The sequence below is a fragment of the Streptomyces sp. BE20 genome (assembly GCF_036322525.1).
GTDB lineage: Bacteria > Actinomycetota > Actinomycetes > Streptomycetales > Streptomycetaceae > Kitasatospora.
This window is the reverse complement of sequence record NZ_JAQYWW010001223.1, coordinates 56,343-168,472: the sequence shown is the minus strand read 5'-3', so window position 1 is coordinate 168,472 and position 112,130 is coordinate 56,343. Positions and strand designations below refer to the sequence as shown.

Below are 112,130 nucleotides of genomic sequence, written 5' to 3'. Positions count from 1 at the left end.
ATGCCCGTGGGTCAGCTGCGCGCACTGCGCGGCCAGCCCGAACGACTGCTCGGCACCCAGTCGGGCCAGCCCGAACGGCGCCGACCGCATCACCGTGCCGCACCCCTTGGAGTGCGCGTTGATCGGCCCCGGCTGCCCCAGCGCGGCCGGCGCCTCGAAGGACGGGTGGTACTTCATCCCGGTCAGACAGGCGTCACCCGGGGCCCGCCGCGCGTACAGGAACGGCTCGCGCAGCAGCCAGCCGTCGTACGGGCGGGCCAGCGGGCTCCGGTCCGGCGCGCCCTGCTGCTGGGTCAGCAGCCACCGCCGGTAAGCGCCGTGCACGGCCTCCGGCACCGAACCGCCACCGCCCGACCAGCCCCGGACGAAACCGCGGATCAGGCCCTCGGCGGTGAACAGCGTCATCTGGGTGTCGTCGGTCACCTCGGCGACCAGGCCGCCGCCCGGCAGGCCGGTCACCCCGGCCGGGCCGTACCGCTCACGGATCTGGTACAACCGCAGGAACTCCACCGGCCAGCCCAGCGCGTCCCCGATCGCCCCGCCGACCAGCGCTCCGCGCACCCGGTCCCGGAACCCCGGCTGTTCGCCCACCGTCACCGTCGTCCCCCTCGCTCGTCGCCGCCCACTGCGGGTGGTGCTCGCCGCGGGTGGTGCCCGCGCCGGGCCGTGCCCGGGCCGGTGTCCGTTCTATCAGGGCCCGTCCGGTCAGCCCCGGATCTCCCCGGCCCGGCCGTGCAGCGCCGCCCGGTCCGCGGCGGCCCGGCCCGCCGCCCAGCCCTCGCCGTCGCTCACCCGGACCCGCTGCGAGACCAGCTTCGGGAACATCCGGCCCACCTCCTGGTCCACCGCCGCCGAACGGGCCGCCAGCGCGGGCAGCAGCCGCTCGTCCGGCACGAGCTGCTCCTCGGTGCCGTCCGCCCGCAGGTGCCGGCCGGCCGCCGCGTCGCTGGTCGCCCGCTCGGTCGCCTCGGTCAGCCGCTCGCGGATCCGCGCCGCGTACGCCACCAGGAAGGACTGCCGGAACGCCTTGGTGCGCGAGGCGCCGTCCAGGTGCTGCCGGGAGCCGGCCTTCTGCATCGCGTGGGTGGCCTGCACCAGCAGCGAGGTGTACAGCAGCTCCACGCCGTCGAGGTCCGCGTCGAAGCCGATCAGGGTGCAGAAGCCGAACTCCTTCGCCCACACCACCCGGCACCGGTTGGCCGCCGCCACGGCGTCCAGCAGCATCGTCTTCGGGACCTCGTAGGGGTTGTCCACCCCGATCCGCAGGGCCCCCGGGGCGTTGCGGTCCGCACCGTCGACGGCCAGCAGCGCTTCGTCGATGCTGTGCTGCGCCATCAGCTGCTGGGCCTTGGCGGTCAGCGCCTCGGCCTCCTCCGGGTACTCGGTGGACTCGGCCTTCGCCAGCAGCGCCCGGATCCGCGACAGCATCCGCGGCTCGCCGGTCACCGGCCCGGGCCGCTCCCGCCGGACGGCGTACCCGACCTGCCCCGGCACCGGCCCGACCGGGGCGATCGGCGGCAGCCGGCCCCAGATCCGCAGCAGCTCCAGTACGGCGGTGGCGAGCGCGAACCGGTCCAGCCGGTGACGCTGCGCGAAGGCCTCCAGGTACCGCTCGTCGTCCGGCCACCAGGCCGCCGTCTCCAGCTCGCGCAGCTGCTCCTGCCAGCGCCGGTCCGGTGCGGCCGCGGCGTGGCGGCGCCCCTCGGCGGAGATCAGGTCCACCGCCAGCGCCAGGTGCACCGGCTTCAGCTCCCGCCGGACCACGCGGGCCAGGTCGGCCGGGCGCCAGCCCGCCGACCAGCACCGGCCGACGGACGTGTCCGCGTACCCGAGCACCGCCCGGCTCACCGCCGGCCACTGGCCGGCGGAGGCCGCCAGCAGGGAGGCCCCGGTGTCCAGCGCGAGGTCGAGGCCGTCCTCGGGCGCCGTGACCACGGTCGCCACCGCCCGCTCCAACAGTGCCCCGGCACCGCCGTCCGCCGCGGTTCCGCCGTCCTGCTTGCGCCTGCCCACGCCACTCCCACTCTCCGTAGCGCGATCCCGCGCCTCCCGCCCATGATGCCTGAGTGGGTCGACCTGGCCCCGGTGCGAGCAGGGCGGGCCGGCGTGACGGAACGTCAAGGCTGCAAGTCTGAATAGGTTTAAGAGGCGGAAAGGGCGATGGACAGGGGTTCCGCCCCTGGCTACGATCATCGGTAGTACGAGCCCTCCGGTGGTTGTGCACGGCCGGTGCCTGGGAAACGTCCCGGGTGCCCCTGTCCACTGGGCCCCGCACTGGTCTGGTGAACGGCGTCGGATACGCCGTTGCCCGATCGAGAGCGGGTCCGACCGCGTCGTCGCCGGGGTGATGCAGCGCGTTGATGAGCCGACGTGTACCCGGGTGCGCCTGAGCACGGGGTGGGGACCGACAAGCCGTTGTCGGGAGAAGACCAACAGGCTCCTGAGCAGGTGCTCCAACCATGAACCGCGAGCCGGTCAGCCGGCGCTTCTACCTCGACGACTCGGGCGACCTCAACCGGGGCATCGTGCTCTACGGCTGGATCGCCGTGGCCACCGTATTGCTGCCGGAGCTGGAGCAGCGGATCCGGTGGTTCCGCGGTGAGCTCCTGCACCGCTACGGGATCCCGGTCGACTACGAGCTGCATGCCCACAAGTTCGTCGTGGGCCGGGGGCGCCCGGGCGGCAGGGACCTGTCGGGGATGGAGCGCAGGCGGGCCACCCAGGCGATGCTCGACTTCCTTGCCGGACTGCCCGGGGTGACGATCGGCTCGGTCTTTCGCGACGGGCTGTTCAAGTCCGACCGGCGCCAGGTCGCCGAGACCTTCGCCGGCGCGCTGCGGCGGATCGACGCCCAGCTCGTGGCGGAGAACGAGTACGGCGAGCTGGTGATCGACGGCAACGGCACAGACCCGCTGTACCAGCAGGTCTTCGACCAGGTGCGGCCCGCGCGCATTGCCGGGCTCGCGTTCGCCCCGGCGCACGAGAACCAGTGGCTCCAGTTCGCCGACCTGGTGGCGTACCTCGCCTTCCAGGGTCTGGTGCTGGCGCCGAACCGGGTCCACCTGCACCACCGGTACCGGGATCAGCTGCCGAAGGCGCACGGCCCCGAGCGGGTCTGACCCGTGCCCGGAAACGACGAAACCCCGGCGCGAGGCCGGGGTCCGTAACAGCAGACCTGACGACAACATCAGCAGTCGCCAAGACCGCAAGGCCACTGTACCGCCGCCGACCGGCCAAGGCCATGCCATAGATCCCAGGACTACTCACCAGAAAGCCAGAAAGGCGAAGGTAAGACTGTGACTGTGCCCATCGAATTCAAGGAGCCGGCCCAGGCTGAAGGCCACATCGGCCGACTGTCGCTCCCAGGGCCGAGGGGACCGGAAAGCCTGAGGTTCATCCTCAAAGGCGAAGAAGTCACCATCAGCGGCTTCGAGCGCCAGCTCCCGGAGCCGTCCTCGGCCAGCTCCCGGGGGAAGCTGGTCAAGGCGGGCCTCGCCGACTCCGGGACGGCGCTCGATGAGGACGGCTGGCACGCGGTGGCCCGCGCCGTCGTTCACCCCGAAGGCGTCGCCGCACAACTGCGAACCCAGACGGGCCTGGCTTCGGCGCTGATCGAGGAGCACGTCGAGGGCGCCACCCTGCGGTCGATTCACGCGCGGGTATGGCTCACCGAGCTGTTCCCGGGTCTACAGCCCAGGACGGGGCAGGAGTCCCTGCCGATCGCGGATCCGGCCGTCCGGGGCATGCTGGAGGAGTCCGCCGGAGAGGGCGCCCCCCGCCCGCTGGCCACGGTGTCGTACGTCTACCGGGATCTGCAGCACCTGCACGACCATCTGCGGCAGACCATCACCTACACGCGGAGAGCCAACCCGAACCCCTACGACCAGTCGATCCTCGCGCGACGGATCACCCGTGCGGTGATCGCGCACCCGTGTCGGCTGGAGTTCGAGGACGACACCGAGCCGATCCACGTGCTGGTCGTCCGGGACGGCATCACCCGCATCACCAGCGCCTGGGCGCTGCTCGCCGGGGACGACGCCACTCCGGACGAGATCGCGCGGCTGGCTTCGGAGTGCCTGCTCGCGGAGAAGCCGACCCGCCGGGGCAGCGCCGAAAGGAGCCTGAGCCAGCGCCAGTCGCTGGGGCGCCAGGAGCAGCTCGACCACCTTCGGGGCGAGTTCCTGAGGGGGCTCGACGAGACGCCGTCGGACCGTGCGGTCAGGATCGGACAGACCCTGGTCGTCCCGGCGCAGATCGCGGTCGGTCTCCAGGCGTACCCGGGCGGTGCACTCCCGGAGGTGGAGCTGTTCGACGACGCGGTGCGCAGCATCCTCGCCTCGGTCCATGTGGAGTTCAAGGGCTGGGACGCTGCCGCACAGAACGTCGAGGTGGGCTCCCGCGCGCTCCGCCGCGTCGTCCTGTCCGGCCAGGTACAGACGGACATAGGCGCGGCAGACCTCTCCGACATCGTGGACCTGGCGGTGGGCAGGATCAAGGTCGAGGCCCTGCCGACGGTGTTCAGGGACAAGGCGATTCCACCCACGGCGCTGTGGCGGGCCGTCTACCTGGTGCATGCGTTGACCAGGCCGTCGCTCTACCGGGAGGTCAAGCGGCACGCCATGGACATCAAGGGCACGCGTGCCATGAAGTTCATCGGCTACGCGGAGCTGCTGGGCCCGATCGTGGACCTACCGTGGCGCGGGGCGAAGAAGGCGGTCCTCCAACAGGCACGTAACGCCTGGGCGAACGGTGGAGTGATCACCGCCGACGTGCGGGGTTCGTGGGAGCCGGTGCCGACGGAGCGGCTCACCGAGTTGGTGCCGGCGGCACTGGCCGGTGACTTCGACGCGCGGATGACGATCACGGTCGCCGGTGGCATCGCCCTGATCACGGACAAGTTGCTGACGCGGAACGTGGGCTCCGCGGTGGGGCGCACGGTCCCCTTCAGGGCCGACGTCCACGCGGTGATCGCGGACCTGTCGCGACAGGGGAACGAGGCGGGCCTCTGGCTGCTGGCCCATGCGGCCGACAGATTCGAGGCCGACCGCCAGGCGAAGAACTCGCTGACCGATGCGCAGCTGACCCGGGTGACCGACCTGACCCCGTACTACACGCACGTCAGGATCGACGTGTCGGCCTCGGACAAGGTGGCGAGGGACCCGGGTGGCGCCGAGCTCGCGTTGGACCAGTACGCGGTCGTGGCGACATCTGACGTCAGCAAGGCGGAGAAGGCGCAGCAGGAGCTGAGCGACTCGGCGAACGACGGCAAGGAGCTGTCGATCGACGAGCGGGCCGCCATCGAGCGGGCCGGCCTCCTGCGGGCCCTCCAGACCGCCAACGACCGGCTGAGCGCACTGACGGCGCTCACCCAGGGCACCACATTGGAGGGGTTCGGCTCCAAGGACGAGTGGGATCCGCTCTACAAGCTCTCGTCGAAGTTGCTCCACGCCATCTACAACGGCGGCACCACCCTGGTCGGTACGGAGGTGTTCGAGGAGAACGAGGAGAGCGAGGAGAACGAGGAGTGACGACCGCGGGGGGCGGGGCGGGTGGACTCCTCACCCGTCCCGCCCCTCCGCGTCAGCGCTCGACGGTCTTGGCGAGGATCTCCGGGAGGCGTTCCAGCAGGCGGCCGGCGGCGAGGCGCAGGCCGAGGGCGGCGACGAGGGCGCCGTAGGCGGGTCCGACCAGGAGGACGGGCCAGGTCGGGCCGTCGGCGGCCAGCGCCCAGCCGAGGTAGCCCGCGACCGGGGAGGCGAGGACGGCGCTGCCGAAGATCGAACCGAAGCTGTTGACCATCACCAGCCCGCCCTGGCCGGGCGCCGCGTTGCGCATCGGGTTGTTGTCGGCGGGCATGGTGTACGGCGCGAGCACGCTGAGTACGGAGCCGATCGCGATGCCGCTGCCGAGCAGGGCGAAGGCCACGCCGGTGGCCGCCGGCAGACCGGCCCAGTCGCCGCTGACCGCCGCCAGGGCCGGCGCGAGCACGAGGGTGATCGGGACGGCGTAGGAGAGGACGGCGAAGGCCCGGCCGCGCAGCTCGTCCCGGGCGTCGGCCGGGGTGAGCAGGGTGGCGGCGACCATCCAGAACGCCGACCCGTCCATGCCGAACAGGTTGAGCATCTGCAGACCGAGGAACATCCCGGCCATCGCCACCAGGTAGACCGTCGCCCAGCCCTGGACCACCGACAGCACGCAGATCACCAGGGTCATGCCGATGCTGGTGAAGACGGCGGCCTTCGCCCGCGGCTCCCGCCAGGCGTACCGCAGGTGACGCTGCATCACCGCGCCGACCCGGCCGCCCGGGAGGAAGCGCGCGCCGCGCGCACCCTGGACGGCGCGCACCACCTCCAGGGTGGAGGCGTCGGCGGTGACCATCAGCTGCTGGAGGCTGGAGCGCCACCAGCGCAGCAGCAGCACCAGCAGGCCAGCGGTCGCCGCCAGCTGGAGCAGCGCCAGGCCGTACCGGCCCTCGCCTGCCGTGCGGGCCGCGTCGACGGCGCCGACCGGCGGCACCCAGCGCAGCACCGAGGCGACCGGTGCCAGCGGGCTGAGGTCGAGGCCGTGCTCGCCGGCCTTGCCGAAGACGCTCTGCGAACCGACGTTGGCGATCTGCACCAGCAGGGCGAAGAGCAGCCCGCCGAAGATGGCGAAGTCCTTGCCGCGCCGGCTGGAGAGCAGCCGGGCGTTCCCGGCCGCGACCGAGCGGGACAGCACGACCACGGTGAGTACGGCCAGCGGGACGCCGACCGCACCGGCCACCGCCGACGCCATGCCGTCGGCGCCGGAGAGCGCGGCCCCGGTGAGCAGGATCAGGCTGACCAGCGGGCCGGGCCCGATCAGTGAGGCCAGCACCGAGCCGCGGAGCAGCGGGGCGGGCCGCAGCGGGAGCATGGTGAGCCGGGTCGGGTCGGCGCTCTCGTCGCTGGAGAACAGGAACAGCGGGATCGCGGCCCAGCCGAGGGCGAGCGCGCCGGCGAGGACGACACCCGCGTCGCCGGCCGAGCCGGCCTCGGTGGGGCGGTCGAGCAGGGCGAAGGCGACCGCGATCCCGGCGGCGAAGAGCACGCCGAGGACGGCGCCGACGACGTACAGGGCGGCCCGGCCGCGGCTGCGGCGCAGGCCGTTGCGGAGCAGTCGGAGCTTGAGCGAGACGAGGGTCCGGACCACCGTCCGGTCGTCGGGCACGCCGCCCCGGACGGACGGGGCGGCGGGGACGGCGGCGGGGACGGCTGCGGGGGAGGAGCTCACCGCTCGCCCCCGCCGAGCCAGTCGAGGGAGCGGCCGTCGTCCTCGCGGACGCCGATGAGGTCGAGGAACGCCTCGTGCAGGCTGCGCCCGCCGCGGACGGCGTCGAGCGGGCCGTGGGCGATGACCTGGCCGGCGCTGATCACGGCGACCCAGTCGCAGAGCTGCTCGACCAGCTCCATCACGTGGCTGGAGAAGACGACCGTGGAGCCGGCCGCCGCGTACCGCTTGAGCACGCCGCGGATGGTCTGGGCGGAGACCGGGTCGACGCCCTCGAAGGGCTCGTCGAGGAAGAGCACGTCCGGGTTGTGCAGCAGTGCGGAGGCGAGGCCGATCTTCTTGCGCATGCCGGTGGAGTAGTCGGCGACCAGCTTGTCGGCGTGGCCGGTCAGGTCGAGCACGGCGAGCAGTTCCTCGGCCCGGCGGTCGACCTCGGCGCCGGGCAGGCCGCGCAGCCGGCCGTTGTACTGCAGCAGTTCGCGGCCGCTGAGGCGCTCGAACATCCGCAGGCCCTCGGGGAGGATGCCGATCCGGGACTTGGCCGCGACCGGGTCGGCCCAGACGTCGGCGCCGTGGATCAGGACGGTGCCCTGGTCGGGGCGGAGCAGACCGGTGGCCATCGACAGGGTGGTGGTCTTGCCGGCGCCGTTCGGGCCGACCAGCCCGATGAACGCCCCGGTCGGCAGCTCCAGGCTGAGCCCGGCCACCGCGGCCTGGCTGCCGAAGTGCTTCCACAGCCCCCGGACGGAGACGGCGGAGGGAGCGGCCGGGGGAACGGGGGAATCGGGGGCGGGGGACGGCGGCGGCGCTGACGCCTGCATGGTGGCCCTCTCTGCTGGTGGGCGGGCGGTCGGGTCCATGATCGTTCCATGATCGACATCGGTCCGACGACAGCCTGCCACCGTCCGGGCGGCCCTGTCCCGTGTGCGGACGTTCCGGGCGTGTCTGGGCCGAACGGGTGAGGCGGGGCCGGGTCCGGCCGGGCCCGTGCAGGGGCGGAGTCGAATAACCGGAAGGTGGCAACTACTCAGGGCCCCCGTTCGTCCTGCACTATGAGGACCAGTGGGCGTGCCGATGCACGCAGGGGCGCCGGGAGGTGGCGGATGGCCGTTCAGCCGTGGGGCGAACCGGGGTACGGGGCCGGGGGGCGCCAGCCTGCCGTCTCGGCGCAGGCGGCGATGCGTGCCGCGCACGCCGACCGCGAGCGGACGGTGGACGTGCTGAAGGCGGCTTTCGCCGAGGGGCGGCTCACGGCGGACGAGTACGGCGACCGGTTCACGGCGGCCAGCACCGCGCAGACCTACGGGCAGCTCGCCCAGCTGGTGGCCGACCTGCCGTCCGGTCCGATGGTGGCCCCGGCGCACCTCGCCGGGCCGGTCGTGCCGCCGACGTTCCTGATCCCGCAGCCGCTCCCGCCGCAGCGCCGGACCAACGCGGTGGCGGTGACCTCGCTGGTGCTGGGCCTGCTGTGCGTCCCGACCGGGGGCATGCTCGGGCTGCCGGCCGTGATCACCGGCCACATCGGCCGCCGGCAGGTGCAGGAGCGGAACGAGGAGGGTGACGGCATGGCCGTCACCGGCCTGGTCTTCGGCTGGCTGTCGATCGCGTTCTGGATGCTGCTCGGCGTGATGGTGGTGCTCTTCGGCGGCTGACCGCCCGCGGGGCGGCCGGAGGCCGCTCCGGTGGCGACGGTTCCCGCGATGTGGTAGAGCGGCAGGAGGAGGGTCCGACACCGGGCGGCCGCGTGCGGGACATCCCGGCGACACCCGGCCGACGGCCACGACCTGCGGCGTTGCATTTGTTTTGACCGAGCCCGATGCGCTAGGTACGCTCTGACCTTGTGCCTGGGGTGTCCCCGGGTCCTTGTGCGTGCATGCACACCGGCCGCCGCGCCGAGCCGGAGCGCTTTCCAGTGCCCCGAGCGTAGAGCGCCGCCGCTGTACATCAGCTCATGGGATTCCGTGTCGGAATAGCCCAACACACCCGACCGCGTGGGTCGACCACGCGGCTGTGTGTGCAGGGAACACCGCAGGTTAGTTTCACCAAGCCTTGGCACACAGAAAACGGAGAAACGGTGCCTACGATCCAGCAGCTGGTCCGAAAGGGCCGGCAGGACAAGGTCGAGAAGAACAAGACTCCCGCGCTGAAGGGTTCCCCGCAGCGCCGTGGGGTCTGCACGCGTGTGTACACGACCACCCCGAAGAAGCCGAACTCGGCGCTTCGTAAGGTCGCCCGTGTGCGCCTCACCAGCGGGATCGAGGTCACCGCTTACATTCCGGGCGAGGGCCACAACCTGCAGGAGCACTCCATCGTGCTGGTGCGCGGTGGTCGTGTGAAGGACCTTCCTGGTGTCCGCTACAAGATCATCCGCGGTTCGCTCGACACCCAGGGTGTCAAGAACCGCAAGCAGGCTCGCAGCCGCTACGGCGCCAAGAAGGAGAAGTAAGAATGCCTCGTAAGGGCCCCGCCCCGAAGCGCCCGGTCATCATCGACCCGGTCTACGGCTCCCCTGTCGTCACCCAGCTGGTCAACAAGATCCTGCTGCACGGCAAGCGCTCCACCGCCGAGCGGATCGTCTACGGCGCCCTTGAGGGCGTCCGTGAGAAGACCGGCTCGGACCCGGTCGTCGCGCTGAAGCGTGCGCTGGAGAACGTCAAGCCGGCCCTCGAGGTCAAGTCCCGCCGTGTCGGTGGCGCGACCTACCAGGTTCCGGTCGAGGTCCGTCCGGGCCGCGCCAGCACCCTGGCGCTGCGCTGGATGGTCGGCTACTCGCGCGCCCGTCGCGAGAAGACCATGACCGAGCGCCTGATGAACGAGATCCTCGACGCCAGCAACGGCCTGGGCGCTTCCGTGAAGCGTCGCGAGGACACCCACAAGATGGCCGAGTCCAACAAGGCCTTCGCGCACTACCGCTGGTAGTCCGTACCCCGTCACTAGACAGAGAGAGAACGAGCCACCATGGCTGCAACCTCCCTTGACCTCGCCAGGGTCCGCAACATCGGGATCATGGCGCACATCGACGCGGGCAAGACCACCACCACCGAGCGGATCCTGTTCTACACCGGTGTCTCGTACAAGATCGGTGAGGTCCACGATGGCGCTGCCACCATGGACTGGATGGAGCAGGAGCAGGAGCGCGGCATCACGATCACGTCGGCCGCGACGACCTGTCACTGGACGGTCGACGACGTCGCCAACACCATCAACATCATCGACACCCCGGGCCACGTCGACTTCACCGTCGAGGTGGAGCGTTCGCTGCGCGTGCTCGACGGTGCCGTGACGGTGTTCGACGGTGTCGCCGGTGTCGAGCCCCAGTCCGAGACCGTGTGGCGGCAGGCTGACCGCTACGGCGTCCCGCGCATCTGCTTCATCAACAAGCTGGACCGCACGGGCGCCAACTTCTTCTTCTGCGTGCAGACCATCGTGGACCGCCTCGGCGCCACCCCGCTGGTCATGCAGCTCCCGATCGGTGCCGAGGCGGACTTCCAGGGCGTTGTCGACCTGGTCCGCATGAAGGCGCTGGTCTGGTCCGCCGAGGCGGCCAAGGGTGAGATGTACGACATCGTCGACATCCCGGCCGAGCTGCAGGAGCAGGCGGACGAGTACCGCACCCAGCTGATCGACACCGTCTCCAACGTGAGCGACGAGATCATGGAGCTCGCCCTCGAAGAGGCCGAGATCCCGGTCGAGCTGCTCCAGGACGCGATCCGCAAGGGCACGCTGAACTCGGACTTCACCCCGATCTTCTGCGGTACCGCGTTCAAGAACAAGGGCGTTCAGCCCCTGCTCGACGCGGTCGTCAAGTACCTGCCGTCGCCGCTGGACATCGAGTCCATCGAGGGCACCAAGCCCGGCGACGACACGGTCAAGATCTCCCGCAAGGCCTCGGACGACGAGCCGCTCGCCGCGCTCGCGTTCAAGATCATGTCGGACCCGCACCTCGGCAAGCTCACCTTCGTCCGGGTCTACTCGGGCCGCCTGGAGTCCGGCACCTCGGTGCTGAACGCCGTGAAGGGCAAGAAGGAGCGCATCGGCAAGATCTACCGCATGCACGCGAACAAGCGTGAGGAGATCGACTCGGTGGGCGCCGGCGACATCATCGCCGTCATGGGCCTGAAGCAGACCACCACCGGTGAGACGCTGTCCGACGAGAAGAACCCGGTCATCCTGGAGTCCATGGACTTCCCGGCCCCGGTCATCCGCGTCGCGATCGAGCCCAAGTCCAAGGGTGACCAGGAGAAGCTGGGCGTTGCCATCCAGCGTCTCGCCGAGGAGGACCCGTCCTTCCAGGTCAACACGGACGAGGAGACCGGCCAGACCATCATCGCGGGTATGGGCGAGCTGCACCTCGAGGTGCTCGTCGACCGTATGCGCCGTGAGTTCAAGGTCGAGGCCAACGTCGGCAAGCCGCAGGTCGCGTACCGCGAGACGATCCGCAAGGCCGTCGAGCGCATCGACTACACCCACAAGAAGCAGACCGGTGGTTCCGGTCAGTTCGCCAAGGTGCAGATCGCGATCGAGCCGCTCGAGCAGGCCGAGGGCTACGAGTTCGTCAACCAGGTCACCGGTGGCCGCGTGCCGCGGGAGTACATCCCGTCGGTCGACGCCGGCTGCCAGGAGGCCATGGAGTTCGGCATCCTCGCCGGCTACCCGCTCCAGGGTGTCCGCGTGAAGCTGCTCGACGGTGCGGCGCACGACGTCGACTCGTCCGAGCTCGCGTTCAAGATCGCCGGCTCGATGGCCTTCAAGGAAGGCGCCCGGAAGGCCTCCCCGGTCCTCCTGGAGCCGATGATGGCCGTCGAGGTCACCACGCCCGAGGACTACATGGGCGACGTGATCGGCGACATCAACTCTCGTCGTGGCCAGATCCGGTCCATGGACGAGCGTCACGGTGCCCGCGTCGTCACGGCGCTGGTGCCCCTCTCCGAGATGTTCGGCTACGTCGGTGACCTGCGCAGCAAGACCTCTGGTCGCGCGAGCTACTCGATGCAGTTCGACTCGTACGCCGAGGTTCCGCGGAACGTGGCGGACGACATCATCGCCAAGGCCAAGGGCGAGTAGGGACCGGCACCTGCCGGCTCCCTGTTCGAGGCCGCCGTACGTCCCGACGATCGGGACGACAGCGAACCCTTAGGCTATTAGGAGGCAATCCGGGAGAATCCGGTCGGATTCTCCCGGGGCCTCCGGCCCCCACCCGCGGGACGGCATGGAGTGCCTCGGCGCTCCGTACCCAACCCGATCAAAGACCAACTGACGTCAGCACGGCGTACAGAACTGTCCTCAGGAGGACTGCAGTGGCGAAGGCGAAGTTCGAGCGGACGAAGCCCCACGTCAACATCGGCACCATCGGTCACATCGACCACGGTAAGACCACTCTTACCGCGGCGATCACCAAGGTGCTGCACGACGCTCACCCGGACATCAACCCCTTCACGCCGTTCGACCAGATCGACAAGGCGCCGGAGGAGCGGCAGCGCGGTATCACCATCTCGATCGCGCACGTCGAGTACCAGACCGAGGCGCGTCACTACGCCCACGTCGACTGCCCGGGTCACGCGGACTACATCAAGAACATGATCACCGGTGCGGCCCAGATGGACGGTGCGATCCTCGTCGTCGCCGCCACCGACGGCCCGATGCCGCAGACCAAGGAGCACGTCCTCCTGGCCCGCCAGGTCGGCGTCCCCTACATCGTCGTCGCCCTGAACAAGGCCGACATGGTGGACGACGAGGAGATCCTGGAGCTCGTCGAGCTCGAGGTCCGTGAGCTCCTCTCCGAGTACGAGTTCCCGGGCGACGACCTGCCGGTCGTCCGCGTCTCCGCGCTGAAGGCGCTGGAGGGCGACAAGGAGTGGGGCGAGAAGCTCCTCGGCCTGATGGCGGCGGTCGACGAGGCCATCCCGACCCCGGCCCGCGCCGTGGACCAGCCGTTCCTGATGCCGATCGAGGACGTCTTCACGATCACCGGTCGTGGCACCGTCGTCACCGGTCGTATCGAGCGTGGCATCCTCAAGGTCAACGAGACTGTCGACATCATCGGCATCAAGGAGACCAAGACCACCACCACGGTCACCGGCATCGAGATGTTCCGCAAGCTGCTCGACGAGGGCCAGGCGGGCGAGAACGTCGGTCTGCTCCTCCGTGGCATCAAGCGCGAGGACGTCGAGCGCGGCCAGGTCATCATCAAGCCCGGCTCGGTCACCCCGCACACCGACTTCGAGGCCCAGTCCTACATCCTGTCGAAGGACGAGGGTGGTCGTCACACCCCGTTCTTCAACAACTACCGCCCGCAGTTCTACTTCCGTACCACGGACGTGACCGGCGTCGTTACCCTCCCCGAGGGCACCGAGATGGTCATGCCGGGCGACAACACCGCCATGACGGTCGTGCTGATCCAGCCGATCGCCATGGAGGAGGGCCTCAAGTTCGCCATCCGTGAGGGTGGCCGCACCGTCGGCGCCGGCCAGGTCACCAAGATCCTCAAGTAATTGACGATCTGACCTGCCTGTGACCCACAGGCGATCCGAAGGGCCCCGCACACCTCAGGGTGTGCGGGGCCCTTCGGTCTTAACCCTGCGCTCATCTTCTCTCACGGAGCGCTCACAGGCTGCTGCTATTCTCGGGCCACGAACCAGCCCCAGCAGCGGAAAGCGGGAGCACCTCATGCCAACGGCGCCCCAGTTGTCGGTCGTGATGCCGATCTACAACGAGCAGGAAGCGCTCCCGCTGACGGTCGAGCGCCTCCGCCCGATACTCGACGCCCTCGACGTCACCTACGAGGTGGTCGGTGTCGACGACGGCAGCACGGACGTCACCCCGGTGCTGATGCAGAAGATCCGCCAGGACTGGCCCGAGTTCCGCATCGTCCGCTTCGCGCGCAACTCCGGTCACCAGGCCGCGCTCACCGCCGGGATCCACCGGGCGCTGGGGGACTACGTGGTCAGCATCGACGCGGACCTCCAGGACCCGCCGGAGAAGATCCCCGAGATGCTCGCACTCGCCCGCGAGCAGAACCTGGACATCGTCTACGGGGTCCGCGGCGACCGCGCCACCGACACCCGCTTCAAGCGGCGCACCGCCGGCGCCTACTACTGGCTCATGCGCAAGCTCGTCGGCAAGCGGATGCCCAGCCAGGCCGGCGACTACCGGCTGCTCAGCCGGGCCGCCGTCGACGCCCTCAAGTCCCTCCCCGAGCACCAGCCGGTCTACCGGCTGCTCGTCCCCTGGCTCGGCTTCCCCAGCGGCGAGGTCGTCTACGTCCGCGAGGAGCGGGTCGCCGGGGCGACGCACTACCCGTTGTCCAAGATGGTGCGGCTGGCGATCGACAGCATCACCAACTTCTCCGCAAGTCCCCTGCGGCTCGCCACCTGGATGGGCCTGCTGAGCTTCCTGGTCTGCATAGGGCTCGCCGTCTACACGGCGTTCGCGTACGCGCTCGGCGCCACCGTGCCGGGCTGGTCGTCGCTCTTCATCGGGATGCTCTTCATCGGTGCCGTGCAGCTGATCTGCGTCGGTCTGCTCGGCGAGTACATCGGGCGGATCTACTCGGCCGTGCAGGCCCGCCCCGCGTACTTCGTCGGCTACGACTCGGCCGAGGACGAGTGGCAGGAGCGGTCGCGATGACCTCCACAGGGGAACGGATCCGGTCGCAGCGAACCGTGTCGAGCCGCCCGGGGCGGCTCCGGTGCGCGGCACGGAGGACGGAACGGACAGCATGGGCACCACCAACAGCACGGCGTCCTCGGCCAGGTCCCGGGACGGTCGCCCGCCGGGCGGGGCGAGTGCTTCCGCGTCGCTGACGGCGGGCCGCCGCGACTCCCCTGCCCCGGCCGGGCTGCGGCGGTGGGCGCCGGCGGTGGCCTGCTACCTGTTCGCGGTCGCGCTGCTGCTGGCCACGGACACCCCGCCGGGCGACATCGCCCGCTACACGGGCTACGCGGCCTGGGGCGTGCTGCTTCCCGGCACGCTGGTGTTCCGGGCGCTCCGCCGCCGCCCCCACACCCTGGTCGAGGACCTCGTCCTCGGCGCGGTCACCGGCCTCGTGCTGGAGCTCGGCGCGTGGGTCCTGCTGGTGCCGCTCGGCCTGCAGAGGTTCGCGGTGGCCTGGCCGCTGCTGGTGGTGGTGCCCTTCCTGGCGGTGCCCGGCCTGCGGCGGCACTGGCGGCCGGCCGGGTACCGCCGGCCGGCGGAACGCTGGTCCTGGGCGACGGCCGGCGTGGTGGCCCTCTCCTTGGCGTACTACTACGAGGTCTTCCTCGCCCGGTTCCCGATCCTGCCGGACAGCGAGACCAGCCGGCAGTACGGCGACCTGCCCTACCTGCTGTCGCTCGCGGGGAACGCCAAGTACAACGTCCCGCCGACGCTGCCGCAGGTGTCGGGGGAGCCGCTGAACTACCACTGGTTCACCTTCGTCCACATGGCGATGGGCGATCTGGTCGGGCACATCGACCTGTCGGTGGTCGAGATGCGGCTGATGGTCCCGGCTCTGGGCGCGCTGGGGATCCTCGCCGTCGCGGTGGTCGCCCACCGGCTCGTGGGCCGGCCCTGGGCCGGCCCGGTGGCGGCCCTGCTGGTGTTCGCGGTGGGCGAGTTCACCGCGGCGTACCCCAACAACGTGGGCAGCTGGACCTTCGGGGCTCCCGCGGTCCGGCTGATGTCGTTCGCCAGCCTCTCCCTGACGTACAGCCAGCCGCTGCTGATCGCCCTGATCGGTGCGGCCGGCGACCTCCTGAGGCGGACCCGGGAGGGCGACGGGGGGATCCCGTCGTTCGGCCGCGGCGCCTACGTGCTCGCCGCGCTGTTCGCGCTGGCCTCCAGCGCGGCGAAGGCCAGCACGCTTCCGGTGGTCCTGGGCGGTCTCGGCTTCGCCGGGCTGATGATCCTGATCGGGACGCGGCGCGTCCCGTGGACGATCGTCGGCCTGGGGGCGATCATCGGCGCGGCGCAGCTCTTCGCGACGGCCGCCGTCTTCGACTTCCAGAGCTATGCGCTGGAGGTCGTCCCGTTCGGCAACGTCCGGGGGTACTGGGCGGATCCGGACGGTTCCCGGCCGGCGGCGGTGCAGGCCGGGCTGGTCGCCGCGATCCTGGTCGCGTTCGTGCTGAACCACCACCTCAAGGCGGCCGGGATGCTGCCTCTGCTGTGGCGCAGCCGGCTGGACCTCGCTCCGGTGCAGTGGTTCCTGCTCGGCGGCGCGCTGGCCGGGCCGGCCGCCTACCTCGCGGTGAACGGCTTCAACGCCAGCTACTTCACCCTGGCGGGGCTGCCCTTCGCCGCCCTGCTCTCGGCGTGGGGGTACTGCGAGACCTTCGAGCGGGCGGCGCTCCCGCGCCGTGCGGTGCTCCTGCTGGCCGCCGCGGCGGCGGTCCTGGCCGGAGCGCTCACCCTCACCCTCTACCGGTACTCGGACGACTGGAAGGCGTTCGCGGCCCGGCCGTTCGACGGTCCGGCAGGGGAGCCGCCGTACGTCAAGCTGCTGCCCGCGCTGGTCGCGGCGGCGGCGCTGGCCGGGCTCGCGCTGGCCGGCGGCCTGCTCTGGCGGCTCGCCGGCCGGGCGGTGCCGGCGCTGCGGCGCCGCGGCGGCGTCGTGCTGCTGACGGCGGTGCTGGCGGTGGGTGTCCCGGCGACGGCCCTGGACGTCCTCCAGGCGCGGAAGGTGCACTGGGAGGGCTCGTGGATCCTGCCGGAGACGCAGGTCCAGGCGGCCCGCTGGGTCCGTGAGCACAGCGGGCCGCGGGACGTGCTCGCCACCAACAGCCACTGCTGGCAGTTCGAGGACTACGCGGACAGCGCCTCCTGCGACAACTACCGTTCGTACTGGTTGAGCGCCTACTCCGAACGCTCGGTGCTGATCGAGGGCTGGGCCTACGCGCCCCGGTTGATGGCGACCGCGGCCGGAGCCGTGTCGGCCACGACGGGCTTCTGGGACGAGGCCCTGTTCAGGCGCAACGAGGAGGCGTTCTACCATCCGACGGCGGACACCCTGCGACGGCTGCGCGACGACGACCCCCGGCTCCGGTACCTGGTGGTCCACCGCAAGGCCGGGGCCGAGTCGCCGCGGCTGAAGGACCTCACCAAGCAGGTGTTCGACAACGGCCGGGTGGCCGTGTACGAGCTCTCCTGATCCGACGAAGAAATCATGGGCATCCAGATGGTCTCCACCGACAAGCCGACCGTGCCGGCGCAGGACGGTCCCGCGGCGGCGCGGCCGGCCGGGACGGTCCGGCGCCAGATGCCGTCCTTCCTGGTGATCGGGGTCCTGAGCACCCTCTTCTACCTGGGGCTGTACGTCGTCGCGCGGCAGTTCGTCGCCCCGCAGGCGGCGAACCTGATCGCGCTCGCGGTGAGCGCGGTGGCCAACACCGCGGCCAACCGGCGGTTCACCTTCGGGATCACGGGTGCCGAGGGCGCCCTGCGCCACCAGCTCCAGGGGGCGGTCGCCTTCCTGATCGGCCTGGGTCTCAGCGCCGGGGTGCTCGCCCTGCTGGACCTCGCGGCGCCGGACGCCTCGCGCACGGTCGAGGTGGCGGGCCTGGTGGTCGCCAACGGCCTGGCCACCGTCCTGCGCTTCGTGCTGATGCGGATCTGGGTCTTCAAGGAGCGGAAGGGCTGACCCGGTCGGCGGTCGGCGGTCGGTGGGCGCTCCGGCGCGACGGTTCAGCTGCCGGCCTTCGCGGGCCGGGCTCCCTCCGCGGAGCCCCGCGGCCCCGGGGCCCAGTTCCGCAGCCGCATCGCGGGCTCCTCGACGACGTGCCAGGAGAAGGCCGCCAGGGCCAGTGTCGCGGTCATGGCGGCCGCGAAGAAGCCCAGGACGCCGAAGCGCGCGAAGCCGAGCAGCGCGGCCGCCTGCTCGACCGGGAACCCGTAGATGTACACGCCGTACGAGTAGTCGTGGCGGCGTCCGACGGCCTGGAACCGGCGGGGCAGCCGGGCCGCCGCCCAGAAGAGCAGGTACACCAGGGCGGGGTGGCCGAGCACGGGATAGCCGCGCCAGTACAGCGTCCCGGCCAGGACGATCCCGGCGGCCAGCGCCAGCCGGTCGTCCACCGGGATCCGGTCGGCCCACAGCCGGAGGCCGGCGCCCAGCAGGAAGACGAACCCGAGGTGCACCAGCAGGTACCCGCTGAGCTGCCCGAGGACCGGGACGGCCACACCGGGGCCGACGAGCGGGGAGCCCGGGGACGGGAGGTCGGCGAGTCCTCCGGCGATCAGCAGCCAGAGCGCCAGCGCCAGCGCGGGGACGACCAGCCGGCCGCGCAGCAGGCCGAGCGCGGCCAGCAGGCCGGCGAGGGCGTAGCAGAGGATCTCGTACTTCAGGGACCACAGGGCGCCGTTGAGGCTCCGGTCGAAGTTGGTCGACCGGCGGATGCCCTCGGCCAGCACGCCGGAGATGTCCCAGCCGGCCGCGGGCGAGGTGCTGCCGAGGCTGCTCAGGTAGCTCAGCGGACCGTCCGGGCGGTTCCAGAAGCCCGTCAGTGACCCGTGCTGGAAGAGGTAGAGCAGCGGTACGAGGGCCAGGGCACAGACCAGCAGCGAGCCCCAGAGCCCGGGCAGGATGCGCAGGGCCCGGTGCCAGGCGAAGCGGAGGGGCGACAGGGCCGCGGCACTGCCGGTGATCATGAAGCCGGAGAGGGCGAAGAACCCGAGGACGGCCGACTTGCCGAAGTCGGTCTGGTGACCGCTCCAGTTCCAGAGGGGGTCCAGCCGGCCCCAGCCGAGCGGGTAGACGTGCGAGACCACCACCGCGACCGCGAGCAGCAGGCGCACGGCGCCGAAGCTGTTGGCCCGACCCGTGCAGAGGTCGGCGAGGGTGCCGTGCGGGCGGAGCAGTGCGCGCAGTGTCGTGCCTTCCCGTTCATTGGGTGGCGCGGGCGCGGTGCCCGGACCCGGTGGGGCCCGGGCACCGCGCCCGTCGGGGCCGGTGGCCCGCTGAGTCTCGTACCGCCGTACTGCCGTGCTGCTTGCCGTGCGGGGGTCAGGCCGAGGAGGCGACCTGGGCCTGCCAGAGGTCCCGGACGGCCTCGCGCAGCGTGCGCCGGGGCTCCCACCCGAGCTGCTCGCGGGCGACGGTGACATCGAGCTGCTGCCACTCGGTCTCCGGGCCGGTGCCGTCCGGCGCGGGGACCTCGGTGATCTCGGTGGGCACCCCGCTCTCCTCGATCAGCAGCTCGACGAGCAGCCGGGCGGAGGAGGCGGTGCCGGTGCCGACGTTGACCACCGGCGGGAGGACGTCGGCGCGGGCGGCGATCAGGACGGCGTCGAGGGTGTCGGTGAGGTCGACGAAGTCGCGCTGGGCGGTGAGCGGCTGGAGGGAGAGCTGCGCGGTCTCGCCGGCCAGCCGGGCGGCGTCCAGCTTGGCGGCCATCACGCCGAGCAGGCTGTGGCCGGGCTGGCCGGCGCCGACGACGTTGCCGAGCCGCAGCGAGACCGCGTCCAGCCGGCCGGCCTCGACGGCCCGGACCAGGGCCTCGGTGGCGGCGAGCTTGAGCTTGCCGTACTCCATCACCGGGGCGGCGGGGTCGCTCTCGCGCTGGCCGGTGCCGACCGGTGCCATGCCGTACTCGTGCACGGTGCCGAGGTGGACCAGGCGGGCGGGGGAGGCCATCGCGGAGACCGCCTCGATCAGCCGGTCCACCAGGACGACGTTGGCCTGGTACATCTGCTCGTCGTTCAGGCCCCACATGCCGCCGGCCGCGTTGACGACCGTGTCGATCCGCTCACGGTCGAGCAGCGCGGTGAGGTCGGCGGCGGCGTCGGAGGAGATGTCGAAGGCGACGAACCGGCCGGGGGCCGGCACCGCCGGCGCCTTGCGGGCCAGGCTGACGACCTCGACGCCCTGCTCCAGCAGGCGGGCGCCGAGCACCCGGCCGATGAAGCCGGTGCCGCCGAGGACGGCCACCCGGGAGGGGGTCGTGTGCGGTGCGGTCATTGCGGAGATCTCCCAGGGGACGGTGGTGAGCGGGGGTCAGCGGGGGCGGGCGGCCGTGCTGGTGGCGTTGCGCAGCAGGGCCTTCGCCCCGTCCCACTGGCCGGCGCGCATCGCGCCAGGGACCAGGGTGAGGGCGTGGATCCGGGCCGACAGGTGCATCCGGGACGCCTTGGCGGCCCGCGGCCAGCCGTGTGCGTCGAGGCGGTCGGCGGCGTCGAGGAAGTACCGGCGGGCCTCGGTGAAGCGGGTGCCGCTGAAGGCCGACGAGGAGGAGATGCTGACCGCGTGCCGGCGGTACTGGAAGGCCCGGACGTCGTCGACGACCATCTGCTCGCCGGCCTGGAGCAGGTCGATGACGAGCGCGAGGTCCTGGATGATCTCCAGGTTGTCGCGGAAACCCATGGTCCGCACGGCGTCCGTGCGCCAGCAGATCGACGGGAAGTACAGCCAGTTGCCCTTGAGCAGGCTGACCGCCAGGTCCTCGCCGCCCCGCAGGGTGCGGCCCTGCTGCTTGGGCGCGTAGATCCGGCGCTTGGCCTCGTCGGCGAGCGAGCTGCTGGGCTTGCCGTCGCCGTCGATGACCTGGACGCCCGGCTGGATCATCGCGACGCCGGGGTACTGGGCCAGGATCGAGCGGATGGTGGCGACGTAGTTGGGGAGCATGATGTCGTCCGTGCCCATGAACATCATGTACTCGTGCTCGGCCATGCCCAGGCACTTGCGGTAGTTGCCGGTGACGCCGAGGTTCTTCTCGTTGCGGAAGTACCGGACCCGCGGGTCGTCGAGCTCGGCGAACCACTCCGGCACGCCGGGCTCCCGACCGTCGTCGACGACGGTCAGCCGCCAGTCAGGGTCGGTCTGGGCCAGCACACTGCGCACCGCTGCCTGCATCAGCGCGACGTCGCCGTAGTACGGAAGCAGGATTTCCAGAGTGGTCATGGTGGAGGCACATCCGCTGGTCGGAGTCGGGGCCGGAACAGGGCAGGGACCCTGTGGCTGGCCCATCATACTGAGCCCGTCCGCGCCCCTCCGCCGGGCCGAGCGCGGGCTGCGGGCCGGGCCGCGGCCCCGCGGACGACGATGCCCGGGCCCGCCGCAGAGCGGTGGACCCGGGCATCGGAGGGTCTCAGCGGTTGCGCAGGCCCTCGGTGAAGGCGAGGCACTTCTCGTAGTCCGGCAGCAGGCCGCCGGCGATCGCGTCGGCCAGCGACGGGGCGGCGTCGTCACGGGCGGACAGCTGCGGGGCGTCGGTGGGCCACTCGATGCCGAGGTCCGGGTCGAGCGGGTGCACCGCGTGCTCGCCGGTCGGGTTGTAGGTCTCGGAGCAGACGTACGACAGCGTGGCGTCGTCGGTCAGCGCGCAGAAGCCGTGGCCGAATCCCTCGGGGATGTAGACCGACTTGCGCTCGACGTCGTCCAGGCGGACGAACTCCCAGCGGCCGAAGGCGGGGGAGCCGACCCGCAGGTCCACGACCACGTCGAGGACGGCGCCGCGGACGCAGCTGACGTACTTGGCCTGGCCGGGCGGGACGTCGGCGAAGTGGATGCCGCGGACGACGTCCTTGGCGGACACCGACAGGTTGCCCTGGGCGAGGTTCAGCGGGTGGCCGACGACCTCCTCCAGCCGGTCGAAGCGGTACCACTCCATGAACAGGCCGCGCGGGTCGCCGTGCTGCTGCGGGGTGACCTCGAAGGCGCCGGGGAGGGAGAGCTCGCGGAACTTCACCGGGCGTTCTCCTCGTCGAGCAGGGCGATCAGGTAGTCGCCGTAGCCGCTCTTGCACAGCGGCTCGGCGAGTTCGCGCAGCTGCGCGTCGTCGATCAGGCCGGCCCGCCAGGCGGCCTCCTCGATGCAGCCGATCTTGAAGCCCTGGCGCTCCTCGATGACCCGCACGAACTCGGAGGCCTGGACCATCGAGACGAAGGTGCCGGTGTCGAGCCAGGCGGTGCCGCGGTCGAGGATGGTGACGTGCAGCTCGCCGGTCTTGAGGTACTCCTCGTTGACGGCGGTGATCTCCAGCTCGCCGCGCGCGCTCGGGCTGAGGCCCGACGCGATCTTGACCACGCGGTTGTCGTAGAAGTAGAGACCGGGCACCGCGTAGCGCGACTTCGGCTGGGTGGGCTTCTCCTCGATGGAGATGACCTGGCCGTTGTCGTCGAACTCGACCACGCCGTACGCGGTCGGGTCGGCGACCGGGTAGGCGAAGACCATGCCGCCGTGCGGCGAGGTGCGCTCCGCGAGCCGGGTGCCGAGGCCGCTGCCGTGGAAGATGTTGTCACCGAGGATCAGCGCGACGGGCTCGTCGCCGATGAAGTCGGCGCCGAGCACGAAGGCCTGGGCGATGCCCTCGGGCTTCTCCTGGACGGCGTACTCGAGCTTGAGGCCGAACTGGGAGCCGTCGCCGAGCAGGCGCTGGAACTGCTCCTGGTCCTGCGGGGTGGTAATGATCAGGATCTCGCTGATACCGGCCATGACCAGGGTCGACAGCGGGTAGTAGATCATCGGCTTGTCGAAGACGGGGAGGAGCTGCTTCGAGACTGCTCGGGTCAGCGGCCACAGACGTGACCCGGTACCGCCCGCCAAGAGAATTCCACGCATGCGCGCAGCTTATGTGAGGTGCGGAGCCTGCTGCTGACCCGGGGCGATGGCCCCGGGGTGCACCGGTAGACTGCCCGCACTATGCGCATCCTCGTTACCGGCGGCGCCGGCTTCATCGGTTCAGAGTTCGTCAGGCAGCTGCTGAGCGCCGACGCAACGGATCAGATCACCGTCTTCGACAAGCTCACCTACTCGGGCGTCGAGGCCAACCTGGCGTCCGTCGCCGGTCACAGCGGCTACACCTTCGTGCGTGGCGACATCTGCGACGCGGACGCCGTCGACCAGGTCATGCCCGGCCACGACGTGGTCGTGCACTTCGCCGCCGAGTCCCACGTGGACCGGTCCATCGAGGGCGCGGGCCCGTTCGTGGTCACCAACGTCCTGGGCACCCAGGTGCTGCTGGACTCGGCCAAGAAGCACGGTGTCGGCCGCTTCGTCCACGTCTCCACCGACGAGGTCTACGGCTCGATCTCCGAGGGCTCGTGGACCGAGGAGTGGCCGCTCGCGCCCAACTCCCCGTACTCGGCCTCCAAGGCCGGCTCCGACCTGCTGGCGCTCGCCTACCACCGTACGCACGGCATGGACGTGGTGGTCACCCGCTGCTCCAACAACTACGGGCACTACCAGTTCCCGGAGAAGGTCATCCCGCTGTTCACCACCAACCTGCTGGACGGCAGGAAGGTGCCGCTGTACGGCACGGGCGGCAACATCCGCGACTGGCTGCACGTCTCCGACCACTGCCGCGGCATCGAGCTGGCCATGCGCAAGGGCCGGTCCGGCGAGGTCTACAACATCGGCGGCGGCACCGAGATCACCAACAAGGAGCTCACCGAGCTGCTGCTCCGGGCCGCCGGCGCCGACTGGTCCATGGTCGAGCCGGTCGCCGACCGCAAGGGCCACGACCTGCGCTACTCGCTGGACATCACCAAGATCAGCGAGGAGCTCGGCTACACCCCGCAGGTCCGTTTCGAGGACGGCCTGGCCGCCACCATCACCTGGTACCGCGAGAACCGCGCCTGGTGGGAGCCGCTGAAGGCCAAGGCCTCCCTGCGATGACGAACCCGGTGGCCAAGCTGCTGGGGGCGCTGCCCCCGGGCGTGCGGCTCGTTCTCGGCGGCACCGTCGTGCTCGGTGTCTCGTCGTACATCTTCCTGGCGCTTGCCGGGCACAGCTTGGACACCACCCAGGTCGCGGGCGTCAACATGCTCTGGACCGTGGTCATGTCCGTCGGGTACGGACTCTTCTCCCCGGTCGAGTTGGAGCTCAACCGCCTGGTCGCGGCCCGCGACGTGGCCGGTCGCGGGCCGGGTCCGGCGATCCGGCGCGTCCTGCTGGCCACCGTCGTGGTGCTGGCCGTCGTGCTGCTGGTGGTCGCCGCCGCGGCCCGGCCGATCGCCGACCGCTTCTTCTCCGGTGACCTCTGGCTGGTCGCCGGCCTCGGCGGCGCCCTGGTGGGCCTCGCCGTCAGCTCGGTCGCCCGCGGGGCGCTGGCCGGGCTCGGCCACTTCGGCGCGTACGGCGCCCAGCTCGCGGTCGACGGCGGGCTGCGGATCGGGCTGGCCGCGCTGATCCCGCTGTTCGGCACCCACTCGCCGCTGGCGTTCGCGCTGATCCTGGTGATCTCGCCGCTGGCCGCCTCGGTGATCGGGATGCGCAAGGTGTTCGCCGACCGGCGCGGCGGCCCGGCCCCGGCCTGGCGCGACGTGACCACCGGTCTGGGCCTGCTGACCGGGTCCACCCTGCTCGCCCAGCTGATGGTCAACGCCGCGGTGGTGAGCGTGGGTTCGCTCTCGCCCTCCTCGAAGGCGCTGATCGCCGCGCTCGCCAACGCCGTGGTGCTGGCCCGCGTCCCGCTGTTCGCCTACGCCGCGATCCAGGCCTCGCTGGTCTCCTCGCTGTCCGGCGCTGCCGCCGCGGGCAACCAGGCGGAGTTCCGGAAGGTGCTGCTGCGGACCGGCGGCATCGTCGTGCTGATGTGCACGGCGGCCGGTCTGCCGACGGTCGTCCTCGGGCCGTGGGCCATCCAGGTGCTGTTCAAGGCGCAGGACGTGCTGGGGTCGACCGACTTCCTCTGGCTCGTGCTCGGCACCCTCTGCTACATGCTGGCGACCGTGTTCGGTCAGGCGCTGCTCTCGCTCGGCCGCCACCAGCGGCAGCTGCTGGCCTGGCTGGCGGGTACCGCCGTCCTGGTCGCGGTGACCCTGTCGCCGGGCGAGATCGCGACCCGGGTCGAACTCGGGTACCTGGCTGGTGCGGCGGTGAGTGCGGCTGCCATGCTATGGGCGCTGGCCCGTTCCCTGTCCGCTCCGGTCGTTCCCTCGGCGCGGGAGCGGGCGACCCCGGCAGCACGCCAGTCGTCAGAGGTGTGACACCCCTCGGCCCCGCCCAGCACCCCCGGCGGCGGTCATTCGTTCACGCCATGCCTTTAATATGTCTTTTCCTTGGCCACGCCACTGCCGCTGAAAGGCGCAACCAGTCGTGCAACTCACCGTCATCACTTCGATCACCGGCGTGCTGGTGGTCGTCTACATCCTGGAGCTGCTGCGTCGCCAGCAGCTGCGGGAGAAGTACGCGGCTATCTGGCTCGCGATCGGCGTCATCGTGGCGCCGCTCGGGTTCTTCCCCACGATCCTGGACTCAACCGCGCGCCGGCTCGGTATCGCGTCCGGCGTGAGCCTCGTGCTGTTCGCCGGCTTCGTCCTGGTCCTGCTGGTGTCGCTGCACCTCAGCTGGGAGGCCTCCCGGCTGGAGGCGGAGACCCGCACCCTGGCCGAGGACGTGGCGATGATGCGCGCCCACCTGGCCGAGCACCACGGCTTCCCGATCGCCGGTGCGAACCAGCAGGCGAGCGGCTCGACCAACCCCGAGGTGAGGGCATGATCGACGGCAAGCGGGTACTGATCATCCTTCCCGCCTGGAACGAGTCGGAGGGCCTGCCCAAGATCCTCCGCGAGATCCAGCAGAAGCTCCCCGGCGTGGACACCCTCGTCGTGGACGACGGCTCGGTGGACAACACCGCCGCCGTCGCCGCGGCGTCCGGCTCCCGCGTGGCGCAGCTGCCCTACAACCTCGGTGTCGGCGGCGCGATGCGGTTCGGTTACCGCTACGCCCACCTGCACGACTACGACGTCGCGATCCAGTGCGACGCCGACGGTCAGCACGACCCCGCCTACGTCCCCGCCCTGCTGGCCAAGCTGGACGAGGCGGACCTCGTCATCGGCGCCCGCTTCGACGGCGAGGGCAGCTACAAGGTGCGCGGCCCGCGCAAGTGGGCGATGAAGCTGCTGTCGGTGGTGCTCTCGCGCATCACCCGCACCCGCCTGACCGACACCACGTCGGGCTTCAAGGCGTGCAACAAGCCGCTCATCGAGTTCTTCGCGCAGTGGTACCCGGTCGAGTACCTGGGTGACACCATCGAGAGCATGGTCGGCGCGGCCCGCTGCGGCTTCGTCGTGCGCCAGGTGCCGGTCGCCATGCGCGAGCGCACCACCGGTACGCCCAGCGCCTCGCCGGTCAAGGCCATGATCTACCTGTCCCGCGCCGGTCTGGTGCTGCTGCTCGCGATGATCCGCCGGATGCCCGCGCACCTGAAGGCGATCCAGCCCGCGAGCCGCCAGGCCGCCCGTCGCCCCGAGCTCGTCGGCCGGGCCTAGGGCCTGGAAGCACCGGCACGAGGACAGTGACCGGGTTCCGGCCCCGCCGCACCACGCGGCGGGGCCGGACTCGTTCCCGGGCCCGGTGCGCCGCCCTGCCGGTGCGGCCGGCTCCGCGCGCCGGAACGCCTCGGGCCCGGTACGCGGGTGCGTACCGGGCCCGAGGCGTCGGTGCGGGTGTCCGGCCGGTCAGCGGGCCGCGTGGACCCCACCGGCGGTGGTCGCCGTGACCCCGACCCCGCCGAGGGGCGCCGGGGCGGTGGTGCCGACGGGAGCCGCTGCCGGGGCCGCCGTGCCGGCCGTGCCCGGACCGGCCTTCGGGGGCCGGCGCAGGCCGAGGTCCTTGAGCTTGAGGGCGGGCTTCTCCACCAGGAACCAGGAGCAGAGCGCCGCGAGGAGCGCCAGCGCCACCGACAGGGCCGTGTAGACGGCGTAGCCGTGGCGGTTGACCTCCCAGAGGGTCAGGCACTGCTGGATCGGAAAGGCGTAGATGTAGACGCCGTACGAGAGGTCGACCTTGGTGCCGACCTTGGTCAGCGGGCCGGGCATCCGCGCGGCCAGGACGAGCAGCACGTAGGCGAAGGCCGGCAGGCCGATCACGGTGAAACCGCCGTAGTGGGCGGTGGCGAGGACGACGCCGAACGCCAGCACACCGGCGACCGGGTTGATCGGGAGGCGCTTCTTGTAGAGCTCGGCGACCGCGCCGAGGCCGAACATGAAGCCCACCGGCAGCAGCATCTCCATGCTCAGCCAGTCGAGGAACGGGAAGCGCCAGCCCTGCAGGTCGGTCGGGGCGTAGAGCGGCAGGCGCAGCCGGTCGAAGTCCACCGCCATCGACACCAGGTAGGCGTACATGCCGGCGACCAGCAGGGCCACCGCCCAGCGGGCCCGGTGGAGGATCCCGAGTGCGGCGAGCGCGGCGACCGCGATGTAGCAGAACACCTCGTAGGAGAGCGACCAGACCGAGCCGTTGAAGGCGGTCGGGTGCGGGTTGTGGTCCAGCAGGCCGGAGACGCCCCACTGGCCGACGCCGATCCCGTAGTTGGCCTTGAGGTAGGACCACGGCCCCTGGGGGTGCGACCAGAAGCCGTCGAGCCGGCCCTGGTGGTACGCGACGAGCGGCGCGATGACGAGCGCCGTGACCAGCAGGCAGACCCAGAGACCGGGAAGGATGCGGATCGCCCGGTTCCACATGAACCGGCCGGTGCTCAGCCGCATACCACTGCGGGTGATCAGCAGGCCGGAGAGGACGAAGAAGCCGGCGACCGCCATCGCGCCGACGTTCGTCTGGCCTTGCGCCTGGTCGTAACCGAGGTCGTGCTTCCCCATGCCGAGCGGCATGGCATGGGCGAAGATCACCGAGAGCGCGAGGACGAGACGCAGCAGTCCGAAGCCGTTCTTGCGTCCGAGCGCCTCGGACAGCGGGGGGCAAGCCAGCAAGGCGGGCCGCTTGCGCTGAGTGCGTGACATGTGTGGAGGCTCCGGGCCGGTAGGTGAGCCAGGCGGCCCCGGGTGTCGGGGGCGGCCCTGGGGTCGGTGGCGAGGGATTGCACGAGTGGCTGTTCCCAGCTTATCGGGGCCGTTTTCGAGCCGTGGGGGCGCGGCGGCGTGGCGACCACTCGGCGGTCACGTTATGACACGCCTGCGGCCTGTGGCTACCATGAGCGTCACGCTGGGTGTGGTATGTGAACGGGCCGGATGCGATCGGTCCGTGTACGCCGCGACCGGGAAGCGCATGACCTGGTGCGCCACTTGTTAGCGTGACCTCCGCAGCCGGCCCGTTCGGACGAACGGTCCGGCGGAGTGGGCCGCGGTCGGGCCGGGCGGTCTGCCGAAATCCTATGCGGAGCCGGACTAGGAAGAGTCGGAGTTCAGTGCAGACTTCAGCGGAAACTGTCGAGGAGCACCGGGACGGTGCTCGGACGGGCGGACAGCCGGTCGCCGCGTCCCGGTCGACGGGTCTGACGGCCCGGGCTGTGCAGCGGTTCGAGGAGGCCCGCGGCCGGCGGTGGTTCTGGCCGGCCGCCCTGGTGGTCGGGTACGCCGTCGAGGTCGCCTTCCGACTGGTGCTCGTCCGCCACCTGAGCTACCCCTCGGTGCATGCGGACGAGGACTCCTACCTCGTCCTGGCCCGTGTGCTCGCCGGACGCCAGACCACCGAGATGCCGGTCGGCGTGGTGATCCCCGGGGGCTACCCGCTGCTGATCTCCCCGGCCCTGCGGCTCTCCGACGACCCGGCGATGGCCTACCACCTGATCATGGGGATCAACGCGCTGCTCAACGCGCTGGTCTTCCCGCTGGCCTACCTGGCGCTCCGCCGCCTGGGGCTGCGCCGACTGCTGGCGTACGTGTTCGCCGGGGTCACCGCGCTGCTGCCACCGGTGATCTTCTACTCCGAGTACGTCATGGCGGACACCGTCCTGCCGGTGCTGATCCTGGCCTGGCTGCTCTGCATGCACGGCTGGCTGAGCGACGGCCCCACCAAGCACCGCTACTGGTACGCGGCCGGCACGGGTGCCGCCGCCGCCTACTCGCTGGCGACGCACGACCGCGGCGGCGTCGTGGTGGCCCTGACCGGAGTGGTCTTCGTCGGCGTCCTGCTGCTGCGCTGGGCGCCGTGGCGGACCACCGTGGCGGGCCTCGGTGCGCTGGGTGCCGGCGTGCTCTTCGCCAAGGCGCTGTCCTGGTGGCTCAACCGCCAGTTCGAGGTGGAGCCGAGCAAGGTCGGCTCGTACCTGTGGGACGGCCTGAAGAACCCCGACATCCTGCAGCGCACGCTGACCAGGACCACCGGGCAGATCTGGTACTTCATCGTCTCCACCTGGGGCATCGGCGGCCTGGCGGTCGTCACCTGCCTGTTCGCGCTCTTCAGCAGCCGCTTCCCGCGCCCGCACCGGATCGTCGGCGGCGTCATGGTGGCGCTGCTCTTCGGCACCGCGCTGGCCTCCGCCGCGGCCCTCCCGGACGACGCGCGGATCGACAACTGGGTCTACGCCCGCTACCTGTCGTACCTGGTCCCGGTCGCCTTCGTGGCCGGCGTCGCCGTCCTGGCCCGGTTCGGCCGGCGCAGCCTCGGCTACGCGGTGGCCGGCACGGTCGGCCTGACCCTGCTCCTCGCCCAGCTGGTGATCTGGTCGGCGGGCTCGCAGCTGTACAAGCAGGTCTTCATCGGCTGGGGCATGCCGGACGTCCTGTTCCTGGCCAGCGACTGGAGCAAGCTGAACATGATGCGGTCGACGACCGCGGCGTTCATCATCCTCGGCGCGGTCGTGATGCTCCTGCTCGCGGGCGGACGCAAGGTCCTCTGGGCGGTCGGCCTCTCGCTCGCGCTGTTCGCCGGGTTCGCGACGACCACCATCACCGAGCAGATCACCGACCCGTACACGTCCTGGCGCAAGACCTACGCGACCGGCTTCACCAAGGCCGCCGGCATCAAGCCCAAGGACAACGTGGTGCTCGCCTGGGACCTCGACGGCAGCACGCGGATGGCCCAGGCCTACGAGGTCTACCTCGGCCGGGTCTGGTACCGCGACCCCCGCTGGCAGCCCGTCCCCCCGCAGGCGAACGTGATCGTCACCCCGCTGCCGGAGGAGGGCAAGGCGCCCGAGGCCTACTGGCACGACCACCCGGAGCAGTGGTACGTCGAGCGGGTCAACAAGGGCCAGGGCTGGATGGTCTGGCGCAAGCACTGAGCGTCACGCGGTCCGGCCGCCGCGTGACCTTCGCGCGGCCGGGCCGTGCGGTCGGGGCCGGTGGGGGAGACCCCCACCGGCCCCGATTGGCTTTACGGCTGCTCCATGTGGCAGTATGTCCAAGTTGCTCGGTTGAGTGCCGATGCTGCGCGCCTCCCGCCGGGAGGACTGGAAGCGAGTCCCATGTACTCGTCGTTCCCGTGATGGCCGTTCATGTGTTCACGGACAGTGTGTGGACACAGTGGTGTGAAGTCGACACCGCGGCAGCTGCGGGGCGAAAGTACGGGAATCTTCCGGGAAGCGTGAGCGGGGCCTCAACGCGGGCGTCCACGGAACCGACGGGTTCCACCGACCACAGCTGATACCGACGGAGTGATTCGCCGGTTTTTTGCAAGCGCGGGCGCGACACGCCCGAGCGCGGGGGTCGGAGGACGACCGTGCAGTGACTTATGACAAAAGGACTACAAGGTAGCCATGGCGGGACAGAAGATCCGCATCCGGCTCAAGGCCTACGACCACGAGGTCATCGACTCCTCGGCGAAGAAGATCGTCGAGACGGTGATCCGAACTGGTGCGCAGGTCGCAGGCCCGGTGCCGCTGCCCACTGAGAAGAACGTGTACTGCGTCATCCGCTCGCCGCACAAGTACAAGGACTCGCGCGAGCACTTCGAGATGCGTACTCACAAGCGTCTGATCGACATCCTCGACCCCACGCCGAAGACGGTTGACTCGCTCATGCGTCTCGACCTGCCGGCTGGCGTCGACATCGAGATCAAGCTCTGAGAGGCGCACCGAAGATGGCTAAGCAGATTAAGGGCATCCTGGGCGAGAAGCTCGGCATGACCCAGGTCTGGGACGAGAACAACCGGATCGTTCCGGTGACCGTCGTCAAGGCTGGGCCCAATGTCGTGACCCAGGTCCACACCGCCGACAGCCCGGCCGGCTACGACGCCGTGCAGATCGGCTTCGGCGAGATCGACCCCCGCAAGGTGAACAAGCCCCTCGCGGGCCACTTCGCCAAGGCCGGCGTCACCCCGCGTCGTCACCTGGTCGAGCTCCGTACGACGGACGCGTCCGAGTACACCCTCGGCCAGGAGATCACCGCGGAGCTGTTCGAGGCGGGTGTCAAGGTCGACGTGACCGGCACCTCCAAGGGCAAGGGCTTCGCCGGTGTCATGAAGCGCCACAACTTCCGGGGCCTCGGCGCCGGTCACGGTGTGCAGCGCAAGCACCGCTCGCCCGGCTCGATCGGTGGCTGCGCCACCCCGGGTCGTGTGTTCAAGGGCGTACGGATGGCCGGCCGGATGGGCCACGAGCGCGTGACCACCCAGAACCTGACCATCCATGCCGTTGACGCGGAGAAGGGGCTGCTCCTCATCAAGGGCGCAATCCCGGGCCCGAACGGCGGCCTCGTCCTCGTCCGCACCGCGGCGAAGGGGCTGTGAGGATATGAGCACCATTGACATCCTGTCGCCCTCGGGCGACAAGACCGGCAGCCTGGAGCTTCCGGCCGAGATCTTCGACGCGAGGGTCAGCGTTCCGCTGATGCACCAGGTCGTCGTGGCGCAGCTCGCTGCGGCCCGTCAGGGCACCCACAAGACCAAGACTCGTGGCGAGGTCCGCGGTGGCGGCAAGAAGCCGTACCGCCAGAAGGGCACCGGCCGCGCCCGTCAGGGCTCGACCCGCGCCCCGCAGTTCGCCGGCGGTGGCGTCGTGCACGGTCCCGTGCCGCGTGACTACTCGCAGCGGACGCCCAAGAAGATGATCGCCGCCGCCCTCCGCGGTGCGCTCACCGACCGGGCCCGCCACAACCGCATCCACGTCGTCACCGACGTGATCGCGGCCGAGGCGCCGTCGACCAAGGCCGCCAAGGGTCTGTTCGGCAAGATCACCGAGCGCAAGAACATCCTCCTCGTCGTCGAGCGTGCCGACGAGCTGGGTCTGAAGAGCGCCCGCAACCTGCCGCACGTGCACATCCTGGACGCCGGCCAGCTGAACACCTACGACGTGCTCGTCTCCGACGACGTGGTCTTCACCCAGGCCGCCTTCGAGCGTTTCGTGGCGGGTCCCGCCGCGTCCGCCAAGGCCGTGGCTGCTGAGGGCGAGCTCGAAGGGAGCGCCGCCTGATGGCTGCAGAGATCACGAGCAAGACGTTCACGGACCCCCGTGATGTCCTGGTGAAGCCGGTCATCTCCGAGAAGAGCTACTCGCTCCTCGACGAGAACAAGTACACGTTCGTCGTGTCGCCCGGTGCCAACAAGACCCAGATCAAGCAGGCCGTCGAGGCGGTCTTCTCGGTCAAGGTCGAGTCCGTCAACACGCTCAACCGTCAGGGCAAGCGCAAGCGCTCCAAGACGGGTTTTGGCAAGCGCAAGGACACCAAGCGCGCCATCGTGACGCTGGCTGAGGGCAACCGCATCGACATCTTCGGTGGTCCGACCTCCTGACGGAGGCCGTGATCGTCGATCAAGACGAGGACGAAAATGGGTATCCGCAAGTACAAGCCGACTACGCCGGGCCGCCGTGGCTCCAGCGTGGCCGACTTCGTCGAAATCACGCGGTCCACGCCGGAAAAGTCGCTGGTTCGCCCCCTGCACAGCAAGGGCGGCCGTAACAACGCCGGTCGGATCACCGTTCGCCACCAGGGTGGCGGTCACAAGCGCGCCTACCGTGTGATCGACTTCCGTCGTCACGACAAGGACGGCGTGCCGGCCAAGGTCGCGCACATCGAGTACGACCCGAACCGCACCGCGCGCATCGCGCTCCTGCACTACGCGGACGGCGAGAAGCGCTACATCATCGCTCCGCGCGGCATCGCGCAGGGTGACCGGGTCGAGAACGGCGCCGGCGCCGACATCAAGCCCGGCAACAACCTGCCGCTTCGCAACATCCCGGTCGGTACGACCATCCACGCGGTGGAGCTGCGTCCCGGTGGCGGTGCCAAGATGGCCCGCTCCGCCGGTGCCGGCATTCAGCTGCTGGCGCGTGAGGGCAAGATGGCGCACCTGCGCATGCCCTCCGGTGAGATCCGCCTGGTCGACGCGCGCTGCCGCGCGACCGTCGGCGAGGTCGGCAACGCCGAGCAGTCGAACATCAACTGGGGCAAGGCCGGCCGTATGCGCTGGAAGGGCGTTCGCCCGACCGTGCGTGGTGTGGCCATGAACCCGATCGACCACCCGCACGGTGGTGGTGAGGGTAAGACCTCCGGTGGTCGCCACCCGGTCTCGCCGTGGGGCCAGAAGGAGGGTCGTACCCGTCGCCCGAAGAAGGCGTCGGACGCTCTCATCGTGCGCCGCCGCAAGACCAACAAGAAGCGCTAGGAGCAGGTCAGATGCCGCGCAGTCTCAAGAAGGGCCCCTTCATTGACGGCCACCTTCTCAAGAAGGTGGACGCGCAGAACGAGGCGGGTACCCAGAACGTCATCAAGACCTGGTCCCGTCGCTCCGTGATCTTCCCGGCCATGCTCGGCCACACGATCGCGGTGCACGATGGCCGTAAGCACGTCCCGGTGTTCGTCACCGAGTCGATGGTCGGCCACAAGCTCGGCGAGTTCGCGCCGACGCGTACCTTCCGCGGTCACGTCAAGGACGACCGCAAGTCGAAGCGTCGCTAGTCGCCAGCGAGATTACCGACTCAATGACTTACACCAGCAAGGGGACAACCATGGAAGCCAGGGCCCAGGCGCGGTACATCCGCGTCACGCCCATGAAGGCCCGCCGCGTGGTGGACCTCATCCGTGGCCTGAACGCCACGGAGGCCCAGGCGGTCCTGCGTTTCGCTCCGCAGGCCGCGACCGTGCCGGTCGGCAAGGTGCTCGACAGCGCCATTGCCAACGCCGCGCACAACTACAACCACTCCAACGTGGACGACCTCGTCATCAGCGAGGCGTACGTTGACGAGGGCCCGACCCTGAAGCGGTTCCGTCCGCGTGCCCAGGGCCGTGCCTACCGGATCCGCAAGCGGACCAGCCACATCACCGTGGTCGTCAGCAGCAAGGAAGGGACCCGGTAATGGGCCAGAAGGTTAACCCGCACGGGTTCCGCCTCGGCATCAGCACGGACTTCAAGTCCCGCTGGTACGCCGACAAGCTGTACAAGGACTACGTCAAGGAAGACGTCGCCATTCGTCGCATGATGACGAAGGGCATGGAGCGCGCCGGCATCTCCAAGGTCGAGATCGAGCGCACCCGCGACCGCGTCCGCGTCGACATCCACACCGCGCGCCCCGGCATCGTCATCGGTCGCCGTGGCACCGAGGCCGACCGCATCCGCGGCGACCTCGAGAAGCTGACCGGCAAGCAGGTCCAGCTGAACATCCTCGAGGTCAAGAACCCCGAGCTGGACGCCCAGCTCGTGGCTCAGGGCGTCGCGGAGCAGCTGTCCTCCCGCGTGTCCTTCCGCCGTGCCATGCGCAAGTCGATGCAGGGCACCATGAAGTCCGGCGCCAAGGGCATCAAGGTCCAGTGCTCCGGTCGTCTCGGCGGCGCCGAGATGAGCCGTTCGGAGTTCTACCGCGAGGGCCGTGTGCCGCTGCACACCCTGCGCGCGAACGTCGACTACGGCTTCTTCGAGGCCAAGACGACCTTCGGCCGTATCGGCGTGAAGGTCTGGATCTACAAGGGCGACGTCAAGAACATCGCCGAGGTCCGCGCTGAGAACGCCGCTGCCCGCTCGGGCAACCGTCCGGCCCGTCCCGAGGGTGGTCGTCCCGCCCGCGGTGGCGAGCGCCGTGGTGGCGAGCGCGGTGGCCGTGGCCGTCGTCCCGCCGGTGCCGAGGCTCAGGCCCCGGTCGCCGCCGAGACCCCGGCTGCCGAGAACACCGGAACGGAGGCCTGACCGCAATGCTGATCCCCCGTCGGGTCAAGCACCGCAAGCAGCACCACCCCAAGCGCCGCGGCGCTGCCAAGGGTGGCACCGAGCTCGCCTTCGGCGAGTACGGCATCCAGGCCGTCACCCCGGCCTACGTGACGAACCGGCAGATCGAGTCCGCTCGTATCGCCGTCACCCGTCACATCAAGCGTGGCGGCAAGGTCTGGATCAACATCTACCCGGACCGTCCGCTCACCAAGAAGCCGGCCGAGACCCGCATGGGTTCCGGTAAGGGTTCGCCCGAGTGGTGGATCGCGAACGTGCACCCGGGTCGGGTCATGTTCGAGCTGTCGTACCCCAACGAGAAGGTGGCTCGTGAGGCGCTGACCCGCGCAGCTCACAAGCTCCCGATGAAGTGCCGGATCATCCGGCGCGAGGCAGGTGAGAGCTGATGTCGGCCGGCACCAAGGCTGCTGACCTCCGCGAGCTGGACAACGAGGGTCTCGTTGCCAAGCTCCGTGAGGCCAAGGAGGAGCTGTTCAACCTCCGCTTCCAGGCGGCGACCGGGCAGCTCGACAACCACGGACGGCTCAAGCTGGTCCGTAAGGACATCGCGCGGATCTACACCCTGATGCGCGAGCGCGAGCTGGGCATCGAGACGGTGGAGAACGCCTGATGACTGAGAACACCAACGAGACGCGCGGTTTCCGCAAGACCCGTGAGGGCCTCGTCGTCAGCGACAAGATGGACAAGACCGTCGTCGTCGCCGTCGAGGACCGCGTCAAGCACGCGCTGTACGGCAAGGTCATCCGCCGTACGAACAAGCTGAAGGCGCACGACGAGGCGAACGCCTGCGGCATCGGCGACCGAGTCCTCCTCGCGGAGACCCGCCCGCTGTCCGCGACGAAGCGCTGGCGCGTCGTCGAGATCCTCGAGAAGGCCAAGTAACGAAGTTGATGCGGTACGGCCGTATGTGCACCAGGTCCCTCGCGGGCGCTGGTGTGAGCAGCGGCCGGCCCGTCAGCTCTCGTTGACGATCAGGAGAAAGCTGTGATCCAGCAGGAGTCGCGACTGCGTGTCGCCGACAACACGGGCGCGAAGGAAATCCTTTGCATCCGCGTTCTCGGTGGTTCCGGTCGCCGCTACGCCGGTATCGGGGACGTCATCGTCGCCACCGTCAAGGACGCGATCCCCGGCGGTTCGGTGAAGAAGGGTGACGTCGTCAAGTGCGTCGTCGTCCGTACCGTGAAGTCGCGCCGTCGTCCCGACGGTTCGTACATCCGGTTCGACGAGAACGCCGCTGTCGTTCTCAAGAACACCGACGGTGACCCCCGCGGTACCCGCATCTTCGGCCCGGTGGGCCGCGAGCTGCGCGACAAGAAGTTCATGAAGATCATCTCGCTTGCGCCGGAGGTGCTCTAACCCATGGCGAACAGCATGAAGATCAAGAAGGGTGACCTGGTCCAGGTCATCACCGGCAAGGACCGCGGCAAGCAGGGCAAGGTCATTCAGGCCATGCCCGCCGAGAACAAGGTCCTGGTCGAGGGTGTGAACCGGGTCAAGAAGCACACCAAGCCGGGCCCGGGTACTCAGGGTGGCATTGTCACCGTCGAGGCCCCGGTGCACGTCTCCAACGTCCAGCTGGTCGTGGAGAAGGACGGCAAGAAGGTCGTCACCCGCGTTGGCTACCGCTTCGATGACGAGGGCAACAAGATCCGCGTTGCCAAGCGAACCGGTGAGGACATCTGATGTCTGAGACGTCTGTTGAGAAGGTGACCCCCCGTCTCAAGGAGCGTTACAACTCCGAGATCAAGGGTCAGCTGCAGGAGCAGTTCTCGTACGAGAACGTCATGCTGACGCCCGGCCTGGTCAAGGTCGTCGTCAACATGGGTGTCGGCGAGGCCGCCCGTGACAGCAAGCTGATCGAGGGCGCGATCCGCGACCTGACCGCGATCACCGGTCAGAAGCCGGCCGTGACCAAGGCTCGCAAGTCCATCGCGCAGTTCAAGCTGCGCGAGGGCCAGCCGATCGGCACCCACGTCACCCTCCGTGGTGACCGCATGTGGGAGTTCCTGGACCGTCTGGTGTCGCTGGCTCTGCCGCGTATCCGTGACTTCCGCGGTCTCTCCCCCAAGCAGTTCGACGGCCGTGGCAACTACACCTTCGGTCTGACCGAGCAGGTCATGTTCCACGAGATCGACCAGGACAAGGTCGACCGTCAGCGCGGTATGGACATCACCGTCGTGACCACCGCTCAGACCGACGACGAGGGCCGGGCGCTCCTGCGCGCTCTGGGCTTCCCGTTCAAGGAGGCGTGAGCCAATGGCGAAGAAGTCCCTCATCGCGAAGGCCGAGCGGAAGCCGAAGTTCGGCGTCCGGGCCTACACCCGGTGCCAGCGCTGCGGTCGTCCGCACTCGGTGTACCGCAAGTTCGGCCTCTGCCGTGTGTGCCTCCGTGAGATGGCCCACCGCGGCGAGCTGCCGGGCGTGACCAAGAGCTCCTGGTAGTCCAGGACCTCGCGGTAACGCCATAGCGAAGCAGGTGTGCCCGATCCCACAGTGCCCCGTTTTTGGGGCTGCGTACGGAATCCCGTAAGGTAGTGAGGTCGGGCCCCCTGTCGCGGGAGCTCCATAGCTGCCGTCGACCCTCTTCGGAGGGCTCGCACCCAGTCTTACGACGCCGCAGGTCCCCTGCGTCTGTGCCCCCGCCGCACTCCTCGGAGTGCGGCGGGGGGACCTGGCGCGGAGAAACCACGGCGAGAGAGGCCTGAGGCCATCATGACCATGACCGACCCCATCGCAGACATGCTCACGCGTCTGCGTAACGCGAACTCGGCGTACCACGATTCCGTGGCGATGCCGGCCAGCAAGATCAAGGCGCACGTCGCCGAGATCCTGCAGCAGGAGGGGTACATCTCCTCCTACAAGGTTGAGGAGCCCGTCGAGGGCGAGGTCGGCAAGAAGCTGACCATCGAGCTCAAGTTCGGCCCCAACCGTGAGCGCTCGATCGCTGGCATCAAGCGGATCAGCAAGCCGGGCCTGCGGGTCTACGCAAAGTCCACCAACCTGCCGAAGGTGCTCGGCGGCCTGGGCGTGGCGATCATCTCCACGTCCTCGGGTCTCCTCACCGACAAGCAGGCTGCCAAGAAGGGCGTAGGCGGAGAAGTTCTCGCCTACGTCTGGTAATTCGGGAAACGGAGGTACAGCAATGTCGCGCATTGGACGGCTGCCCATCCCGGTTCCCGCCGGCGTGGACGTCACCATCGATGGCCAGGCGGTCTCGGTGAAGGGCCCGAAGGGCTCCCTCACCCACCACGTCGCCGCGCCGATCGAGATCGGCAAGGGCGAGGACGGCAACCTGCTCGTCACCCGCCCCAACGACGAGCGTCTGTCGAAGGCCCTGCACGGCCTTTCCCGCACGCTGGTGGCGAACATGATCACCGGCGTGACCGCGGGCTACCGCAAGTCGCTGGAGATCAGCGGTGTCGGCTACCGAGTTCTGGCGAAGGGCTCCAACATGGAGTTCCAGCTGGGCTACAGCCACCCGATCCTGGTCGAGGCCCCGGAGGGCATCACCTTCGTCGTCGAGTCGGCCACCAAGTTCCACGTGGACGGCATCGACAAGCAGAAGGTCGGCGAGGTCGCCGCAAAGATCCGCAAGCTGCGCAAGCCCGACCCGTACAAGGCCAAGGGCGTCAAGTACGCGGGCGAGGTCATCCGCCGCAAGGTCGGAAAGAGTGGTAAGTAAGCGATGAGCGTCTCTGTCAAGATCGGCAAGGGCAACGCCTACAAGAGCGCCGCTCGCAAGCGCCGCGCGATCCGCGTTCGCAAGCGCGTCGTCGGCACCGAGGTGCGTCCGCGCCTCGTCGTGACGCGCTCGAACCGTCACATGGTCGCCCAGGTCATCGACGACGCGCAGGGTCACACCCTGGCGTCGGCGTCCACCCTCGACGTGTCCATCAAGGGCGCCGAGGGCGACAAGACCGAGCTGGCCAAGAAGGTCGGGAGCCTGGTCGCCGAGCGCGCCAAGGCTGCCGGCATCGAGTCGGTCGTCTTCGACCGCGCGGGCAACCGGTACGCCGGCCGCATCGCCGCCCTGGCGGACGCGGCCCGCGAGGCCGGGCTCGACTTCTAAGCCGCTCGTCGGCTCAGTCGACGGACGTAATCGAGAGAGGTAATTCCAATGGCTGGACCCCAGCGCCGCGGTAGCGGCGCCGGCGGCGGCACCGGCGGTGGCGAGCGGCGTGACCGTAAGCGTGACGACCGGGGCAACGCCCCCGCCGTCGAGAAGACCGCTTACGTCGAGCGTGTGGTCGCGATCAACCGTGTCGCCAAGGTTGTCAAGGGTGGTCGTCGTTTCAGCTTCACCGCGCTGGTCGTGGTGGGCGACGGTGACGGCACCGTAGGTGTCGGTTACGGGAAGGCGAAGGAGGTTCCGGCCGCCATCGCCAAGGGTGTTGAGGAGGCCAAGAAGAACTTCTTCAAGGTCCCCCGTATCCAGGGCACCATCCCGCACCCGATCCAGGGCGAGAAGGCTGCCGGCGTCGTGCTCCTGAAGCCGGCTGCCCCCGGTACCGGTGTTATCGCCGGTGGCCCGGTGCGTGCCGTGCTGGAGTGCGCCGGTATTCACGACATCCTGTCGAAGTCGCTCGGCTCCGACAACGCGATCAACATCGTGCACGCCACGGTGGCCGCTCTGAAGGGCCTCGTGCGCCCCGAGGAGATCGCCGCCCGTCGTGGCCTGCCGCTGGAGGACGTGGCTCCCGCGGCTCTGCTGCGGGCTCGTGCTGCAGGGGTGAGCGCCTGATGGCTCGCCTGAAGATCACGCAGACCAAGTCCTACATCGGCAGCAAGCAGAACCACCGCGAGACGCTGCGCTCGCTGGGTCTGAAGCGCATGCACGATGTGGTCGTCAAGGAGGACCGTCCCGAGATCCGCGGGATGGCCCAGACCGTGCGTCACCTCGTCACGGTCGAGGAGGTGGACTGAGATGGCTGACTCGCCGATCAAGGTGCACAACCTGCGTCCCGCCCCGGGTGCCAAGACCGCCAAGACCCGTGTCGGTCGTGGTGAGGGCTCCAAGGGTAAGACCGCCGGTCGTGGCACCAAGGGCACCAAGGCCCGCTACCAGGTTCCGCAGCGCTTCGAGGGTGGCCAGATGCCCCTCCACATGCGCCTGCCGAAGCTGAAGGGCTTCAAGAACCCGTTCAAGATCACGTTCCAGGTTGTCAACCTCGACAAGCTGGCCGAGCTCTACCCGCAGGGTGGCGAGGTCACTGTCGAGGACCTGGTCGCCAAGGGCGCGGTTCGCAAGAACTCCCTCGTCAAGGTGCTCGGCACCGGCGAGATCTCGGTCGCCCTGCAGGTGACGGTCGACGCCGTCTCCGGCTCGGCCACCGAGAAGATCACCGCCGCCGGCGGTACCGTCACCGAGCTCGTCTGAGCCCGCTGACTTCGTGAGCCCCGCACCTCCCCTCAGGGAGGTGCGGGGCTTGCGCCGTTTCCGGCCGCGCCCTTTCCCGGCGGTCCGGATTCCGGTGATCCGCCCTCGTTCTTTTGTGTGGCAAAACCGGGCATCCCGTACCCCATGAGTGGGGGAGGGACGGTACGCGCTTCTTTCGAGTGGCCGCGCACTGTTAGAGTCCGTGGAGTTCCCTTGTAGGCTGCGCGTAGGCTCGCCTGTGCCGTCTGTACGGGGGCCCGTACCGCCCAAACTCCCATTCAGGACCGACCCTCCCGCCGACGACGCGCGGGAGGCGCAGGAGGCACCGTGCTCAGTGCGTTCGCGCGGGCGTTCCAGACGCCCGACCTGCGCAAGAAGCTGCTGTTCACGCTGGGCATCATGGTGCTGTTCCGGCTGGGCTCGCACATCCCTGTTCCAGGGGTGGACTTCCAGGCGGTTCACGCCTGTATCAAGGAGACCAAGAACAACGGCCTCTTCGGACTGGTCAACCTGTTCAGCGGTGGCGCGCTCCTCCAGCTGACGATCTTCGCCCTCGGCATCATGCCGTACATCACGGCGAGCATCATCCTCCAGCTCCTCACGGTCGTGATCCCGCGACTCGAGGCGCTGAAGAAGGAGGGCCAGGCCGGTACCGCGAAGATCACGCAGTACACCCGGTACCTGACCATCGCGCTCGCGGTGCTCCAGGGCACCGGCATCGTGGCGACGGCCTCCAGCGGCGCGCTCTTCTCCGGCTGCGTCTACGCCAACCAGATCGTGCCGGACACCGGGGTCTTCCGGATCGCCGTGATGGTCCTGACCATGACCGCCGGCACCACGGTGATCATGTGGCTGGGCGAGCTGATCACCGACCGCGGTATCGGCAACGGCATGTCGCTGCTGATCTTCACCTCGATCGCCGCGCAGTTCCCGACCTCGATGTGGGCCATCAAGGGTTCCGGCACCATCGGCGGTGGCTGGGTCGAGTTCCTCTCCGTCATCGCGATCGGCGTCATCGTTGTGATGCTCGTCATCTTCGTCGAGCAGGCGCAGCGGCGGATCCCGGTGCAGTACGCGAAGCGGATGATCGGCCGCCGGGCCTTCGGCGGCACGTCGACCTACATCCCGCTGAAGGTGAACCAGGCCGGTGTCATCCCGGTCATCTTCGCCTCGTCCCTGCTGTACATCCCGGCCCTGGTGGTCCAGCTGACCAACAGCCAGTCCGGCTGGGCGGTGTGGATCAACCAGCACTTCGTCCGCGGTGACCACCCGGTCTACATGGCCACGTACTTCCTGCTGATCGTCTTCTTCGCCTTCTTCTACGTCGCCATCTCCTTCAACCCCGAAGAAGTTGCCGACAACATGAAGAAGTATGGTGGGTTCATCCCGGGTATCCGGGCCGGCCGCCCGACGGCCGAGTACCTGAACTACGTGCTCACCCGCATCACGTGGCCGGGTTCGCTCTACCTGGGCCTGATCGCGTTGATCCCGATGATCGCCCTGGTCGCCTTCGGACAGCAGACCAACTTCCCGTTCGGCGGCACCAGCGTCCTCATCGTCGTCGGCGTCGGACTCGAAACTGTGAAGCAGATCGAGAGCCAGCTCCAGCAGCGCAATTACGAAGGGTTCCTCCGCTGATGCGTATCGTCCTCGTCGGGCCTCCCGGGGCCGGGAAGGGTACTCAGGCGCACTTGCTCGCCAAGACCCTGTCCATTCCCCACATCTCCACCGGCGACCTCTTCCGCGCCAACATCGGCCAGGGCACCCCGCTGGGTGTCGAGGCCAAGAGCTACATGGACGCGGGCCGGCTGGTGCCGGACGAGGTCACGATCGGGATGGCCAAGGACCGGATGCTCCAGGAGGACGCCGTCAACGGCTTCCTGCTGGACGGCTTTCCGCGCAACCTTGGCCAGGCCAAGGCGCTGGACGAGTTCCTCACCGAGCAGGGCATCGCGCTCGACGGCGTGCTGGACCTGGAGGTCCCCGAGGACGAGGTGGTCCGGCGGATCGCCGGCCGTCGCCTCTGCCGCAACGACGGCGGCCACGTGTTCCACGTGGACTACAACGCGCCGAAGACCGAGGGCGTCTGCGACGAGTGCGGCGGCGAGCTGTACCAGCGTTCGGACGACACCGAGGACAAGGTGCGGACGCGGCTGGAGGTCTACCACACGGAGACCGAGCCGATCATCGACTACTACCGCCAGCAGGGCCTGATCGCGACGATCCCGGCCCTCGGCAAGGTGGACGAGGTCACCGCCCGCGCGATCGAGGCGCTGAAGCAGGACAGCTGAGTTTTTTGAGCGGCGTACCTACGGCCGCGTTGCCCTTCCGGGGCAGCGCGGCCGTAGGTCGTCGTACGGTGGAACGAGTGCACGGCCGCCCGGCAAGGACCGCGCGGGAGACCAAGGAAGGCGTGACCAGATGGTGGAGATCAAGACCTCCGAGCAGATCGCGAAGATGCGAGCGGCCGGACTGGTCGTCGCCGAGGCGCTCAAGGCGTGCCGCGAGGCGGTAGCCCCGGGTGTGACCACCCAGGAACTCAACGACATCGCCGACAAGGTCATCACGGACCACGGCGCGACCTCCAACTTCCGCGCCCACCACGGCGGACTCTGGTTCCCCGGTGTGATCTGCGCCTCGGTGAACAACGAGGTCGTGCACGGCATCCCGGGCGACCGGGTGCTGGAGGAGGGCGACCTGATCTCGATCGACTGCGGCGCCGTCCTGGACGGCTGGCACGGCGACGCGGCGATCTCGGTGGCCGTCGGCGAGGCCCGGCCCGAGGTGGAGATGCTGAGCCGCGTCACCGAGGGCTCGATGTGGGCCGGCATCGCCCAGATGAAGAAGGGCAACCGCCTGGTCGACGTCTCCAAGGCGATCGAGGGCTTCATCCGCCGCCAGCCGCTGCCGCCGAAGGGCAAGTGGGGCATCACCGAGGGCTACGGCGGCCACGGCATCGGCACCGCGATGCACATGGAGCCGCACGTCCTGAACTACGTCGAGCGCGGCCGCGGGAAGGGCCCGAAGCTGATCCCCGGCACCGTGCTGGCCATCGAGCCCATGGTGTCGCTCGGCACGCCGCACACGACGGTGCTGGAGGACGACTGGACCGTCGTGACCAACGACGGTACCTGGGCCTCGCACTGGGAGCACTCGGTGGCCGTGACCGAGGAGGGGCCGCTGGTGCTGACCTCCTTCGACGGCGGCCGGGCCGAGCTGGCCAAGCTCGGCATCACCGCAGCTCCGGACCCGCTCGCCTAGTCGTCGGAGCCCGGTCGGGGCGGCCGTTCGCCGCCGCCCGCGAGGCCGACTGCCGGGTCCGACGACGGACCGGAGCCCTGGGGGTTTGGACCTCCAGGGCTTTTGTCCTATTTTTATCGGCTGGCAGTGGCTTCAGAGGCTCGGAGCGTCCCCGGACGGCTTCGACCGGCAAACGGCTTCGATCGAGCAGGAGAGAGCAGTGCTCAAGGGATTCCGCGAATTCATGATGCGCGGCAACGTCGTCGACATGGCGGTCGGTGTCGTCATCGGCGCCGCCTTCACCGGGGTGGTGACCGGCTTCGTGTCGGCCTTCCTCACCCCGCTGGTGGGTGTCGTGGTCGGCGCGGCGGGCGACTTCGGCTCGTACAAGGCCGACGTGGCGGGGGTCATCTTCCCGTACGGCCAGTTCCTGAACGTGCTGATCGCGTTCCTGATGACCGCCGCGGTGCTCTACTTCTGCGTCGTCCTGCCGGTGACCAAGGCGACCGCCCGCTACCTGCCGAAGAAGCCGAAGACCCCGAAGCGCCCGTGCCCGGAGTGCCTGACCGAGATACCCGAGGCCGCCCGCCGCTGCTCGGCCTGCACCGCCCACGTGGAGCCGCTGCGGGTCGTCGCCCCGCACTGACCGGGCCCCGGTTTTGGTCCACCCCTCGCGCTGGCGTAGGATGGACCGTCGGCTCACTCGTAGCGTGCTTCAGCACGCCCTCTTCCCCCTCGGGGGTCGGGGTGGACCCAGGTTCGCACGAGCGTGCCGCATACGGTAGCCGGTCCCGGAAGGTGGATCTCGCAGTTCATGGCTAAAAAGCAAGGCGCCATTGAGATCGAGGGCACCGTGATCGAGTCTCTTCCGAACGCGATGTTCAAGGTCGAGCTGCAGAACGGTCACAAGGTCCTCGCGCACATCAGTGGCAAGATGCGCATGCACTACATCCGCATCCTGCCGGACGACCGGGTCGTGGTGGAGCTCAGCCCCTACGACCTCACGCGTGGCCGGATCGTCTACCGCTACAAGTAAGAACGTCAGATCTAGACCCGGAGAACCTGAACATGAAGGTCAAGCCGAGCGTCAAGAAGATCTGCGACAAGTGCAAGGTGATCCGCCGCCACGGCCGGGTCATGGTGATCTGCGACAACCTGCGCCACAAGCAGCGCCAGGGCTGATCAGTTCCCCCAGCATTTCTCGTAGTACTTCGCGCGACGCGAAAAACGTCATAAGCGGGCTACCCGATCCGTCCGTCAGTGGACGGACTGCCACCCCCGGTCAGAGGCCGGGGCTCCATCGTCGAGAGGCGTAGGAGTAGGTAGCACGCGAGACCTCTGAAGAAGCACAGGAGCCTTGAATGGCACGCCTCGCCGGCGTTGATCTCCCCCGTGAGAAGCGGATCGAGATCGCCCTTACCTACGTGTACGGCATCGGCCGTACCCGCGCCCAGCAGACCCTGGTCGAGACCGGTGTCAACCCCGATGTCCGCGTGCGCGACATCAGCGAGGAAGACCTCGTCAAGCTGGGTCAGTACATCGACGCCAACTACACGGTCGAGGGTGACCTCCGCCGTGAGGTGGCCGCCGACATCCGCCGCAAGGTCGAGATCGGCTGCTACGAGGGTCTGCGTCACCGTCGCGGCCTGCCGGTCCGCGGCCAGCGCACCCACACCAACGCGCGTACCCGCAAGGGCCCGCGTCGCGCGATCGCCGGTAAGAAGAAGCCGGGCAAGAAGTAGTCCGTCCCGTCACCGGACATCCCTCCGGCCCGCGGGTCAGCGGACCGACCACCTCAGTAGGAGAACAGACTTATGCCCCCCAAGGGTCGTCAGGCTGCCGGCGCGAAGAAGATCCGCCGCAAGGAAAAGAAGAACGTGGCTCACGGCCACGCGCACATCAAGAGCACGTTCAACAACACGATCGTCTCGATCACCGACCCCGCGGGCAACGTGATCTCCTGGGCCTCTGCCGGCCACGTCGGCTTCAAGGGCTCGCGCAAGTCCACCCCGTTCGCCGCGCAGATGGCCGCTGAGGCCGCTGCCCGTCGCGCGCAGGAGCACGGCATGCGCAAGGTCGACGTCTTCGTGAAGGGTCCGGGCTCCGGCCGCGAGACCGCGATCCGCTCGCTCCAGGCCACCGGCCTGGAGGTCGGTTCGATCCAGGACGTCACCCCCACCCCGCACAACGGCTGCCGTCCGCCGAAGCGCCGCCGCGTCTGACGCAGCGCCTTCGGGCACGCGGGTTCTGCTTCAAGCCTTCGTACGGGGTCCCACGCGGTGTGTCACTGCCGGCGGGACCCCGTACGCTGGTTCTGTTCGGCATCAAATAGTGGGTGCCGAAGATCACTGGAGGATTTGACACATGCTGATCGCTCAGCGTCCCTCGCTGACCGAAGAGGTCGTCGACGAATTCCGCTCGCGGTTCGTGATCGAGCCGCTGGAGCCGGGCTTCGGCTACACCCTCGGCAACTCGCTCCGCCGCACCCTCCTGTCGTCGATCCCGGGTGCCGCTGTCACCAGCATCCGCGTCGACGGCGTCCTGCACGAGTTCACCACCGTGCCGGGCGTCAAGGAGGACGTCACCGACCTCATCCTCAACATCAAGCAGCTGGTCGTCTCCTCGGAGCACGACGAGCCGGTCGTGATGTACCTGCGCAAGCAGGGCCCGGGTGTGGTCACCGCCGCCGACATCGCCCCGCCGGCCGGTGTCGAGGTGCACAACCCCGAGCTGGTCCTCGCCACGCTGAACGGCAAGGGCAAGCTGGAGATGGAGCTGACCGTCGAGCGCGGTCGCGGCTACGTCTCCGCCGTGCAGAACAAGGCCTCCGGCCAGGAGATCGGCCGCATCCCGGTCGACTCGATCTACAGCCCCGTGCTGAAGGTCACCTACAAGGTCGAGGCCACCCGTGTCGAGCAGCGGACCGACTTCGACAAGCTCATCGTCGACGTCGAGACCAAGCCCGCCATGCGTCCGCGCGACGCCATGGCCTCGGCCGGCAAGACCCTGGTGGAGCTGTTCGGTCTCGCCCGCGAGCTGAACATCGACGCCGAGGGCATCGACATGGGCCCGTCCCCCACGGACGCCGCCCTGGCCGCCGACCTGGCGCTGCCGATCGAGGAGCTGGAGCTCACCGTCCGCTCCTACAACTGCCTCAAGCGCGAGGGCATCCACACCGTGGGTGAGCTCGTGGCCCGCTCCGAGGCCGACCTGCTCGACATCCGCAACTTCGGTGCGAAGTCGATCGACGAGGTCAAGGCGAAGCTGGCCGGCATGGGCCTGGCCCTCAAGGACAGCCCGCCCGGGTTCGACCCGACCGCCGCCGCCGACGCCTTCGGCGCCGACGACCTGGACGACGCGGGTTACGCGGAGACCGAGCAGTACTAAGAGTTTGACCGTGGGAACGGCCGCTCCGGCGGCCGTTTCGGCGGGTCAGTGAAAAGCCGTACGGGCACCGTGCCCGTACGCCCGCTGCGGTACCTGGTACGGCCGCAGTCGGAGATTCGAGGAGTAATTCCATGCCGCGTCCCACCAAGGGTGCCCGCCTCGGCGGCGGCCCGCACCACGAGCCGCTGCTGCTCGCCGGTCTGTGCCGGGAGCTCTTCCAGTACGGCCGCATCACCACGACCGAGGCCAAGGCCCGTCGGATGCGCCCGCTGGCGGAGAAGCTCATCACCAAGGCGAAGAAGGGCGACATCCACAACCGTCGCCTGGTGCGCAAGACCATCACCGACATCTCGGTGCTGCACACCCTCTTCACCGAGATCGCGCCGCGCTACGAGAACCGCCCGGGTGGCTACACCCGCATCACCAAGATCGGCGGTCGCCGCGGCGACAACGCGCCGATGGCCGTGATCGAGCTGGTCGAGGCGCTGACCGTCGCGCAGACCGCCGTCGGCGAGGCCGAGGGCGCCACCAAGCGTGCCGTCAAGGAGGCCGACGCCAAGGTCGAGGCCACCAAGGCCGACGAGGCGAAGGCCGACGAGGCCGAGGCCACCGAGCAGGCCTGACACCTTCCGGTGTAGTGCGGGCCCGTTCTCCCATCCGTGGGGGAGCGGGCCCGTTCCTTCTGTCTGGACCCCTCTGGGAGAGAAGCAGTGGTCAACGATTGCGCCGAGCGGCCGCCGGTCAAGGACGGCCCGGCCGACGGGTACGTCCGGATCCGGTTCGACCTCGCCTACCAGGGCGCCGAGTTCTCCGGATGGGCCCGCCAGCGCGGCGGTCGCCGCACCGTCCAGGAGGAGATCGAGACCGCGCTGCAGATCGTCACCCGGAGCCCGGAGCTCCACCCCCTGACGGTGGCCGGCCGCACCGACGCCGGTGTGCACGCCCGGGGCCAGGTCGCGCACGTCGACCTGCCGGACGAACTCTGGGCCCAGCACGGCGGGAAGCTGCTCCGGCGGCTGGCCGGGCGACTCCCCGGTGACGTCCGGATCTACCGGGTGAGCGAGGCCCCCGCGGGCTTCGACGCCCGTTTCTCGGCGATCTGGCGCCGGTACGCCTACCGGGTCGCCGACCACCCCGGCGGGGTCGACCCGCTGCTGCGCGGGCACGTGCTCTGGCACGACCGGCCGCTGGACGTCGAGAAGATGAACGCCGCCGCCGAACTGCTCCTCGGCGAGCACGACTTCGCCGCGTACTGCAAGAAGCGCGAGGGCGCCACGACCATCCGCACCCTGCTGGAGCTGCGCTGGGACCGCGTGCCGGTGGACACCTACGCCGCACAGGAGGGCTCGCTGGCGGTCGCCACCGTCCGGGCCGACGCCTTCTGCCACAACATGGTGCGGGCGCTGGTCGGTGCGATGCTGCTGGTCGGCGACGGGCACCGGCCGGTGGAGTTCCCCGGCGAGGTGCTGGCCGGCGGCGTCCGCAACTCGGCGGTCAACGTCATCCGGCCCCACGGGCTGACGCTGGAGGAGGTCGGCTACCCGGCGGACGAGCTGCTCGCCGAGCGGAACCGGGCGGCCCGCCGGATGCGGACCCTGCCCGGACAGCCGGTGGTCGGCTAATCCGTTTTGGTCCTGGGCGGCGGCTTGGGAGAATCGTCCGCATGGGACACGTCGAGATTTCGCACCTTGAGTACTACCTGCCGGACGGGCGGGTGCTTTTCGACGACGCGTCCTTCCGGGTCGGCGAGGGCACCGCGGTCGCCCTGGTGGGCGCCAACGGCGCCGGCAAGACCACCCTCCTGCGCATGATCGCGGGCGACCTCCAGCCGCACGGCGGCTCGGTGACGATCAGCGGCGGCCTCGGCGTGATGCGCCAGTTCGTCGGCACCACCGGCCGCGAGGGCAAGCAGGAGGACGAGGACCGGCAGGGCCCGGCCCCGCTGGCCGCCGACGCCTCCGTCCGTGACCTGCTGGTCTCCGTCGCCCCCGAGCGGATCGCCGTCGCGGCCCGCGCGGTCGACGCCGCCGAGCTGGCGATGATCGCCCAGGACGACGAGAAGACGCAGATGGCGTACGCCCAGGCGCTCTCCGACTGGGCCGACGTCGGCGGCTACGACTACGAGACCGACTGGGACGTCTGCACGACGGCGGCCCTCGGCATGCCCTTCGACAAGGCCCAGTGGCGCGGCCTCAACACGCTCTCCGGCGGTGAGCAGAAGCGCCTCGTCCTGGAGGCGCTGCTGCGCGGCCCCGAGGAGGTGCTGCTGCTGGACGAGCCGGACAACTACCTGGACGTCCCCGGCAAGCGCTGGCTGGAGGAGGCGATCAGGGCCACGCCGAAGACCGTGCTCTACATCTCGCACGACCGCGAGCTCCTCTCCCGGACCGCCGAGAAGATCATCAGTGTCGAGTCCGGCGCGGCCGGCAGCAGTGTCTGGGTCCACGGCGGCGGCTTCGACTCCTTCCACGAGGCCCGCAAGGACCGCTTCGCCCGCTTCGAGGAGCTCGGCCGGCGCTGGGACGAGGAGCACGCCAAGCTCAAGAAGCTCGTCGTCACGCTGCGTCAGGCCGCCTCCGTCAGCCACGCGCTGGCCACCCGCTACGCGGCGGCGCAGACCCGGCTGAAGAAGTTCGAGGAGGCCGGCCGTCCGGAGGAGCCCCCGCGCGAGCAGAGCATCACCATGCGGCTCAAGGGCGGCCGGACGGGCGTGCGCGCCTTCACCATGGAGCAGCTGGAGCTCACCGGCCTGATGAAGCCCTTCGACCTGGAGGTCTTCTACGGCGAACGGATCGGCGTCCTCGGTTCCAACGGCTCCGGCAAGTCGCACTTCCTGCGCCTCCTCGCGGGGGACACCACGGTCGCGCACACCGGTGGCTGGAAGCTCGGCGCCCGGGTGGTGCCCGGCCACTTCCGGCAGACCCACGCCCATCCGGAGCTGCTCGGCCGTACCGTCCGCTCGATCGTCGAGGAGGAGCACGCGCTCAGCCGCGGCGCCGCGATGGGTGCCCTGCGCCGGTACGAGCTGGACCGGCAGGAGGAGCAGAAGTTCGAGTCGCTCTCCGGCGGGCAGCAGGCCCGGCTGATGATCCTCAAGCTGGAGCTCTCCGGGGTCACCGCGCTGCTGCTCGACGAGCCGACCGACAACCTGGACCTGGAGAGCGCGGAGGCGCTGCAGGCCGGGCTGGAGGCCTTCGACGGCACCGTGCTGTGCGTCACGCACGACCGCTGGTTCGCGAAGGCCCTGGACCGTTTCGTGGTGTTCGGCGCGGACGGCCGCGTCTACGAGTCGACGGAGCCGGTCTGGGACGTCACCCGGGTCGAGCGGGATCGCTGACCTGGCGTTCCGGCGAGGTGCGGGGCGGTCCGGGCCGCACCGCGCCGGGCCGGGTGGTGTCCGGAGCCTGCGCGGTTCCGGTCGTTCGGGTGCCGTTCGTGACCGGTCGGGGACCGGTTCAGGGTCCGTTCGGGAGCGGTTCAGGACAGTCCCGGGGCGAGTTCCGCCGGGCGAATTTTGACCCTCCCCGGTAGTCCCGGTAGCCTGGGCGCTTGATGTGCGTATTGGCTCGCTCTATCTCACGTGAGAGGTCGGTACGCCGGAGATATCAGGTCGACCACCCAGCGGCCCCCCTTGAATTGCGTCCAAGGCGGCCAGGCTGATGCCCTCGACCGGGTGCTCCTGTCAGGACTCACTCACTGAAAAGCAGAGGCTACGACCGTGCGTACGTACAGCCCCAAGCCCGGCGACGTCCAGCGTCAGTGGCACGTCATCGACGCGACCGACGTCGTGCTCGGCCGCCTGGCCTCCCAGGCCGCCAACCTCCTCCGGGGTAAGCACAAGGCGATCTACGCGCCGCACGTTGACACCGGTGACTTCGTCATCATCATCAACGCGGACAAGGTGCACCTGTCGGGTAACAAGAAGACCCAGAAGCTGGCGTACCGCCACAGCGGCTTCCCGGGCGGTCTCCGCTCGGTCCGCTACGACGACCTCCTGGCGAACAACCCGGAGAAGGCCGTCGAGAAGGCCATCAAGGGCATGGTCCCCAAGAACAGCCTGGGCCGCCAGATGCTCTCGAAGCTGAAGGTCTACTCGGGCGACCAGCACCCGCACGCTGCCCAGCAGCCGGTGCCGTTCGAGATCACCCAGGTCGCGCAGTAACTCCGGCCACCAAGCCCCCCAACACTGAAAAGAGCTGAGGAACCCCGTGGCCGAGACCACCGAAACCCTTGAGGTCGACTTCGACGAGACTGTCGTCGAGGGCGAGTACACCTCCGAGGAGAACTACACCTCCGAGTCCCTGGCCGGCCGCTTCGGCGAGGCCGTCCCCGGCGCCGGCCTCGGCCGTCGCAAGGAGGCGATCGCCCGCGTGCGCATCGTCCCCGGCACCGGCCAGTGGAAGATCAACGGGCGCACCCTGGAGAACTACTTCCCCAACAAGGTGCACCAGCAGACCGTGAACGAGCCGTTCAAGCTCCTTGAGCTCGACGGCCGTTACGACGTCGTCGCCCGCATCTCGGGTGGCGGCACCTCCGGTCAGGCCTACGCGCTGCGCCTCGGCGTCGCCCGCGCCCTGAACGAGGCCGACGTGGACAACAACCGCGCCGCCCTGAAGAAGGCCGGCTTCCTGATGCGTGACGCGCGTGCCGTCGAGCGCAAGAAGGCCGGTCTCAAGAAGGCCCGCAAGGCGCCGCAGTACAGCAAGCGCTAGTCGCGCCCCGGGGGTGCGTACCGCCCTGGTGGTGCACGCCCCCGGATGCGCTCTCACGCCCCGGAGTACTTCGCGTACTCCGGGGCGTCGTGCTCCCCGGCCATTGTGCGGAGGCCTGGGATTCGATCGGATTCTCTGCAAAGCATTGCGGCGATGGAGGACGGGACAGTGGGACGACTCTTCGGTACGGACGGCGTACGCGGCGTGGCCAACGAGACCCTGACGGCCGAGCTCGCGCTCGGGCTGTCGGTCGCGGCGGCGCACGTGCTCGGTGAGGCGGGGGCCTTCGACGGCCACCGGCCGGTCGCGGTGGTCGGCCGCGATCCGCGCGCCTCGGGCGAGTTCCTGGAGGCCGCGGTCATCGCCGGCCTGGCCAGCGCGGGCGTCGACGTGCTGCGGGTCGGCGTGCTGCCCACCCCGGCGGTGGCGTACCTCACCGGCGCGCTCGGCGCCGACTTCGGCGTGATGCTCTCCGCCAGCCACAACGCCATGCCGGACAACGGCATCAAGTTCCTCGCCCGCGGCGGCCACAAGCTGGACGACCGGATCGAGGACGCCATCGAGGCGCACTACCGGACGTACTCCGTCGGCAGCGACGAGTGGAAGCGCCCGACCGGGGCCGACGTCGGCCGGGTCCGCGAGTACACCGAGGGCTTCGACAAGTACGTCGCCCACCTGATCGGCGTGCTGCCCAACCGCCTGGACGGCATCCGGGTCGTCATCGACGGCGCCCACGGCGCGGCCGCGTACGTCGCCCCCGAGGCCTTCGCCCGGGCCGGCGCCGAGGTCGTCCACACCCTGGGGGCCGAGCCCACCGGCCTCAACATCAACGAGGGTGTCGGCTCCACCCACCTGGACCGGCTGCGCACCGCCATGCGCGAGCACCGGGCGGACCTCGGGATCGCCCTCGACGGTGACGCCGACCGCTGCCTGGCCGCCGACGCGGACGGCGACGAGGTCGACGGCGACCAGATCATCGCGATCCTCGCCGTCGCCATGAAGGAGGCCGGCACGCTGCGGAGCAACACCGTCGTGGCCACCGTGATGTCCAACCTGGGCTTCAAGCTGGCGATGGAGCGCGAGGGCATCGACCTGGTCGAGACCGCCGTCGGCGACCGCTACGTGCTGGAGGCGATGAAGGCGCACGGCTTCGCGCTGGGCGGCGAGCAGTCCGGCCACGTCATCCTCCTCGACCACGCGACCACCGGCGACGGCACGCTGACCGGCCTGATGCTCGGCGCCCGGCTGGCCGCCACCAAGCAGCCGCTGGCCGACCTGGCCGCCGTGATGACCCGGCTGCCGCAGGTCCTGATCAACGTCAAGGGCGTCGACAAGAGCCGGGTGAAGACCAGCGAGGAGCTGGCCGCCGCCGTCGCCGAGGCCGAGGCGGAGCTGGGCTCCACCGGCCGGGTGCTGCTGCGGTCGTCCGGCACCGAGCCGCTGGTCCGGGTGATGGTCGAGGCCGCCGACGAGGTGCAGTCCAAGGCCGTCGCGGAGCGCCTGGCCGAGGCGGTCCGGACGTACCTGGGCTGACCCCCCCCCGCCGAACGCTCGAACGCCCGAGGGCCCCGCAGGTGCGGGGCCCTCGGGCGTTCGCGGCTCGTGGCGCGTTCAGAGCTTGCGCAGCCGTGCCCGGCGGACCTTGTGGTCCGCGCCCTTCTGCAGGACCAGCGTCGCCCGGCCGCGGGTGGGCAGCACGTTCTCCAGCAGGTTCGGCTTGTTGATGGTGCGCCACACCTGGCGGCCGTACTCCATGGCCTCCTCCTCCGGCACCTCGGTGAACCGGCGGAAGTAGGAGTTCGGGTCCTGGAAGGCGGTCTGCCGCAGCTTGCGGAACCGGTCCAGGTACCAGCTCTCGATGTCGTCGGTGCGGGCGTCGACGTAGATCGAGAAGTCGAAGTAGTCGGCCACCGCGAGCCTGGTCCGGCCGTCGGTGCCCGGCAGCGCCGGCTGCAGCACGTTCAGCCCCTCGACGATCAGGATGTCCGGGCGCTCCACGGTGAGCCGCTCCCCGGGCACGATGTCGTACACGAGGTGCGAGTAGACCGGGGCGGAGACCCTCTCCTTGCCGGCCTTCACGTCCGCGACGAACCGCATCAGCGCCCGGCGGTCGTACGACTCGGGGAACCCCTTGCGGGCCATCAGCCCGCGCCGGCGCAGCTCCGCGTTCGGCAGCAGGAACCCGTCCGTGGTGACCAGCTCCACCCGGGGGTGCTCCGGCCAGCGGGCCAGCAGCGCCTGGAGCAGCCGGGCCGTCGTGGACTTGCCGACCGCGACCGAGCCGGCCACGCCGATGATGAACGGCGTGCGGGTGCGCTCGGTGTCCCCGGTGTCGAGGAAGGTGCCCAGCGCGTCGCGTAGGTCGTGCGTGGCGTGGATGTAGAGGTTCAGCAGCCGGGACAGCGGCAGGTAGACGTCGCGGACCTCGTCGAGGTCGAGCGCGGTGCCGAGACCGCGCAGCCGTTCCACCTCCTGTGCGGTCAGTGGCAGCGGCGTACGCTCGCGCAGTGCGCTCCACTCGGCCCGGCTGAGGTCCACGTAGGGGGACGGCGACGGGCCGGGCGTGGCAACGCCCCGCGTACAGAGTTCGGTCAGCACATGCTCCATTGTGAGCCGTAGCGCCGTTCAGGGGGGTTGTGGTGTCGGTCACGCGCCGGGGGCGAACCGCGCGAATGGGGCGTTCGGAGCGCCCTTATGCTGGCACGCATGTGCGGAATTGTTGGATACGTGGGCTCCCAGCCCGCCCTTGACGTAGTAATCGCAGGCCTGCAGCGACTGGAGTACCGGGGTTACGACTCCGCCGGTGTCGCGGTGCAGGTGCAGGGCTCCGACGGGCAGTGGAGCCTTGCCACCGACAAGCGGGCCGGAAAGCTCGCCAACCTGGAGAAGTCACTCGCCGAGACCCCTCTTCCCGGCGGAACCACCGGCATCGGTCACACCCGTTGGGCCACCCACGGCGGCCCGACCGACGCCAACGCCCACCCCCACCTGGACGACGCCGTCCGGGTGGCCGTGGTCCACAACGGCATCATCGAGAACTTCGCCCAGCTCCGGGCCGAGCTGACCGAGCGCGGCCACACGCTGCGCTCGGAGACCGACACCGAGGTCGTCGCCCACCTGCTCGGCGAGCTGTACGACGGTGACCTGGCCGAGGCGATGAGGGCGGTCTGCCGCCGTCTCGACGGCGCCTTCACCCTCGTCGCCGTGCACGCGGACGCGCCGGACGTCGTGGTCGGCGCCCGCCGCAACTCGCCGCTGGTGGTCGGGCGCGGCGAGGGCGAGAACTTCCTCGCCTCCGACGTCGCGGCGTTCATCGCGCACACCCGCGAGGCGATCGAGCTGGGCCAGGACCAGGTCGTGGAGCTGCGCCGCGACGCGGTGACGGTCACCAACTTCGACGGCACCCCGGCCGACGTGCGCGAGTACCACGTCGACTGGGACGCCTCGGCCGCCGAGAAGGGCGGCTACGACTACTTCATGCTCAAGGAGATCGCCGAGCAGCCGAAGGCCGTCGCCGACACCCTCCTCGGCCGGATCGGCACCGACGGCCGGCTCACCCTCGACGAGCTGCGGATCTCCGACGCCGACCTGCGGTCGGTCGACAAGGTCGTCATCGTCGCCTGCGGCACCGCCTTCCACGCGGGCATGATCGCCAAGTACGCGATCGAGCACTGGACCCGGATCCCCTGCGAGGTGGAGGTCGCGTCCGAGTTCCGCTACCGCGACCCGATCATGGGCCCGGGCACGCTGGTCATCGCGATCTCGCAGTCCGGCGAGACCATGGACACCCTGATGGCGCTGCGGCACGCGCGCGAGCAGGGCGCCAAGGTGCTGGCGATCTGCAACACCAACGGCTCCACCATCCCGCGCGAGTCGGACGCGGTGCTGTACACCCACGCCGGGCCCGAGGTCGCCGTCGCCTCCACCAAGGCGTTCCTGACCCAGCTGGTCGCCTGCTACCTGGTCGCGCTGTACCTCGGCCAGGTGCGCGGCACCAAGTGGGGCGACGAGATCCTCGCCGTCATCAAGGAGCTCGGCGACGCCCCGCGCCAGGTCGAGCAGGTCCTGCAGACCATGGAGCCGGTGCGCGAGCTGGCCCGCTCGCTGGCCGACGCGCGCTCGGTCCTGTTCCTCGGCCGGCACGTCGGCTTCCCGGTGGCCCTGGAGGGCGCGCTCAAGCTCAAGGAGCTCGCCTACATGCACGCCGAGGGCTTCGCGGCCGGCGAGCTGAAGCACGGGCCGATCGCGCTGATCGAGGAGGGCCTGCCGGTCGTGGTGGTCGTGCCGTCGCCGCGCGGGCGGTCGATCCTGCACGACAAGATCGTCTCCAACATCCAGGAGATCCGGGCCCGGGGCGCCCGCACGATCGTCATCGCCGAGGAGGGCGACGAGGCGGTCGTCCCGTACGCGGACCACCTGATCCGCATCCCGGTCACGCCGACCCTGCTGCAGCCGCTGGTCTCCACGGTGCCGCTGCAGGTCTTCGCCTGCGAGCTGGCCACGGCCAAGGGCCACGAGGTCGACCAGCCCCGCAACCTGGCGAAGTCGGTGACGGTCGAGTAGCCGGGTCGTCCGGCCCTTCCCGTCCGGTGCCCCCGCGGTGGCTGCGTTCCACCGCGGGGGCGCCCTGCTGTCCGGGCCCGCCGGGCCGCTCCGGCGGCGCGGGGTCGGCCGGTGGGGGACCGGAGCGGGTGTCGTGCCGAAGCGTGCCGCACGGCCTCGGGCCCTGCGGGGGAGGCCGGTCGCGTAGCGTCGGCGGTAGCCGTCGTCCCTATCCGTCGTCCGTCGCCGAAGACCGGGGGAACCCCTCATGCGCAGTGCTCACCGCGTCGACCAGGTCCGGGCCGCCGAGGCCGAACTGATGGCCGCGCTGCCGGAGGGCACCCTGATGCAGCGGGCCGCCGCCGGCCTCGCCGTGACCTGCGCCCGGCTGCTGACCCGCCGTCGGGGCCGGGTCTACGGCAGCCGGGTGGTGGTCCTGGCGGGCAGCGGGGACAACGGGGGCGACGCCCTGTACGCGGGCGCGGCGCTGGCCCGGCGCGGCGCGCGGGTGGCGGCGGTGCTGCTCGCACCCGAGCGGGCCCACGCAGGGGGCCTCGCGGCTCTCCGGTCGGCCGGCGGGCGGGTGGTGCCGGAGCAGGAAGTCGGCCTGGCCGACTTCTCGCGCGCGGACCTGGTGCTGGACGGCATCGTCGGCATCGGCGGGCGGGGCGGCCTGCGGCCGGAGGCGCGGCCGTACGCCCGCGCCGGCCGGGACGGGGTGGTGGTGGCCGTGGACGTGCCGAGCGGGGTGGACGCCGACACCGGCGAGGTGGCGGGCGTGGCGCTCCGGGCGGACGTGACGGTCTGCTTCGGCACGTACAAGCCGGGGCTGCTGATCGATCCGGGCGCCTCGTACGCGGGGGTGGTGCAGCTGGTGGGGATCGGGCTGGAGCTGCCGCCGGCCGCGGTGGCGGCCCCGCAGCACGACGACGTGGCCGCGCTGCTGCCGGTGCCGGGGGCGGAGAGCGACAAGTACCGGCGCGGCGTGGTCGGGGTGGCGGCCGGCTCGTCGCGGTACCCCGGGGCCGCGCTGCTCGCGGTGGCCGGGGCGCTGAGCGGTGGCGCCGGTGCGGTGCGGTACGTGGGGACGGCGGCCGAGGAGGTGGTGCGGCGGTTCCCGGAGGCGCTGGTCACCGAGGGCGGGCCGGCCGGGGCGGGGCGGGTGCAGGCCTGGGTGGTCGGACCGGGCGGCGGCGAGGGGGCGGAGCGGGCGCTCACGGAGGCGCTGGCGAGCGACGTCCCGGTGCTGGTGGACGCGGACGGGCTGACCGAACTGGCCCGCCTCGGGCCGCAGGTGCTCGCCGGGCGGACGGCGCCCACGCTGCTGACCCCGCACACGGGCGAGGCGGCCCGCCTGCTGGCGGGCGCGGGTGAGGCGGCGGGTGCCGCGGGCGGTGAGGCCAGGCCGCCGGCCGCCGACGAGCTGGCCGCCACCCGGCTGGCCACGGCCCGCCGGCTCGCCGCCGCCTACCGGGCGACGGTGCTGCTGAAGGGCTCGACGACGGTGATCGCCGACCCGGGCGGCGCGGTGCGGGTGAACCCGACCGGCAGCGCCTGGCTGGCGACGGCCGGCAGCGGCGACGTGCTGGCGGGCCTGGCCGGTTCGCTGCTGGCCACCGGGCTCTCCCCGCTGGACGCCGCCTCGGTGGCCGCGTACCTGCACGGCCTCGCCGCCCGCGGCGCGGCCGGTAGTCCCGGGGCGCCCGTCACCGCCCTCCAGGTGGCGGCAGCCCTTCCCGCCGCCTGGCGCGACGTCCGGTCGGCCGAGGGCTCAGAGGGTTCTGAGGGTTCCGCGGCCGCTGTGGCCTCCGGGGGCTGACGCGCGCCGGAACGTACCGACCGGCCTCCGTCGAGCTGCCCGGGCGCCCGTCGGCCCCTGCGCCCCGCCCTCGGCTCGCCGGGCGCGCACGAGAAGTCGGCCCGTCCGACGTCCGGTGCGCGTACTGCGGTCGTCGCCCTCTCCTGGCCGATCGGCCTGCTCCTCGTCCGCTGCGGGGGCCGGGGAGGCCGGGGAGGCCGGGACGGTCGGGGCGGGTGGGGGGAGGGGGGAAGGAACCGGCGGGTGATTCGTGGGCGTCCGGTAAGGGACGGCGGGTTGTGCGGGCCGCTCGGCGGCGGCGCCCCGGGGCGGCGTGCCGACGGGCCGTTCGGCGAGGACCCTGGGACGTCTGGGAGACTGACCCTGATGACAACTGCGAACACGATCGCTACGGCCACCCTCACCGAAGGAGCGCGGGCCGAGGCGACCATCGATCTGGCCGCCCTGCGCGGCAACCTCGACGCGCTGCGCGAGCGCGTCGGAGGCGCCGCGGTGATGGCCGCGGTCAAGGCGGACGCCTACGGCCACGGCGCGGTCCGGTGCGCCCGGGAGGCGGTCGCCGCAGGGGTCGGCTGGCTGGGCACCGCGACGCCGGAGGAGGCGCTCGCCCTGCGCGCCGCCGGCATCCGCCCCGACCAGGCCCGCGTCCTGTGCTGGCTCTGGACCCCCGGCGGCCCGTGGCGTGAGGCGCTGCTCGCCGACATCGACATCTCGGTCAGCGGCCGGTGGGCGCTGGACGAGCTGCTCGCCGCCGTCCGCGGCACCGGGCTGCCGGCCCGGGTGCACCTGAAGGCCGACACCGGCCTGGGCCGCAACGGCTGCCAGCCGCACGACTGGCCCGACCTGGTCGCCGCCGCCCGCCGCGCCGAGCTGGACGGCCTGCTCACCGTGGTCGGCGTCTGGTCGCACTTCGCGGCCGCCGACGAGCCCGGCCACCCGTCGATCCAGGCCCAGCTGGACGCCTACCGCGCCGCGCTGGTCACCGCCGAGGCGGCCGGGCTTCGGCCGGAGGTCCGCCACCTGGCCAATTCGCCCGCCACCCTGCTGCTCCCGCAGTCGCACTTCGACATGGTCCGCACCGGCCTGGCCGTGTACGGGCTGTCGCCCGTCCCCGAGGTCGGCTCGCCGGCCGACTTCGGCCTCCGCCCGGTGATGTCGCTGAGCGCCCGGCTCGCCCTGGTGAAGCACGTCCCCGGCGGGCACGGCGTCAGCTACGGCCACCACTACACGACCCCCGGTCCGACCACGCTGGGCCTCGTCCCGGTCGGCTACGGCGACGGCGTCCCCCGGCACGCGAGCGGCACCGGCCCGGTGCAGATCGACGGCAAGTGGCGGACGGTGGCCGGCCGGGTGGCGATGGACCAGTTCGTCGTCGACCTGGGCGGCGACACCCCGCCGGTCGGCGACGAGGTGCTGCTGTTCGGCAATGGCGACCGGGGCGAGCCGACCGCCGAGGACTGGGGCCGCGCCTGCGGCACCATCTCCTACGAGATCGTGACCCGGATCGGCTCCCGGGTGCCGCGCCGCTACGTCGGCGGGCTGGACGGGGAGCCGCTCGGATGAGCGGGCAGCCCGGCGCGGACCCGGTCGCGACGGTGGCCAAGGCGGCCGGGAAGGCCGCGGAGGTGGCGGGTGCCGCGTCCGGTGCGGCCTCCGGGGTGAGCCGGGCCGGCCTGATCGGGATCTCGGTCGGCGTGCTCGCGGCGGGTGCCGCGGCCGGCGTGGCGATAGAGCGTCTGACGGTCGGCCGGGCGATGCGCCGCCGGGCCCGCGCGGAGCTGGACGCCAAGGCCGCGTACGGCTCGCTGCGCGGTCGCCCCCGGACGGTGACCGCCACCGACGGCACCGAGCTGTACGTGGAGGTGGACGGCACCGGCTGGCCGGACGCCGGCGCGGATGCCGCTGGGAACACCGGTCCGGACTCCGGCCCGGAGCCGCTGACCGTGGTCTTCTGCCACGGCTACTGCCTCAGCCAGGACAGCTGGCACTTCCAGCGCGCCGCGCTCCGCGCCGGTCTGCGGCTGGTCTTCTGGGACCAGCGCAGCCACGGGCGCTCGGAGCGGTCCCGCTCCTACCTGGCGGGTGAGCCGGCCAGCATCGACCAGCTGGGCGGCGACCTCAAGGCCGTGCTCGACGCCGTCGCGCCCACCGGTCCGCTGGTCCTGGTCGGCCATTCGATGGGCGGCATGACGGTGATGGCGCTGGCCGACCAGCATCCGGAGCTGTTCCGCGACCGGGTCGCCGGGGTCGGGCTGATCGGCACCCTGGCGGGGAACTGGGACGCGGTGACCCTCGGCCTGCCCGCGGTGGGGGCGAAGCTGTTCAAGCGGGTCGCGCCCGGCATGGTGAAGCTGCTCGGTCGTCAGGTCGACCTGGTCGAGGCGAGCCGCCGGCTGGGGGCCGACGTCAGCGCCGTGTTCTACCGGCGTTTCTCCTTCGGAGGGAAGGACGTCGACCCCGGGGTGGTCCGGTTCGCCGAGCAGCTGCTGGACGCGACGCCGATCGACGTGGTGGCGGAGTTCTACCCGGTCTTCGCCGCGCACGAGAAGACCGAGGCGCTGGGTGCCCTGCGCGGCGTTCCCACCCTGGTGCTGACCGGCACGAAGGACCTGCTGACCCCGCCCGGCCACGGTGAGGTGATGGCCGGCCAGCTGCCCGGCGCGGAGCTGGTCCTGGTCGAGGACGCCGGGCACCTGGTGATGCTGGAGCGGCCGGACCTCGTCAACCAGCGGCTGGTCACCCTGCTGGAGCGGGCCGCCGCCTACCGGGGTGCGGCCCCGCTCCCGGCCTCGTTGCGCGAGCCGGCGTAGCCGCCGCCCGGCCCGCCGCCGGGCGGCCGGAACGCCCGGCCCCTGTCCGCAGGGGCAGGGCCACCGGTTCGCGGTGGGTGCGGGGCCGGGTGTCAGGCGTCCGCGCCGCCCTTGCGGCGGCGCAGCACGACGAGCGTGCCGATGCCGACGGCCAGCACCGCACCGCCGACCACCGCGAGGGCGGAGGTGTCGTCGCCGCCACCGCCGGTGGTGGCCAGGTTGCTGCCGCCGGACGGGCGGCCGGCGGCCTTCGCCTTGGCCTTGGCGACCGCCTCGGCGGTGGGCCGGGGCTTGGCGGCCGCGGCCTGCTGGAAGGCGGCGGCGTCGGGGAGGGTGATCTGCGCGGCGCCGCCGGTGGCGGGCGCGGGGGCGCCGGTGGTGGCGGTCGGGGTGGCCGACGGGGAGGCGGAGGCGGACGCCGTGGCGCCGGCCGTGGGGCTCGGGCTGCCCGTGGCGGTCGGCTTCGGGGTGGCCGTCGGGGTCGCGGTGCTCGTCGCGGTCGCGGTGGCGGTCGCGGTGGCCGACGGCGTACCGGTCGGGGTGGCCGTGGAACTCGGCGAGGCCGTGGCCGTGGTCGACGGGGTGGTCGACGGGGTCGCCGTGGCCGACGGCGTACCGGTCGGCGTGCCGGTGGCGGTGGCGGTGGCTGTGGCCGACGGTCCGGCGGAGGTGGACGGGCTTGCCGTCGTCCCCTCGCCGGTGCCGATGACGAAGGCGCCCTTGGGCCCGAAGGCCCAGCTCGGTCCCTCGGCGGGGTCCTCGTCCGGGTCGTCGAAGAACATCGACAGCTGGGCGACGGCGTCGTCCGCGACCACGTCGGCGGTCAGGGCCAGCCTGAACTGGAAGGTGAGCGAGTCGCCGTTCGGCAGGTAGAGCAGCTCGCCGAGGTCGAGCACCGGGGCGCGCAGCCCGGCGGTCGACGGTGTGGCGTCCCGCCAGGCGTGGGTGTCGACGTCCTGGAACTGGAGCTTGATCTGGCCCGTGGTCAGCTTGCCGTGCTCCGAGCCGAACACCATCATCGGCTCGATGATCATGTCGCGTCCGGACGTGTTGGCGACCTCGGCGGAGAAGGCGGCGGCCGGGGCGCCCGCGACGACCCGGGCCGGGAAGTTCTTGAAGGTCAGCACCGGCGGCGCCTGCGGGCCGGAGGCGGCCCGTGCGGCGGCGACGGCGGCGGTGCCCGCCGCCGGGGCGGCCTGAGCGGCGGGGGCGGCGGCGATGACGGAGGCCGAGGCCAGGGCGGCGACGGCGGGTATCGCGAGACCGCGACGGAGCTTCATCGGTGGACCTCATCGGGAGACCGGGCCGGCGGGCCCGGAGGCGGGGACCCGGACGGCGGACGGGGGCGTCGGCGGTCCGGAGGACGGTTCGGAAGCAGACGGTAGCGGTTCGCGGGAAGCCTCCCGGGAGCGGGTCACCGACGGCGGGCCCGGTGCCGGCGACCTGTCGGCGGCAAAGATGATCACATCGGGACAGACCGGGCCCGGCCACGGGTGCGGCCCGGGATGTGGCACGGTAGCGGGGGCGCCCGACGGTCGGTGCGCCGCCGTACGGACCGAAGGGCTTGATTCGCGCATGGGCTCGCACGCCACTCTCACCGTCGCCACTCCCGAGCGGATGGGCCGGCTCGGCCGGGAGCTGGCCGCACTCCTGCGGCCGGGGGACCTGGTGCTGCTCTCGGGCGAGCTGGGGGCCGGGAAGACCACGCTGACCCGGGGGCTGGGCGAGGGGCTCGGCGTGCGCGGAGCCGTCACCTCGCCGACCTTCGTGATCGCCCGGGTGCACCCGTCGCTGGTGGGCGGCCCGGCACTGGTGCACGTGGACGCGTACCGGCTGGGCGGGGACCTGGACGAGATGGAGGACCTCGACCTGGACGTCTCGCTGCCCGAGTCGGTGGTGGTGGTCGAGTGGGGCGAGGGCAAGGTCGAGCGGCTCTCCGAGAACCGGCTGGAGGTCCGGATCGAGCGGGCGATCGGCGTCGGCGCGGAGGCGGACGACCTGGACCCGCGCCAGGTGGTGCTGACCGGGATCGGCGGACGCTGGGACGCGGTGGAGCTGTCCGCGCTGGCCTGAAGGGGCCGGGCCCTCTCCTGCGGAAGAGAGGGCCCGGCCCGCACGGGCTTGCCGACAGCCTGTCGGGAAGATGTTGCGGGCGAGGTCCCGGGCGTGGTGGGATGGGTGCTGCGGTTAGGTGTGCCTAACTAGGGAGGCGCCATGTCGAGCACCACCCCCGTCCCGGAGCGCGCGCCGCGCGGTGCCGGGGCCGGAGAGCCCGCCCGCCGAGCCCCCGGGGAGCCGATGCGGGCCCTGCTGGCGTCCTGCGCCGCGGCGGAGGCCGTCTCCACCCCGCCCCGGCGGCGTACGGCCGCAGTCACCACGGACGCGGCGGAAGCCCCGGAGCCCGCGGATCCCTCGGACGCCGTCGTGCGGGCGGACACCGGCGCGCACCACACCCGTCGCGCCGCCGCGTAGGCCGGACCGCGCCCGGGTGCGGCTCCCGGTCGGGTGCGGCCCCCGGTCGGGGCCGATCCCGCCCTGCGGACTTCGTGCGGTCCGGTGGGGGGACGGTCAGGCGATCACGACCACCTTGGTGTCCTTGGGTGCGAAGTCCCAGAGCAGCTGACCCTCCTGCCGGCCGCTGCGGATGCCGCCGGTCTTGGCCTTCGGGTCGGCGGTCGGCGTGCCGGTGGCGCCGTCGACGGCCGCGCTGAAGCCGAACACCACGCCGTTCTGCTGGGCGAAGCGCACCACGTGCTCGATCTGCCGGCCGTCGGTGCCGGTGGTGGTCGGGGTCCGGCTGTAGACCAGGTAGCTGCCGGGGGTCGGCTCGACCGTGCCCGGGGTGACCGGGAAGGCGGCCACCAGCTGGGGGGTCTTCTTCGGGTCGACCAGCCAGACGTAGTGGCCGCTGACCGAGTAGACGACCCGCAGCCCGGTGCCCGCGCCGGTGGTGGGCAGCGCCGGGACGGTCGGTGTGGGCGAGGCGGTCGGGGTGGCCGAGGCGACCGGCCCGCTGGACGAGGCCGCGACGCTCGTGCTCGGACCGGCGGCGACCGCCCGGTCCTGCGCGCCGTTGGCCTGGAAGGCCAGCAGGCTCACCACTGCCAGGGCCCCCAGGGTCAGCCCCGTGACCACCACTCCAGGACCCATCTTCGCCACGTGTGCTCCCACCGCCGTCCCAAAACCGTCGGCCCCATCGTGCCAGGTTCGTCCGGCCGGTCCGCATCGTGCCGGACGTGTGTTCCGGACCGGTGCGGGTTTTCGATCGGGCGGAGCAGATGATCGGAGCAGATGACCGCGGCGCGGCGGGGGCGGCGCCCCGGGGCGGGCGGCCCGACCGGTCACCCGCCGACCGGTCTAACCTTGACCCGTGCTGCTGCTCGCGTTCGACACCGCTACCCCCGCCGTCACCGCCGCCGTCCACGACGGCACCGCGGTCCTCGCCCAGACCGACCAGGTCGACGCCAGACGTCACGGCGAACTCCTGCTGCCCACCATCGACCAGGTACTGCGGGCGGCCGGTGTCGACAAGCACCGGCTGACCGGCATCGCCGTGGGCGTCGGCCCGGGCCCGTACACCGGGCTGCGGGTCGGTCTGGTGACCGCCGCCGCGCTCGGGCACGCGCTCGGCCTCCCGGTGCACGGCGTCTGCACCCTGGACGCGATCGCCCACCGGGCCCGCGCCGAGGGGCTGGCGGGCGAACCGTTCACGGTCGCCACCGACGCGCGCCGCAAGGAGGTCTACTGGGCCTCGTACGACGCCGAGGGCCGCCGTACCGAGGGCCCGGCGGTGGACCGCCCGGCCGAGCTGACCCCGCTGCCGCGGTCCGTCGGCGCCGGTGCGCTGCTCTACCCGGACGCCTTCCCCGGCGCCCAGGGACCCGAGCACGTCTCGGCCGGTGCGCTCGCCGACTTCGCCGTCGCCGAGCTGGCCGCCGGCCGCGAGCTGCTGCCGAACGCCCCGCTCTACCTGCGCCGGCCGGACGCGCAGGTGCCGGCCGGCTACAAGGCGGTGCTCCCGGCGTGACCGGCCCGAGTACCACCGGCCCCGCTCCGGCCGTCCCGGCCGCGGACGCCCCCGGGGCCGTCACCCTGCGCCCGATGCGCTGGTGGGACATCGCCCCGGTGATGGAGCTGGAGCTGGAGCTCTTCCCCGAGGACGCCTGGTCCACCGGGATGTACTGGTCCGAGCTGGCCGAGACCCACCCCGGCGGCACCCGCCACTACACCGTCGCCGCCGCCCCGGACGGCGCCGTCGTCGGCTACGCCGGACTGATGGCGGTGGCCGGCGAGGGCGACGTGCAGACCATCGCCGTCGACGGGCGCAGGCAGGGGACCGGCCTCGGTACGGCCCTGCTCACCGACCTGGTCCGGGAGGCGGTCCGACGCGGGTGCGTCGAGCTGCTGCTGGAGGTCCGGGTGGACAACCCGCGCGCCCAGCGGCTGTACGAGCGCTTCGGCTTCGAACCGGTCGGCATCCGGCGCGGCTACTACCAGCCCGCCAACGTCGACGCCCTGGTGATGCGCCTCGACCTCGCCGACCGCGACGACCCGGCCGACCTCGACGACCTCCTCGACGGCGACGCGCCCGAGGGGGACGAGCTTCCCGACGGCGACGCCCCCGACGCCCCCGACGGCCCTGAGGGCCCCGACGGCCTCGACGAATCCGCGGACCTCCCGCGACCGGATGTGAAGAAGGACACCCGCCATGGCTGACGAACCGCTCGTCCTCGGTATCGAGACCTCCTGCGACGAGACCGGCGTCGGCATCGTGCGCGGCACCACCCTGCTCGCCGACGCGGTCGCCTCCAGCGTCAACGACCACGCCCGGTTCGGCGGCGTCGTCCCCGAGATCGCCAGCCGCGCGCACCTGGAAGCGATGGTCCCGACCATCGAGCGCGCCCTGGAGACCGCCGGCGTCAAGGCCGGCGACCTGGACGGCATCGCCGTCACGGCCGGCCCGGGCCTGGCGGGCGCGCTGCTGGTCGGCGTGAGCGCCGCCAAGGCGTACGCGTGGGCCCTCGACAAGCCGCTCTACGGGGTCAACCACCTCGCCTCGCACATCTGCGTGGACCAGCTGGAGCACGGCCGGCTGCCGTCGCCGACGATGGCCCTGCTGGTCTCCGGCGGGCACTCCTCGCTGCTGCTCAGCGCGGACATCACCAGTGACGTCCGCCCGCTCGGCGCGACCATCGACGACGCGGCAGGCGAGGCCTTCGACAAGGTCGCCCGGGTGCTCGGACTGGGCTTCCCCGGCGGCCCGGTGGTGGACCGCAGGGCCCGCGAGGGTGACCCCGGGGCGATCGCCTTCCCGCGCGGCCTGACCGGCCCCAGGGACCCGGAGTACGACTTCTCCTTCTCCGGGCTGAAGACCGCCGTCGCCCGCTGGGTCGAGGCGAAGCGCCGGGCCGGGGAGGAGGTGCCGGTCGCGGACGTCGCGGCGTCCTTCCAGGAGGCCGTCACCGACGTGCTGACCCGCAAGGCGGTCAAGGCGTGCAAGGACAGCGGCGTCGACCACCTGATGATCGGCGGCGGCGTGGCGGCGAACTCGCGGCTGCGCGAGATGGCCCAGCAGCGCTGTGACAAGGCCGGTATCCGGCTCCGGGTGCCGCGGCCGGGCCTGTGCACCGACAATGGCGCGATGGTCGCCGCGCTCGGCGCCGAGATGGTCTGGCGCAACCGCGCGCCGTCCTCCCTCGCCCTGTCGGCCGACTCCTCGCTGCCGGTCACCGAGGTCCACGTGCCGGACGCCGCAGCCGTGCACGGCGACGTCCACGGCCAGGCGTACGACGCGCTGACCGGGCAGCAGAAGTGACCACCACCGCCGCGATGTGGGAGGCCCGGGCGGCCGACGGACGCGCCGCCGAGCTCTCCGCCTGGGTGCGCGAGGTCGCGTTGCCCGCGCTGCGCGGTACGGCCGGGCTGGTCCGCACCGAGCTGTTCGCCGCTCCGGGTGGGCGCGTGCTGCTGATCACCTGGTGGACCGGCGAGCCGGTGCCGGTGGTCGAGCCGCCCGCCGGGCTGCTGGGCCGTCCGGTCCACCGGTGGTCCTTCACCAGCGAGCACGTGGAGTAGCCCCCGCCCCGCGCCGTCCGACCCCCCGCCGTCCGACCCCGCGCCGTCCGACCCCGCGCCGCCCGACCCGCCTCCACCCCCGCCGATCGGCTGCTCGAAGGCCCGACCGGGAACCGAACACGTGACCGCTACCGTGCAAGGCGATGAGATCGCTGGACGGGACCGGGGAGCACGGCGCGGTGAAGAGGCACGGGCGGGGCAGGACGACGACGTACGCGGTGGGGGCGATGGCGCTGCTCACCGCCGTCTCCGGGTGCGGCAGCGGCGGCGGGACCGGCGGCCCGCCCGCCGCGGCGGTCTCCACCCCGGCCGACCGGGGCGCCGCCTCCTCCTCGGCCGCGCCGCAGCAGCCTGTGACGCCGCCGCCGGCCCCCGCCCCCGTTCCCGCCGCCGGGGATCCGGCCGCCTGGGCCAGGTGGAACCTCAAGCCGCTGCCGCCCGCGCCGCCGGCGCCGGCCGACAAGCCGGTGAAGCTCCGGCGGAGCGGGCCCGTCCCGGTGTTCAGCGAGGTGCGGACCACCGACAAGGTCGTCTTCGTCACCATCGACGACGGCGCCGAGAAGGACCCGCGGTTCGTCGAGATGCTGACCGACCTCAAGGTGCCCGTCTCGATGTTCCTGACCCGCGACGTCGTCAAGGACGACTACGGCTACTTCAAGCGGCTCCAGGCGCTCGGCAACCACGTCCACAACCACACCGTGGGCCACGCCCAGTTGAGCAAGGTCACGCCGGAGAGGCAGCGGTCCGAGATCTGCGACGCCCAGACCGCCTTCACCCAGCAGTACGGCACCGCCCCGCTGCTCTTCCGCCCGCCGTACGGCGACGGCGCCCACACGGCGGCGCTCAACGACGCGGTGCAGCAGTGCGGACCCAGGGCCGTCGTGCTCTGGCGGGAGTCGATGCAGATCCACGACATGCAGTACCAGGCGGCGGACAAGAAGCTCCGGCCCGGTGACATCGTCCTGGCCCACTTCCGGGGCCCGAAGGACCTCAAGGGCGAGACGATGACGCAGATGTTCGGCGAGATGCTGGCCCGGATCCAGGAGCAGGGCTTCGCGGTGGCCCGGCTGGAGGACTACATCGAGTCGCCCGCCGCCTGAGCGTCGGCCCGGACGGGCCGTCCGAGCATCATCAGCGGCCCGTTGTCGGTCCGGCTGAGGATCACCGTGACGGAGTTCGGGCCTGACGGCTTCAGCTGGCGGCGCAGCTCCTCCGGGGTGATCGCCATTCCGCGCTTCTTGATCACCACCGTGCCGACGCCCCGCTCGCGCAGCAGTGCCTTCAGCTTCTTGATGTGGAACGGCAGCACGTCGGTCAGCTCGAAGGCGTGCGCGTACGGGGTGGCGACCAGCTCGTCCGAGGTGACGTAGGCGATCTTCGGGTCGATCAGCCGGCCGTTCACCTGCCCGGCCACCTCGGCGACCAGGTGGGCCCGGATCACCGCGCCGTCCGGCTCGTACAGGTAGCGGCCGACCGGGCCGGCCGGCGGGTCGGGCAGGTCGCCGCCGGTCAGGCTCGTCCTACCGGGGAGCAGGGTGGCGCGGTGCGGGCCGGCGGCCCCGGTGCCGAACCAGAGCACGGCCTCCTTGACGTCGCCGTGGTCGGAGACCCACTCGGCCTCGGCGTCGGCCGGCACCGCCTCGTGCGGGATGCCCGGTGCCACCTTGAGCGCGCCGATCGGGGTGCGCCGGCCGGCCCCGATCGCCCAGGAGAGCGGCGGGGCGTACGCCTCGGGGTCGAAGACCCGGCCGCGCGCGGTGCGCCGGGCCGGGTCGGTGAAGACCGCGTCGTAGCCGGCGACGTCGATGTCGGCGACGTCCGCGCAGCGCACCTCGACCAGGTCGGTCAGGCCCAGCGCGGCCGCGTTGGCCGCAGTGGCCGCGCAGGCGGCCGGGTCCCGGTCGACGGCGAGGACCTCGATCCCCGCCCGGGCCAGTGCCAGCACGTCGCCGCCGACCCCGCAGCAGAGGTCGGCCAGCCGCCGCACGCCGAGGTCCGCGAAGCGGTGGGCCCGCCACTCGGCGACGCTGCGCCGGGTGGACTGCTCGACGCCGTCGGGCGTGAAGTACATGAGATCGGCGTCCGCACCGAACTTGGCCCGCGCCCGCTGCCGGAGCCGGGCCTGCCCGAAGGCGGCGGACACCAGCTCGGCGGGGTGCTCCCTGCGCAGCCGGGTGGCCAGCGCCAGCTCCTCCTCCGGCGCGAACTCGCGCAGTTCGGCGAGCAGGGCCTGGCCCCGGTCGGTCAGCAGGGGCTGCAGGTTGTCGGTCTCCACGGGCCCATTCTCCCCGGTCGGTGCGCCGGGACGGGCCGGTGCGTCCGGAGGTCTCGATCACGGGACGTGTGTGCGGTCGGGGGAACGACCCGAACGTGAGTGCGGCTACTCGCCCGTATCCCGGGGTCCGGGGGCGCGCCGTTGGCACTCTGGTTGACTGAGTGCTAACCGCGGCCTATGGTCATGCCTAGCACTCTCCACGGGGGGAGTGCTAACGCGAAGAGGCGTTTCTGACCCCCGCGACGGCAGATCCGCAGGTTCGCCCCTACCCGTTAGTAAGCCCCGTAATCTCCGAAGGGGAGCTCGGACGTGACCACCAGCAGCAAGGTTGCCATCAAGCCGCTCGAGGACCGCATCGTGGTCCAGCCGCTCGACGCCGAGACCACCACGGCCTCCGGCCTGGTTATCCCGGACACGGCCAAGGAGAAGCCCCAGGAGGGCGTCGTCCTGGCTGTCGGCCCGGGTCGCTTCGAGGACGGCCAGCGTCTGCCGCTCGACGTCGCCGTCGGTGACATCGTCCTGTACTCGAAGTACGGCGGCACCGAGGTGAAGTACCAGGGCGAGGAGTACCTCGTCCTCTCGGCTCGCGACGTTCTCGCCATCATCGAGAAGTAAGCAGCACCGAGAAGTAAGACGTCCCGACCCGCCCCGGATCCGTGTCCCTAGTGACAGGGGCCCGGGGCGTGGTTGTTGGTTCACGTAGTCGAGCGGCCGCGACGGCCGCAGCCCCGAGGGAATAGGGAACATGGCGAAGATCCTGCAGTTCAACGAGGACGCGCGCCGCTCGCTGGAGCGCGGTGTCAACAAGCTGGCCGACACCGTCAAGGTGACCATCGGCCCCAAGGGCCGCAACGTCGTCATCGACAAGAAGTTCGGTGCTCCGACCATCACCAACGACGGTGTCACCATCGCCCGTGAGGTCGAGCTCGACGACCCGTACGAGAACCTTGGCGCGCAGCTCGTCAAGGAGGTCGCCACCAAGACCAACGACGTCGCGGGTGACGGCACCACCACCGCCACCGTGCTGGCCCAGGCCCTGGTGAACGAGGGTCTGCGCAACGTCGCCGCCGGTGCCGGCCCGGCCGCTCTGAAGAAGGGCATCGACAAGGCCGTCGCCGCCGTCTCCGAGCACCTGCTGTCCATCGCCCGCGAGATCGAGGGCAAGGACGACGTCGCCGCCGTCGCGACCCTCTCCGCGCAGGACACCCAGGTCGGCGAGCTCATCGCCGAGGCGATCGACAAGGTCGGCAAGGACGGTGTCATCACCGTCGAGGAGTCGAACACCTTCGGCGTGGAGCTGGACTTCACCGAGGGCATGCAGTTCGACAAGGGCTACCTGTCGCCGTACTTCGTCACCGACGCGGAGCGGCAGGAGGCGGTCCTGGAGGACCCGTACATCCTGATCAACCAGGGCAAGATCTCCTCCATCCAGGAGCTCCTGCCGCTGCTGGAGAAGGTCGTGCAGGGCGGTACCTCCCGCCCGCTGCTGATCATCGCCGAGGACGTCGACGGCGAGGCGCTGTCGACCCTCCTGGTGAACAAGATCCGCGGCATCTTCAACGCCGTGGCCGTCAAGGCCCCGGGCTTCGGTGACCGCCGCAAGGCGATCCTGGGCGACCTCGCCACCCTGACCGGTGGCACCGTGATCTCCGAGGAGGTCGGCCTCAAGCTCGACCAGGCCGGTCTGGACGTGCTGGGCAGCGCCCGCCGCGTGACCATCACCAAGGACGAGACCACCATCGTCGACGGTGCCGGCGACAGCGAGGCCGTGGCCGGCCGCGTCGCCCAGATCAAGGGCGAGATCGCCAACACCGACTCGGACTGGGACCGCGAGAAGCTGCAGGAGCGCCTGGCCAAGCTGGCCGGCGGCGTCTGCGTCATCCGTGTCGGTGCCGCCACCGAGGTGGAGCTGAAGGAGCGCAAGCACCGCCTGGAGGACGCCATCTCGGCGACCCGTGCCGCGGTCGAGGAGGGCATCGTCGCCGGTGGTGGCGCCTCCCTCGTCCACGCCGCCAAGGTGCTGAACGACGGCCTGGGCCTGACGGGCGACGAGGCGACCGGTGTCGCGGTCGTCCGCAAGGCGCTGCACGAGCCGCTGCGCTGGATCGCCCAGAACGCCGGCCTGGAGGGTTACGTCATCACCTCCAAGGTCTCCGAGCTGGAGCCGGGCCAGGGCTACAACGCCGCCACGGGCGAGTACGGCGACCTGATCAAGGCCGGCGTCATCGACCCGGTCAAGGTCACCCGTTCCGCCCTGGAGAACGCCGCCTCGATCGCCTCCCTGCTGCTCACCACCGAGACCCTCGTGGTGGAGAAGAAGGAGGAGGAGGCCGACGCCGGTCACTCGCACGGCGGCCACGGCCACTCCCACTGACACCCGTTCAGTGACCGGAGGCCCGGTCCGCGCCCCTCGGGGGCGCGGCCGGGCCTCCGGCGTGTCGGCCGCGGTACGCCGCTGACGGGCCGCTCCGAGGTGCGGCGTCCGGCGCGCACCGCGCCGGTAGGCGAGTTTTACTCTTCAACTATCATCTGAATTTTGCAGATAGCAAAGATTTACTTATATCTTTGAGGCATGATCGAGGCCCGCCACCTGCGCGTCCTGCGTGCCGTCGCCCGCACCGGATCCTTCTCCGCCGCCGCCCGCGAGCTGGGGTGTACGCAACCCGCCATCAGCCAGCAGATGAAGGCGCTGGAGAAGTCCGTGGACACCCCGCTGGTGGTCCGTTCGGGTCGCGGGATGCAGCTGAGCGAGGCCGGACGGGTGCTGCTCAAGCATGCCACCGGGATCCTCGCCGGGCTCTCCGCCGCCGAGGAGGAGGTGGCGGCGATCGCCGGACTGCGGGCCGGGCGGGTGCGTCTGGTCTCCTTCCCGACCGCGAGTTCCACTCTGGTGCCGCCTGCCGTCGCCCGGCTGCGGGACAGCCATCCGGGGGTCCGCGTGTCGCTGGTCGACGCGGAGCCTCCGGAGTCGCTGGCGATGCTGCGCGGCGGCGAGTGCGAGGTCGCGCTGGCCTTCCGCTACCCCCAGGCGTCCGGCGCCGCCGCGCCGGCGCCCGCGCACGGCACGCCCCGTGAGGCGCGCGCCGAGGCCAACCTGGAGGCCCAGCAGCTCAGCGCCGGCACCGACTGGTCCGACCTGGTGGTCACCCCGCTGCTGGACGACCCGCTGGTCGGCCTGCTGCCCGCCGGACACCGGCTGGCCGGGCGCGGCGGGCCCGTGGAGCTGGCCGAGCTGGCCTCCGAGCAGTGGATCGCCGGCTGCCCGCAGTGCCGCGGGCACCTGGTGGAGCTCTGCGCCGGAGCCGGGTTCGAGCCCAGGATCGACTTCGCGACCGACGACTACCCCGCGGTGGTCGGCCTGGTCGCCGCCGGGCTCGGGGTGGCGGTGCTGCCGGGGCTGGCGCTGCAGTCGGTGCGCCCGGACGGGGTCGTGACGGTGGCGGTGCACGCCGCCACGGGAGCGCCGGCGGTGCGGCAGGTGGTGGCACTGACCCTCCCGGACCTCGCCGAGGTGCCGGCGGTGGCGCTGATGCTGGAGCGGCTGGCGGGCGCGGGCCCCGGGCGCTGACCGGGACCGGGTCGACCGGGGCCGGGCGGCACCGGCCGTGTCCGGCCGTGTCCGGACCGGCCGTCCGTGGGTCGACCGGTAAGGCGCCGGGCCCTGACGTGCGCCACCGCGAGAAGAAACGTTTCTTCTCGGCGCGGCGGACACGGACGGTTACGACAGGTACCGCTGGGCCCCGCCCGGTGCGACGAGCGGCACCTCCACCAGGCGGTTGCGCGAGCGGCCCATCATCTCCTCGCGCTCGTCCTCGGTCAGCCCGCCCCAGACGCCGTACGGTTCGCGGACCGCCAGCGCGTGCGCGGCGCACTCGGTGCGCACGGGGCAGCGCATGCAGACCTCCTTGGCGCTCGCCTCGCGTGAGCTCCGCGCGGCACCGCGCTCTCCTTCGGGGTGGAAGAAGAGCGAACTGTCCACGCCGCGGCAGGCTGCGGAGAGCTGCCAGTCCCAGAGGTCCGCGTTGGGGCCGGGGAGGCGGGAGAAATCTGCCATGGCTCATTCCCTTCAGAGGCTCGTCGACCGCGCGCCGGCTGCCAGCGGATTGCACTGGGCGGTACGGCGGGGCGCGTCCGGCGCCGGTGTGGACACCTGGAAATATGACTTACGGCAACTCCATGGACAAGTCACCCACAGAGTGGCACAACAGTCAATGACCATACAAAAGCTATAAAAAAGGGCAAAGTGGGCATGCCCGGCGGTGCGGCGATCGCCCGGCGCGAACGTGGCAATCGGGTGGCCGACGGGCGCGCGGGGGCCCGAATCGGTGTGCGGGTCGTGCGCCCACCGCGCCCGAGCTGCGCAAAAGAGCGGCGTGTGCCCCGCGATGCGGCTGATCGGTAACGGGTCGGCCACGTACAGTGGTGGAGATGGCCCTGAAGGCCGTAACTCATTCGAGTGACGGTCGTTGGAAGTGCGGAGGCGGTTAGCGGGCGCCGGACGTCGGGAACGATCGCGGAGATTCACAGGCGATCAGCACGGAGTCTGTCGCCGATCGGCCGTGTCGGAGAGGTTCGTACCAGCCAGGAGGCTCAACGTGACGCGGATCAGCTGCGGAGGACGACGGTCATGACTTCCGTTCTCGTTTGCGACGATTCCCCGCTCGCCCGCGAGGCGCTTCGCCGCGCGGTCGCGACCGTACCCGGTGTCGACCGGGTCACCACCGCGACGAACGGGGAGGAGGTCCTCCGCCGCTGGGTGGCCGACCGCTCCGATCTCGTCCTGATGGACGTCCGGATGCCCGGCCTCGGCGGGGTGGAGACGGTCCGGCGGCTGCTGTCGGCGGACCCGGGCGCCCGGATCATCATGCTCACCGTCGCCGAGGACCTCGACGGCGTCGCCCTCGCGGTGGCCGCGGGCGCGCGGGGGTACCTGCACAAGGACGCCTCGCGCGCCGAACTGCGGGCCACCGTCACCCAGGCCCTCGCCGACCCGACCTGGCGGCTCGCCCCGCGGCGGCTGCGCAGCCCCGACATGGGCGCCGCGCCGACCCTGACGGCGCGTGAGATCCAGGTGCTCGAAGGCATGAGCCACGGCCGCAGCAACGCCGAGATCGGCCGCGAGCTGTTCCTCTCCGAGGACACCGTCAAGACCCACGCCCGACGCCTGTTCAAGAAGCTCGGCGCCTCGGACCGTGCGCACGCGGTGGCCCTGGGCTTCCGCTGGGGTCTGGTCCGCTGACCGCCGGCGGCTCCGCCGGTCCCGGCACGCTGCTCACGATTCCCTGTGCAGGGGCGTGTGACGTTACGGTCCCGAGGTTGCACCATGGAGGAGTGGAGCACCTCGGGGACCAGCGGACAGGAACTGCGGCGAACCACACGGCCGCAGGAGACTCGGCGGACGGCGCGGCGGACGGGACCACCGACGCCGGCGGGGCGGGAGGCGGCACGGTGCAGGAGGGGCCGGTGGTGCGTGCCGGTGCGGCACCGCATAACGTTCCGGTGCACAACTCCGGACGCGGTGCCGCGTTTTCCCGCGCGACCAGGCACCATGGACCGATGCGCGACGACGTGACCGGGGCTCCCGGCGAGGCGGACCCGGTGGAGGCCGAGCCCTCCGTGTCCGGGCCCGACGCGGCGTACGCGGAATCCGCCGGCTCCGGGGCCTTGGGCTCCGCCGAAGCCGGTGCCGAGCGCGAAGCGGAGCCGCACGAGCCCGCCCGGCCCGTCGCGCCCGCCGCCCGCCCGCCCGTCCTCGGCACGGGCAGCTCCCCGCTCGTCGGCGAACTGGTCGCGGCTGCCGTCCGCGGCGAGGGCCCGGCGATCGACGCGCTGCTCGCCTACGTCCACCCGCTGGCCCTGCGGTACTGCCGCGGCCGGCTGGTCCGGCTGCCCGGCGGCGCCCGGCACCACGTGGACGACATCGCCCAGGAGGTCTGTGTGGCGGTGCTCTGCGCGCTGCCCCGGTACAAGGACCAGGGGCGCCCGTTCGAGGCCTTCGTCTACGGGATCGCCGCGCACAAGATCGCCGATCTGCAGCGGGCCGCGATGCGCGGGCCCGGCTCGACCGTGATCCCGCAGGACGACCTGCCGGAGGTTCCGGACGACGCGCTCGGCCCGGAGGAGCGGGCGCTGGCCAGCAGCGACGCGGCCTGGGCCAAGGAACTGCTCTCCAACCTGCCGGCCCGGCAGCGCGAGCTGGTGCTGCTGCGGGTGGCCGCCGGACTCTCGGCGGAGGAGACCGGCGAGGTGCTCGGGATGTCGCCGGGGGCCGTCCGGGTCGCCCAGCACCGGGCGCTCAGCCGGCTGCGGGCGCTCGCCGAGGAGTCCTCCTAGGGCTTGCCCGATGCCGGGCCCGGCATCGGGGAGGCCCGCCCGTTCCGGCCCCGGAGGACGGAATGGCCCACGGGCGGCAGGTGTTGTCAAGGGCACGCGAGGACGCATTCGCGGGTGCCAGTACCATGGGGTATCGGCGCCTGGGCGGGTCGCCAAAGTTTCAGCGGTGCGAACGGGGTTCCCCTGGAGGATCCTCCAGTTGCCACCCGGCTTTCGGCGGTCCGAGCGAGTGAGCGATGACAACGCCCCCACCCCTCAGGGCGTGAGCGGACAAGGCCGGCCACGGAAGGTACCCCCAAATGTCTTACAACGCCGCAGGCGTACCCGAGAAGTTCGCGATGCTCGGACTCACGTACGACGACGTCCTGCTGCTGCCCGGGGCCTCCGAGGTGCTGCCGAACCAGGTCGACACCTCCTCCCGGGTCTCCCGGAACGTGCGCGTCAACATCCCGCTGCTCTCCGCGGCGATGGACAAGGTCACCGAGTCGCGGATGGCGATCGCGATGGCCCGTCAGGGCGGCGTCGGCGTCCTGCACCGCAACCTCTCCGTCGAGGACCAGGTCAACCAGGTCGACCTGGTCAAGCGCTCCGAGTCCGGCATGGTCACCGACCCGATCACGGTCGGCCCGGAGACCACGCTCGGCGAGGCCGACGCGCTCTGTGCCAAGTTCCGGATCTCCGGCGTGCCGATCGCCGACGAGAGCGGCAAGCTCCTCGGCATCGTGACCAACCGCGACATGGCCTTCGAGTCGGACCGCACCCGCCAGGTCCGCGAGATCATGACCCCGATGCCGCTGATCACCGGCAAGGTCGGCATCTCCGGCGTCGACGCGATGGCGCTGCTCCGCCGCCACAAGATCGAGAAGCTCCCGCTGGTCGACGACGAGGGCCGGATCAAGGGCCTCATCACGGTCAAGGACTTCGTCAAGGCCGAGCAGTACCCGAACGCCGCCAAGGACAGCGAGGGCCGGCTGCTGGTCGGTGCCGCCGTCGGCGCCAGCGCCGAGGCGTTCGACCGGGCCCAGGCCCTGGTCGAGGCGGGCGTGGACTTCCTGGTCGTCGACACCTCGCACGGCCACAGCCACAACGCGCTGGCCTGGATCTCGAAGATCAGGGCGGCCGTCAAGGTCGACGTGGTCGGCGGCAACGTCGCCACCCGGGACGGCGCCCAGGCGCTGATCGACGCGGGTGTCGACGGCGTCAAGGTCGGTGTCGGCCCGGGTTCGATCTGCACCACCCGCGTGGTCGCCGGCATCGGCGTCCCGCAGGTCACCGCGATCTACGAGGCGGCCGTGGCCTGTCAGGCGGCCGGCGTGCCGGTCATCGGCGACGGCGGCCTGCAGTACTCCGGCGACATCGGCAAGGCGCTGGCCGCCGGCGCCGACACCGTGATGCTGGGCTCGCTGCTGGCCGGCTGCGAGGAGTCCCCGGGCGAGCTGCTGTTCATCAACGGCAAGCAGTACAAGTCCTACCGCGGCATGGGTTCGCTGGGCGCCATGCAGTCCCGCGGCCAGGGCCGCTCGTACTCCAAGGACCGCTACTTCCAGGCCGAGGTCTCCTCGGACGACAAGCTCGTCCCCGAGGGCGTCGAGGGCCAGGTGCCCTACCGCGGCCCGCTCTCCGCGGTGCTGCACCAGCTCGTCGGCGGCCTGCGCCAGACCATGGGCTACGTCGGTGCCGCCACCGTCGCCGAGATGGAGAGCAAGGGCCGGTTCGTCCGGATCACCTCGGCGGGCCTCAAGGAGAGCCACCCGCACGACATCCAGATGACCGTCGAGGCTCCGAACTACAGCGGCCGCTGAGCCGGTAGCCGGAAGGGGCCCGCAGCCGCGGGCCCCTTCCGCGCGTCCGGGAGGCGGGCGCGGCGGCGCGGCTCCGGGCGGGTGCGGGATACTGGGGGCGGCCGGGGTGACCCGGCGGGCACGAGCAACACCACCAGAAGGGCTCGAAGTGACTGAGATCGAGATCGGGCGAGGCAAGCGCGGCCGGCGGGCGTATGCCTTCGACGACATCGCCGTCGTCCCCAGCCGGCGTACGCGTGACCCGAAGGAGGTCTCGATCGCCTGGCAGATCGACGCCTACCGGTTCGAGCTGCCGTTCCTGGCCGCCCCCATGGACAGCGTCGTCTCGCCGGAGCAGGCCATCGCCATCGGCCGCCTCGGCGGTCTCGGCGTGCTCAACCTCGAAGGTCTCTGGACCCGCTACGAGGACCCGCAGCCGCTGCTCGACGAGATCGTCTCGATCACCGACGAGGCCGCCGCGACCCGCCGCCTGCAGGAGATCTACTCGGCGCCGATCCGGGCCGAGCTGATCAAGCAGCGGATCCAGGAGGTCCGCGACTCCGGTGTGGTCACCGCGGCCGCGCTCTCCCCGCAGCGCACCGCCGAGTTCTCGAAGGCCGTGGTCGACGCCGGCGTCGACGTCTTCGTGATCCGCGGCACCACCGTCTCGGCCGAGCACGTCTCCGGCGCCGCCGAGCCGCTCAACCTGAAGCAGTTCATCTACGAGCTGGACGTCCCGGTCATCGTCGGCGGCTGTGCCACCTACACCGCCGCGCTGCACCTGATGCGCACCGGCGCGGCCGGCGTGCTGGTCGGCTTCGGCGGCGGCGCCGCCCACACCACCCGCAACGTCCTCGGCATCCAGGTGCCGATGGCCACCGCCGTCGCCGACGTGGCCGCCGCCCGCCGCGACTACATGGACGAGTCCGGCGGCCGGTACGTGCACGTCATCGCGGACGGCGGGGTCGGCTACAGCGGCGACATCCCGAAGGCGGTCGCCTGCGGCGCCGACGCGGTGATGATCGGTGCCGCGCTGGCCCGGGCCACCGACGCGCCGGGCAAGGGCTACCACTGGGGCATGGAGGCCGTCCACGAGGAGCTGCCGCGCGGCAAGCGCGTCGACCTCGGCACCGTCGGCAACACCGAGGAGATCCTCACCGGCCCCTCGCACACCCCGGACGGCACCATGAACCTGTTCGGCGCCCTGCGCCGGGCGATGGCGACCACCGGGTACACCGAGCTCAAGGAGTTCCAGCGGGTCGAGGTGACGGTCAACCCGGCGCTCAACCGCCGCTGAGCCCGTTCGTCCCGCGGAGGCCCCCGTCCGATCGTGGCGGGGGCCTCGCGCCGTTTCCGGACCGGACGCGTCCTACTGGCGGGTCGCGGCGCGGCGGGTCAGCAGGAAGCCGCCGACCAGGGCGATGCCGTAGAAGACGAGGTCGAGCAGCCGGCGGTCCCCCCGCCACAGCGTGAGGGCGTCGCGGACCAGCTCGCCGTACGGGGTGCCGTCCAGCGCGTGCAGCCGGCGGGTCTGGCCGAGCAGCTGGCCGAGCAGGAGCGAACCGGCCGAGAGCAGCGCGCCCAGCGGCGGGAGCAGCCGGCCCGGTCCGCCGAGCCGGCCGAGCGGCCAGGCGACGGCGGCGGCCGGGGCGATCGCCAGCCAGCCGACGGTGGCCGCGGCCCGGGTCGGGGCGAGGCCGTACGCGAGGGCACCGGCCAGCATCGCGGCGACGGCGATCGCGAGGGCCCGGTCGGTGCGGTACCGACGCTTCGAGCGGGGGTGTCCGTCGGTCCCGTCGGAGTCGCCGGGAGCGGTGGGGTGGTAACCGGCCACCGGGGCGCCGGGCATCCCGGGGGCCACGTAGCCCTCGGGTGTCTCCGGTTCCTGTGCGACCGAGAAGTGCTGGGCCGTGGGCGGTCGGCCCGACTGGCCGTCAGCGCCCGGTGCGGGTGCGGTCATGGACGTCGAATTCCCCCCGGAAGGACGGTGAACTGCCGCACGGTAGCAGTGCCCGGAGCGGGACGGACAGAGTTTTCGATCACAGATCGGGCACGGAGCGCCGCGCCCGGGCGGCATCGGTGCGAGGGTGGCCGGGGGCCGGGTGGTCGGGGGCGCCCGGGACAGGAGATGATGGAGGCTTGGGTGCTCGGCCCCGACGCCGGTCCGACACGCCGTCACCACGACCGCCAGCACATGGGGGAACGTTCCGAATGACCCAGGCGCAGGGTTCCACCGGCCGCCTCCTGGCCGGACGCTACCGGCTGGACGCGGTGATCGGGCGCGGTGGCATGGGCACCGTCTGGCGTGCCGAGGACGAGATGTTGGGCCGGACGGTCGCGGTCAAGGAACTGCGGATGAACGCCAGCGTCGAGGAGGACGAGAAGCACCGGCTGATCGTCCGGACGCTGCGCGAGGCCAAGGCGACGGCGCGGATCCGGCACAACTCGGCGGTCACCGTCTTCGACGTCGTCGAGGAGGACGACCGGCCGTGGATCGTCATGGAGCTGGTCGAGTCCCGCTCGCTGGCGGACGTGATCCGGGAGGACGGCCCGCTGGAGCCGGCCCGGGCGGCCGAGATCGCGTTGGACGTGCTGGGCGTGCTGAGCGCCGCGCACGCGCACGGCATCCTGCACCGGGACGTCAAGCCCTCGAACGTGCTGATCGGCGAGGACGGGCGGGTGGTGCTCACCGACTTCGGCATCGCCAGCGTGGAGGGCGACACCTCGGTGACCTCCACCGGGATGCTGGTCGGCGCGCCCTCGTACATATCCCCGGAGCGGGCCCGCGGGCAGAAGCCCGGGCCGCCGGCCGACCTCTGGTCACTGGGCGGCACGCTGTATGCGATGGTCGAGGGCCGGCCGCCGTACGACCGGGGTTCGGCGCTCGCCACGCTCACGGCGGTGATGACCGAGGACCTGACCGCGCCGGTGAACGCCGGTCCGCTCCGGCCGGTGATCGAGGGGTTGCTGGCCAAGGACCCGGTGGAGCGGCTGACCGCCTCGCAGACCCGGTCGATGCTCAAGCGGGTGGCGGCGGACGCGACGGCGCGGGCCGAGTCGACCACCGAGCAGGCGGTGCCGGTGGCGGGCGGCGGTGCGGCGGACGGCGCGGCGGAGCGCCCGGCGGGGGAGCGTCCGGCCGTGAAACCGGAGACCGCGAAGCCGGAGACCGTGAAGCCGTCGGTCGGCGGGTTGCTCGGAACGGTCCGGGTGGGGAGCCGGGCCGCGGACGCCGGGAGCGGGGAGCGGGCGGCGCCGGCCGCGGAGTCCGAGGACGGCACGGCCGGGCCGTCGGGGACGCCGGCACCGGAGACCGAGGCGGCCCGTCCGGTGACCAGCGAGTGGACGCTGGGCGCGACCCAGGCGGCCGGTGCCGACCCGCGGAAGGGCCGGCACCGGCTGGCCCTGGCGACGGTCGTGGTGGTGCTGCTGCTGATCGCGGGCGTGGTCGCACTGGTGCGGGCGCTCGGCGACTCCGACGACGGATCGGCCGACGGTGCGCGCGGCACCGCGTCCGTGACCGCGAGCACCGGGACCTCGCCGGCCGGCGCCCCGCCGGTGGACGCCTCCGCGATCCCGCCGGCCACCGCCCCGGTGACCCCGGACCCGGCGACCTCGGATCCGGCCGCGGCGCCCGCCGCCACGCCTCCGGCGCCCGCCGCCACGCCTCCGGTGACCCCCGCCACGCCTCCGGTGACCCCCGCCTCGACGCCGGCCCAGACCCCGGCGCCGACCGGGGCCGTCGTTCCCGCCGGTCACCACGAGTACAAGGACGCGTCCGGCTTCTCGGTCGTGCTGCCGGACTGGCTGCAGCTCACGGGTTCGGAGGCGACCCGCCGGACCTTCAAGGGCAACGGCAGCACCCTGCGGATCGAGTGGACCACCACGCCGGGGCCGAGCGCCCTCGCCGACTGGCAGGAGTCCGAGCCGGGACTGCGCGGCCAGGTGAGCAACTACCAGCGGGTGCAGCTTCAGGCCGTCGCCTACCGCGAGTGGAGCAACGCCGCCGACTGGGAGTGGACCAACGGCACCCCGCGGATGCACTCGCTCAACCGGGGCTTCGTCACCGGTTCGCCGGCCAAGTACGGCTACGCCGTCTACTGGACCTCGCCGGACGCGGAGTGGGCCGCACCGCAGAACGCCCAGGCACGGCAGATCTCCTTCGACACCTTCCGGCCGGCGCCCTGACGGACGTCGGCCGGACGGCCCCGGGGTTCAGCCGATCAGGCGACGCTTGGCGCTGCTGAACTCCTCGTCGGTGAGCGCCCCCGCGCCGTGCAGGGCGGCCAGCCGCTCCAACTGGTCGAGCAGGTCGGCGCCGGAGGACGCCGGTGCGGCGGGCGCGGCGGCCGGCGCGGCGAGCGCCTGCTGCCCGGCGTTGCGGGCCAGCCGGGCTGCGGCCCGGACCTGCTCGGCGAAGATCTCGGCCTTGACCACGTCCTCGAACCGGTGCGAGCCGGTGAGGGCGACCACCAGGAGCACCTCCCCGTTGATCCGGGTCCTGGTGACGGTCGCGTCGGTCACCGCGGAGAGCGGAACCGGGACGGGAGGCTTCCCGTCCTTCAGGAAGAGCAGCCGATGGGTGGTCAGGACCAGCACGCCCTTGCGGAAGTGATCGGGATGTCGACCCGCCGTCGAGGCGACCGGTTTCTCGTCGGGCGCGACGTTCGCCTCGACGGTGCGCAGGGCCGTGGCCCGGGAATCACTGCTGCTGTTGCCGGCCACGTCGAAGGCCGCGTCGATCAGATCGGTCCAGTCCATGGGATCGAGCCTAATCCGACGGTTCGTCGGGCGGGTCCGCCCCTGCGCCCCTGCGTCTCGGACCGGAGGGCGGTGCCGGGGCGCGGGCCGTGCGGGTCCGAGGGGGAGTGCGCGCCCCGCGGATGTGTCCCGGCCGACGGCGGGGGCGCGTCGCGCGCCCGGCGGGAACGGACGGTGACACCTTAGGCTGGGTGGTGAGCGAGAGGAACACGCATGCGAGCGGGTCCGGGACAGATGCTGGCCGGGCGTTACCGGCTGACTGACCGTCCGGCGGCGTTGAGCGCGCTCGCCGTGGACGAGCGGACCGGTGACGTCGTGCGGTTGCGCGCGCTGGAGCTGCCCGCCCTGCTGACCGGAGGGCGGGAGCCGGACGACCCGGTGCCGGAGCAGGGGGACCAGCTGGTCCGCCGGGTGGCGGTGGTCGGCTCCGCCGCGCCGCGGCACCCCCGGCTTCTCCAGGGAGCCGGCGCCTTCGTCGAGGGCGAGCTGCTCTGGACCGTCGAGGAGCGTCCGGCGGGGGTGCCGCTGGCCGAGCTGGCCGCGGCCGGTCCGCTCCCGCCCTACCGGGTGGCCGAGTTGGCGGCGGACCTGGCGGGCGCGCTGCGGGCGCTGCACGAGGCGGGCCTGGCGCACGGCAACCTGACCACCGAGTCGGTGCTGGTCTGCGAGGACGGTGCCGCCCTGCTGGGCGGGCTGCTCGCCGGGGTCGCCCAGGAGGCGCTGGCCGAGGAGCTGGGCGGGCCCGGCGGGCGCCGCCGGTACGAGGTGCGGGCCACCCTGGCCGGGCCGGTGGCCGAGCGGTGGCCGCTGGACGGGGGCCCGGCGGGTGACTGCTGGGCGCTCGGCGTGCTGGTGTACCGGCTGGTGACCGGCCGCTCGCCGTACCCGGAGGGCGGGGTGCCGGAGCTGGTGACGGCGGTGCGTGACGGCCGCCGGGAGCCGTCGGCGGCGTGCGGGCCGCTGGGGCCGCTGGTGGAGCGGCTGCTGCAGCCCGATCCGGCCCGGCGCCCGACGGCGGTGGAGGTCCGGCAGGAGCTGGCGGCCCTGCTGGCGGGTGCGCCCGAGCCGGTCGGGGAGGAACGGGCGGCCCGGGCACTGGAGTTGCGGCCGGAGGGCCCGGTGGTGCCGGCGCCGCGCCGGCGGCGTCCGCGCGGCTCCGTCACGGCCGAGCGGCCCCCGGAGGAGGGCGCTCCCGGGCGGAACCGCCGGCCGCTGATACCGCCGGCGCTGCTCGGCCCGGTGCTGGTCGGAGGGGTGTTCCTGCTGCTGGTGCTCGGGATGACGGCCGTGGTGATGTTCGCAGGCTGACGGGGTCGGGCCGGGCCGCCACCGCCGGGTCTGCGGGTGGGGGAGATTACCGGGGCCGGGACGGGGCGCCTAGTGTGTCCGTGAGATTTGTTCGACTGGTGGTCTGCACCGAGTGGTCTGTACCGGGCCCTCCGTCGTGGTGACGGCAGGTGGATGAGGGGGAGCGGTCGCGGATGGGCGCGGAGGACCGGGCGGAGGCGGCCGGGGAGCGGCTGCTGGCCGGACGCTACGAGCTGGGCGACCGGCTGGGCCGGGGCGGGATGGGCACGGTCTGGCGGGCCCGGGACCGGATGCTGGACCGCGAGGTGGCGGTCAAGGAGCTCACCGTCAACCACCTGCCCGAGGAAGAGCTGGAGATCCTGCACGCCCGGATGAAGCGGGAGGCCAGCGCCGCCGCCCGGATCAAGCACTCCGGTGTGATCACCGTGCACGACGTGCTGGAGCAGGACGGCCGGCCGTGGATCGTGATGGAGCTGGTCGACGGCCGGTCACTGGCCGACGTGATCAGTCAGGACGGCACGCTGCCGCCGCGCGCCGCCGCCGAGGTCGGCAGCCAGGTGCTGGCCGCGCTGCACCGGGGGCACCAGCTGGGCGTGCTGCACCGGGACGTGAAGCCGGCCAACGTGCTGTTGGAGCACGGCACCGGGCGGGCGGTGCTGCTGGACTTCGGCATCGCGACGTACGAGGGCTCGGCGGAGCTGACCCGGCCGGGTGACCTCGTCGGGTCGCCGGACTACCTGGCGCCCGAGCGGGCGCAGGGCGAGCGGCCGGGCCCGGCCTCGGACCTGTGGGGTCTCGGGGCGACGCTGTACGCGGCGGTGGAGGGCGACTCGCCGTTCCGCCGCACCTCGCCGCTGACGACGCTGGCCGCGGTGGTCGGCGATCCGCTGCCGGAACCGCGCCGGGCGGGGCCGCTGGGGCCGGTGCTGGCCGCGCTGATGGCCAAGGACCCGGCGGACCGGCCGACCGCGGACGAGGCGGCCCGGATGCTGGCCGAGGTGCAGGCCGGGCACACCATCGGCTTCAAGCCGGTCGGTCAGGTGCGGACGCCGACCCGGTCGGTGCCGGTGGTGGACCGGTCCGGGGAGCCGGGCGGGCCGGAGACGGGTGCGGAGGCGGGTGCGGAGCCGGAGGCGCCGACCGTGCCGCGTCCGGTGGCGCCGTCGGGCCCCGGAGCGGCCCCGGAACCGGCCGGGCCGGTGCCCGGCCAGGTGTCGGGGCAGGCGTCGGGGCAGCTCCCGGAGGCATTCAGGGGGCACGAGGCGGCCGAAGGGGCGCCCACCGGACCGGTCGCGCCGGTCGCCTACACCGATGCGCCCGCGCGCGGGCCCGCCAGGCGCCGGGGTGTGGTGCAGGTCGTCGTGATCGCGCTGGCGATGGCCGTGGCCGCCGCCGGGGCCACCTTCCTGGCCACCCGGCCCAGCGGCACGACGGAGACCGCCAAGCCCACGCCGACCGTGACCGGGCCGCAGCCGACCGGCTCCGGCGACATCGACTCCGGGCCCGCGCCGACCGGCTACCGCTGGGTGGACGACCCGGCGGGCTTCCGCTTCCCGCTGCCGGTGGCCACGCCGGCCTGGCAGCGCTCCACCGACGGCAACCAGATCTACTACAGCCCCGACAACATGGTGCACTACCTCCAGTTCGCCGTCACCGTCGGCCAGTCGGTCAAGCCGCTGGACCACCTGAAGCAGATGGAGACCACCGTCTCCAAGCGCAAGGAGTACCGCCAGCACAAGCTCACCAGCGTCGCGGTGAACGGGCACGACGCGGCGGTCTGGGAGTTCAGCTACGCGGCCAAGGAGGGCGGGCGGCGGCGGGCCGTCGACGCCGAGTTCATCGACGACGACGGCACCGCGTACGCCGTCTACCTGTCCTGCCCGGACAACGACAAGGACTGGCAGGAGGGGGAGCGGCGGTTCACCCTGGTGCTGAACCACTTCACGCCGACCCGCTGATCCGGCCGGGCCGGGGGTCCTCCGCGGTTTCTTGTTACCGACGGGTACCGAACCGGCCGCGGAGCGCCTAGGCTGCGCCCTATGACGGACCTCACAGCAGCTGCCACGGCCACCGAACCCGCCGGCACCGGCTCGCCGGGCCGCAATCCCGCGGCGCCCGGCGGCGGGCGCACCGTCGCCTCGGCGGTCCCGCCGTCGCTGGTCGACCGCCTCGTCACCGGGGTCACCGCCACCGGTGAGCCCCGCGTGGTGGAGACCGTCGCCCCGCTCACCGGCGACCGGCTGGCCGGTCTGCCGCAGTCCACGCCGGCCGACGTCGAGGTCGCCTTCGAACTCGCCCGCCGCGCCCAGCCGGCCTGGGCCGCGCTGCCCGTACGCCGGCGCGCCGCCGTCCTGCTGCGCTTCCACGACCTGCTGCTCAAGCGCCAGGACGAGGTGCTCGACCTGATCCAGGCGGAGACCGGCAAGGCCCGGCTGCACGCCTTCGAGGAGGTCCTCGCCGTCGCTATGAGCGCCCGCCACTACGCCCGCGCCGCCCAGGGCTACCTGCGCGACAAGCGGCGCGGCGGCGCCCTGCCGGTGCTCACCCGGACCGTCGAGGCCCGCCGCCCCAAGGGCGTGATCGGCCACATCTCGCCGTGGAACTACCCGCTGGAGCTCTCGGTCGGCGACGCGCTTCCCGCCTTCGTGGCCGGCAACGCGGTGGTCAACAAGCCGGACACGCAGACCGCGCTGACCGCGCTCTGGGCCCGCGAGCTGCTGATCGAGGCCGGGCTGCCGGCCGATCTGTGGCAGGTGGTGATCGGTGACGGGCCGGTGATCGGCCCGGCCGTGGTCGAGCACGCCGACTACGTCTCGTTCACGGGCTCCACCCGCACCGGCCGCGACGTCGCGCAGCGCGCCGCCGCCCGGCTGGTCGGCGCCTCGCTCGAACTCGGCGGCAAGAACGCCATGCTGGTCCTGGCCGACGCCGACCTCGCCCGGGCCGCCGAGGGGGCCGTCCGGGCCTGCTTCTCGTCCGCGGGCCAGCTCTGCATCTCGATCGAGCGGCTGCTGGTGCACCGCTCGGTGGCCGACGAGTTCCTGGTGAGGTTCGCCGCCGCGACCAAGGCGCTGCGACTCGGCGGTGGCCTCGCGTACGGCGCGGACATGGGCTCGCTGGTGTCCGGCCGGCAACTGGAGACCACCACCCGGCACGTCGAGGAGGCGGTCAAGGCCGGCGCCACGGTGGTCGCCGGCGGACAGGCGCGGCCGGACCTCGGCCCGTTCTTCCACGAGCCGACCATCCTGGACGGCGTCACCCCCGAGATGGCGGTCTGCGGCGAGGAGACCTTCGGCCCGGTCGTCTCGATCTACCGCTTCGACACCGAGGACGAGGCGGTGGCCGCCGCCAACGCGACCCCGTACGGGCTCAACTCCAGCGTCTGGACCGGGGACGCGCGGCGCGGCCGGGCGGTCGCGGCCCGGCTGCGCACCGGCACGGTCAACATCAACGAGGCGTACGCGGCCGCGTACGGTTCGGTCGCCTCGCCGATGGGCGGCATGGGCGACTCGGGGCTCGGCCGGCGGCACGGCGCCGAGGGCATCCTGCGGTTCACCGAGGCGCAGACCATCGCCGGCCAGCGGCTGATGCCGATCGCGCCCGCGTTCGGCCTGGACGACCGGCAGTTCGCGGCGGTGATGACCGGTGGGCTGCGGGTGCTGAAGGCCCTCCGGTTCAAGTAGCCGCCTCCGGCTCTCCGGCCGGCCCTCTGCGGACCTCCGGCCCTCCGGTCGGCCGGTCCGTTCCTCCCCGTTCGTCCCGTTTCCGAAGGAGCAGTGGCAGATGGTGGCATCCGGTGGTGACCGGGGGTTCGACTACGACGTGATCGTGGTCGGGTCCGGTTTCGGGGGTTCGGTCTCCGCGCTGAGGCTGACCGAGAAGGGCTACCGGGTCGCCGTCCTGGAGGCCGGGCGCCGATTCGAGCGCGACGAACTGCCGAGGAACTCCTGGGACCTGCCCAACTACCTGTGGGCGCCGAAGCTCGGCCTGTACGGCATCCAGCGCATCCACCTGCTGGCCAACGTGCTGATCCTGGCCGGCGCCGGGGTCGGCGGCGGCTCGCTGAACTACGCCAACACCCTGTACGTGCCGCCGAAGCCCTTCTTCGAGGACCGCCAGTGGCGCCACATCACCGACTGGCAGGAGGAGTTGGCGCCGTTCTACGACCAGGCGAAGCGGATGCTGGGCGTCCGGCTCAACCCGACGGTCACCCCGTCCGACGTGCACCTCAAGGCCGCCGCCGAGCGGATGGGTGTCGGGGAGACCTTCCACCTGGCGCCGGTCGGCGTCTTCTTCGGCGACGGTGGGGACGCGGACGGCGAGGCCAGGACGGCGCCGGGCGCCGAGATCGCCGACCCGTACTTCGGCGGCGCCGGTCCGGCCCGCCGGGCCTGCGTCGAGTGCGGCGAGTGCATGACCGGCTGCCGGCACGGCGCCAAGAACATGCTCACCGAGAACTACCTGTACCTGGCCGAGCGCGGCGGCGCCGAGATCCACCCGCTCACCACGGTGGCCCGGATCCGCGAGTGGGGCGAGGGCTACGCGGTGGACGTCCGGCGGACCGACGCCCGTTCCACCACCGACCCGGTCAAGGCCGGGGCGCGGACCCTCACCGCCGCCCGGGTGGTGGTCGCGGCCGGCACCTACGGCACCCAGAACCTGCTGCACCGGATGCGGGCGGGCGGGCACCTGCCGCGGATCTCCGCCCGGCTCGGCGAGCTGACCCGGACCAACTCCGAGGCGCTGGTGGGCGCGCAGACCACCGACCGGCGCTACGGCGCCCGCGCGGACTTCACCAAGGGCGTCGCGATCACCTCCTCGATCCACCCGGACGAGAACACCCACATCGAGCCGGTCCGCTACGGCAAGGGCTCCAACGCGATGGGCGCGCTGTCGATCGCCCAGGTCAGGGGCGGCGGGAAGCTGCCGCGCTGGCTGCGCTACCTCGGCACCTCGGTCACGCACCCGGTGACCTTCGCCCGCTCGATGAACCAGCACCGCTGGTCCGAGAAGACGATCATCGGCCTGGTGATGCAGTCCCTGGACAACTCGATCACCGTGTCGCTGAAGGAGAAGGGCCTCGGCAAGGGCAAACTCACCTCCCACCAGGGGCACGGCGCACCCAACCCGACCTGGATCCCGGCCGCCGAGCGGGGCGCCAGGGCGCTCGCGGACGAGATCAACGGCTTCGCCGGCAGCAGCGCCGGCGAGATCTTCGACATCCCGATGACCGCGCACTTCCTCGGCGGCTGCCCGATCGGCGACTCCCCGGAGACCGGTGTCGTCGACCCCTACCACCGCCTCTACGGACACCCCGGGATCAGTGTGGTGGACGGATCGGCCGTCTCCGCCAACCTCGGCGTCAACCCCTCGCTGACCATCACCGCGCAGGCCGAGCGGGCCATGTCCATGTGGCCGAACAAGGGCGAGGAGGACACCCGTCCGGCGCCCGGCGAGGCGTACCGCCGGACCGGGCCGGTCGCCCCCGCCGACCCGGCGGTGCCGGCCGGTGCCTTCGGCGCGCTGCGGCTGCCGCTGCTGGCGGTGCCGGAGGTGCCCAAGAGGCGCGGGTAGCCCCGGGTAGTTCGACCGCGGCGCGACCAGCGACGTGACCCGCGGCGCGGTCAACCCGCGCCGCGCCGAAGCCGGTTGACAGCCGTCCGTGACCGGTGGGAGAAAAGGGCTCCCTGGGGGGACCAGGAGTTCGTTCGGACGGGGGACACGGTCCATGGCCATCTGCGCATCCTGCGGTGCGACTTCGGCGGAGGGGGCGCTCGCCTGCGCCTCCTGCGGCCTGCCGTCGGCGCCGCCGCTCCTGCCGCCCGCCCCGCCGCCACCGCCGCCACCGGGTCTGCCCGCCCCGGTGCCGCCGGGCCCGCCGGGCCCGGCTGCTGCCCCGCCGCCGGTGCCGGACCTGCCTCCGCCGTTCCTGCCTCCGGCGCCGCCCGGTGCTCCCGCTCCGGGCGGAACCTGGGGGTCGGGGCGGCCGTACGACCCGGCCGCGGGCCGGTCCGTCGCGCTCGGCCGGGTGGTCGGCGCGGACTGGCGCCCGGCGCTCCGCGCGGTGGTCGCGCCGACCCTCGTCCTGCTGGTCGTCGCGCTGCTCGTGGCGGTCCCCGACGGGTACGCGGTCCCTGCTCCGATCGGCACCCCGGACTTCGGCGGGCGGTTCGGGGTGGCGCTCGCGATGGCGCTCTCCGCGCTCGGCGCGCCGTTCCGGCTGGGGCTCGGCAGCGGTGGCAGCGCCACCGACGAGACCACGGTCCGGGCCGTGCCGATGACGGTCACCGCGCTCTGGCTGTTCACGCTCTGGCTCGGCCTGCGTGCCGGGGCGAACCGCCGCCAGCGCCTCACCGGAGAGCAGTGGACCCGCCGACAGGCGGCCGGCGAGGCACTGCGCACCGCGGTCGTGGCGGCGGTCGCCACCCTGCTGCTCGGCCTGGTCGCCGGTGCTTCGTGGTCCCCGTGGCTGTCCGGCGGCTACGAGGCGGCCGACGGTCCGGGCGACGTGTTCGACGGCCGGCTCTCCAACACGGCGGCGGCCGGCTGGCCGGAGGCGGTCGGCTGGACGCTGCTGTCCGCCGGACTGCTCGCCTTCGCGGTCCACGGGACGGACGCGTTGCGCTGGGCGGCCTGGCGCAACCGTGCGGTGCGGGGCTGGGCGGTCGCCGGGCTGGCGGCTGCCCGGGCGCTGGTGCTCACGGTCGGCCTCGCGGCGGCGGTGGGCTTCGTCCTGATCGCCGTCGAGGGCGAGGGCCTCATGACCGGTTCGGCGGTGGCCTTCCTGCCCAACGTCGGTCTGGTGCTGCTCGGGGTGGGCTCGGGGGCGAGCTTCCGGACGTCCCGCGAGAGCCCGGCCGGCGACTCGGACTGGTACCGGGGGCGGAGCGACGCCGACGAGTTCTCGTTCTTCGACCTCCAGGGCGAGAGCGCGGACTGGCGCTGGACGGGGCTGCTCGCGCTGTCCGCCGCGTTGGTGCTCGGCTGGACGGCGTACCGGCGCCGGCTCGACGCGGCCGACCGGCTCCGGCTGGCTGCGGTGTACGCGGCGGGGCTCAGCCTGCTGATGCTGGTGTCCGGGGTGCTGGTCTCGTCGGGGTCCACCGCCCGCTACCTCGGTACGGTCCGGGAGGTCGGGTACGAGTACGGCGTCGCCCTGGTGCCGGGCACCCTGCTGGTGGCCAACGCGGTCTGGGCGGCGATCGGGGCGTTGGCGGTGCCGCTCGTGCTGGCCGCGGCGCGGGGCCGCTCGGCGCAGGGCGGTCCGTACGGCGCGGTGCCGGCGCAGGCCGGGCCGGGCGCGGTCGGCTTCGGGGCGTTCGGTCCGGAGTCGGCCCCGGAGCCGTTCGTCCCCGGGCCGACCGACGGGTCCGGGCCGTCCGGGCCGGACAAGGCGTCCGGCGCGTCCGGTGCGTGGCCGGGGGTGAGCGAGGTGATCGGGTCGTCCGGGGAACCGGCGTCGCGCCGCTCCGGGCCGGGGGCCGGACCGGCACCGGGCGCAGACTCCCCGGTCGACCCGAGCGTCTGGCGCGACCAGCCGTAGTGATTCAGGGGCGTGCGCCACGCTGGCGCACGCCCCTGCTGCCCGTGCCGCCCCCACCGCCCCTGCCCGGACAGGGCAAAGGGCCCCGCGGGGGAACGGGGCCCTTTGTCGTTCAGCACGCGGCGTCAGGGCTGCGCCGGTGCTGGGGTGACGGCGCCGGGGGAGGAGCGCCGTCGGTCGGATGGCTGTCGGGTAGGGCGGCGCCGCCGCTCCGGCGAAGGGTGGGCCGGTGCACGGGGCGCACGCGGTCCGCGGCGGTGGGCCTCCGGCATGCCTGAGCCGGGCCCTCGCTCACGGAGCGTGAGGTGATAATCGTTGCCACCAGGGTCGCGGCGGCACCGGGACGGCGCCCCTCGGGCGGCTTTGCAGCCGCCGGGGGAAGCTCTTCCAAGCAGCATCGTGCTGGACGGAGGGCTTGCTCTGCAACCGATTCGGCATGATTCGGTCCAGCGCGCTTCCGGCGGGGCCCGATGGCCGGGGCAAGCCCGGGGCAGCAGTGGCGGGCCCGGGGGCGTACAGGCCGGGCGGCAGCGATGATCACGGTGAGTAGTGAGACTCGGGCGGAGCGCACGGGGACGCGCGTAGCGGCGTGGGACGGTGAACGAAGTGCGCCGGGATCGCGCCGGGGTGCGGCGGTCGGACCCCGGGCGTCCCCGGTGGCCGACCGCCCCACCTCCTTGGTCCAGTCGCGGCCGGGGTCGCTGTCCCCTGCTGGCCGGCCGCAGCACCCGCGCACGGTCCCACGGCGCGTCACGTCCGGCCGGAGGCCGGTTCCGCGACGGCGCCACGTGCGCCGGTGGACTGGGTTGAGCTCCACGCGTGGTCCTGCAAGCCCGTACGGCGGCGCCCCTGGCCGGGGCGGAGGCGGCGCGCCTGGCGGGCGCGGCGCGGTCGTACGGTCGCCAGGAGAAACGAACCGGCACCGGCGCGGTCACGGCCGCGAGGGCGGGCAGACGAGTGAAACGCGGGTGGCCGGTAGACTCGACGGCAGACCCCCGCCCGTCGCCCGCGGCCACCCCTCCGGAGGACGCGCCGCGTGCGACACCTTTCGTACCGCTGCCGGAAGGCCGTCTGTGTCCCCTGCTACTCCCGTCCAGTCCGTGCCTGAGACCGACACCGTCCTGGTGGTCGACTTCGGTGCTCAGTACGCCCAGCTCATCGCCCGCCGCGTGCGTGAGGCCCGGGTCTACAGCGAGATCGTGCCGAGCAGCATGCCGGTCGCCGAGATGCTCGCCAAGAACCCGAAGGCGATCATCCTCTCCGGTGGTCCCTCGTCGGTCTACGCGGAGGGCGCGCCGCAGCTCGACCGCGCGATCTTCGAGGCCGGCGTCCCGGTCTTCGGCATGTGCTACGGCTTCCAGCTGATGGCCAAGACGCTCGGCGGCACCGTCGACAACAGCGGCGCCCGCGAGTACGGCCGCACCCCGCTGACCGTCTCCCGCACCGGCTCGACCCTCTTCGAGGGCGTCCCGGCGGAGCACTCGGTGTGGATGTCGCACGGCGACGCCTGCTCCGCCGCCCCCGAGGGCTTCACCGTCACCGCGTCCACCGACGTGGTGCCGGTCGCGGCCTTCGAGAACGACGAGGCCCGCCTCTACGGCGTCCAGTACCACCCCGAGGTGCTGCACTCCGACCACGGTCAGCAGATCCTGGAGCACTTCCTCTACCGCGGCGCCGGCATCGCGCCGAACTGGACCACCGGCAACGTGGTCGAGGAGCAGGTCGCGCTGATCCGCGCCCAGGTCGGCGACAAGCGCGCCATCTGCGGCCTCTCCGGCGGCGTGGACTCGGCGGTCGCGGCTGCCCTGGTCAACAAGGCCATCGGCGACCAGCTCACCTGCGTCTACGTCGACCACGGCCTGATGCGCAAGGGCGAGACCGAGCAGGTCGAGAAGGACTTCGTCGCCGCCACCGGCGTGCAGCTGAAGGTCGTCGACGCGCAGGAGCGCTTCCTGGCCGCGCTGAAGGGCGTCAGCGACCCGGAGGAGAAGCGCAAGATCATCGGCCGGGAGTTCATCCGGGTCTTCGAGCAGGCCCAGGCCGAGATCATCGCCGAGGCCGGCGAGCAGGGCGCGTCGGTCGACTTCCTGGTCCAGGGCACCCTGTACCCGGACGTGGTGGAGTCCGGCGGCGGCACCGGCACCGCCAACATCAAGTCCCACCACAACGTCGGCGGCCTGCCCGAGGACCTGCAGTTCCAGCTGGTCGAGCCGCTGCGCAAGCTGTTCAAGGACGAGGTCCGGATGGTCGGCCAGGAGCTCGGCCTGCCGGAGGAGATCGTCCAGCGCCAGCCGTTCCCCGGCCCCGGCCTGGGTATCCGGATCGTCGGCGAGGTCACCCGGGACCGCCTGGACCTGCTCCGCGAGGCCGACTCGATCGCCCGCGAGGAGCTGACCGCGGCCGGCCTGGACCGTCAGATCTGGCAGTGCCCCGTGGTCCTGCTCGCGGACGTCCGCAGCGTCGGCGTCCAGGGTGACGGCCGCACCTACGGTCACCCGATCGTGCTGCGCCCGGTCTCGTCCGAGGACGCGATGACCGCCGACTGGTCGCGCCTGCCGTACGACGTGCTGGCGAAGATCTCGACCCGGATCACCAACGAGGTCCCCGACGTCAACCGCGTGGTGCTGGACTGCACCAGCAAGCCGCCGGGCACCATCGAGTGGGAGTAGGCACTCCCGCCCGGTCCCGGACGGACCGGTCCTGAACGGCCGCGCCGCCGTTCCCGTACCAGGGGAACGGCGGCGCGGCCGTTCGCGGTGGACCGGGTGCCCACCGGGTGGGACCTCCCACCGAAAGCGCTCACGACCGGGCAGAATGCGTCCGGACCTGTCAGGCGGTGGCGGGCCGGCGAGGGAAGGTGTGGGGAATGACGGAGGCCAGCAGCTCCGCGGCGGCCGGTCAGGCGGCGGCCGGCGCGGGAACGGCCGGTTCGACTCCGGACGGCACCGGCAGCGGCCCGGGAGGCACCGGCCCGGGAAGCGGCGGCACCGGCGGTACCCGCCTGGGCGGCGGAACCGGCCGGACGGCCGGGTGGAAGGCGGCCGGCTCGCGGCTGGCGCTGCTGCCGCTGCGGATCTTCCTCGGCGTCACCTTCGTCTACGCGGCGCTCGACAAGCTCTCCGACACCCACTACCTGGCCGGTTCCGGCGACCCGGCCTCCTTCGTCTCGCAGACGGCGCTCGCCAAGGGCTCCAGCCCGATCTCCTTCCTGCTCGGCCCGGCCCTGGACCACCCCACCCTGTTCGGCCTGCTGGTCGCCTTCGGTGAGCTGGCGGTCGGCCTGGGCACCCTGGTCGGCCTCTGGGGCCGCCTCGCCGCGGCCGGCGGCGCCGCGCTCAGCCTGAGTCTCTGGCTCACCGTCAGCTGGAACGTCTCGCCGTACTACCTCGGCAACGACCTCGTCTACCTGATGGCCTGGACCCCGCTGGTGCTGGCCGGCACCCCGTACCTCTCGGTGGACGGTTACCTCGCCCGGCGGGCCGCCCGGGACCGCTCCCGCGGCCTGTCCGAGGACCACGTCCGGCGGCGGGCCCTGGTGGACGGCGGGATCGCGGCCGTCGCCATGGGCGGCGCCGGGCTGCTCACCGGCTCGCTGACCGCCACCTTCGGGCGGGACGGGGCGGCGGGGAAGCCGAAGCAGTCCGCCGCGCCCGCGTCCGCCGCACCGCCCGTCACGGTGGACGCCGCGAGCGTTCCGGTCGGCGGCTCGGCCCAGGTCAAGGACCCGTCCAGCGGCGACGCGCTCTTCGTGGTCCAGCCCAAGGCGGGCCAGTACTGCGCCCTCTCCTCGGTCTGCACGCACTCCGGCTGCGCGGTCGACGCCCCGAAGAACGGGCAGCTGTACTGCCCCTGCCACGGCTCCCGGTTCGACGCGGCGACCGGTGCGGTGCTCAACGGCCCGGCCACCAAGCCGCTGCCGAAGTACCGGGTGACCAAGGAGGGCGAGAAGCTCCACCTCGGACCGCTGGAGAGCTGAGCCCCCTCCCCGGGGCCCCCGGGGCCCGGGGGCGGGCCCGGATGGCCTACTTTCCCTCGGTGTCCGGCCGGGAGCGGCGGACCGCCGCCGCCACCGCCCCGGCCAGGCCGCCGAGGCCCAGCACGATGAAGGTCACCGGGATGACGATGCGGCCGTTGACCGAGACGTCGTTGACCGCCGCCACCAGGTAGAGCACCGCGATCACGGTGAACAGCCCTCCTGCGATCAGGGAGAACAGGTCGAGCTGGTGCTTCCTCACGACTGGACCACCTTGATGTCGCCGAGCCCGACCATCAGCGTGAGGTCGAGCGTGCCCTTGGATGCCTGGCCGTTCGCCGGGTGCAGCAGGTAGCTGCGGGAACCGCGTTCGCTGCTGGTCTCGGCGCCCGGCACCTTGACGTCGACCAGTCCCACCTCGGTCCGCATCGTCACCGTGACGTTCGGCGGCACCACCACGGTCAGGTCACCGGCACCGAGCTCCACGGTGGTGCTCAGGGTGCCGCCGGCCGGGTCGAGGGCGCTCAGGTCCAGCCGCAGCGAGCCGAGTCCCAGGGTGTACTTCTGCTCCAGTTCGTCCGCCGAGGCGACCGCCCAGGTGCGGTCGCCGAGCAGGTTCTGCACCGAGACCGACGAGTGGCCGACGGCGGTGAGCGCCACGGTGAGCAGCAGGCCCGGCACCACCAGCCTGCGGGCCCGGCCGAACTTGGCGCCGACCAGCAGGGTCAGCCCGATCACCAGCAGCGCGGTGGCCAGCACGGTGCCGGTCAGCAGGGCGGCTCCGCCGTCGGCGGAGGCCGACCAGACGGCGCTGGCCGCACCCACCGCCAGCAGCAGGCCGATCAGTCCGAGGGGGGATCGTTCCCGCCGGTGCACCGTCACCGGCGGGGGCGGCACGGCCGGGCCGCCCTCCTTGCGCAGCGGGTCGCCCTGCGGGAGGTCGGTCCGCTGCCACCACGGCTGGGCGGGCGTCCCGGGCGGCGGGGTCGCCCCGCCGTACGGCGGGGCGGGGGCGGCTCCGCCGTACGGGTTGCGCTCGGGGTGGCGCGGGTCCCACAGGTAGCCGGTCGGACCGGTGGGAGGGGTGTCCGCCGGGACGGTCCCGGCGGCCCGGTCCCGGGCGTGCCGCTCGCGCGCCTCCTGGTCCTCGGCCTCGTGCGGCCGGCGGTGGTCCGCGCCGGTGGCCGGCTCGGGCTCGGGGAAGTACCGGTCGTACGGTCCGCCGTGCGACCCGTGGCCGTCGGGACCGCCGTGGCCGTGACCCCCGTGACCGCCGAGGCCGTGCCGGCGGCGGCGGCCGCGGATCCGGCCGCCGCGGCGGCGCTCCGGGTCGTAGCGGACGGCCAGGAAGACCAGCCCGGCGAGCAGCAGCAGCGGGAAGAGCTGGTCGCCGTCGCCCATCGAGGAGAAGAAGACGCCGGTGCCGATCACGGTCAGCAGCACCGCGCCGACCGACTGGCCGTCCACCCGGCCCGTGAGCACCCGCTGGAGCTCTGTGCGGCCGGAGCGGCTGCCGCCCTTGCCGTCCGCGACCGGCTCGGTCGGGACGATCAGCCAGGCGAGCCCGTACAGGAAGAGACCGAGACCGCCGGAGAGGCAGAGCACGACCGTGACGACGCGGAAGACCACCGGGTCGATGTCCAGGTGCCGGCCCAGACCGCCGCAGACGCCGGCCACCACGCGGTGGTGCTCGGTCCGGTTCAGCGGCGGACGGTCCGGGGCCGGCGGGGCGCTCGGCCCGGCCTCCTCGATCTCCTCGGTACGGGGGTCTTCGGTCATAGCCACCATCCTGGTGGGTGCCGGAGCCGCGCCCAACCGGTGCGAGCCCTGTCCGGACCCTGACTTGTCCCTGAGAAGGGTCAGGGGTCCACCCTGATGCGTCCGGGCGGACCCGCGTGGAACGATCGGTGCCGTGGCAGCACCCGGTTCCGATCCCCGTCCCCTCACCCCCGACGCCCCGCCGACGGGGGGCGTCGACCCGGCCGTGCCCGGCGACGGGCGGCGGCCGTACCGCCGGCTGTACCGCAGCCCGCAGGGGCGGATGCTCGGCGGGGTCGCGCACGGGCTGGCGGTGCACCTCGGACTGCCCGTCAGCTGGGTGCGGGTCGCCTTCGTGCTGCTCTTCTTCGCGCAGGGGGTCGGCGGGCTGCTGTACGCGGCGTTCTGGTTCGTGGTGCCGATCGGCATCGGCGAACCGGCGCAGCGCGGCGGGACGCACTGGGTGTACGTGAACGGCGTGTTCGTGCCGGCCGCTTCCTGGGCGGGGGACGGCACGGCCGGGACGGAGCTGAGCAAGGGCGGCCGGCGCGGAGGATGGATCGGCCGGCTGCGCGAGGTGCTGCAGCACGCCCTGCAGGGCGAGCCCGCCGGGGTGGCGGGCGGCGCGGCCCCTGCGGCCCCCGCAGCCTCTGCGGCCTCTGCGGCGGAGGACGGTGCGGCGACCGGCTCGCAGCGGCAGGGCGGGCTGGGCCAGCTCGCCGCGCTGGTGATGCTGGTGATCGGCGTGATCGCCCTGCTCAACGCGCTCAACGTGCAGACCGCCAAGCCCTACACCTGGCCGCTGCTGGCGATCGGCGTCGGTGTGGCGCTGGTCTGGCGGCAGGCCGACGACTCGCGCTGGCAGCGCTGGTTCGGGCTGGAGGAGGGGGACCGGCGGCGCGGCGCCTACACCCGGGTCGGCGCCGGCGTGCTGCTGGTGGTGGCGGGCACCATCGCCTTCCTGGCCACCCAGGGCAGCGGCTCGACGATCGGTTCGGTGGTCGAGGCCTCGCTCGCGGTGCTGGCCGGTGTGCTGGTACTGGTCGGCCCGTACGCGCTGAGGATGTGGCAGGACCTCGGGGCCGAGCGGACCGCCCGCATCCGCGCCCAGGAGCGGGCCGAGATCGCCGCGCACGTGCACGACTCGGTGCTGCACACCCTGACCCTGATCCAGCGTCGGGCCGAGGACCCCAAAGAGGTGCTGCGGCTCGCGCGGGCCCAGGAACGCGAACTGCGGCTCTGGCTCTACCGGCCGGAGGCGGCGGCCGAGGCGGCGCCGGACACCATGGCGGAGTCCCTGCGCGCGGTGGTCGCCGAGGTCGAGGACCGCCACGGCGTCCCCGTCGAGCTGGTGATCGTCGGCGACTGCCCGATGGACGACCGGATCGCGGCACAGATGCAGGCCGCGAGGGAGGCGACCGTCAACGCGGCCAAGTACGGTGGCGGGGGACCGGTCCAGGTCTACGCCGAGGTCGAGGGGAGGACGGTGATGGTGTTCGTCCGCGACCACGGTCCCGGCTTCGATCCCGATACGGTGCCGGAGGACCGGATGGGCGTACGCGAGTCGATCCTCGGCCGGATGAAGCGCAACGGCGGCACCGCACGGGTGCGGCCCGCGCCGGACGGCGGCACCGAGGTCGAGCTGGAGATGGAGAGGTCGGATGACTGAGGCAGCGTCGGCGGGGATTCCCCCCGCCGGGGAACCGGGGAGGACCGCGAGGGTCGTGCTGGTCGACGACCACCGGATGTTCCGGACGGGGGTCCGGGCGGAGATCGGGCGCACCGAGACGACCGGCATCGACGTGGTCGGCGAGGCGGACGACGTGGAGTCGGCGGTCCGGGTGGTCGCCGAGACGCGGCCCGACGTGGTGCTGCTCGACGTCCACCTGCCCGGCGGCGGCGGGGTCGAGGTGCTGCGCCGCTCGGCCGGGCTGATGGGCGAGCAGGGGGGCGTGAAGTTCCTGGCGCTCTCGGTCTCGGACGCGGCCGAGGACGTGATCGGCGTGATCCGCGGCGGTGCGCGCGGCTATGTGACCAAGACCATCACCGGGACCGACCTGGTCAACGCGATCTTCCGGATCGCCGACGGCGACGCGGTCTTCTCGCCGCGGCTGGCCGGGTTCGTGCTGGACGCCTTCGCCGCGACCGACACCCCGCCGGTGGACGAGGACCTGGACCGGCTGACCCAGCGCGAGCGGGAGGTGCTGCGGCTGATCGCGCGCGGATACGCGTACAAGGAGATCGCCAAGCAGCTGTTCATCTCGGTGAAGACGGTGGAGAGCCACGTCTCGGCGGTGCTGCGCAAGCTCCAGCTGAGCAACCGGCACGAGCTGACCCGGTGGGCCACGGCGCGTCGACTGGTCTGACCGCCCGCCCGCAGCCCGCCCGGTCCACAGCGACCGGGCGGGTCTGTCGGTGGGTGGCCATAGACTCGGAGTGCCATGAATAGCCTCTTTGACGACCTTCCGCTCCCCGGTTTCGAGGCCCCCGCCGCCGGGTCGAAGCAGCCCGCGCCGCCCACCGCCGAGGAGCCGCCGGCGTACGAGGACGACGCCCCGTACGACGCCTACGAGGAGGCGATCCCGGACGGACTGTTCCGGACCGCGGCCTTCAGCGAGCCGGGGAGCGACGCCGAGGCCGATCGCGACGCCTGGTACCGCAACGGCGCCGCCCGGCCGGTGATCGACCCGGTGAAGCTGCTGGACGGGATGAACGACCCGCAGCGCGAGGCGGTCGTGCACGCCGGTTCGCCGCTGCTGATCGTGGCCGGCGCCGGCTCCGGCAAGACCCGGGTGCTCACCCACCGGATCGCCCACCTGCTGGGCGCGCGCGGGGTGCAGCCGGGCGAGATCCTGGCGATCACCTTCACCAACAAGGCGGCCGGCGAGATGCGCGAGCGCGTCGAGCAGCTGGTCGGCCCGCGGGCCCGGGCGATGTGGGTCTCCACCTTCCACAGCGCCTGCGTGCGGATCCTGCGCCGGGAGTCCAAGTTGCTCGGCTTCACCTCGTCGTTCTCGATCTACGACTCGGCGGACTCCCAGCGGCTGATGGCCCTGGTCTGCCGGGACCTCGACCTGGACCCGAAGCAGTTCCCGCCGAAGTCCTTCACCTCGAAGATCAGCAACCTCAAGAACGAGCTGATCGACGAGGAGACCTACGCGGACCAGGCCGCCAACCCGACGGAGAAGAAGCTCGCCGAGGCGTACTTCCTCTACCAGCGGCGGCTGCGCGAGGCCAACGCCCTCGACTTCGACGACATCATCATGACGACGGTGAACCTGCTCCAGGCCTTCCCCGACGTCGCGGAGCACTACCGGCGGCGGTTCCGGCACATCCTGGTCGACGAGTACCAGGACACCAACCACGCCCAGTACATGCTGGTCCGCGAGCTGAGCGGGGGCGCCGCCGCGGCCGCGCCGAAGCGCACCGTCGACGGGGACTTCGTGAACCCGGCGGCCGGACGGCTCGCCGAGGTGGAGCCCGCCGAGCTGTGCGTGGTCGGTGACGCGGACCAGTCGATCTACGCCTTCCGCGGCGCGACGATCCGCAACATCCTCCAGTTCGAGGAGGACTACCCGAACGCCACCACGATCCTGCTGGAGCAGAACTACCGCTCCACCCAGACCATCCTGAGCGCCGCCAACGCCGTCATCGAGCGGAACACCAGCCGGCGCGAGAAGAAGCTCTGGACGGCCGGCGAGCACGGCGAGAAGGTCGTCGGCTACGTCGCGGACGACGAGCACGGCGAGGCCCAGTTCATCGCCGACGAGATCGACCGGCTCACCGACGCCGGCGACGCCAAGCCCGGCGACGTCGCGATCTTCTACCGGACCAACGCGCAGTCCCGCGTCTTCGAGGAGGTGTTCATCCGCGTCGGCCTGCCGTACAAGGTGGTCGGCGGGGTGCGCTTCTACGAGCGCAAGGAGGTCAAGGACGTCCTGGCCTACCTGCGGGTGCTGTCCAACCCCGAGGACACCGTGCCGCTGCGCCGGATCCTCAACGTGCCCAAGCGCGGGATCGGCGACCGCGCCGAGGCGATGATCGACGCGCTGGCCGCGCGCGAGCGGATCTCGTTCGCCCAGGCGCTGCTCCGGGTCGACGAGGCCTACGGGCTGGCGGCCCGCTCGGCGAACGCGGTCAAGAAGTTCAACGCCCTGCTGGCCGGACTCCGGCAGGTCGTCGAGTCCGGCGCCGGCCCGGCGGCCGTCCTGGAGGCGGTGCTGGAGGAGACCGGCTACCTGGCCGAGCTGCAGTCCTCGACCGACCCGCAGGACGAGACCCGGGTGGAGAACCTCCAGGAGCTGGCGTCCGTCGCCCTGGAGTACGAGCAGGACCCGGGCGAGCGGCCGGACGCCGGGGAGGACGGTACGCCGCCGGTCGGCTCGCTGCCCGACTTCCTGGAGCGGGTCGCGCTGGTCGCCGACTCCGACCAGATCCCGGACGAGGACGACGAGGGGCGGGGCGTCATCACGATGATGACCCTGCACACCGCCAAGGGCCTGGAGTTCCCGGTGGTCTTCCTGACCGGCATGGAGGACGGCATCTTCCCGCACATGCGGGCGCTCAACCAGGTCAAGGAGCTGGAGGAGGAGCGGCGCCTCGCGTACGTCGGGCTGACCAGGGCGCGGCAGCGGCTCTACCTGACCAGGTCGGTGCTGCGCAGCGCCTGGGGGCAGCCCGCGTACAACCCGGCGTCGCGGTTCCTGGAGGAGATCCCGGAGCCCCTGGTGGAGTGGAAGCGCCGGGGGGCGGCGTCGGCGCCGGCCTCGCGCGGGTACTCCTCGGGGTCGTCCTGGGGCGGCTCCGCGTCGGGCGGCTCCTCGCGCGGCGGATCGTCGCGCGGGTCGGCGACGGCCTCGCCGAAGGCGGGCTGGGGGCAGTCGGCGCGGCGCACCGGCGGGGCGGTCGAGCGTGAGGTGGTGGGGCTGGCGGTCGGCGACCGGGTCACCCACGACACGTTCGGGCTGGGCACGGTGGTGGCCACCACGGGGGTCGGCGACAAGGCGCAGGCGACCGTGGACTTCGGTACGGAGGGGCGCAAGCAGCTGCTGCTGCGGTACGCGCCGGTGGAGAAGCTCTAGGTCTGCCCGTCCGGGGCCCGCTCGGGGCTCGTACGGCCCGCGCCGATCGGTGGTCGGCGCGGGCCGGGCGCGGGCCCGGCCCGGCCGGTGCCGGGCTCAGCGCGGGTCGACGCCCTGGGCGAGGAACCAGGGCAGCGGGTCGACGGGCGCGCCGCCGCCGGCCGGGCGGATCTCGAAGTGCAGGTGCGGGCCGGTGCTGTTGCCGCTGTTGCCGACGAAGGCGATGACGTCGCCCGCCTTCACGGTGCCCTTGCGGATCTTGTACGAGCGGAGGTGGCAGTACCAGGCCTCGGTGCCGTCGGCCATCTTGAGTATCGACATGTAGCCGTACGACGGGTTCCACAGCGTGCGGATGGTGCCGTCGGTGACGGCCAGGACCTGGCTGCCGCCGTCCACCGGGAAGTCGATGCCGGTGTGGCGCTTGGCCCAGTGGGTGCCGGCCGCGCCGAACACCTCGCCGAGGCCGGCCTGGGTCACCGGAAGGGAGACCTTGGGACGCTCCGGCGGCTTCGGGGCCTCGGCGGCGACCGCCTGCGCGGCGGTGTCGGGGGTGCCCTGGGCGCCGGAGAGCGGCTGCCGGGCGTCGCCGCGGGAGGCCTGGGCGGCGTCCCCGGCGGCGAGGGCCTGCTGTGCGGCCTGTGCGGCCTGTGCGGCCGACTCCTGCGACGCCGGGCCCGAGGAGCCGGCGGCGGCCTCCTCCGACGGCCGGCCGGCTGCCTGGGCACGCTGCTGGTCGGCCTCGCCCTGGACGGAGATCGCGGCAGCCGCGGCCACACCGAGCGCGGCCACCGAGGGCAGCGCGACCCGGAGCAGTGCGGTCCGGGTGGCGGCCTTGGCGGCGTCGCGGCGCTGGGCGCGCGACTGCTCGCGGGCCGCCACGCGCAGTTCCGCACGGGTGGGGCGGGCGGCTGCTTCGGGAACCATCGCGGGCTGTCTCCTCGGTGGGCCTCGGGCGCGTCGTCGGGCGAGGGGAAAACAGCCGAGACTGTAGCCGGAAGTCCGACATCCGGACAAAAGTCCGGATGTCAAGAGGCTGCGGGTGTGCGGTTGTGGGGTACATCAGAGAGTGGGACCGGAAGCGGTCGGGCCCCGGCAGCCTGTGATTTTCCCCTCCTCTTGAGGGGCGGTCGGGCCAACCGGGGCGCGTGACGCTAACCTCCCCTCAGATTGGTTATTGCGCGTTAACCTCGCCCGTGCCCACAAGGTCCGGTGGGGTGGTGGACGACGAGGTCCAGGAGGCAGTGATGGGTGTGTCAGGACCGATCCGCGTGGTGGTCGCCAAGCCGGGGCTGGACGGCCACGACCGCGGCGCCAAGGTCATCGCGCGCGCCCTGCGCGACGCCGGTATGGAGGTCATCTACACCGGGCTGCACCAGACACCGGAGCAGGTGGTCGACACCGCGATCCAGGAGGACGCGGACGGCATCGGGCTCTCGATCCTCTCCGGGGCGCACATGACGCTCTGCGCGCGGGTGCTGGAGCTGCTGAAGGAGCGCGACGCGGAGGACATCAAGGTCTTCTGCGGCGGGATCATCCCGGACGAGGACATCGTCGAGCTCAAGGCGATGGGCGTCGCCGACATCTTCACCCCGGGCACGCCGACCACTGACGTCGTCGCCTGGGTCACGGCCAACCTCCGGGCCGCCGGCTAGCCGGCTCCCGCCTCCCGGCCGGCTCCCGGACGGGCGCCGATCCTCGAAGGGCCGCCACGGGCGCTGGAAGCCGCCGCGCCTCTGCCCGTGGCGGCCCTTCGGCGTCCGCGCCGGGTGCGTCCGCCGGGAGCCACGCCGCCGGACCGGGGCGGCTCCCGCCCGTCAGGCGGCGTCCACGGGCACGGCCAGCTCGGCGAGCATCGCCTCGCGGAAGCGCAGGGTGCCGGCCAACCGGGCGAAGGTCTCGCCCCAGGCGGTGCCGGGCGCGGCGTCGGTGGCCAGTGCCTCGACGGCGTCGGCGGTCCGGGGGGAGAGCGCGCGCTCGGTCATGCCGAGCACCCCGCTGTGGCTCCACGGGTAGGCGCCGGACGCGGCGGCCCGGGCCAGTGCGGCCACCACGGCGGTGGAGAGCGGCGGCGTCCACGGGGTCGCGCAGGCACCGAGCAGTTGGAAGGCCTCGCCCAGGCCGTGCGCCTCGATGAAGGCGGCCGTCCAGGCGGCCCGTTCGGCGGGCGGGAGCACGGCGAGCAGCTTGGCGGGGGCGCCGGTGGTGCGGGCGCTCCGTGCGGTCCGGCCGGGACCGGGCAAGGGGGAGGGCGCGGGGCCGAGCAGCGCGCGCGCCCAGTCGGCGTCCTGCTGGCGGACGGCGGCCCGGGCCCAGGCTTCGCGCAGGTCGTCGGCCCAGGTGCTGCTGGTCTCGTCGATGGAGTCGCCGACCCGCAGGGTGAGCAGCCGGGCGGGCGCCAGGCCGGTGTGCCCCGGCCAGACGGCGAGCGGCGCGGCGGCGATCACCTCGCCGAACCACCAGGCCCGTTCGCCGCGCCCGGTGGGCGACTGGGGCGGTATGCCGTCGCGCTGCATGGCCGCGTCGCACTCGGCGGGCGGGGTGACCAGCAGGTGGGTGCCGTGCTCGGAGAGGTGGACGGCGGCGCGGGCGCGCTCGGCCATCCGGGCGGCGAGCGCGGAGCCGGGGAGCGTGGAGAGCAGCTCGGCGGCGGTGGCCCGGACGTTCTTGCTGCGGTCGCCGAGCGCCGCCTCCAGGAAGGGTTCGTCGGCGGGCGAGAGGCCCTCCTGGAGGGCGTCCAGGAACAGCAGCCGGTCCTCGGCGCGCTCGGTGGGCCAGGTGCTCCGCAGCAGGGCGAGGCCGGCGGCCGGCTCCCGGCGGCGGAGCAGGGTCAGATGGGTGACGCGCTCGGCGAACAGTCCCTCGTGCCAGAGGTGGTCGTCCCCGGTGGCCGGGCCGGGGCTCTCCGGCGCCCCGGCGGCGGTGCGCAGGACGAACCGCCAGTCCGGATTGAGGCCGGCGAGCCAGCGGCCGAGCGGGCCGGCCAGCGCGACCACGTCGGGGCGCAGCTCGCTGCGGGCCCGGGCGGCGTCCAGCAGGGCGGGGACGGTGGCGGCGGGCGGGCGGAAGCCGCGGGCGCGGGCGGTGGCCAGCCACTGCGGGAGCAGCTCGCCGAGGTTGGCGAGGACGCCGCCGCCGGTGCTGCGGCTGGAGAGCAGCAGGGCGAGGCGGCGGGCGGCCGGGGCCGGCAGTTCGGGGCGGCCGTCCTCGGGGGCGGGTGCTGCGGGCGGCCCGGCGGCGGGGGTGGGGAGCGCACCGGCGCGGCGGCGGACCGTCTCCAGCGCGGCGAGTTCGAGCAGCGCGGCGGCCGGGTCGGTGCGGTCGACCTCGTGGGCGTACGGGGCGGACTGGTCCGGCGCGGGGAGCGGGCGCCGGTCGGTGCCGAGCAGGGCGGCGGTGTGCAGGGACTCCCAGGGGTCGGGCACGGGGGCTCCTCCGGTGAGGCGGTCGGTCGACATCAGGCGGTGGTGAGGCCGATCGGGCGGCCGTCCGGGCCCCAGGCGGTGACGGGGGCGAAGCCGCGGTGGCCGTACTCGCCGAAGACGGTGAGCGGGCGGCCGGTGGAGACGGCGGCGAGACGCCAGAGGGCGGCCTCCGGGGTGGCGGCGCGGTGGACCGGGAGGGTGTGCCGTCCGTCGGTGAGGTGCCAGCCTTCGGGGGAGAGGACGGGGACGACCTCGGTGAGGGTGGTCGGCCAGGCGTCCAGCCAGGGGTCGTCGGCGACGGCGGTGCCGTAGCCGGCGACGGCCTCGGCGACGGTCAGACCGGTCGGCGGGCCGTCGGGGGCGGCCTCGGGGGCGCCGTACCGGGTGCCGAGGGCGGCCCGCAGCGGGCGGGCGCCGGGGTGGAAGGCCAGCTCGGCCTCGACCAGCCGGCCGGTGGGCAGGGCGAGGTCGGGGGCCTGACCGGGGCGGCCGAAGGCGAGCAGCAGGGCGGGCCGGCCGGTCTTGGCGCCGCGCAGCCAGAGCCGCCGGGTGGTGAGCCGGTCGTCGGAGCCCCCCTCCATCGGGGACGTCCGGCTGCCGAGGACCAGCCAGCGGTCGCGGACGGTGGGGCCGGCCAGCAGGTCGGCGGCGTCCGTGGTGTAGCCGAGCCTGGCGCGGACGGTGGCGGCGAGCGGCGCGGGCAGTTCGTCGACCCGGGTGGCGGCGGTGGCGAGCAGGTGGAGCATGGCGTATTCCTCCAGGAGGCCGTGGGGCGGGGCGGAGTCGAGCTCGCGGACACGGGTGGCCAGACCGGGTGCCTGGGCGTCCACCATGCGCGCGGCGACCTCCTCCCAGGGGCCGGCGGCGGACTGGTCGGCCAGGCCGTGCCGGACCCGGTCGGCCAGCCGCAGCCGCAGGTCGGCGGCGCCTGCCGCGACGCGGGCGGAGCGCTTCTCGGCGCGTCGGCGGGCGGCGGCCGGGTCGGCGGGGCTCTCGGCCTTCACGGCGGGCCGCTCGGCGCGGTCCTGGCGGTCCTTCAGCCACTCGGCGGCCCAGTCGGCGGGTTCGGCGGCGGCTGGCACGGCGTCGGGGGCGGAGCTCCAGAGCAGGAGGAGACCGAGCGCGTGCTTGCACGGGAACTTCCGGCTCGGGCAGCTGCACCGGTAGGCGGGTGTGGCGAGTTCGACGACCGTCCGGTACGGCGTGCTGCCGCTGCCCCGGCACTCGCCCCAGACCGCGTCACCGTCGGTGCCCGTGGCCGACCAGGGTGCGGGCGCCGAGAGCTTGCCCGCAGCCTTCTTCGAGGTGGCGTCGGGCGCCAGGGACAGGACGTGTTCGGTGCTCCAGCGATCCTCCATGCCGACGACGGTAGGCGGGGGGACTGACAGTCGGGCGGCCCGAACTGAGGTCCGGTCAGGATTGTCAGTGGTCCGGTGCAGGGTGGTTCCCACAGGCCGGGACGCCGACCTGGCTCCCCCCGACGACTCGCCGCCCCGCCACCCGTGTGCCCGGCGGCCGACCCGAAGGAGTCCCGATGACCGACGTCACGACCGACGTCCTGCGGCAGCACGCCGAGGACGCCTTCGCCGCCGAGCTGGCCGCGCTGGCCGGGCAGGACGACCGTCCGCGTCCGGAGCGCTGGAGCCTGTCGCCGTGGGCGGTCGCCACCTACCTGTTGGGCGGCGAACTCCCGGACGGCACCGTGATCACGCCCAAGTACATCGGCCCGCGCCGGGTGGTCGAGGTCGCCGTCACGACGCTGGCGACCGACCGGGCGCTGCTGCTGCTCGGTGTGCCCGGCACCGCCAAGACCTGGGTGTCCGAGCACCTCGCCGCGGCGATCAGCGGTGACTCCACCCTGCTGGTCCAGGGCACCGCCGGTACCCCGGAGGAGGCCGTCCGGTACGGCTGGAACTACGCGCAGCTGCTCACCAACGGGCCCAGCCGGGAGGCGCTCGTGCCCTCGCCGCTGATGCGGGCGATGGCGGACGGGAAGATCGCCCGGGTCGAGGAACTGACCCGCATTCCGGCGGACGTCCAGGACAGTCTGATCACCATCCTGTCGGAGAAGACGCTGCCGATCCCGGAGCTGGGCTCGGAGACGCAGGCCGTCCGGGGCTTCAACCTGATCGCCACCGCCAACGACCGGGACCGGGGCGTGAACGAGCTGTCGAGCGCCCTGCGCCGCCGCTTCAACACCGTGGTGCTGCCGCTGCCGGGGTCGCTGGAGGAAGAGGTCGACATCGTCACCCGCCGGGTCGAGCAGCTCGGCCGCTCCCTGCAGCTGCCCGAACTGCCGGGCGGTGCCGAGGAGATCAGGCGCGTGGTGACCGTGTTCCGGGAGCTGCGGGCCGGGATCACCGCCGACGGCCGGACCAAGGTGAAGACGCCCAGCGGCACCCTCTCCACGGCCGAGGCGATCTCGGTGGTCACCAACGGCCTGGCACTCGCCGCCCACTTCGGCGACGGCGTGCTCCGGGCCGGCGACGTCGCCGCCGGCGTGATCGGTGCCGTGGTCCGCGACCCCGTCGCCGACCAGGTGGTCTGGCGCGAGTACGTCGAGGGCGTGGTCCGCGAGCGGGACGGCTGGAAGGACTTCTACCGCGCCGCCCGCGAGAACGCCCGCTGACCAGTACGACCGGAACCCATCGGGAGGGAGGGCGCGATGAGCGCAGAGGTGACGCTGCTCGGCGTACGGCACCACGGGCCGGGCTCGGCCCGCGCGGTGGCCGCCGCGCTGGAACTGCTGCGGCCGGACGCGGTGCTGGTCGAGGGCCCGCCGGAGGCCGATCCGATCCTCGGACTGGCCGCCGACAAGGAGATGGTGCCGCCGGTCGCCCTGCTGGCCCACGCGGCGGACGACCCGGCCCGGGCGGCGTTCTGGCCGTACGCCGCGTTCTCGCCGGAGTGGGTGGCGATCCGGTACGCGGCCGAACTCGGCGTCCCGGTGCGCTTCATCGACCTGCCGGCCGCCTACGGCTTCGCCGACTCCGAGCCCTCGGAGCCCCCGGAGCCCCCCGAGGGCGGCGCGGACGGAGACGCGGACGGGGGCGTCGCGGAGGCGGACCCCGGTCTCCGGCGCGACCCGATCGCCAGGCTGGCCGAGGCGGCCGGCCACGACGACCCGGAGCGCTGGTGGGAGGACGTCGTCGAGCACCGGCTGCCCGGCGCCGACGCCCTCGCGCCCTTCGAGGCCGTCGCCGAGGCGATGACGGCGCTGCGCGAGGACGGCGGCGGCGTCACCCGGCACGACGAACAGCGCGAGGCGCACATGCGCCAGCAGATCCGCGCCGCCCGCCGGGCCGGCCACCGGCGGATCGCCGTGGTCTGCGGGGCCTTCCACGTCCCCGCACTGGCCGTCATGCCCACCGTGGCGCACGACCGGGCGGTGCTCGCCGGACTGCCGAGGAAGGTCCGGACCGAGATCACCTGGGTGCCCTGGACGTACCGCCGGCTCTCCCAGCTCAGCGGCTACGGCGCCGGGATCGTCTCCCCGGGCTGGTACCACCACCTCTTCCGGGCCGAGGGCGACCCGCTGCCCGAGTGGCTCACCCGGGCCGCCGGTCTGCTCCGCGCCGAGGACCACCCGGTCTCCTCCGCCCACGTCATCGAGGCCGTCCGGCTGGCCCGCGCGCTCGCCGTCATGCGCGGCCGCCCGCTCGCCGGGCTCACCGAGGCGCTGGACGCCGTCCGGTCGGTGATGTGCGACGGCTCGGACGTCGCCCTGGCCCTGGTCCGGGACCGGCTGGTGATCGGCGACGCGCTCGGCGAGGTGCCCGACGGCGCGCCGGCCGTCCCGCTCCAGCGCGACCTCACCCGCTGGCAGCGCACGTTGCGGCTCAAGCCCGAGGCCGAGCCGCGCGAGCTGGACCTCGACCTGCGCAAGGAGAACGACGCGGCCCGCTCCCGGCTGCTGCACCGGCTCCGCCTGCTCGGCGTCGACTGGGGCGTACCGGCGCGGTCCGCGGTGGCCTCCACCGGGACGTTCCGGGAGAGCTGGCGACTCTGCTGGCAGCCCGAGTTCGCCGTCCGGATCGCCGAGGCCGCCCAGTGGGGCACCACCGTCGAACGGGCCGCCGCCGGCAAGGCGGTCGGCACCGCCCGCGCCGCCGTCGAACTCGCCGAACTCACCTCCCTGGTGGAGTCCTGCCTGGTGGCCGGGCTGGCTGACGCGCTGCCCGAGGTGATGCGGGTGCTCGCCGACTGCGCAGCCCTCGACACCGACGTCGTCCACCTCGCCCGCGCGCTGCCCGCCCTGGTCCGCGCGCTGCGCTACGGAGACGTCCGGGGCACCGACCACGGTGCGCTCGACGAGGTGGCCGGCGGGCTCGCCGACCGGATCTGCATCGGTCTGCCGCCCGCCTCCACCGGCCTGGAGGCGGCGGGCGCGGCACTGATGCGCGGCCACCTCGACGAGGTGCACGGCGCGATCGGCCTGCTGGACGAGGCCGGCGGCCTCGCCGACCGGTGGGCCGACACGCTGCGCGCGCTCGCCCGGCGCGAGCCGGCGGGCGGACCGGCCACCGGTGTCCCCGGCCTGCTCCGGGGGCGGGCCGTCCGGCTGCTGCTGGACGACGGCCGGCTCGACCCGGAGGAGGCAGGCCGGCGGCTCGGCCTGGTCCTCTCCGCCGCCGGCAGCCCGGCGGACGCGGCCGGTTGGATCGAGGGCTTCCTCACCGGCGGCGGCGCCCTGCTGCTCCACGACCCGCGCCTGCTGGGCCTGCTCGACGCCTGGCTGGCCGGCGTGTCGGTGGACACCTTCACCGACGTGCTGCCCCTGCTCCGCCGGACCTTCGCCACCCTGGAGACGGGCGTCCGCACCACCGTGGGCAGCCGGGTGGCGGCCGGACCGCTCGACGCCGAACCGGCCGGACCGGCCGACGGCACGGTCGAGCTGGACCCGGCCCGGGCGCAGGCGGCCCTGCCCGCGGTCGCCCTGCTGCTCGGCCTGGCTCCGGCCCCGGACCGCCCCGGCCACCGGCCGAGGATCCCCCGGCAGGCCGGGGCCCGCGACACCTGATCCGCGTTCGACCGCGAAGGAGCACCCGATGGCAGCCACCACCGCAGGCACCACCCCCGGTGCCACCCCCCTCGACGCCGACGAGCGGCTCCGCCGCTGGCGACTGGTCCTCGGCGGCGAGGCGGACGGCACCGGCCGGACCCTGCGCGGCCGGGACGCCGCGATCGACGGCGCGCTCGCCGCGCTCTACCGGGGCACCCCGGAGGAGGGCCGCGCCGTCGGCCGGACCGGCCGACGGGCCGCGGGCCTGGGCGGCTCGGCCCCCCAGGTGGCCCGCTGGCTGGGCGACATCCGGGAGTACTTCCCGGCCACCGTGGTCCAGCTGATGCAGCAGGACGCCATCACCCGGCTCGGGCTGGAGCAACTGCTGCTGGAGCCGGAGATGCTGGAGGCCGTCGAGCCGGACGTCCATCTGGTCGGCACCCTGCTCTCGCTCAAGCACGCGCTGCCCGAGACCACCCGCGAGACCGCCCGCGCGGTGGTCGGCAAGGTCGTCGCCCGGCTGGAGCGCCGGCTCGCCGACCGCACCCGGGCCACCCTCGGGGGCGCGCTGGACCGCAGCGCCAGGGTCAACCGGCCGCGCCACCGCGACATCGACTGGGACCGCACCGTCCGGGCCAACCTGAAGAACTACCTCCCCGAGTACGGCACCGTCGTCCCCGAGCGGCTGGTCGGCCACGCCCGGGCGCAGCGCGCGGTGAGGAAGGACGTCATCCTCTGCATCGACCAGTCCGGCTCCATGGCGCCTTCGGTGGTGCACTCGGCGGTCTTCGGCGCGGTGCTCGCCTCGATGAAGAGCCTCGACACCCGCCTGGTCGTCTTCGACACCTCGGTGGTCGACCTCACCGAGCAGCTGGCCGATCCGGTCGACGTGCTGTTCGCCACCCAGCTGGGCGGCGGCACCGACATCAACCGCGCGCTCGCCTACTGCCAGTCCAGGATCACCCGGCCGTCGGAGACGATCGTGGTGCTGATCAGCGACCTCTACGAGGGCGGCATCCGGGACGAGATGCTCAAGCGGGTCGCCGCGATGAAGGCGGCGGGGGTCCAGTTCATCGCGCTGCTGTCGCTGTCCGACGAGGGCGCGCCCGCCTACGACCACGCGCACGCCGCCGCCCTGGCCGCGCTGGGAGCCCCGGCCTTCGCCTGCACGCCCGACGTCTTCCCGGAGATCATGGCCGCGGCGATCGAGAAGCGCCCGGTCCCGGTCCCGGACCAGGGGGCGTGAACGAGGCGCGTGAACGAGGGACGTGATCGGGGGCCGGACCAGGGGGGGCGTTAACGCTGCGGAGCCGGGTTCACCCGGACGAGGGAAGGAGTGGCACGGCTCGGCTGACCCGCCGGTCAGAGCGCCCGGCGTGCGCCCGTAGGCTTTCTGTGATGGTTCTCACCAAAGACGGGCCGGTCCCGGGCGAAACACGCCCGTCGTACGGCGATAACCTGCCAGACGGACGTGACGCGCGTGTTGATTGACGTGTGCGCCCGTGGCTGTGTGGGCCGCAAGGCCGTACCTCTGCGTACCCGCACCGCCCCGACGACCCGCAGCGAAGATCCTGCCGTGGCACGCTCGTAGAGACACAATCCGCGACCACGAACAAGGACAAACACGTGGACCTGTTCGAGTACCAGGCGAGGGACATCTTCGCCAAGCACGGCGTGCCCGTGCTTGACGGTGATGTCATCGAGACCGCCGCAGACGCTGCCGCCATCGCGGAGCGCTTCGGCGGCCGCGCCGTCGTCAAGGCTCAGGTGAAGGTGGGTGGCCGAGGCAAGGCCGGTGGCGTCAAGCTCGCCGCCGACCCGGCGGACGCCGTCGCCAAGGCCGGGGCGATCCTCGGCATGGACATCAAGGGCCACACCGTTCACAAGGTGATGCTGGCCCAGACCGCGGACATCAAGGAGGAGTACTACGTCTCC

General features: G+C 72.3%; 106 protein-coding genes and 1 pseudogene (2 of these 107 cut by a window edge). 85 read left to right on the top strand and 22 right to left on the bottom strand.

Features of this window, described 5'->3' with window-relative positions:
* Window positions 1–591: the 5' portion of an ADP-ribosylglycohydrolase family protein gene (locus PUR61_RS43050; RefSeq protein WP_329885407.1), read on the bottom strand. The gene continues 513 nt to the left of window position 1, outside the view; the window shows 591 of its 1,104 coding nt (coding positions 1–591); it begins with the start codon at window positions 589–591; its stop codon lies beyond the left edge, outside the window.
* A 114-nt stretch (window positions 592–705) separates the two neighbouring features.
* Complete coding sequence (locus PUR61_RS43045; protein ID WP_329885406.1) at window positions 706–2,013, bottom strand: DUF2786 domain-containing protein; 1,308 nt, start codon at window positions 2,011–2,013, stop codon at window positions 706–708.
* Between the two features lie 446 nt (window positions 2,014–2,459).
* Here PUR61_RS43045 and PUR61_RS43040 point away from each other — a divergent pair, with 446 nt between their 5' ends.
* Together PUR61_RS43040 and PUR61_RS43035 are read left to right on the top strand one after the other, a co-directional pair.
* Window positions 2,460–3,119, top strand: a complete 660-nt coding sequence (locus PUR61_RS43040; protein ID WP_329885405.1) for a DUF3800 domain-containing protein — start codon at window positions 2,460–2,462, stop codon at window positions 3,117–3,119.
* A 183-nt stretch (window positions 3,120–3,302) separates the two neighbouring features.
* Entirely contained in the window at window positions 3,303–5,528 is a 2,226-nt protein-coding gene (locus PUR61_RS43035; RefSeq protein WP_329885404.1) for a hypothetical protein, read from the top strand.
* Between the two features lie 52 nt (window positions 5,529–5,580).
* Here PUR61_RS43035 and PUR61_RS43030 read toward each other — a convergent pair whose 3' ends face one another.
* Window positions 5,581–7,251, bottom strand: coding sequence for a transporter (locus tag PUR61_RS43030; RefSeq protein ID WP_329885403.1), 1,671 nt, complete (start codon window positions 7,249–7,251; stop codon window positions 5,581–5,583).
* Entirely contained in the window at window positions 7,248–8,069 is an 822-nt protein-coding gene (locus PUR61_RS43025; protein WP_329885735.1) for an ABC transporter ATP-binding protein, read from the bottom strand. The genes PUR61_RS43030 and PUR61_RS43025 overlap by 4 nt, the downstream gene beginning before the upstream one ends.
* A gap of 282 nt (window positions 8,070–8,351) precedes the next feature.
* On the opposite strand from PUR61_RS43025, the gene PUR61_RS43020 reads away from it, so the two are divergent.
* From PUR61_RS43020 to PUR61_RS42985, 8 genes are all read left to right on the top strand, one after another.
* The gene (locus PUR61_RS43020; protein WP_329885402.1) at window positions 8,352–8,900 is read left to right on the top strand and encodes a DUF1707 and DUF4190 domain-containing protein; all 549 of its coding nucleotides are present in this window, start codon (window positions 8,352–8,354) and stop codon (window positions 8,898–8,900) included.
* 422 nt (window positions 8,901–9,322) lie between these two features.
* Window positions 9,323–9,694: a 30S ribosomal protein S12 gene (gene rpsL / locus PUR61_RS43015; RefSeq protein ID WP_014144289.1), complete on the top strand. Its 372-nt coding sequence runs from the start codon at window positions 9,323–9,325 to the stop codon at window positions 9,692–9,694.
* A gap of 2 nt (window positions 9,695–9,696) precedes the next feature.
* Window positions 9,697–10,167 carry a 30S ribosomal protein S7 gene (rpsG, locus tag PUR61_RS43010; protein WP_148644378.1) on the top strand — a complete coding sequence of 157 codons (471 nt, stop codon included), beginning with the start codon at window positions 9,697–9,699 and terminating at the stop codon, window positions 10,165–10,167.
* Between the two features lie 39 nt (window positions 10,168–10,206).
* A complete protein-coding gene (gene fusA / locus PUR61_RS43005) occupies window positions 10,207–12,312 on the top strand; it encodes an elongation factor G (protein WP_329885401.1) in 2,106 nt (701 codons plus the stop codon).
* Between the two features lie 233 nt (window positions 12,313–12,545).
* Window positions 12,546–13,739 (top strand): elongation factor Tu, encoded by a 1,194-nt coding sequence (gene tuf / locus PUR61_RS43000; protein ID WP_329885400.1) that lies wholly within the window; start codon window positions 12,546–12,548, stop codon window positions 13,737–13,739.
* A 175-nt stretch (window positions 13,740–13,914) separates the two neighbouring features.
* The gene (locus PUR61_RS42995) at window positions 13,915–14,874 is read left to right on the top strand and encodes a glycosyltransferase family 2 protein (RefSeq protein WP_329885399.1); all 960 of its coding nucleotides are present in this window, start codon (window positions 13,915–13,917) and stop codon (window positions 14,872–14,874) included.
* A 91-nt stretch (window positions 14,875–14,965) separates the two neighbouring features.
* Window positions 14,966–17,374 (top strand): hypothetical protein, encoded by a 2,409-nt coding sequence (locus tag PUR61_RS42990; RefSeq protein ID WP_329885398.1) that lies wholly within the window; start codon window positions 14,966–14,968, stop codon window positions 17,372–17,374.
* Between the two features lie 15 nt (window positions 17,375–17,389).
* Window positions 17,390–17,863, top strand: coding sequence for a GtrA family protein (locus tag PUR61_RS42985; protein ID WP_329885397.1), 474 nt, complete (start codon window positions 17,390–17,392; stop codon window positions 17,861–17,863).
* Between the two features lie 44 nt (window positions 17,864–17,907).
* Here the strand turns inward: PUR61_RS42985 and PUR61_RS42980 are convergent, their stop codons facing one another.
* From PUR61_RS42980 to rfbA, 5 genes are all read right to left on the bottom strand, one after another.
* Window positions 17,908–19,017 (bottom strand): acyltransferase family protein, encoded by a 1,110-nt coding sequence (locus PUR61_RS42980; protein ID WP_329885395.1) that lies wholly within the window; start codon window positions 19,015–19,017, stop codon window positions 17,908–17,910.
* Window positions 19,018–19,225: 208 nt separating this feature from the next.
* Window positions 19,226–20,179 carry an NAD-dependent epimerase/dehydratase family protein gene (locus PUR61_RS42975; protein ID WP_329885393.1) on the bottom strand — a complete coding sequence of 318 codons (954 nt, stop codon included), beginning with the start codon at window positions 20,177–20,179 and terminating at the stop codon, window positions 19,226–19,228.
* Between the two features lie 36 nt (window positions 20,180–20,215).
* Window positions 20,216–21,118, bottom strand: coding sequence for a glycosyltransferase family 2 protein (locus PUR61_RS42970; RefSeq protein ID WP_329885392.1), 903 nt, complete (start codon window positions 21,116–21,118; stop codon window positions 20,216–20,218).
* Window positions 21,119–21,305: 187 nt separating this feature from the next.
* Entirely contained in the window at window positions 21,306–21,905 is a 600-nt protein-coding gene (rfbC, locus tag PUR61_RS42965; RefSeq protein ID WP_329885391.1) for a dTDP-4-dehydrorhamnose 3,5-epimerase, read from the bottom strand.
* Entirely contained in the window at window positions 21,902–22,777 is an 876-nt protein-coding gene (gene rfbA / locus PUR61_RS42960; protein ID WP_329885390.1) for a glucose-1-phosphate thymidylyltransferase RfbA, read from the bottom strand. The genes rfbC and rfbA overlap by 4 nt, the downstream gene beginning before the upstream one ends.
* 81 nt (window positions 22,778–22,858) lie before the next feature.
* On the opposite strand from rfbA, the gene rfbB reads away from it, so the two are divergent.
* From rfbB to PUR61_RS42940, 4 genes are all read left to right on the top strand, one after another.
* Window positions 22,859–23,833 (top strand): dTDP-glucose 4,6-dehydratase, encoded by a 975-nt coding sequence (gene rfbB / locus PUR61_RS42955; protein WP_329885389.1) that lies wholly within the window; start codon window positions 22,859–22,861, stop codon window positions 23,831–23,833.
* Window positions 23,830–25,146, top strand: a complete 1,317-nt coding sequence (locus tag PUR61_RS42950) for a lipopolysaccharide biosynthesis protein (protein ID WP_329885388.1) — start codon at window positions 23,830–23,832, stop codon at window positions 25,144–25,146. The genes rfbB and PUR61_RS42950 overlap by 4 nt, the downstream gene beginning before the upstream one ends.
* A gap of 109 nt (window positions 25,147–25,255) precedes the next feature.
* Window positions 25,256–25,657 (top strand): DUF2304 domain-containing protein, encoded by a 402-nt coding sequence (locus PUR61_RS42945; RefSeq protein ID WP_329885387.1) that lies wholly within the window; start codon window positions 25,256–25,258, stop codon window positions 25,655–25,657.
* A complete protein-coding gene (locus PUR61_RS42940) occupies window positions 25,654–26,430 on the top strand; it encodes a glycosyltransferase family 2 protein (protein ID WP_329885386.1) in 777 nt (258 codons plus the stop codon). Before PUR61_RS42945 ends, PUR61_RS42940 begins: the two co-directional genes overlap by 4 nt.
* Before the next feature lie 189 nt (window positions 26,431–26,619).
* Here the strand turns inward: PUR61_RS42940 and PUR61_RS42935 are convergent, their stop codons facing one another.
* Window positions 26,620–27,900, bottom strand: coding sequence for an acyltransferase family protein (locus PUR61_RS42935; protein ID WP_329885385.1), 1,281 nt, complete (start codon window positions 27,898–27,900; stop codon window positions 26,620–26,622).
* Window positions 27,901–28,406: 506 nt separating this feature from the next.
* Between PUR61_RS42935 and PUR61_RS42930 the strand changes: the two genes are divergently transcribed.
* The 37 genes from PUR61_RS42930 to glmM all read left to right on the top strand — a co-directional run bounded on the left by PUR61_RS42930 (window position 28,407) and on the right by glmM (window position 53,245).
* On the top strand, window positions 28,407–30,122 hold the full coding sequence (locus PUR61_RS42930) for a phospholipid carrier-dependent glycosyltransferase (protein ID WP_329885384.1): 1,716 nt from the start codon (window positions 28,407–28,409) through the stop codon (window positions 30,120–30,122).
* Window positions 30,123–30,596: 474 nt separating this feature from the next.
* Window positions 30,597–30,905, top strand: a complete 309-nt coding sequence (gene rpsJ, locus PUR61_RS42925; protein WP_012785157.1) for a 30S ribosomal protein S10 — start codon at window positions 30,597–30,599, stop codon at window positions 30,903–30,905.
* Window positions 30,906–30,919: 14 nt separating this feature from the next.
* Window positions 30,920–31,567: a 50S ribosomal protein L3 gene (gene rplC, locus PUR61_RS42920; protein ID WP_327677876.1), complete on the top strand. Its 648-nt coding sequence runs from the start codon at window positions 30,920–30,922 to the stop codon at window positions 31,565–31,567.
* 4 nt (window positions 31,568–31,571) lie between these two features.
* Window positions 31,572–32,249 (top strand): 50S ribosomal protein L4, encoded by a 678-nt coding sequence (rplD, locus tag PUR61_RS42915; RefSeq protein WP_329885383.1) that lies wholly within the window; start codon window positions 31,572–31,574, stop codon window positions 32,247–32,249.
* A complete protein-coding gene (rplW, locus tag PUR61_RS42910; RefSeq protein ID WP_030393296.1) occupies window positions 32,249–32,569 on the top strand; it encodes a 50S ribosomal protein L23 in 321 nt (106 codons plus the stop codon). The genes rplD and rplW overlap by 1 nt, the downstream gene beginning before the upstream one ends.
* A 36-nt stretch (window positions 32,570–32,605) precedes the next feature.
* The gene (gene rplB / locus PUR61_RS42905) at window positions 32,606–33,442 is read left to right on the top strand and encodes a 50S ribosomal protein L2 (RefSeq protein ID WP_329885382.1); all 837 of its coding nucleotides are present in this window, start codon (window positions 32,606–32,608) and stop codon (window positions 33,440–33,442) included.
* Window positions 33,443–33,453: 11 nt separating this feature from the next.
* Window positions 33,454–33,735: a 30S ribosomal protein S19 gene (rpsS, locus tag PUR61_RS42900; protein WP_030055821.1), complete on the top strand. Its 282-nt coding sequence runs from the start codon at window positions 33,454–33,456 to the stop codon at window positions 33,733–33,735.
* A gap of 50 nt (window positions 33,736–33,785) precedes the next feature.
* Window positions 33,786–34,133: a 50S ribosomal protein L22 gene (gene rplV / locus PUR61_RS42895; protein ID WP_045304593.1), complete on the top strand. Its 348-nt coding sequence runs from the start codon at window positions 33,786–33,788 to the stop codon at window positions 34,131–34,133.
* Window positions 34,133–34,957: a 30S ribosomal protein S3 gene (gene rpsC, locus PUR61_RS42890; protein WP_329885381.1), complete on the top strand. Its 825-nt coding sequence runs from the start codon at window positions 34,133–34,135 to the stop codon at window positions 34,955–34,957. Before rplV ends, rpsC begins: the two co-directional genes overlap by 1 nt.
* A gap of 5 nt (window positions 34,958–34,962) precedes the next feature.
* Complete coding sequence (rplP, locus tag PUR61_RS42885) at window positions 34,963–35,382, top strand: 50S ribosomal protein L16 (protein WP_030055824.1); 420 nt, start codon at window positions 34,963–34,965, stop codon at window positions 35,380–35,382.
* Window positions 35,382–35,606: a 50S ribosomal protein L29 gene (gene rpmC / locus PUR61_RS42880; RefSeq protein ID WP_063348970.1), complete on the top strand. Its 225-nt coding sequence runs from the start codon at window positions 35,382–35,384 to the stop codon at window positions 35,604–35,606. Before rplP ends, rpmC begins: the two co-directional genes overlap by 1 nt.
* Complete coding sequence (rpsQ, locus tag PUR61_RS42875; protein WP_030055826.1) at window positions 35,606–35,878, top strand: 30S ribosomal protein S17; 273 nt, start codon at window positions 35,606–35,608, stop codon at window positions 35,876–35,878. Before rpmC ends, rpsQ begins: the two co-directional genes overlap by 1 nt.
* A gap of 102 nt (window positions 35,879–35,980) precedes the next feature.
* A complete protein-coding gene (rplN, locus tag PUR61_RS42870) occupies window positions 35,981–36,352 on the top strand; it encodes a 50S ribosomal protein L14 (protein WP_030393301.1) in 372 nt (123 codons plus the stop codon).
* 15 nt (window positions 36,353–36,367) lie between these two features.
* Window positions 36,368–36,679: a 50S ribosomal protein L24 gene (rplX, locus tag PUR61_RS42865; protein WP_030055828.1), complete on the top strand. Its 312-nt coding sequence runs from the start codon at window positions 36,368–36,370 to the stop codon at window positions 36,677–36,679.
* Window positions 36,679–37,248, top strand: coding sequence for a 50S ribosomal protein L5 (rplE, locus tag PUR61_RS42860; RefSeq protein WP_030300393.1), 570 nt, complete (start codon window positions 36,679–36,681; stop codon window positions 37,246–37,248). Before rplX ends, rplE begins: the two co-directional genes overlap by 1 nt.
* Before the next feature lie 4 nt (window positions 37,249–37,252).
* Window positions 37,253–37,438, top strand: coding sequence for a type Z 30S ribosomal protein S14 (locus PUR61_RS42855; protein ID WP_030393303.1), 186 nt, complete (start codon window positions 37,253–37,255; stop codon window positions 37,436–37,438).
* A 270-nt stretch (window positions 37,439–37,708) separates the two neighbouring features.
* On the top strand, window positions 37,709–38,116 hold the full coding sequence (gene rpsH / locus PUR61_RS42850) for a 30S ribosomal protein S8 (RefSeq protein WP_030055831.1): 408 nt from the start codon (window positions 37,709–37,711) through the stop codon (window positions 38,114–38,116).
* Window positions 38,117–38,138: 22 nt separating this feature from the next.
* Window positions 38,139–38,678: a 50S ribosomal protein L6 gene (gene rplF, locus PUR61_RS42845; RefSeq protein WP_329885380.1), complete on the top strand. Its 540-nt coding sequence runs from the start codon at window positions 38,139–38,141 to the stop codon at window positions 38,676–38,678.
* A gap of 3 nt (window positions 38,679–38,681) precedes the next feature.
* Window positions 38,682–39,065, top strand: coding sequence for a 50S ribosomal protein L18 (gene rplR / locus PUR61_RS42840; protein ID WP_329885379.1), 384 nt, complete (start codon window positions 38,682–38,684; stop codon window positions 39,063–39,065).
* A 48-nt stretch (window positions 39,066–39,113) separates the two neighbouring features.
* Window positions 39,114–39,737, top strand: coding sequence for a 30S ribosomal protein S5 (rpsE, locus tag PUR61_RS42835; protein ID WP_030055834.1), 624 nt, complete (start codon window positions 39,114–39,116; stop codon window positions 39,735–39,737).
* Complete coding sequence (gene rpmD, locus PUR61_RS42830; RefSeq protein WP_030300409.1) at window positions 39,737–39,919, top strand: 50S ribosomal protein L30; 183 nt, start codon at window positions 39,737–39,739, stop codon at window positions 39,917–39,919. The genes rpsE and rpmD overlap by 1 nt, the downstream gene beginning before the upstream one ends.
* A 1-nt stretch (window position 39,920) precedes the next feature.
* Window positions 39,921–40,373: a 50S ribosomal protein L15 gene (gene rplO, locus PUR61_RS42825; protein WP_329885378.1), complete on the top strand. Its 453-nt coding sequence runs from the start codon at window positions 39,921–39,923 to the stop codon at window positions 40,371–40,373.
* A gap of 327 nt (window positions 40,374–40,700) precedes the next feature.
* Entirely contained in the window at window positions 40,701–42,011 is a 1,311-nt protein-coding gene (gene secY, locus PUR61_RS42820) for a preprotein translocase subunit SecY (RefSeq protein WP_327677856.1), read from the top strand.
* The gene (locus tag PUR61_RS42815; protein ID WP_329885377.1) at window positions 42,011–42,664 is read left to right on the top strand and encodes an adenylate kinase; all 654 of its coding nucleotides are present in this window, start codon (window positions 42,011–42,013) and stop codon (window positions 42,662–42,664) included. Before secY ends, PUR61_RS42815 begins: the two co-directional genes overlap by 1 nt.
* A gap of 130 nt (window positions 42,665–42,794) precedes the next feature.
* A complete protein-coding gene (gene map, locus PUR61_RS42810) occupies window positions 42,795–43,634 on the top strand; it encodes a type I methionyl aminopeptidase (RefSeq protein WP_329885376.1) in 840 nt (279 codons plus the stop codon).
* A gap of 199 nt (window positions 43,635–43,833) precedes the next feature.
* Entirely contained in the window at window positions 43,834–44,259 is a 426-nt protein-coding gene (mscL, locus tag PUR61_RS42805) for a large conductance mechanosensitive channel protein MscL (RefSeq protein ID WP_329885375.1), read from the top strand.
* Window positions 44,260–44,427: 168 nt separating this feature from the next.
* Window positions 44,428–44,649 (top strand): translation initiation factor IF-1, encoded by a 222-nt coding sequence (gene infA / locus PUR61_RS42800; RefSeq protein WP_003956442.1) that lies wholly within the window; start codon window positions 44,428–44,430, stop codon window positions 44,647–44,649.
* A gap of 32 nt (window positions 44,650–44,681) precedes the next feature.
* Complete coding sequence (gene rpmJ, locus PUR61_RS42795) at window positions 44,682–44,795, top strand: 50S ribosomal protein L36 (protein ID WP_003956441.1); 114 nt, start codon at window positions 44,682–44,684, stop codon at window positions 44,793–44,795.
* Window positions 44,796–44,974: 179 nt separating this feature from the next.
* On the top strand, window positions 44,975–45,355 hold the full coding sequence (rpsM, locus tag PUR61_RS42790; protein WP_063348977.1) for a 30S ribosomal protein S13: 381 nt from the start codon (window positions 44,975–44,977) through the stop codon (window positions 45,353–45,355).
* Between the two features lie 72 nt (window positions 45,356–45,427).
* Window positions 45,428–45,835, top strand: a complete 408-nt coding sequence (gene rpsK / locus PUR61_RS42785) for a 30S ribosomal protein S11 (protein ID WP_030232513.1) — start codon at window positions 45,428–45,430, stop codon at window positions 45,833–45,835.
* A gap of 142 nt (window positions 45,836–45,977) precedes the next feature.
* Window positions 45,978–47,000 carry a DNA-directed RNA polymerase subunit alpha gene (locus PUR61_RS42780; RefSeq protein ID WP_030232516.1) on the top strand — a complete coding sequence of 341 codons (1,023 nt, stop codon included), beginning with the start codon at window positions 45,978–45,980 and terminating at the stop codon, window positions 46,998–47,000.
* Between the two features lie 131 nt (window positions 47,001–47,131).
* Window positions 47,132–47,623: a 50S ribosomal protein L17 gene (gene rplQ / locus PUR61_RS42775; protein WP_329885374.1), complete on the top strand. Its 492-nt coding sequence runs from the start codon at window positions 47,132–47,134 to the stop codon at window positions 47,621–47,623.
* 87 nt (window positions 47,624–47,710) lie between these two features.
* Window positions 47,711–48,622: a tRNA pseudouridine(38-40) synthase TruA gene (gene truA / locus PUR61_RS42770; RefSeq protein ID WP_329885373.1), complete on the top strand. Its 912-nt coding sequence runs from the start codon at window positions 47,711–47,713 to the stop codon at window positions 48,620–48,622.
* A gap of 41 nt (window positions 48,623–48,663) precedes the next feature.
* Complete coding sequence (locus tag PUR61_RS42765; RefSeq protein ID WP_329885372.1) at window positions 48,664–50,337, top strand: ABC-F family ATP-binding cassette domain-containing protein; 1,674 nt, start codon at window positions 48,664–48,666, stop codon at window positions 50,335–50,337.
* Window positions 50,338–50,718: 381 nt separating this feature from the next.
* The gene (rplM, locus tag PUR61_RS42760) at window positions 50,719–51,162 is read left to right on the top strand and encodes a 50S ribosomal protein L13 (protein WP_014136251.1); all 444 of its coding nucleotides are present in this window, start codon (window positions 50,719–50,721) and stop codon (window positions 51,160–51,162) included.
* Between the two features lie 46 nt (window positions 51,163–51,208).
* Complete coding sequence (gene rpsI / locus PUR61_RS42755) at window positions 51,209–51,712, top strand: 30S ribosomal protein S9 (protein ID WP_329885371.1); 504 nt, start codon at window positions 51,209–51,211, stop codon at window positions 51,710–51,712.
* A 168-nt stretch (window positions 51,713–51,880) separates the two neighbouring features.
* Window positions 51,881–53,245, top strand: coding sequence for a phosphoglucosamine mutase (gene glmM / locus PUR61_RS42750; protein ID WP_329885734.1), 1,365 nt, complete (start codon window positions 51,881–51,883; stop codon window positions 53,243–53,245).
* 78 nt (window positions 53,246–53,323) lie between these two features.
* Here the strand turns inward: glmM and coaA are convergent, their stop codons facing one another.
* Window positions 53,324–54,319 carry a type I pantothenate kinase gene (coaA, locus tag PUR61_RS42745; RefSeq protein WP_329885370.1) on the bottom strand — a complete coding sequence of 332 codons (996 nt, stop codon included), beginning with the start codon at window positions 54,317–54,319 and terminating at the stop codon, window positions 53,324–53,326.
* A 99-nt stretch (window positions 54,320–54,418) separates the two neighbouring features.
* On the opposite strand from coaA, the gene glmS reads away from it, so the two are divergent.
* The 4 genes from glmS to PUR61_RS42725 all read left to right on the top strand — a co-directional run bounded on the left by glmS (window position 54,419) and on the right by PUR61_RS42725 (window position 60,883).
* Window positions 54,419–56,275: a glutamine--fructose-6-phosphate transaminase (isomerizing) gene (gene glmS, locus PUR61_RS42740; protein WP_329885369.1), complete on the top strand. Its 1,857-nt coding sequence runs from the start codon at window positions 54,419–54,421 to the stop codon at window positions 56,273–56,275.
* A gap of 247 nt (window positions 56,276–56,522) precedes the next feature.
* On the top strand, window positions 56,523–58,073 hold the full coding sequence (locus PUR61_RS42735) for an NAD(P)H-hydrate dehydratase (RefSeq protein ID WP_329885368.1): 1,551 nt from the start codon (window positions 56,523–56,525) through the stop codon (window positions 58,071–58,073).
* A 366-nt stretch (window positions 58,074–58,439) separates the two neighbouring features.
* Window positions 58,440–59,636, top strand: coding sequence for an alanine racemase (alr, locus tag PUR61_RS42730; RefSeq protein ID WP_329885367.1), 1,197 nt, complete (start codon window positions 58,440–58,442; stop codon window positions 59,634–59,636).
* Entirely contained in the window at window positions 59,633–60,883 is a 1,251-nt protein-coding gene (locus tag PUR61_RS42725) for an alpha/beta fold hydrolase (protein ID WP_329885366.1), read from the top strand. Before alr ends, PUR61_RS42725 begins: the two co-directional genes overlap by 4 nt.
* A 92-nt stretch (window positions 60,884–60,975) precedes the next feature.
* Here the strand turns inward: PUR61_RS42725 and PUR61_RS42720 are convergent, their stop codons facing one another.
* The gene (locus tag PUR61_RS42720; RefSeq protein WP_329885365.1) at window positions 60,976–62,163 is read right to left on the bottom strand and encodes a hypothetical protein; all 1,188 of its coding nucleotides are present in this window, start codon (window positions 62,161–62,163) and stop codon (window positions 60,976–60,978) included.
* A 295-nt stretch (window positions 62,164–62,458) separates the two neighbouring features.
* Between PUR61_RS42720 and tsaE the strand changes: the two genes are divergently transcribed.
* Both tsaE and PUR61_RS42710 read left to right on the top strand, forming a co-directional pair.
* Window positions 62,459–62,956, top strand: a complete 498-nt coding sequence (gene tsaE / locus PUR61_RS42715; protein ID WP_329885364.1) for a tRNA (adenosine(37)-N6)-threonylcarbamoyltransferase complex ATPase subunit type 1 TsaE — start codon at window positions 62,459–62,461, stop codon at window positions 62,954–62,956.
* A 141-nt stretch (window positions 62,957–63,097) separates the two neighbouring features.
* A complete protein-coding gene (locus PUR61_RS42710; protein ID WP_329885363.1) occupies window positions 63,098–63,355 on the top strand; it encodes a hypothetical protein in 258 nt (85 codons plus the stop codon).
* 96 nt (window positions 63,356–63,451) lie between these two features.
* On the opposite strand, the gene PUR61_RS42705 is transcribed toward PUR61_RS42710, so the two are convergent.
* Window positions 63,452–64,033 carry a hypothetical protein gene (locus tag PUR61_RS42705; RefSeq protein WP_329885733.1) on the bottom strand — a complete coding sequence of 194 codons (582 nt, stop codon included), beginning with the start codon at window positions 64,031–64,033 and terminating at the stop codon, window positions 63,452–63,454.
* A gap of 220 nt (window positions 64,034–64,253) precedes the next feature.
* On the opposite strand from PUR61_RS42705, the gene tsaB reads away from it, so the two are divergent.
* From tsaB to PUR61_RS42680, 5 genes and pseudogenes are all read left to right on the top strand, one after another.
* Window positions 64,254–64,910 (top strand): tRNA (adenosine(37)-N6)-threonylcarbamoyltransferase complex dimerization subunit type 1 TsaB, encoded by a 657-nt coding sequence (gene tsaB / locus PUR61_RS42700; protein WP_329885362.1) that lies wholly within the window; start codon window positions 64,254–64,256, stop codon window positions 64,908–64,910.
* Window positions 64,911–64,984: 74 nt separating this feature from the next.
* Window positions 64,985–65,425 (top strand): annotated as a pseudogene (gene rimI / locus PUR61_RS42695) (ribosomal protein S18-alanine N-acetyltransferase); the annotation flags it as partial.
* Between the two features lie 166 nt (window positions 65,426–65,591).
* Window positions 65,592–66,698 carry a tRNA (adenosine(37)-N6)-threonylcarbamoyltransferase complex transferase subunit TsaD gene (gene tsaD, locus PUR61_RS42690; RefSeq protein WP_329885361.1) on the top strand — a complete coding sequence of 369 codons (1,107 nt, stop codon included), beginning with the start codon at window positions 65,592–65,594 and terminating at the stop codon, window positions 66,696–66,698.
* On the top strand, window positions 66,695–66,958 hold the full coding sequence (locus tag PUR61_RS42685; protein ID WP_443035341.1) for a hypothetical protein: 264 nt from the start codon (window positions 66,695–66,697) through the stop codon (window positions 66,956–66,958). Before tsaD ends, PUR61_RS42685 begins: the two co-directional genes overlap by 4 nt.
* Window positions 66,959–67,101: 143 nt before the next feature.
* Window positions 67,102–68,058: a polysaccharide deacetylase family protein gene (locus PUR61_RS42680; RefSeq protein ID WP_329885360.1), complete on the top strand. Its 957-nt coding sequence runs from the start codon at window positions 67,102–67,104 to the stop codon at window positions 68,056–68,058.
* Here the strand turns inward: PUR61_RS42680 and PUR61_RS42675 are convergent.
* Window positions 68,034–69,233, bottom strand: coding sequence for a THUMP-like domain-containing protein (locus tag PUR61_RS42675; protein ID WP_329885359.1), 1,200 nt, complete (start codon window positions 69,231–69,233; stop codon window positions 68,034–68,036). The genes PUR61_RS42680 and PUR61_RS42675 overlap by 25 nt on opposite strands.
* 309 nt (window positions 69,234–69,542) lie before the next feature.
* On the opposite strand from PUR61_RS42675, the gene groES reads away from it, so the two are divergent.
* The 3 genes from groES (at window position 69,543) to PUR61_RS42660 (ending at window position 72,801) form a co-directional block, all read left to right on the top strand.
* Window positions 69,543–69,848 (top strand): co-chaperone GroES, encoded by a 306-nt coding sequence (gene groES / locus PUR61_RS42670; RefSeq protein WP_014136232.1) that lies wholly within the window; start codon window positions 69,543–69,545, stop codon window positions 69,846–69,848.
* Window positions 69,849–69,978: 130 nt separating this feature from the next.
* On the top strand, window positions 69,979–71,607 hold the full coding sequence (gene groL / locus PUR61_RS42665; RefSeq protein WP_329885358.1) for a chaperonin GroEL: 1,629 nt from the start codon (window positions 69,979–69,981) through the stop codon (window positions 71,605–71,607).
* Window positions 71,608–71,805: 198 nt separating this feature from the next.
* On the top strand, window positions 71,806–72,801 hold the full coding sequence (locus PUR61_RS42660) for a LysR substrate-binding domain-containing protein (RefSeq protein WP_329885357.1): 996 nt from the start codon (window positions 71,806–71,808) through the stop codon (window positions 72,799–72,801).
* A 150-nt stretch (window positions 72,802–72,951) separates the two neighbouring features.
* Here PUR61_RS42660 and PUR61_RS42655 read toward each other — a convergent pair whose 3' ends face one another.
* On the bottom strand, window positions 72,952–73,287 hold the full coding sequence (locus tag PUR61_RS42655; RefSeq protein WP_329885356.1) for a WhiB family transcriptional regulator: 336 nt from the start codon (window positions 73,285–73,287) through the stop codon (window positions 72,952–72,954).
* Between the two features lie 573 nt (window positions 73,288–73,860).
* On the opposite strand from PUR61_RS42655, the gene PUR61_RS42650 reads away from it, so the two are divergent.
* From PUR61_RS42650 to PUR61_RS42635, 4 genes are all read left to right on the top strand, one after another.
* On the top strand, window positions 73,861–74,472 hold the full coding sequence (locus PUR61_RS42650) for a response regulator transcription factor (protein WP_014136228.1): 612 nt from the start codon (window positions 73,861–73,863) through the stop codon (window positions 74,470–74,472).
* Window positions 74,473–75,017: 545 nt separating this feature from the next.
* A complete protein-coding gene (gene shbA / locus PUR61_RS42645; RefSeq protein ID WP_329885730.1) occupies window positions 75,018–75,566 on the top strand; it encodes an RNA polymerase sigma factor ShbA in 549 nt (182 codons plus the stop codon).
* Between the two features lie 299 nt (window positions 75,567–75,865).
* The gene (guaB, locus tag PUR61_RS42640) at window positions 75,866–77,368 is read left to right on the top strand and encodes an IMP dehydrogenase (RefSeq protein WP_329885355.1); all 1,503 of its coding nucleotides are present in this window, start codon (window positions 75,866–75,868) and stop codon (window positions 77,366–77,368) included.
* Window positions 77,369–77,516: 148 nt separating this feature from the next.
* A complete protein-coding gene (locus tag PUR61_RS42635; RefSeq protein WP_329885354.1) occupies window positions 77,517–78,644 on the top strand; it encodes a GuaB3 family IMP dehydrogenase-related protein in 1,128 nt (375 codons plus the stop codon).
* A gap of 72 nt (window positions 78,645–78,716) precedes the next feature.
* Here PUR61_RS42635 and PUR61_RS42630 read toward each other — a convergent pair whose 3' ends face one another.
* On the bottom strand, window positions 78,717–79,307 hold the full coding sequence (locus tag PUR61_RS42630) for a hypothetical protein (RefSeq protein ID WP_329885353.1): 591 nt from the start codon (window positions 79,305–79,307) through the stop codon (window positions 78,717–78,719).
* Window positions 79,308–79,558: 251 nt separating this feature from the next.
* Here PUR61_RS42630 and PUR61_RS42625 point away from each other — a divergent pair, with 251 nt between their 5' ends.
* The gene (locus tag PUR61_RS42625) at window positions 79,559–81,535 is read left to right on the top strand and encodes a serine/threonine-protein kinase (protein WP_329885352.1); all 1,977 of its coding nucleotides are present in this window, start codon (window positions 79,559–79,561) and stop codon (window positions 81,533–81,535) included.
* 27 nt (window positions 81,536–81,562) lie between these two features.
* Here the strand turns inward: PUR61_RS42625 and PUR61_RS42620 are convergent, their stop codons facing one another.
* Window positions 81,563–82,108, bottom strand: coding sequence for an SHOCT domain-containing protein (locus PUR61_RS42620; protein ID WP_329885351.1), 546 nt, complete (start codon window positions 82,106–82,108; stop codon window positions 81,563–81,565).
* A 213-nt stretch (window positions 82,109–82,321) separates the two neighbouring features.
* Here PUR61_RS42620 and PUR61_RS42615 point away from each other — a divergent pair, with 213 nt between their 5' ends.
* From PUR61_RS42615 to PUR61_RS42585, 7 genes are all read left to right on the top strand, one after another.
* Window positions 82,322–83,416, top strand: a complete 1,095-nt coding sequence (locus PUR61_RS42615) for a protein kinase domain-containing protein (RefSeq protein ID WP_329885350.1) — start codon at window positions 82,322–82,324, stop codon at window positions 83,414–83,416.
* A gap of 173 nt (window positions 83,417–83,589) precedes the next feature.
* Complete coding sequence (locus PUR61_RS42610; RefSeq protein ID WP_329885349.1) at window positions 83,590–85,374, top strand: protein kinase domain-containing protein; 1,785 nt, start codon at window positions 83,590–83,592, stop codon at window positions 85,372–85,374.
* Between the two features lie 81 nt (window positions 85,375–85,455).
* Entirely contained in the window at window positions 85,456–87,099 is a 1,644-nt protein-coding gene (locus PUR61_RS42605; RefSeq protein WP_329885348.1) for a succinic semialdehyde dehydrogenase, read from the top strand.
* Window positions 87,100–87,199: 100 nt separating this feature from the next.
* Window positions 87,200–88,990 carry a GMC family oxidoreductase gene (locus PUR61_RS42600; protein WP_329885347.1) on the top strand — a complete coding sequence of 597 codons (1,791 nt, stop codon included), beginning with the start codon at window positions 87,200–87,202 and terminating at the stop codon, window positions 88,988–88,990.
* 154 nt (window positions 88,991–89,144) lie between these two features.
* Complete coding sequence (locus PUR61_RS42595; RefSeq protein WP_329885346.1) at window positions 89,145–90,959, top strand: hypothetical protein; 1,815 nt, start codon at window positions 89,145–89,147, stop codon at window positions 90,957–90,959.
* A gap of 1,073 nt (window positions 90,960–92,032) precedes the next feature.
* Window positions 92,033–93,628: a glutamine-hydrolyzing GMP synthase gene (guaA, locus tag PUR61_RS42590; RefSeq protein WP_329885345.1), complete on the top strand. Its 1,596-nt coding sequence runs from the start codon at window positions 92,033–92,035 to the stop codon at window positions 93,626–93,628.
* Between the two features lie 197 nt (window positions 93,629–93,825).
* A complete protein-coding gene (locus PUR61_RS42585) occupies window positions 93,826–94,935 on the top strand; it encodes a Rieske 2Fe-2S domain-containing protein (protein ID WP_329885344.1) in 1,110 nt (369 codons plus the stop codon).
* A gap of 46 nt (window positions 94,936–94,981) precedes the next feature.
* On the opposite strand, the gene PUR61_RS42580 is transcribed toward PUR61_RS42585, so the two are convergent.
* A complete protein-coding gene (locus PUR61_RS42580) occupies window positions 94,982–95,194 on the bottom strand; it encodes a hypothetical protein (protein ID WP_329885343.1) in 213 nt (70 codons plus the stop codon).
* Entirely contained in the window at window positions 95,191–96,711 is a 1,521-nt protein-coding gene (locus PUR61_RS42575) for a PspC domain-containing protein (RefSeq protein WP_329885342.1), read from the bottom strand. The genes PUR61_RS42580 and PUR61_RS42575 overlap by 4 nt, the downstream gene beginning before the upstream one ends.
* 205 nt (window positions 96,712–96,916) lie before the next feature.
* Here PUR61_RS42575 and PUR61_RS42570 point away from each other — a divergent pair, with 205 nt between their 5' ends.
* From PUR61_RS42570 to pcrA, 3 genes are all read left to right on the top strand, one after another.
* Window positions 96,917–98,359, top strand: a complete 1,443-nt coding sequence (locus tag PUR61_RS42570; protein WP_329885729.1) for an ATP-binding protein — start codon at window positions 96,917–96,919, stop codon at window positions 98,357–98,359.
* Entirely contained in the window at window positions 98,352–99,056 is a 705-nt protein-coding gene (locus tag PUR61_RS42565; protein ID WP_329885341.1) for a response regulator transcription factor, read from the top strand. Before PUR61_RS42570 ends, PUR61_RS42565 begins: the two co-directional genes overlap by 8 nt.
* 75 nt (window positions 99,057–99,131) lie before the next feature.
* The gene (gene pcrA / locus PUR61_RS42560; protein WP_329885340.1) at window positions 99,132–101,771 is read left to right on the top strand and encodes a DNA helicase PcrA; all 2,640 of its coding nucleotides are present in this window, start codon (window positions 99,132–99,134) and stop codon (window positions 101,769–101,771) included.
* Between the two features lie 96 nt (window positions 101,772–101,867).
* On the opposite strand, the gene PUR61_RS42555 is transcribed toward pcrA, so the two are convergent.
* Window positions 101,868–102,695, bottom strand: coding sequence for a M23 family metallopeptidase (locus PUR61_RS42555; RefSeq protein ID WP_329885339.1), 828 nt, complete (start codon window positions 102,693–102,695; stop codon window positions 101,868–101,870).
* A 320-nt stretch (window positions 102,696–103,015) separates the two neighbouring features.
* Between PUR61_RS42555 and PUR61_RS42550 the strand changes: the two genes are divergently transcribed.
* Window positions 103,016–103,423, top strand: a complete 408-nt coding sequence (locus PUR61_RS42550; RefSeq protein WP_329885338.1) for a cobalamin B12-binding domain-containing protein — start codon at window positions 103,016–103,018, stop codon at window positions 103,421–103,423.
* Window positions 103,424–103,585: 162 nt separating this feature from the next.
* Here the strand turns inward: PUR61_RS42550 and PUR61_RS42545 are convergent, their stop codons facing one another.
* Complete coding sequence (locus PUR61_RS42545; protein ID WP_329885337.1) at window positions 103,586–105,226, bottom strand: DUF5691 domain-containing protein; 1,641 nt, start codon at window positions 105,224–105,226, stop codon at window positions 103,586–103,588.
* Entirely contained in the window at window positions 105,226–106,551 is a 1,326-nt protein-coding gene (locus PUR61_RS42540) for an SWIM zinc finger family protein (RefSeq protein ID WP_329885336.1), read from the bottom strand. The genes PUR61_RS42545 and PUR61_RS42540 overlap by 1 nt, the downstream gene beginning before the upstream one ends.
* Before the next feature lie 176 nt (window positions 106,552–106,727).
* On the opposite strand from PUR61_RS42540, the gene PUR61_RS42535 reads away from it, so the two are divergent.
* The 4 genes from PUR61_RS42535 to sucC all read left to right on the top strand — a co-directional run.
* The gene (locus PUR61_RS42535; RefSeq protein ID WP_329885335.1) at window positions 106,728–107,822 is read left to right on the top strand and encodes an ATP-binding protein; all 1,095 of its coding nucleotides are present in this window, start codon (window positions 106,728–106,730) and stop codon (window positions 107,820–107,822) included.
* A 36-nt stretch (window positions 107,823–107,858) separates the two neighbouring features.
* A complete protein-coding gene (locus PUR61_RS42530) occupies window positions 107,859–110,213 on the top strand; it encodes a DUF5682 family protein (protein WP_329885334.1) in 2,355 nt (784 codons plus the stop codon).
* A 28-nt stretch (window positions 110,214–110,241) separates the two neighbouring features.
* The gene (locus tag PUR61_RS42525) at window positions 110,242–111,441 is read left to right on the top strand and encodes a VWA domain-containing protein (protein ID WP_329885333.1); all 1,200 of its coding nucleotides are present in this window, start codon (window positions 110,242–110,244) and stop codon (window positions 111,439–111,441) included.
* Between the two features lie 380 nt (window positions 111,442–111,821).
* Window positions 111,822–112,130, top strand: the 5' portion of a protein-coding gene (gene sucC / locus PUR61_RS42520; protein ID WP_329885332.1) for an ADP-forming succinate--CoA ligase subunit beta. It continues 864 nt past the right edge of the window; only the first 309 of its 1,173 coding nucleotides appear in the window; the start codon lies at window positions 111,822–111,824; its stop codon lies off the right edge, out of view.

What these genes read in the sequence shown, in the direction of transcription:
- PUR61_RS43040 (WP_329885405.1), top strand. Translation starts at nt 2,460, where the DNA reads ATGAACCGCGAGCCGGTCAGCCGGCGCTTCTACCTCGACGACTCGGGC.
- PUR61_RS43025 (WP_329885735.1), bottom strand. Translation starts at nt 8,069, where the DNA reads ATGCAGGCGTCAGCGCCGCCGCCGTCCCCCGCCCCCGATTCCCCCGTT.
- PUR61_RS43020 (WP_329885402.1), top strand. Translation starts at nt 8,352, where the DNA reads ATGGCCGTTCAGCCGTGGGGCGAACCGGGGTACGGGGCCGGGGGGCGC.
- rpsG (WP_148644378.1), top strand. Translation starts at nt 9,697, where the DNA reads ATGCCTCGTAAGGGCCCCGCCCCGAAGCGCCCGGTCATCATCGACCCG.
- fusA (WP_329885401.1), top strand. Translation starts at nt 10,207, where the DNA reads ATGGCTGCAACCTCCCTTGACCTCGCCAGGGTCCGCAACATCGGGATC.
- PUR61_RS42995 (WP_329885399.1), top strand. Translation starts at nt 13,915, where the DNA reads ATGCCAACGGCGCCCCAGTTGTCGGTCGTGATGCCGATCTACAACGAG.
- PUR61_RS42990 (WP_329885398.1), top strand. Translation starts at nt 14,966, where the DNA reads ATGGGCACCACCAACAGCACGGCGTCCTCGGCCAGGTCCCGGGACGGT.
- PUR61_RS42985 (WP_329885397.1), top strand. Translation starts at nt 17,390, where the DNA reads ATGGGCATCCAGATGGTCTCCACCGACAAGCCGACCGTGCCGGCGCAG.
- PUR61_RS42975 (WP_329885393.1), bottom strand. Translation starts at nt 20,179, where the DNA reads ATGACCGCACCGCACACGACCCCCTCCCGGGTGGCCGTCCTCGGCGGC.
- PUR61_RS42970 (WP_329885392.1), bottom strand. Translation starts at nt 21,118, where the DNA reads ATGACCACTCTGGAAATCCTGCTTCCGTACTACGGCGACGTCGCGCTG.
- rfbA (WP_329885390.1), bottom strand. Translation starts at nt 22,777, where the DNA reads ATGCGTGGAATTCTCTTGGCGGGCGGTACCGGGTCACGTCTGTGGCCG.
- rfbB (WP_329885389.1), top strand. Translation starts at nt 22,859, where the DNA reads ATGCGCATCCTCGTTACCGGCGGCGCCGGCTTCATCGGTTCAGAGTTC.
- PUR61_RS42950 (WP_329885388.1), top strand. Translation starts at nt 23,830, where the DNA reads ATGACGAACCCGGTGGCCAAGCTGCTGGGGGCGCTGCCCCCGGGCGTG.
- PUR61_RS42940 (WP_329885386.1), top strand. Translation starts at nt 25,654, where the DNA reads ATGATCGACGGCAAGCGGGTACTGATCATCCTTCCCGCCTGGAACGAG.
- PUR61_RS42935 (WP_329885385.1), bottom strand. Translation starts at nt 27,900, where the DNA reads ATGTCACGCACTCAGCGCAAGCGGCCCGCCTTGCTGGCTTGCCCCCCG.
- rpsJ (WP_012785157.1), top strand. Translation starts at nt 30,597, where the DNA reads ATGGCGGGACAGAAGATCCGCATCCGGCTCAAGGCCTACGACCACGAG.
- rplC (WP_327677876.1), top strand. Translation starts at nt 30,920, where the DNA reads ATGGCTAAGCAGATTAAGGGCATCCTGGGCGAGAAGCTCGGCATGACC.
- rplD (WP_329885383.1), top strand. Translation starts at nt 31,572, where the DNA reads ATGAGCACCATTGACATCCTGTCGCCCTCGGGCGACAAGACCGGCAGC.
- rplW (WP_030393296.1), top strand. Translation starts at nt 32,249, where the DNA reads ATGGCTGCAGAGATCACGAGCAAGACGTTCACGGACCCCCGTGATGTC.
- rplB (WP_329885382.1), top strand. Translation starts at nt 32,606, where the DNA reads ATGGGTATCCGCAAGTACAAGCCGACTACGCCGGGCCGCCGTGGCTCC.
- rpsS (WP_030055821.1), top strand. Translation starts at nt 33,454, where the DNA reads ATGCCGCGCAGTCTCAAGAAGGGCCCCTTCATTGACGGCCACCTTCTC.
- rplV (WP_045304593.1), top strand. Translation starts at nt 33,786, where the DNA reads ATGGAAGCCAGGGCCCAGGCGCGGTACATCCGCGTCACGCCCATGAAG.
- rpsC (WP_329885381.1), top strand. Translation starts at nt 34,133, where the DNA reads ATGGGCCAGAAGGTTAACCCGCACGGGTTCCGCCTCGGCATCAGCACG.
- rplP (WP_030055824.1), top strand. Translation starts at nt 34,963, where the DNA reads ATGCTGATCCCCCGTCGGGTCAAGCACCGCAAGCAGCACCACCCCAAG.
- rpmC (WP_063348970.1), top strand. Translation starts at nt 35,382, where the DNA reads ATGTCGGCCGGCACCAAGGCTGCTGACCTCCGCGAGCTGGACAACGAG.
- rpsQ (WP_030055826.1), top strand. Translation starts at nt 35,606, where the DNA reads ATGACTGAGAACACCAACGAGACGCGCGGTTTCCGCAAGACCCGTGAG.
- rplX (WP_030055828.1), top strand. Translation starts at nt 36,368, where the DNA reads ATGAAGATCAAGAAGGGTGACCTGGTCCAGGTCATCACCGGCAAGGAC.
- rplE (WP_030300393.1), top strand. Translation starts at nt 36,679, where the DNA reads ATGTCTGAGACGTCTGTTGAGAAGGTGACCCCCCGTCTCAAGGAGCGT.
- PUR61_RS42855 (WP_030393303.1), top strand. Translation starts at nt 37,253, where the DNA reads ATGGCGAAGAAGTCCCTCATCGCGAAGGCCGAGCGGAAGCCGAAGTTC.
- rpsH (WP_030055831.1), top strand. Translation starts at nt 37,709, where the DNA reads ATGACCATGACCGACCCCATCGCAGACATGCTCACGCGTCTGCGTAAC.
- rplF (WP_329885380.1), top strand. Translation starts at nt 38,139, where the DNA reads ATGTCGCGCATTGGACGGCTGCCCATCCCGGTTCCCGCCGGCGTGGAC.
- rplR (WP_329885379.1), top strand. Translation starts at nt 38,682, where the DNA reads ATGAGCGTCTCTGTCAAGATCGGCAAGGGCAACGCCTACAAGAGCGCC.
- rpsE (WP_030055834.1), top strand. Translation starts at nt 39,114, where the DNA reads ATGGCTGGACCCCAGCGCCGCGGTAGCGGCGCCGGCGGCGGCACCGGC.
- rpmD (WP_030300409.1), top strand. Translation starts at nt 39,737, where the DNA reads ATGGCTCGCCTGAAGATCACGCAGACCAAGTCCTACATCGGCAGCAAG.
- rplO (WP_329885378.1), top strand. Translation starts at nt 39,921, where the DNA reads ATGGCTGACTCGCCGATCAAGGTGCACAACCTGCGTCCCGCCCCGGGT.
- PUR61_RS42815 (WP_329885377.1), top strand. Translation starts at nt 42,011, where the DNA reads ATGCGTATCGTCCTCGTCGGGCCTCCCGGGGCCGGGAAGGGTACTCAG.
- map (WP_329885376.1), top strand. Translation starts at nt 42,795, where the DNA reads ATGGTGGAGATCAAGACCTCCGAGCAGATCGCGAAGATGCGAGCGGCC.
- infA (WP_003956442.1), top strand. Translation starts at nt 44,428, where the DNA reads ATGGCTAAAAAGCAAGGCGCCATTGAGATCGAGGGCACCGTGATCGAG.
- rpmJ (WP_003956441.1), top strand. Translation starts at nt 44,682, where the DNA reads ATGAAGGTCAAGCCGAGCGTCAAGAAGATCTGCGACAAGTGCAAGGTG.
- rpsM (WP_063348977.1), top strand. Translation starts at nt 44,975, where the DNA reads ATGGCACGCCTCGCCGGCGTTGATCTCCCCCGTGAGAAGCGGATCGAG.
- rpsK (WP_030232513.1), top strand. Translation starts at nt 45,428, where the DNA reads ATGCCCCCCAAGGGTCGTCAGGCTGCCGGCGCGAAGAAGATCCGCCGC.
- PUR61_RS42780 (WP_030232516.1), top strand. Translation starts at nt 45,978, where the DNA reads ATGCTGATCGCTCAGCGTCCCTCGCTGACCGAAGAGGTCGTCGACGAA.
- rplQ (WP_329885374.1), top strand. Translation starts at nt 47,132, where the DNA reads ATGCCGCGTCCCACCAAGGGTGCCCGCCTCGGCGGCGGCCCGCACCAC.
- PUR61_RS42765 (WP_329885372.1), top strand. Translation starts at nt 48,664, where the DNA reads ATGGGACACGTCGAGATTTCGCACCTTGAGTACTACCTGCCGGACGGG.
- coaA (WP_329885370.1), bottom strand. Translation starts at nt 54,319, where the DNA reads ATGGAGCATGTGCTGACCGAACTCTGTACGCGGGGCGTTGCCACGCCC.
- glmS (WP_329885369.1), top strand. Translation starts at nt 54,419, where the DNA reads ATGTGCGGAATTGTTGGATACGTGGGCTCCCAGCCCGCCCTTGACGTA.
- PUR61_RS42735 (WP_329885368.1), top strand. Translation starts at nt 56,523, where the DNA reads ATGCGCAGTGCTCACCGCGTCGACCAGGTCCGGGCCGCCGAGGCCGAA.
- alr (WP_329885367.1), top strand. Translation starts at nt 58,440, where the DNA reads ATGACAACTGCGAACACGATCGCTACGGCCACCCTCACCGAAGGAGCG.
- PUR61_RS42725 (WP_329885366.1), top strand. Translation starts at nt 59,633, where the DNA reads ATGAGCGGGCAGCCCGGCGCGGACCCGGTCGCGACGGTGGCCAAGGCG.
- PUR61_RS42720 (WP_329885365.1), bottom strand. Translation starts at nt 62,163, where the DNA reads ATGAAGCTCCGTCGCGGTCTCGCGATACCCGCCGTCGCCGCCCTGGCC.
- tsaE (WP_329885364.1), top strand. Translation starts at nt 62,459, where the DNA reads ATGGGCTCGCACGCCACTCTCACCGTCGCCACTCCCGAGCGGATGGGC.
- PUR61_RS42710 (WP_329885363.1), top strand. Translation starts at nt 63,098, where the DNA reads ATGTCGAGCACCACCCCCGTCCCGGAGCGCGCGCCGCGCGGTGCCGGG.
- PUR61_RS42705 (WP_329885733.1), bottom strand. Translation starts at nt 64,033, where the DNA reads ATGGGTCCTGGAGTGGTGGTCACGGGGCTGACCCTGGGGGCCCTGGCA.
- tsaD (WP_329885361.1), top strand. Translation starts at nt 65,592, where the DNA reads ATGGCTGACGAACCGCTCGTCCTCGGTATCGAGACCTCCTGCGACGAG.
- PUR61_RS42680 (WP_329885360.1), top strand. Translation starts at nt 67,102, where the DNA reads ATGAGATCGCTGGACGGGACCGGGGAGCACGGCGCGGTGAAGAGGCAC.
- groL (WP_329885358.1), top strand. Translation starts at nt 69,979, where the DNA reads ATGGCGAAGATCCTGCAGTTCAACGAGGACGCGCGCCGCTCGCTGGAG.
- PUR61_RS42660 (WP_329885357.1), top strand. Translation starts at nt 71,806, where the DNA reads ATGATCGAGGCCCGCCACCTGCGCGTCCTGCGTGCCGTCGCCCGCACC.
- PUR61_RS42655 (WP_329885356.1), bottom strand. Translation starts at nt 73,287, where the DNA reads ATGGCAGATTTCTCCCGCCTCCCCGGCCCCAACGCGGACCTCTGGGAC.
- PUR61_RS42650 (WP_014136228.1), top strand. Translation starts at nt 73,861, where the DNA reads ATGACTTCCGTTCTCGTTTGCGACGATTCCCCGCTCGCCCGCGAGGCG.
- guaB (WP_329885355.1), top strand. Translation starts at nt 75,866, where the DNA reads ATGTCTTACAACGCCGCAGGCGTACCCGAGAAGTTCGCGATGCTCGGA.
- PUR61_RS42630 (WP_329885353.1), bottom strand. Translation starts at nt 79,307, where the DNA reads ATGACCGCACCCGCACCGGGCGCTGACGGCCAGTCGGGCCGACCGCCC.
- PUR61_RS42625 (WP_329885352.1), top strand. Translation starts at nt 79,559, where the DNA reads ATGACCCAGGCGCAGGGTTCCACCGGCCGCCTCCTGGCCGGACGCTAC.
- PUR61_RS42620 (WP_329885351.1), bottom strand. Translation starts at nt 82,108, where the DNA reads ATGGACTGGACCGATCTGATCGACGCGGCCTTCGACGTGGCCGGCAAC.
- PUR61_RS42615 (WP_329885350.1), top strand. Translation starts at nt 82,322, where the DNA reads ATGCGAGCGGGTCCGGGACAGATGCTGGCCGGGCGTTACCGGCTGACT.
- PUR61_RS42610 (WP_329885349.1), top strand. Translation starts at nt 83,590, where the DNA reads ATGGGCGCGGAGGACCGGGCGGAGGCGGCCGGGGAGCGGCTGCTGGCC.
- PUR61_RS42605 (WP_329885348.1), top strand. Translation starts at nt 85,456, where the DNA reads ATGACGGACCTCACAGCAGCTGCCACGGCCACCGAACCCGCCGGCACC.
- PUR61_RS42600 (WP_329885347.1), top strand. Translation starts at nt 87,200, where the DNA reads ATGGTGGCATCCGGTGGTGACCGGGGGTTCGACTACGACGTGATCGTG.
- PUR61_RS42595 (WP_329885346.1), top strand. Translation starts at nt 89,145, where the DNA reads ATGGCCATCTGCGCATCCTGCGGTGCGACTTCGGCGGAGGGGGCGCTC.
- PUR61_RS42585 (WP_329885344.1), top strand. Translation starts at nt 93,826, where the DNA reads ATGACGGAGGCCAGCAGCTCCGCGGCGGCCGGTCAGGCGGCGGCCGGC.
- PUR61_RS42575 (WP_329885342.1), bottom strand. Translation starts at nt 96,711, where the DNA reads ATGACCGAAGACCCCCGTACCGAGGAGATCGAGGAGGCCGGGCCGAGC.
- PUR61_RS42565 (WP_329885341.1), top strand. Translation starts at nt 98,352, where the DNA reads ATGACTGAGGCAGCGTCGGCGGGGATTCCCCCCGCCGGGGAACCGGGG.
- pcrA (WP_329885340.1), top strand. Translation starts at nt 99,132, where the DNA reads ATGAATAGCCTCTTTGACGACCTTCCGCTCCCCGGTTTCGAGGCCCCC.
- PUR61_RS42555 (WP_329885339.1), bottom strand. Translation starts at nt 102,695, where the DNA reads ATGGTTCCCGAAGCAGCCGCCCGCCCCACCCGTGCGGAACTGCGCGTG.
- PUR61_RS42550 (WP_329885338.1), top strand. Translation starts at nt 103,016, where the DNA reads ATGGGTGTGTCAGGACCGATCCGCGTGGTGGTCGCCAAGCCGGGGCTG.
- PUR61_RS42545 (WP_329885337.1), bottom strand. Translation starts at nt 105,226, where the DNA reads ATGTCGACCGACCGCCTCACCGGAGGAGCCCCCGTGCCCGACCCCTGG.
- PUR61_RS42540 (WP_329885336.1), bottom strand. Translation starts at nt 106,551, where the DNA reads ATGGAGGATCGCTGGAGCACCGAACACGTCCTGTCCCTGGCGCCCGAC.
- PUR61_RS42535 (WP_329885335.1), top strand. Translation starts at nt 106,728, where the DNA reads ATGACCGACGTCACGACCGACGTCCTGCGGCAGCACGCCGAGGACGCC.
- PUR61_RS42530 (WP_329885334.1), top strand. Translation starts at nt 107,859, where the DNA reads ATGAGCGCAGAGGTGACGCTGCTCGGCGTACGGCACCACGGGCCGGGC.
- PUR61_RS42525 (WP_329885333.1), top strand. Translation starts at nt 110,242, where the DNA reads ATGGCAGCCACCACCGCAGGCACCACCCCCGGTGCCACCCCCCTCGAC.